Origin of the sequence: Paraburkholderia sediminicola (assembly GCF_902859805.1) — a bacterium.
Classification (GTDB): Bacteria; Pseudomonadota; Gammaproteobacteria; order Burkholderiales; family Burkholderiaceae; genus Paraburkholderia; species Paraburkholderia sediminicola.
Genome location: NZ_CADIKC010000005.1, coordinates 286,881 through 402,223, shown reverse-complemented (window position 1 = coordinate 402,223; position 115,343 = coordinate 286,881). Strand labels below are relative to the sequence as shown.

Annotated in this window: 100 protein-coding genes (2 of these 100 cut by a window edge); 45 read left to right on the top strand and 55 right to left on the bottom strand. The window is 61.9% G+C overall.

What is annotated here, in order from left to right; genetic code table 11:
* The 3 genes in view from R8871_RS20495 to R8871_RS20485 are tightly spaced (at most 10 nt apart) and all read right to left on the bottom strand, a layout consistent with a single transcriptional unit that may run on beyond the window.
* Positions 1–883, bottom strand: the 5' portion of a protein-coding gene (locus R8871_RS20495) for an NAD(P)(+) transhydrogenase (Re/Si-specific) subunit beta (protein ID WP_175052100.1). 572 nt of this gene lie to the left of the window's left edge; the window shows 883 of its 1,455 coding nt (coding positions 1–883); the start codon lies at positions 881–883; its stop codon lies off the left edge, out of view.
* Positions 883–1,209: an NAD(P) transhydrogenase subunit alpha gene (locus R8871_RS20490; protein WP_097391320.1), complete on the bottom strand. Its 327-nt coding sequence runs from the start codon at positions 1,207–1,209 to the stop codon at positions 883–885. Before R8871_RS20490 ends, R8871_RS20495 begins: the two co-directional genes overlap by 1 nt.
* A gap of 10 nt (positions 1,210–1,219) precedes the next feature.
* A complete protein-coding gene (locus R8871_RS20485; protein WP_175052099.1) occupies positions 1,220–2,362 on the bottom strand; it encodes a Re/Si-specific NAD(P)(+) transhydrogenase subunit alpha in 1,143 nt (380 codons plus the stop codon).
* Positions 2,363–2,597: 235 nt separating this feature from the next.
* Here R8871_RS20485 and R8871_RS20480 point away from each other — a divergent pair, with 235 nt between their 5' ends.
* The 9 genes from R8871_RS20480 (at position 2,598) to R8871_RS20440 (ending at position 12,837) form a co-directional block, all read left to right on the top strand.
* On the top strand, positions 2,598–3,080 hold the full coding sequence (locus R8871_RS20480; protein ID WP_175052098.1) for an NUDIX hydrolase: 483 nt from the start codon (positions 2,598–2,600) through the stop codon (positions 3,078–3,080).
* A 126-nt stretch (positions 3,081–3,206) separates the two neighbouring features.
* A complete protein-coding gene (mnmA, locus tag R8871_RS20475) occupies positions 3,207–4,352 on the top strand; it encodes a tRNA 2-thiouridine(34) synthase MnmA (RefSeq protein WP_175052097.1) in 1,146 nt (381 codons plus the stop codon).
* 226 nt (positions 4,353–4,578) lie between these two features.
* On the top strand, positions 4,579–6,189 hold the full coding sequence (locus R8871_RS20470) for an FMN-binding glutamate synthase family protein (protein ID WP_175052096.1): 1,611 nt from the start codon (positions 4,579–4,581) through the stop codon (positions 6,187–6,189).
* Between the two features lie 172 nt (positions 6,190–6,361).
* Positions 6,362–7,207, top strand: a complete 846-nt coding sequence (locus tag R8871_RS20465) for an FkbM family methyltransferase (protein ID WP_246287630.1) — start codon at positions 6,362–6,364, stop codon at positions 7,205–7,207.
* A 208-nt stretch (positions 7,208–7,415) separates the two neighbouring features.
* Positions 7,416–8,423, top strand: a complete 1,008-nt coding sequence (gene glyQ / locus R8871_RS20460; protein ID WP_175052095.1) for a glycine--tRNA ligase subunit alpha — start codon at positions 7,416–7,418, stop codon at positions 8,421–8,423.
* A gap of 15 nt (positions 8,424–8,438) precedes the next feature.
* A complete protein-coding gene (glyS, locus tag R8871_RS20455; RefSeq protein WP_175052094.1) occupies positions 8,439–10,538 on the top strand; it encodes a glycine--tRNA ligase subunit beta in 2,100 nt (699 codons plus the stop codon).
* A 10-nt stretch (positions 10,539–10,548) separates the two neighbouring features.
* Positions 10,549–11,103, top strand: a complete 555-nt coding sequence (gene gmhB, locus R8871_RS20450) for a D-glycero-beta-D-manno-heptose 1,7-bisphosphate 7-phosphatase (RefSeq protein ID WP_175052093.1) — start codon at positions 10,549–10,551, stop codon at positions 11,101–11,103.
* Between the two features lie 40 nt (positions 11,104–11,143).
* Positions 11,144–11,902, top strand: a complete 759-nt coding sequence (locus R8871_RS20445; RefSeq protein WP_175052092.1) for a lysophospholipid acyltransferase family protein — start codon at positions 11,144–11,146, stop codon at positions 11,900–11,902.
* A 44-nt stretch (positions 11,903–11,946) separates the two neighbouring features.
* Positions 11,947–12,837, top strand: coding sequence for a M48 family metallopeptidase (locus R8871_RS20440; protein WP_175052091.1), 891 nt, complete (start codon positions 11,947–11,949; stop codon positions 12,835–12,837).
* Between the two features lie 79 nt (positions 12,838–12,916).
* Here the strand turns inward: R8871_RS20440 and R8871_RS20435 are convergent, their stop codons facing one another.
* Both R8871_RS20435 and gloA read right to left on the bottom strand, forming a co-directional pair.
* Complete coding sequence (locus R8871_RS20435) at positions 12,917–13,315, bottom strand: hypothetical protein (RefSeq protein WP_175052090.1); 399 nt, start codon at positions 13,313–13,315, stop codon at positions 12,917–12,919.
* A 26-nt stretch (positions 13,316–13,341) separates the two neighbouring features.
* Entirely contained in the window at positions 13,342–13,728 is a 387-nt protein-coding gene (gloA, locus tag R8871_RS20430) for a lactoylglutathione lyase (RefSeq protein WP_175052089.1), read from the bottom strand.
* A 196-nt stretch (positions 13,729–13,924) separates the two neighbouring features.
* Here gloA and R8871_RS20425 point away from each other — a divergent pair, with 196 nt between their 5' ends.
* Positions 13,925–14,095, top strand: a complete 171-nt coding sequence (locus tag R8871_RS20425; protein ID WP_175052088.1) for a hypothetical protein — start codon at positions 13,925–13,927, stop codon at positions 14,093–14,095.
* 4 nt (positions 14,096–14,099) lie between these two features.
* Here R8871_RS20425 and R8871_RS20420 read toward each other — a convergent pair whose 3' ends face one another.
* A complete protein-coding gene (locus tag R8871_RS20420) occupies positions 14,100–15,209 on the bottom strand; it encodes a porin (RefSeq protein WP_175052087.1) in 1,110 nt (369 codons plus the stop codon).
* Between the two features lie 355 nt (positions 15,210–15,564).
* Between R8871_RS20420 and R8871_RS20415 the strand changes: the two genes are divergently transcribed.
* The gene (locus tag R8871_RS20415) at positions 15,565–16,500 is read left to right on the top strand and encodes a DMT family transporter (RefSeq protein ID WP_175052086.1); all 936 of its coding nucleotides are present in this window, start codon (positions 15,565–15,567) and stop codon (positions 16,498–16,500) included.
* 73 nt (positions 16,501–16,573) lie between these two features.
* Here R8871_RS20415 and rsmA read toward each other — a convergent pair whose 3' ends face one another.
* The 4 genes from rsmA to R8871_RS20395 form a co-directional block, all read right to left on the bottom strand.
* Complete coding sequence (gene rsmA, locus R8871_RS20410) at positions 16,574–17,452, bottom strand: 16S rRNA (adenine(1518)-N(6)/adenine(1519)-N(6))-dimethyltransferase RsmA (protein ID WP_175052085.1); 879 nt, start codon at positions 17,450–17,452, stop codon at positions 16,574–16,576.
* 140 nt (positions 17,453–17,592) lie between these two features.
* Positions 17,593–18,603, bottom strand: a complete 1,011-nt coding sequence (gene pdxA, locus R8871_RS20405; protein ID WP_175052084.1) for a 4-hydroxythreonine-4-phosphate dehydrogenase PdxA — start codon at positions 18,601–18,603, stop codon at positions 17,593–17,595.
* Positions 18,604–18,608: 5 nt separating this feature from the next.
* Positions 18,609–19,970 carry a peptidylprolyl isomerase gene (locus R8871_RS20400; protein ID WP_175052083.1) on the bottom strand — a complete coding sequence of 454 codons (1,362 nt, stop codon included), beginning with the start codon at positions 19,968–19,970 and terminating at the stop codon, positions 18,609–18,611.
* Positions 19,971–20,037: 67 nt separating this feature from the next.
* The gene (locus R8871_RS20395; RefSeq protein ID WP_175052082.1) at positions 20,038–22,395 is read right to left on the bottom strand and encodes an LPS-assembly protein LptD; all 2,358 of its coding nucleotides are present in this window, start codon (positions 22,393–22,395) and stop codon (positions 20,038–20,040) included.
* A 222-nt stretch (positions 22,396–22,617) separates the two neighbouring features.
* On the opposite strand from R8871_RS20395, the gene R8871_RS20390 reads away from it, so the two are divergent.
* Positions 22,618–23,709 (top strand): aminoglycoside phosphotransferase family protein, encoded by a 1,092-nt coding sequence (locus R8871_RS20390; protein ID WP_175052081.1) that lies wholly within the window; start codon positions 22,618–22,620, stop codon positions 23,707–23,709.
* Positions 23,710–23,712: 3 nt separating this feature from the next.
* Positions 23,713–24,426 carry an N-acetylmuramate alpha-1-phosphate uridylyltransferase MurU gene (gene murU, locus R8871_RS20385; RefSeq protein WP_175052080.1) on the top strand — a complete coding sequence of 238 codons (714 nt, stop codon included), beginning with the start codon at positions 23,713–23,715 and terminating at the stop codon, positions 24,424–24,426.
* 83 nt (positions 24,427–24,509) lie between these two features.
* Here murU and R8871_RS20380 read toward each other — a convergent pair whose 3' ends face one another.
* Positions 24,510–26,399, bottom strand: coding sequence for an ABCB family ABC transporter ATP-binding protein/permease (locus tag R8871_RS20380; RefSeq protein WP_175052079.1), 1,890 nt, complete (start codon positions 26,397–26,399; stop codon positions 24,510–24,512).
* A 171-nt stretch (positions 26,400–26,570) separates the two neighbouring features.
* On the opposite strand from R8871_RS20380, the gene R8871_RS20375 reads away from it, so the two are divergent.
* Positions 26,571–26,966, top strand: coding sequence for an acyl-CoA thioesterase (locus tag R8871_RS20375; protein WP_175052078.1), 396 nt, complete (start codon positions 26,571–26,573; stop codon positions 26,964–26,966).
* Positions 26,967–27,112: 146 nt separating this feature from the next.
* Here the strand turns inward: R8871_RS20375 and R8871_RS20370 are convergent, their stop codons facing one another.
* Positions 27,113–27,442 carry a DUF4148 domain-containing protein gene (locus tag R8871_RS20370; protein ID WP_175052077.1) on the bottom strand — a complete coding sequence of 110 codons (330 nt, stop codon included), beginning with the start codon at positions 27,440–27,442 and terminating at the stop codon, positions 27,113–27,115.
* 215 nt (positions 27,443–27,657) lie between these two features.
* Entirely contained in the window at positions 27,658–28,563 is a 906-nt protein-coding gene (locus R8871_RS20365) for a LysR substrate-binding domain-containing protein (protein ID WP_175052076.1), read from the bottom strand.
* Between the two features lie 160 nt (positions 28,564–28,723).
* On the opposite strand from R8871_RS20365, the gene R8871_RS20360 reads away from it, so the two are divergent.
* The gene (locus R8871_RS20360) at positions 28,724–29,338 is read left to right on the top strand and encodes a glutathione S-transferase (RefSeq protein WP_175052075.1); all 615 of its coding nucleotides are present in this window, start codon (positions 28,724–28,726) and stop codon (positions 29,336–29,338) included.
* 30 nt (positions 29,339–29,368) lie between these two features.
* Here R8871_RS20360 and R8871_RS20355 read toward each other — a convergent pair whose 3' ends face one another.
* Positions 29,369–32,479, bottom strand: a complete 3,111-nt coding sequence (locus R8871_RS20355) for a sensor domain-containing protein (protein WP_175052074.1) — start codon at positions 32,477–32,479, stop codon at positions 29,369–29,371.
* A 231-nt stretch (positions 32,480–32,710) separates the two neighbouring features.
* Positions 32,711–33,187: a nitrate reductase associated protein gene (locus R8871_RS20350; protein WP_175052073.1), complete on the bottom strand. Its 477-nt coding sequence runs from the start codon at positions 33,185–33,187 to the stop codon at positions 32,711–32,713.
* Between the two features lie 158 nt (positions 33,188–33,345).
* On the opposite strand from R8871_RS20350, the gene fdhD reads away from it, so the two are divergent.
* A complete protein-coding gene (fdhD, locus tag R8871_RS20345; protein ID WP_175052072.1) occupies positions 33,346–34,185 on the top strand; it encodes a formate dehydrogenase accessory sulfurtransferase FdhD in 840 nt (279 codons plus the stop codon).
* 47 nt (positions 34,186–34,232) lie between these two features.
* Here fdhD and R8871_RS20340 read toward each other — a convergent pair whose 3' ends face one another.
* From R8871_RS20340 to R8871_RS20255, 18 genes are all read right to left on the bottom strand, one after another.
* A complete protein-coding gene (locus tag R8871_RS20340) occupies positions 34,233–35,003 on the bottom strand; it encodes an enoyl-CoA hydratase (RefSeq protein ID WP_175052071.1) in 771 nt (256 codons plus the stop codon).
* A 148-nt stretch (positions 35,004–35,151) separates the two neighbouring features.
* The gene (locus R8871_RS20335; protein WP_175052070.1) at positions 35,152–36,351 is read right to left on the bottom strand and encodes an acetyl-CoA C-acyltransferase; all 1,200 of its coding nucleotides are present in this window, start codon (positions 36,349–36,351) and stop codon (positions 35,152–35,154) included.
* Positions 36,352–36,376: 25 nt separating this feature from the next.
* On the bottom strand, positions 36,377–38,812 hold the full coding sequence (locus R8871_RS20330) for a 3-hydroxyacyl-CoA dehydrogenase/enoyl-CoA hydratase family protein (protein ID WP_175052069.1): 2,436 nt from the start codon (positions 38,810–38,812) through the stop codon (positions 36,377–36,379).
* Between the two features lie 124 nt (positions 38,813–38,936).
* Complete coding sequence (locus R8871_RS20325) at positions 38,937–40,724, bottom strand: acyl-CoA dehydrogenase C-terminal domain-containing protein (protein ID WP_175052068.1); 1,788 nt, start codon at positions 40,722–40,724, stop codon at positions 38,937–38,939.
* Between the two features lie 100 nt (positions 40,725–40,824).
* Positions 40,825–41,424, bottom strand: coding sequence for a TetR/AcrR family transcriptional regulator (locus tag R8871_RS20320; protein ID WP_046566835.1), 600 nt, complete (start codon positions 41,422–41,424; stop codon positions 40,825–40,827).
* A 226-nt stretch (positions 41,425–41,650) separates the two neighbouring features.
* Positions 41,651–42,910, bottom strand: a complete 1,260-nt coding sequence (clsB, locus tag R8871_RS20315; RefSeq protein ID WP_175052067.1) for a cardiolipin synthase ClsB — start codon at positions 42,908–42,910, stop codon at positions 41,651–41,653.
* Positions 42,907–43,407, bottom strand: coding sequence for a dihydroneopterin triphosphate diphosphatase (gene nudB / locus R8871_RS20310; RefSeq protein WP_175052189.1), 501 nt, complete (start codon positions 43,405–43,407; stop codon positions 42,907–42,909). Before nudB ends, clsB begins: the two co-directional genes overlap by 4 nt.
* 180 nt (positions 43,408–43,587) lie before the next feature.
* The gene (gene aspS, locus R8871_RS20305; protein WP_097391285.1) at positions 43,588–45,387 is read right to left on the bottom strand and encodes an aspartate--tRNA ligase; all 1,800 of its coding nucleotides are present in this window, start codon (positions 45,385–45,387) and stop codon (positions 43,588–43,590) included.
* Between the two features lie 63 nt (positions 45,388–45,450).
* Positions 45,451–46,104, bottom strand: coding sequence for a DUF502 domain-containing protein (locus tag R8871_RS20300; RefSeq protein ID WP_054037685.1), 654 nt, complete (start codon positions 46,102–46,104; stop codon positions 45,451–45,453).
* Positions 46,105–46,179: 75 nt separating this feature from the next.
* Positions 46,180–46,566 carry an FmdB family zinc ribbon protein gene (locus R8871_RS20295; protein ID WP_175052066.1) on the bottom strand — a complete coding sequence of 129 codons (387 nt, stop codon included), beginning with the start codon at positions 46,564–46,566 and terminating at the stop codon, positions 46,180–46,182.
* Positions 46,567–46,744: 178 nt separating this feature from the next.
* The gene (locus R8871_RS20290; protein WP_175052065.1) at positions 46,745–47,368 is read right to left on the bottom strand and encodes a methyltransferase; all 624 of its coding nucleotides are present in this window, start codon (positions 47,366–47,368) and stop codon (positions 46,745–46,747) included.
* A gap of 34 nt (positions 47,369–47,402) precedes the next feature.
* Entirely contained in the window at positions 47,403–48,980 is a 1,578-nt protein-coding gene (gene ubiB, locus R8871_RS20285; RefSeq protein WP_175052064.1) for a ubiquinone biosynthesis regulatory protein kinase UbiB, read from the bottom strand.
* Positions 48,981–48,995: 15 nt separating this feature from the next.
* The gene (locus tag R8871_RS20280) at positions 48,996–49,640 is read right to left on the bottom strand and encodes a ubiquinone biosynthesis accessory factor UbiJ (protein ID WP_175052063.1); all 645 of its coding nucleotides are present in this window, start codon (positions 49,638–49,640) and stop codon (positions 48,996–48,998) included.
* 131 nt (positions 49,641–49,771) lie between these two features.
* Positions 49,772–50,764 carry a Tim44 domain-containing protein gene (locus tag R8871_RS20275; RefSeq protein WP_175052062.1) on the bottom strand — a complete coding sequence of 331 codons (993 nt, stop codon included), beginning with the start codon at positions 50,762–50,764 and terminating at the stop codon, positions 49,772–49,774.
* 38 nt (positions 50,765–50,802) lie between these two features.
* Positions 50,803–51,534 (bottom strand): bifunctional demethylmenaquinone methyltransferase/2-methoxy-6-polyprenyl-1,4-benzoquinol methylase UbiE, encoded by a 732-nt coding sequence (gene ubiE, locus R8871_RS20270; RefSeq protein ID WP_115781828.1) that lies wholly within the window; start codon positions 51,532–51,534, stop codon positions 50,803–50,805.
* Between the two features lie 67 nt (positions 51,535–51,601).
* Positions 51,602–52,015, bottom strand: coding sequence for a gamma-butyrobetaine hydroxylase-like domain-containing protein (locus R8871_RS20265; RefSeq protein WP_054037674.1), 414 nt, complete (start codon positions 52,013–52,015; stop codon positions 51,602–51,604).
* A gap of 59 nt (positions 52,016–52,074) precedes the next feature.
* Positions 52,075–52,503: an HIT family protein gene (locus R8871_RS20260; protein ID WP_175052061.1), complete on the bottom strand. Its 429-nt coding sequence runs from the start codon at positions 52,501–52,503 to the stop codon at positions 52,075–52,077.
* 34 nt (positions 52,504–52,537) lie between these two features.
* Complete coding sequence (locus R8871_RS20255; protein ID WP_175052060.1) at positions 52,538–56,632, bottom strand: DUF3683 domain-containing protein; 4,095 nt, start codon at positions 56,630–56,632, stop codon at positions 52,538–52,540.
* Positions 56,633–57,147: 515 nt separating this feature from the next.
* On the opposite strand from R8871_RS20255, the gene ilvA reads away from it, so the two are divergent.
* Genes ilvA through queF form a run of 3 tightly spaced genes read left to right on the top strand, consistent with a single transcriptional unit; the run spans position 57,148 to position 60,418 of the window.
* The gene (gene ilvA / locus R8871_RS20250; RefSeq protein WP_246287629.1) at positions 57,148–58,671 is read left to right on the top strand and encodes a threonine ammonia-lyase, biosynthetic; all 1,524 of its coding nucleotides are present in this window, start codon (positions 57,148–57,150) and stop codon (positions 58,669–58,671) included.
* A gap of 23 nt (positions 58,672–58,694) precedes the next feature.
* Complete coding sequence (locus R8871_RS20245; protein ID WP_175052058.1) at positions 58,695–59,597, top strand: 5'-nucleotidase; 903 nt, start codon at positions 58,695–58,697, stop codon at positions 59,595–59,597.
* Positions 59,594–60,418 carry an NADPH-dependent 7-cyano-7-deazaguanine reductase QueF gene (gene queF / locus R8871_RS20240; RefSeq protein ID WP_175052057.1) on the top strand — a complete coding sequence of 275 codons (825 nt, stop codon included), beginning with the start codon at positions 59,594–59,596 and terminating at the stop codon, positions 60,416–60,418. The genes R8871_RS20245 and queF overlap by 4 nt, the downstream gene beginning before the upstream one ends.
* Before the next feature lie 920 nt (positions 60,419–61,338).
* Here the strand turns inward: queF and R8871_RS20235 are convergent.
* From R8871_RS20235 to R8871_RS20225, 3 genes are all read right to left on the bottom strand, one after another.
* Positions 61,339–61,725, bottom strand: a complete 387-nt coding sequence (locus R8871_RS20235; RefSeq protein WP_175052188.1) for a RidA family protein — start codon at positions 61,723–61,725, stop codon at positions 61,339–61,341.
* Positions 61,726–61,803: 78 nt separating this feature from the next.
* Entirely contained in the window at positions 61,804–63,285 is a 1,482-nt protein-coding gene (locus R8871_RS20230) for an N-acyl-D-amino-acid deacylase family protein (RefSeq protein ID WP_175052056.1), read from the bottom strand.
* 3 nt (positions 63,286–63,288) lie between these two features.
* Positions 63,289–64,179 carry a MurR/RpiR family transcriptional regulator gene (locus tag R8871_RS20225; RefSeq protein WP_097391272.1) on the bottom strand — a complete coding sequence of 297 codons (891 nt, stop codon included), beginning with the start codon at positions 64,177–64,179 and terminating at the stop codon, positions 63,289–63,291.
* A 146-nt stretch (positions 64,180–64,325) separates the two neighbouring features.
* Between R8871_RS20225 and R8871_RS20220 the strand changes: the two genes are divergently transcribed.
* Positions 64,326–65,603 (top strand): amino acid deaminase, encoded by a 1,278-nt coding sequence (locus R8871_RS20220; protein ID WP_097391271.1) that lies wholly within the window; start codon positions 64,326–64,328, stop codon positions 65,601–65,603.
* A gap of 69 nt (positions 65,604–65,672) precedes the next feature.
* Here the strand turns inward: R8871_RS20220 and R8871_RS20215 are convergent, their stop codons facing one another.
* On the bottom strand, positions 65,673–66,170 hold the full coding sequence (locus R8871_RS20215; protein ID WP_175052055.1) for a MarR family winged helix-turn-helix transcriptional regulator: 498 nt from the start codon (positions 66,168–66,170) through the stop codon (positions 65,673–65,675).
* Between the two features lie 31 nt (positions 66,171–66,201).
* Positions 66,202–67,797: an MDR family MFS transporter gene (locus R8871_RS20210; RefSeq protein WP_175052054.1), complete on the bottom strand. Its 1,596-nt coding sequence runs from the start codon at positions 67,795–67,797 to the stop codon at positions 66,202–66,204.
* Between the two features lie 140 nt (positions 67,798–67,937).
* Between R8871_RS20210 and R8871_RS20205 the strand changes: the two genes are divergently transcribed.
* On the top strand, positions 67,938–68,780 hold the full coding sequence (locus tag R8871_RS20205; RefSeq protein WP_175052187.1) for an EcsC family protein: 843 nt from the start codon (positions 67,938–67,940) through the stop codon (positions 68,778–68,780).
* On the opposite strand, the gene R8871_RS20200 is transcribed toward R8871_RS20205, so the two are convergent.
* The 3 genes from R8871_RS20200 to R8871_RS20190 form a co-directional block, all read right to left on the bottom strand.
* On the bottom strand, positions 68,750–69,727 hold the full coding sequence (locus R8871_RS20200; RefSeq protein WP_175052053.1) for an alpha/beta hydrolase: 978 nt from the start codon (positions 69,725–69,727) through the stop codon (positions 68,750–68,752). The two genes, R8871_RS20205 and R8871_RS20200, sit on opposite strands and share 31 nt — an antisense overlap.
* Before the next feature lie 127 nt (positions 69,728–69,854).
* Positions 69,855–70,289: a CHRD domain-containing protein gene (locus R8871_RS20195; RefSeq protein ID WP_175052052.1), complete on the bottom strand. Its 435-nt coding sequence runs from the start codon at positions 70,287–70,289 to the stop codon at positions 69,855–69,857.
* A 185-nt stretch (positions 70,290–70,474) separates the two neighbouring features.
* Positions 70,475–71,644, bottom strand: a complete 1,170-nt coding sequence (locus tag R8871_RS20190; protein WP_175052051.1) for a porin — start codon at positions 71,642–71,644, stop codon at positions 70,475–70,477.
* 447 nt (positions 71,645–72,091) lie between these two features.
* On the opposite strand from R8871_RS20190, the gene R8871_RS20185 reads away from it, so the two are divergent.
* Positions 72,092–73,027, top strand: a complete 936-nt coding sequence (locus tag R8871_RS20185) for a LysR family transcriptional regulator (protein ID WP_175052050.1) — start codon at positions 72,092–72,094, stop codon at positions 73,025–73,027.
* A 226-nt stretch (positions 73,028–73,253) separates the two neighbouring features.
* Here R8871_RS20185 and R8871_RS20180 read toward each other — a convergent pair whose 3' ends face one another.
* From R8871_RS20180 to R8871_RS20155, 6 genes are all read right to left on the bottom strand, one after another.
* On the bottom strand, positions 73,254–77,675 hold the full coding sequence (locus R8871_RS20180) for an ATP-binding protein (protein ID WP_407673177.1): 4,422 nt from the start codon (positions 77,673–77,675) through the stop codon (positions 73,254–73,256).
* A 65-nt stretch (positions 77,676–77,740) separates the two neighbouring features.
* Positions 77,741–78,487: an aquaporin Z gene (gene aqpZ / locus R8871_RS20175; RefSeq protein ID WP_175052049.1), complete on the bottom strand. Its 747-nt coding sequence runs from the start codon at positions 78,485–78,487 to the stop codon at positions 77,741–77,743.
* Positions 78,488–78,730: 243 nt separating this feature from the next.
* Complete coding sequence (locus R8871_RS20170) at positions 78,731–79,375, bottom strand: response regulator transcription factor (protein WP_175052048.1); 645 nt, start codon at positions 79,373–79,375, stop codon at positions 78,731–78,733.
* Positions 79,376–79,486: 111 nt separating this feature from the next.
* Positions 79,487–80,179, bottom strand: coding sequence for a response regulator transcription factor (locus R8871_RS20165; protein WP_175052185.1), 693 nt, complete (start codon positions 80,177–80,179; stop codon positions 79,487–79,489).
* Between the two features lie 150 nt (positions 80,180–80,329).
* Positions 80,330–80,986, bottom strand: coding sequence for a response regulator transcription factor (locus tag R8871_RS20160; protein ID WP_175052047.1), 657 nt, complete (start codon positions 80,984–80,986; stop codon positions 80,330–80,332).
* Between the two features lie 354 nt (positions 80,987–81,340).
* Positions 81,341–82,669 carry an MFS transporter gene (locus tag R8871_RS20155; RefSeq protein ID WP_175052046.1) on the bottom strand — a complete coding sequence of 443 codons (1,329 nt, stop codon included), beginning with the start codon at positions 82,667–82,669 and terminating at the stop codon, positions 81,341–81,343.
* Positions 82,670–82,767: 98 nt separating this feature from the next.
* Between R8871_RS20155 and R8871_RS20150 the strand changes: the two genes are divergently transcribed.
* The 7 genes from R8871_RS20150 to R8871_RS20120 all read left to right on the top strand — a co-directional run bounded on the left by R8871_RS20150 (position 82,768) and on the right by R8871_RS20120 (position 89,431).
* On the top strand, positions 82,768–83,655 hold the full coding sequence (locus tag R8871_RS20150; RefSeq protein WP_175052045.1) for a LysR family transcriptional regulator: 888 nt from the start codon (positions 82,768–82,770) through the stop codon (positions 83,653–83,655).
* Between the two features lie 489 nt (positions 83,656–84,144).
* Positions 84,145–84,861 carry a c-type cytochrome gene (locus tag R8871_RS20145; RefSeq protein WP_175052044.1) on the top strand — a complete coding sequence of 239 codons (717 nt, stop codon included), beginning with the start codon at positions 84,145–84,147 and terminating at the stop codon, positions 84,859–84,861.
* A complete protein-coding gene (locus R8871_RS20140) occupies positions 84,858–86,231 on the top strand; it encodes a c-type cytochrome (protein WP_175052043.1) in 1,374 nt (457 codons plus the stop codon). The genes R8871_RS20145 and R8871_RS20140 overlap by 4 nt, the downstream gene beginning before the upstream one ends.
* 30 nt (positions 86,232–86,261) lie before the next feature.
* Positions 86,262–86,438, top strand: coding sequence for a hypothetical protein (locus R8871_RS20135; protein ID WP_167378501.1), 177 nt, complete (start codon positions 86,262–86,264; stop codon positions 86,436–86,438).
* Between the two features lie 2 nt (positions 86,439–86,440).
* A complete protein-coding gene (locus tag R8871_RS20130) occupies positions 86,441–87,013 on the top strand; it encodes a cupredoxin domain-containing protein (protein ID WP_175052042.1) in 573 nt (190 codons plus the stop codon).
* The gene (locus R8871_RS20125; protein WP_175052041.1) at positions 87,000–88,625 is read left to right on the top strand and encodes a b(o/a)3-type cytochrome-c oxidase subunit 1; all 1,626 of its coding nucleotides are present in this window, start codon (positions 87,000–87,002) and stop codon (positions 88,623–88,625) included. The genes R8871_RS20130 and R8871_RS20125 overlap by 14 nt, the downstream gene beginning before the upstream one ends.
* Positions 88,622–89,431, top strand: a complete 810-nt coding sequence (locus R8871_RS20120) for a c-type cytochrome (RefSeq protein WP_175052040.1) — start codon at positions 88,622–88,624, stop codon at positions 89,429–89,431. The genes R8871_RS20125 and R8871_RS20120 overlap by 4 nt, the downstream gene beginning before the upstream one ends.
* A 54-nt stretch (positions 89,432–89,485) precedes the next feature.
* Here R8871_RS20120 and R8871_RS20115 read toward each other — a convergent pair whose 3' ends face one another.
* Entirely contained in the window at positions 89,486–91,126 is a 1,641-nt protein-coding gene (locus R8871_RS20115; RefSeq protein ID WP_175052039.1) for a methyl-accepting chemotaxis protein, read from the bottom strand.
* Between the two features lie 305 nt (positions 91,127–91,431).
* Here R8871_RS20115 and R8871_RS20110 point away from each other — a divergent pair, with 305 nt between their 5' ends.
* Positions 91,432–92,232, top strand: a complete 801-nt coding sequence (locus R8871_RS20110) for a bestrophin-like domain (protein WP_175052038.1) — start codon at positions 91,432–91,434, stop codon at positions 92,230–92,232.
* Between the two features lie 265 nt (positions 92,233–92,497).
* Entirely contained in the window at positions 92,498–92,932 is a 435-nt protein-coding gene (locus R8871_RS20105; protein ID WP_175052037.1) for a hypothetical protein, read from the top strand.
* A gap of 247 nt (positions 92,933–93,179) precedes the next feature.
* Here R8871_RS20105 and R8871_RS20100 read toward each other — a convergent pair whose 3' ends face one another.
* Together R8871_RS20100 and R8871_RS20095 are read right to left on the bottom strand one after the other, a co-directional pair.
* Positions 93,180–93,722: a single-stranded DNA-binding protein gene (locus R8871_RS20100; protein WP_175052036.1), complete on the bottom strand. Its 543-nt coding sequence runs from the start codon at positions 93,720–93,722 to the stop codon at positions 93,180–93,182.
* A gap of 190 nt (positions 93,723–93,912) precedes the next feature.
* Positions 93,913–95,100 (bottom strand): MFS transporter, encoded by a 1,188-nt coding sequence (locus R8871_RS20095; RefSeq protein WP_175052035.1) that lies wholly within the window; start codon positions 95,098–95,100, stop codon positions 93,913–93,915.
* A gap of 282 nt (positions 95,101–95,382) precedes the next feature.
* Here R8871_RS20095 and uvrA point away from each other — a divergent pair, with 282 nt between their 5' ends.
* The 3 genes from uvrA to R8871_RS20080 all read left to right on the top strand — a co-directional run bounded on the left by uvrA (position 95,383) and on the right by R8871_RS20080 (position 100,840).
* A complete protein-coding gene (uvrA, locus tag R8871_RS20090; protein WP_093643659.1) occupies positions 95,383–98,256 on the top strand; it encodes an excinuclease ABC subunit UvrA in 2,874 nt (957 codons plus the stop codon).
* 34 nt (positions 98,257–98,290) lie between these two features.
* On the top strand, positions 98,291–99,376 hold the full coding sequence (locus R8871_RS20085; RefSeq protein ID WP_175052034.1) for an AI-2E family transporter: 1,086 nt from the start codon (positions 98,291–98,293) through the stop codon (positions 99,374–99,376).
* Between the two features lie 228 nt (positions 99,377–99,604).
* Positions 99,605–100,840: a PepSY-associated TM helix domain-containing protein gene (locus R8871_RS20080; RefSeq protein ID WP_175052033.1), complete on the top strand. Its 1,236-nt coding sequence runs from the start codon at positions 99,605–99,607 to the stop codon at positions 100,838–100,840.
* Positions 100,841–100,933: 93 nt separating this feature from the next.
* On the opposite strand, the gene purU is transcribed toward R8871_RS20080, so the two are convergent.
* From purU to R8871_RS20055, 5 genes are all read right to left on the bottom strand, one after another.
* Complete coding sequence (purU, locus tag R8871_RS20075; protein ID WP_175052032.1) at positions 100,934–101,803, bottom strand: formyltetrahydrofolate deformylase; 870 nt, start codon at positions 101,801–101,803, stop codon at positions 100,934–100,936.
* Between the two features lie 116 nt (positions 101,804–101,919).
* Positions 101,920–102,792 carry an NUDIX hydrolase gene (locus R8871_RS20070; protein ID WP_175052031.1) on the bottom strand — a complete coding sequence of 291 codons (873 nt, stop codon included), beginning with the start codon at positions 102,790–102,792 and terminating at the stop codon, positions 101,920–101,922.
* A 69-nt stretch (positions 102,793–102,861) separates the two neighbouring features.
* Complete coding sequence (locus R8871_RS20065; RefSeq protein WP_028199098.1) at positions 102,862–103,476, bottom strand: LysE family translocator; 615 nt, start codon at positions 103,474–103,476, stop codon at positions 102,862–102,864.
* Positions 103,477–103,522: 46 nt separating this feature from the next.
* Positions 103,523–104,089, bottom strand: coding sequence for an adenine phosphoribosyltransferase (locus tag R8871_RS20060; protein ID WP_175052030.1), 567 nt, complete (start codon positions 104,087–104,089; stop codon positions 103,523–103,525).
* A gap of 143 nt (positions 104,090–104,232) precedes the next feature.
* On the bottom strand, positions 104,233–106,236 hold the full coding sequence (locus R8871_RS20055) for a monovalent cation:proton antiporter family protein (protein WP_093643673.1): 2,004 nt from the start codon (positions 106,234–106,236) through the stop codon (positions 104,233–104,235).
* Positions 106,237–106,397: 161 nt separating this feature from the next.
* Here R8871_RS20055 and kdsD point away from each other — a divergent pair, with 161 nt between their 5' ends.
* The 11 genes from kdsD to R8871_RS20000 all read left to right on the top strand — a co-directional run.
* Positions 106,398–107,381, top strand: coding sequence for an arabinose 5-phosphate isomerase KdsD (gene kdsD / locus R8871_RS20050; RefSeq protein ID WP_175052029.1), 984 nt, complete (start codon positions 106,398–106,400; stop codon positions 107,379–107,381).
* On the top strand, positions 107,381–107,941 hold the full coding sequence (locus tag R8871_RS20045; RefSeq protein WP_175052028.1) for a KdsC family phosphatase: 561 nt from the start codon (positions 107,381–107,383) through the stop codon (positions 107,939–107,941). The genes kdsD and R8871_RS20045 overlap by 1 nt, the downstream gene beginning before the upstream one ends.
* Positions 107,938–108,546: an LPS export ABC transporter periplasmic protein LptC gene (gene lptC, locus R8871_RS20040; protein WP_175052027.1), complete on the top strand. Its 609-nt coding sequence runs from the start codon at positions 107,938–107,940 to the stop codon at positions 108,544–108,546. The genes R8871_RS20045 and lptC overlap by 4 nt, the downstream gene beginning before the upstream one ends.
* 20 nt (positions 108,547–108,566) lie before the next feature.
* The gene (gene lptA, locus R8871_RS20035; RefSeq protein WP_154565559.1) at positions 108,567–109,238 is read left to right on the top strand and encodes a lipopolysaccharide transport periplasmic protein LptA; all 672 of its coding nucleotides are present in this window, start codon (positions 108,567–108,569) and stop codon (positions 109,236–109,238) included.
* Positions 109,235–110,020 carry an LPS export ABC transporter ATP-binding protein gene (lptB, locus tag R8871_RS20030; protein WP_175052026.1) on the top strand — a complete coding sequence of 262 codons (786 nt, stop codon included), beginning with the start codon at positions 109,235–109,237 and terminating at the stop codon, positions 110,018–110,020. The genes lptA and lptB overlap by 4 nt, the downstream gene beginning before the upstream one ends.
* A gap of 186 nt (positions 110,021–110,206) precedes the next feature.
* Positions 110,207–111,724 carry an RNA polymerase factor sigma-54 gene (locus R8871_RS20025; protein ID WP_175052025.1) on the top strand — a complete coding sequence of 506 codons (1,518 nt, stop codon included), beginning with the start codon at positions 110,207–110,209 and terminating at the stop codon, positions 111,722–111,724.
* Positions 111,725–111,894: 170 nt separating this feature from the next.
* A complete protein-coding gene (hpf, locus tag R8871_RS20020) occupies positions 111,895–112,251 on the top strand; it encodes a ribosome hibernation-promoting factor, HPF/YfiA family (RefSeq protein ID WP_054035819.1) in 357 nt (118 codons plus the stop codon).
* 316 nt (positions 112,252–112,567) lie between these two features.
* On the top strand, positions 112,568–113,083 hold the full coding sequence (locus R8871_RS20015; protein WP_074285509.1) for a PTS sugar transporter subunit IIA: 516 nt from the start codon (positions 112,568–112,570) through the stop codon (positions 113,081–113,083).
* 139 nt (positions 113,084–113,222) lie between these two features.
* Positions 113,223–114,191 (top strand): HPr(Ser) kinase/phosphatase, encoded by a 969-nt coding sequence (gene hprK, locus R8871_RS20010; protein ID WP_012431656.1) that lies wholly within the window; start codon positions 113,223–113,225, stop codon positions 114,189–114,191.
* 111 nt (positions 114,192–114,302) lie between these two features.
* Positions 114,303–115,196 (top strand): RNase adapter RapZ, encoded by an 894-nt coding sequence (rapZ, locus tag R8871_RS20005; RefSeq protein WP_093643686.1) that lies wholly within the window; start codon positions 114,303–114,305, stop codon positions 115,194–115,196.
* 39 nt (positions 115,197–115,235) lie between these two features.
* Positions 115,236–115,343, top strand: the beginning of a protein-coding gene (locus R8871_RS20000) for an LON peptidase substrate-binding domain-containing protein (RefSeq protein WP_097391236.1). It continues 525 nt past the right edge of the window; only the first 108 of its 633 coding nucleotides appear in the window; its start codon is at positions 115,236–115,238; its stop codon lies beyond the right edge, outside the window.

Genomic DNA, 115,343 nt, shown 5'->3' with positions numbered 1-115,343 from the left:
CGAAGCCGCCGAGAATCACGTTGAAGAACGAACGGTTCATCGCCCGGCACATGATGTACGACAGGATCGCACCCGACGAACCCACCAGCGAGCCCGCGATGATCAGCATCGGATTGTTCAGCGAGAAGCCGATGCCCGCCGCCGCCCAGCCCGAGTACGAGTTCAGCATCGACACGACCACCGGCATATCCGCGCCGCCGATCGGAATGATGATCAGCACGCCCAGCACGAAAGCGATGATCGTCATGATGATGAACGGCAACCACGACTGCGTGAGGAAGAAGATCACGCCGAAGCCGAGCATCGCGATCGCGAGCAGCAGGTTGATCAGATGCTGCCCTGCATAGACAACCGGTGCGCCCTGGAACAGGCGGAACTTGTACTTGCCCGACAGCTTGCCGAACGCGATCACCGAACCGGAGAACGTAATCGCGCCGACGAACGTGCCGATGAACAGCTCGACGCGATTGCCATACGGCAGGAAACCCGGAATCGGATTGTCCGGATCGACCAGACCGAAGGCCGACGGCTCCGACACCACCGCATACGCAATACACACAGCGGCAAGACCGATCAGCGAGTGCATCGCCGCGACCAGTTCCGGCATCTTGGTCATCTCGACGCGCGCGGCGACGAACGCGCCGATCGCGCCGCCGATCACCAATGCGACCAGCAAGAGGCCAAGCCCCAGCCCGAGATTCGAGCCGAGTGCATTCGCCTGCTTGACGATCAGCGCGATGGTGGTGAGGATCGCAATCGCCATCCCGACCATGCCGAAGGTATTGCCGGTACGCGCCGTCTTCGGATTCGACAGCCCCTTGAGCGCCTGGATGAAACAGACCGACGCGACCAGATAAAGCAGCGTGACGACATTCAGACTCATTACGCGTTCTCCTTGGCAGCGGCGGGGAGCTTCTTCGGCTCTTTCTTCCTGAACATCTCCAGCATTCGCCTTGTCACCAGGAATCCGCCGAACACGTTCACCGCCGCGAGCGCGACGGCCAGCGTGCCGAAGAACTTGCCGGTGTCGCCCACGGTGAGGCCTGCCGCGAGCATCGCGCCGACGATCACGATCGCCGAAATCGCATTGGTCACGGCCATCAGCGGCGTGTGCAGCGCGGGCGTGACGTTCCAGACGACGTGGTAGCCGACGTAAATCGCCAGCACGAAGATGATCAGGTTGATGACGGTGTGGTTGATGACTTCCATCGCCGTTCTCCTATGCCTTGCGCGTGACTTCGCCGTCGCGGGCCAGCAACGTGGCCGCGACGATGTCGTCTGCGAGATCGATGTTCAGGGCGCCTTCCTTGGTGATGATCAGCTTCAGGAAGTCGAGCAGGTTGCGTGCGTATAGGGACGACGCGTCGGCGGGGACCATCGAGGCCAGATTCGTATAGCCGACGATCTGCACGCCATTTTTGGTGACGACCTGGTCCGCCTCAGTGAGCGGACAGTTGCCGCCGCGACGGCCTTCGTATTCCGCGCCGCGTCCTGCCGCCAGGTCGACCAGCACGGAGCCGGGCTTCATCGCCTGCACCGTTTCCACCGAGATCAGCGTCGGCGCCGCACGTCCCGGGATCAGGGCGGTCGAGATCACGACGTCAGCCTGTTTGGCCCGTTCGTGAACCAGTGCGGACTGCCGCGCAAGCCACGATGGCGGCATCGGCCGCGCGTAGCCGCCGACGCCCTGCGCGGCTTCGCGCTCCTCATCGGTCTCATACGGGACGTCGAGAAACTTGGCGCCGAGCGATTCGATCTGCTCTTTCACCGCCGGACGCACGTCCGAGGCTTCGATCACGGCGCCCAGGCGCTTGGCGGTCGCAATCGCCTGCAAACCCGCCACGCCAGCGCCGAGAATCAGCACGCGGGCCGCTTTCACGGTACCGGCTGCCGTCATCAGCATCGGCATGAAACGCGGATAGAGCGTGGCGGCCAATAAAACCGCCTTGTATCCGGCGATGTTCGCCTGCGACGACAGCACGTCGAGGCTCTGCGCGCGGGTGGTTCTTGGCGCGGCTTCCAGAGCGAACGCGGTGACGCCCGCTGCCGCCAGCTTTGATGAGTTTTCGGTATTAAACGGATCGAGCATGCCGACCAGCGTCGCGCCGCGCTTCAGAAGCGGCAACTCGGCACCGGTCGGCGACTGGACCTTGAGGACCAGATCAGCCCCAAAAGCAGTAGCCGCATCGACGATTTCCGCGCCGGCGGCTGTAAAAGCTTCGTCAGGAAAGCTTGCGCCGGTGCCGGCGCCGCTCTGGATCGTGACCCGGTGGCCCTGGGTCACATACTTCTTGACCGTTTCGGGCGTCGCGGCGACGCGGGTTTCGTGCGCGCGCGTCTCGGCTGGCACTCCGATGTGCATCTTTTCTCCTCCTCGACTTCCTGTTTTACGACAGAGCTGCCGACGAGGCACGCCGGCTTGCAAGTGCAACGGCTAACGGCGTCACTTTAACCGAAACCTGGGGGTGCGCAGAAATCGGGGACAATCCGGGGGGTGCCCGGCGGGCGAGGCGGCTCGTTGGCTGCGGCTGAGCGCCCTCGCAGCCGTCCGCTCGCTTCCCGGCAGCCCAGGCCCATAAACGGTAAAATGCGCACCCATGAAACCGGAAACCTGGCTGCCGCACGTCACCGTTGCGGCCATCGTCGAGCGTGACGGGCGTTTTCTCGTGGTCGAGGAACATACCGCCGACGGCCTGCGCCTGAATCAGCCCGCCGGCCATCTGGAAGCGGGCGAAACGCTTCTGGAAGCGGTCATCCGCGAAACGCTCGAAGAAACCGCGCATCCGTTCACGCCCGAGGCGCTGGTCGGCATGTATATGACGCATTTCGAGCGGCCCGGCAGCGAGGGGGTGACGTATCTGCGCTTCACCTATTGCGGCACGAGCGGCAAAGCGGATACCGGGCGCGCGCTCGATCCCGACATCGTCCGCACACTGTGGATGAGCGCCGACGAATTGCGCGCCTGCCCCGAACGGCATCGCACGCCGCTCGTCATGCAATGTCTCGACGATTACCTCGCGGGACGGCGTTTCCCGCTCGACTTCGTGCACACGCATTCAGTCGGGCGCAAACAGGCGTAAATAGACGTACGAGACGTACATAACCCGTACAAACGGGCCTGATCCGTCACAAGCGGCCAGGCGGACGACAGGGCAACACGGTCAACCCACGATCAACGAAGTCACGCAGTACCCAGTGAGCACCTTATGAGCAAGCAGAAAGTCGTAGTAGGCATGTCGGGCGGCGTCGATTCGTCGGTTACCGCATGGCTGCTGAAGGAACAGGGCTACGACGTGGTCGGCCTGTTCATGAAAAACTGGGAAGACGACGATGACAGCGAATACTGCTCGACGCGCCAGGACTGGATCGACGTCGTCTCGGTGGCGGACCTGATCGGCATCGACGTCGAAGCGGTCAATTTCGCCGCCGAATACAAAGACCGCGTGTTCGCCGAATTCCTGCGCGAATACTCGGCCGGCCGCACGCCGAATCCGGACGTGCTGTGCAACGCCGAAATCAAGTTCAAGGCCTTTCTCGATCACGCCATGTCGCTCGGCGCGGAAACCATCGCGACCGGCCACTATGCGCGCGTGCGCGAGAACAACGGCCGCTTCGAACTGCTGAAGGCCTTCGATCATACGAAAGACCAGTCGTACTTCCTGCATCGGCTGAACCAGGCACAGCTGTCGAAGACATTGTTCCCGCTCGGCGAGATTCCGAAAACCAAGGTCCGCGAGATCGCCGAACAGATCGCGCTGCCGAATGCGAAGAAAAAAGATTCGACCGGCATCTGCTTCATTGGCGAACGGCCGTTCCGCGACTTCCTGAACCGCTATCTGCCGACCAAACCCGGCCCGATGAAAACCACCGACGGCAACGTGGTCGGTGAACACATCGGCCTCGCCTTCTACACCTTCGGGCAGCGCAAGGGCATCGGCCTCGGCGGCAGCAAGGAAGGCAGCGGCGAGCCGTGGTTCGTCGCCGGGAAGGATATTGCGTCCAACACGCTGTATGTCGCGCAAGGCCATGACCATCCGTGGCTGCTGAGCCATACGCTCTCAGCGGGCAACACAAGCTGGGTCGCCGGCGAACCGCCGGCCGATGGTTTTGCCTGCGGCGCGAAAACCCGTTACCGGCAAGCGGACGCACCGTGCTCCTTCAGCGCGGCAGGTGCCGGCGAAGGCCTTTTCGAGCTGAATTTCGACGCCGCACAATGGGCTGTCACACCGGGGCAATCTGCGGTGCTCTACGATGGCGACGTATGTCTCGGCGGCGGCATCATCGAACACGCGGTGACCGGGCAGCCAACGGCGCGCCAGCCGCAACAGGCAGCCTTGCTCACCGCCCGTTGAACCATGAGTTCGATCGTGCGGCAACGCTTCGGCGCCGCCGCACGCGCTTTACCAGCATGCCTCATCTTCAAGCTTCAGACTTCACGCTTCACCCATACGTTTCATCTTCGAGCCGCAGCTAGCTTCACGATAACAAACAGGTGTTCGTTCCCCTCGCGGCAGACTCCGTTTGCGCCGACAGCGTTGACGATCCCTCCGCGACGATCCTCACTGCACTGGAGTCCCCATGTTTTCTCGACGTTATCTGGCGATGTGGTGCGCAGTCGTGCTGCTCGCAGCGTGCGCGCTGCTTGGCGCGACGCAGCACATTTCGTGGTTCTGGATCATCGTGCCGGTGGCGCTCGTCGCGCTCGGCCTGTTCGATCTGACGCAGCAGCATCACGCAATTCTGCGTAACTATCCGCTGTGGGGCCACTTCCGTTTCCTGTTCGAATTCATCCGCCCGGAAATCCGCCAGTATTTCGTCGAAGACGACACCGACGAGAAACCGTTCTCGCGCGCGCAACGCAGCATCGTCTATCAACGCGCGAAGAACGACGTGGACAGCCGCCCGTACGGCACCGAGCTCGACGTCAAAGCCGTCGCGCACGAATGGATCAGCCACTCGCTCGCGCCGACCACGCTCGACAATCACGACTTCCGTATCGTCGTCGGGCCGGACCGCGCGAAGCCTTATTCGATGTCGATCTTCAACGTCTCCGCGATGAGCTTCGGCTCGCTGTCGGCGAACGCGATCATGGCGCTGAACCTCGGCGCGAAGAAAGGCAACTTCGCGCACGACACCGGCGAAGGTTCGATGTCGAAATACCACCGCGAACATGGTGGCGACATCATCTGGGAAATCGCCTCGGGTTACTTCGGCTGCCGTAACGACGACGGCACCTTCAGCGCGGAAAAGTTCGCGAAGCAGGCTGCCGAGCCGCAAGTGAAGATGATCGAGGTGAAGCTCTCGCAAGGCGCGAAGCCCGGCCATGGCGGCGTGCTGCCGGCCGCGAAAATCACGCCGGAGATCGCGGAAACGCGCGGTGTGCCGATGGGCCGCGATTGCATCTCGCCCGCCACCCATTCCGAGTTCTCGACCCCGCGCGGCCTGCTCGAATTCGTCGACCGCTTGCGCACACTGTCCGGTGGCAAGCCGACCGGGTTCAAGCTGTGCATCGGGCATCCGTGGGAATTTTTCGGCATTGCGAAGGCGATGCTGGAGACCGGGATTCTGCCGGACTTTATCGTGGTCGACGGCGCGGAAGGCGGCACGGGCGCAGCGCCGCTCGAGTTCACCGATCACGTCGGTGTGCCGTTGCAGGAAGGCTTGCTGCTGGTGCACAACACGCTGGTCGGCATCGGCTTGCGTCAGCGTATCCGCATCGGCGCGAGCGGCAAGATGATTACCGCGTTCGATATCACCAGGACGCTCGCGATCGGCGCGGATTGGGTCAACGCGGCGCGCGGCTTCATGTTCGCGGTCGGCTGCATTCAGGCCCAAACGTGCCACACCGGCCGTTGCCCGACGGGCGTCGCGACGCAGGATCCGGTGCGTCAGCGTGCTTTGGTGGTGCCGGACAAGGCTGATCGCGTGTTCAACTTCCATCACAACACGCTGCATGCGCTGAAGGAAATCATTCAGGCGGCGGGGCTCAAGCATCCGGCAGAACTGCGCGCGCATCACATCGTGCGGCGGGTGTCGTCGCATGAGGTGCGGCTGATGTCGGAACTATTGAAGTATCTCGATCCGAACGATCTGCTGAACGGCAACTATCGCTACTCGTTGTACGAAAAATATTGGCCTATGGCGCAAAGCGATTCGTTTGCGCCGAAAGTCGAACTGGCTGCGACGTAAGGCAGTTAGGGCGGCGACTGGCTCGTGAACCGATCGCCGCCTGATCGCCGCATAAGTCTTAGATTTTGACGACGAGTTCTTGCAGAAAGATAAGAATCCTTAAGAGCTCGTCTCATATACAAGGACAACGGCGAACCGTACATTTGCGTGATCTTTTTCCCGCTCAATGTCCATGGTCACGCCCCCTCCTCCTCCGCTGCCGCTTGGCGAACACACGCAACTCGTCCAGACCCGCCACGGCTGGATGCTCGCCAATCCCAACGACTTCTATCTCGGCCGCGCGCTCATCGAATACGGTGAATGCAGCGAACTCGAATCTGCCGTGTTGCGGCAGTTGCTGGTGCAGCCGGGCATCGTCGTGGAGGTCGGCGCAAATATCGGCGTGCATACGATCATGCTGGCGCGCGAGGCGCAGGCGCGCCGCCAGGTGCTCGTCGCGTTCGAGCCTCAGCCGGTGATCTTTCAGAACCTCTGTGCGAATCTCGCGGCCAACGGTGTGCGTAACGTGCTGGCCTGGCCGTATGCGTGCGGGGCGACGGCGGGAACGCTGCATTTTGCTCAGCCCGACTATGACGCGCCGGGCAACTTTGGCGGTGTGTCGATGCAGACCGAGGCTGCTGCGAATACGCTCCCGGTTCCGTGCATGCGGCTGGACGATGCATTGCGCTCGCATACCGTGGGACTGCTGAAGCTCGATGTGGAAGGGTTCGAGTTGAACGCACTGCTAGGCGCACAAGAAACCATCGCCCGCTCGCGGCCTGTGATTTATGTGGAGAACGACCGGCTCGATCGGTCACAGGCGTTGATCGAGTGCTTGTGGTCGCAGGAATACAGACTGTGGTGGCATTTGCCGCCGCTCTTCAACTCCGGAAACTTCTTTGGACGATCGGAGAATATCTACGGCCGCCTGGTGTCGTGCAATATGCTCGCGCTTCCGCGGGAACTGGAGATGGAGATTGACGGGTTTGTCGAAGTGACGGATTCCGCCACGCATGCGTTGATGAGTTTGAGCAGCTAGCGGACGGCACACGCCCCGGCAAGACAAACGACCATCGGCCGCCCGAAGCGGCCTTTTTTCGTTTGAAGAACACTTCGGTCGCCGTCCGACCCCGCAAAACGGACACCCCCCTCCCTTTCCGTTAAAATCTACGGTTTAGCACTTCGCTCCACGGCCAGCCCGCGCGCTCCGGCGTTTGCGGCGCGGCCCTATGCCCGAAAGGCACTTCATGCTCACGTTTCAGCAAATCATCCTGACACTGCAGTCCTACTGGGATAAGCAGGGTTGCGCGTTGCTCCAGCCGATCGACATGGAAGTCGGCGCGGGCACGTCCCACGTCCATACTTTCCTGCGCGCAATCGGTCCGGAACCATGGCGAGCCGCCTATGTGCAGCCGTCGCGCCGCCCGAAAGACGGCCGCTATGGCGAGAACCCGAACCGCCTGCAGCATTACTACCAGTACCAGGTCGTGCTGAAGCCGGCGCCGGAAAACATCCTCGACCTGTACCTCGGCTCGCTGGAAGCCCTCGGCTTCGACCTGAAGCAGAACGACGTGCGTTTCGTTGAAGACGACTGGGAAAACCCCACGCTCGGCGCCTGGGGGCTCGGCTGGGAAGTGTGGCTGAACGGTATGGAAGTGACCCAGTTCACCTACTTCCAGCAGGTCGGCGGTCTGGATTGCAAGCCGGTGCTGGGCGAAATCACCTACGGTCTCGAGCGTCTCGCGATGTATCTGCAGAAGGTCGAGAACGTCTACGACCTGGTCTGGACCGAGTGGGAAGAGCAAGGCCCGAACGGCCCGGAACTGCGCCGCCTGACGTACGGCGACGTGTACCACCAGAACGAAGTCGAACAGTCGACCTACAACTTCGAGCATGCGAACGTCGATCTGCTGTTCACGTTCTTCAACAGCTACGAAGCGGAAGCCAAGCGCATGATCGACGCGCAGATCGCGCTACCCGCTTATGAACTGGTGCTGAAGGCCGGCCACACGTTCAACCTGCTGGACGCCCGCGGCGCGATCTCCGTCACGGAACGCGCGGCGTATATCGGCCGGATTCGTGCGCTGTCGCGTCTGGTTGCACAGGCTTACTACGACTCGCGCGAAAAGCTCGGTTTCCCGATGCTCGGCAATCCGGTGCACGGCGTGCCCGGCCTGACCACCGACGAACAGGATGCCGCCAAGCCCGCGTGGGCGCCGCCGCTGAAAATCGAACGCAAGATCGATCCGGACTGACGAGAACATCAAGAAATGACTCAACCCCATCAAGCTACCCTGCTCGTCGAGCTGCTGACCGAAGAACTGCCGCCGAAAGCGCTTGCGCGTCTCGGTGATGCGTTCGCCGAAGGCATTGCGCAGCGCCTCGCGGCGCGCGACCTGATCGAAGGCGAACTGTCGTTCGAACGTTACGCCACACCACGCCGTCTCGCCGTCACGATCAGGAACGTGCGTTCGGTCGCGCCGGAAAAACACGTGCGCGAAAAAGTGCTGCCGGTTTCCGTCGCGCTGGATAAAGACGGTCAGCCTACCGCACCGCTCGCCAAGAAACTGGCCGCGCTCGGCGTCCCCGATTTCTCGGTGAACGACCTGGAGCGCGCGCAGGACGGTAAGGCCGAAGCGTTCTTCCTGCGCTACGCCGCGCCGGGCGCAACGCTCGCCGAAGGCCTGCAAAGCGCGCTCGACGAAACGCTCGCCAAGCTGCCGATTCCGAAGGTCATGACGTATCAACGCCCTGACGGCACCAATGTGCAGTTCGTGCGTCCGGTGCATCGCCTGACCACCTTGCACGGCGAACAGGTCGTGCCGGTCACAGCACTGGGCGTCGATGCCGACGACACCACGCTCGGCCATCGTTTCCTGTCCGAAGGCCTCGTGCAGATCCAGCACGCGGATTCGTACGCCGAGACGCTGATGCACAAGGGCCGTGTGGTCGCGAATTTCGCCGACCGCAAGGAAACCATCCGCACGCATCTGTTCGCGCAAGCCGACGGCGATCAGGTCGTGATGCCGGAATCGCTGCTGGATGAAGTGAATTCGCTGGTCGAATGGCCGGTGGTCTATGCCTGCCGTTTCGAGGACGAATTCCTGCAAGTGCCGCAGGAATGCCTGATCCTGACCATGCAGACGAACCAGAAATACTTCGCATTGACGGATGCGAACGGCAAGCTGCGCTCGCGCTTCCTGATCGTGTCGAACATCGAAACGAAGACGCCTGGCGATATCGTCGAAGGCAACGAGCGTGTGGTGCGTCCGCGTCTGGCCGATGCAAAGTTCTTCTTCGAGCAGGACAAGAAGAAGCCGCTCGCCGATCGCGTGCCGCTGCTCGCCAACGTCGTGTATCACAACAAGCTGGGTTCGGCGCTGCAACGCGTCGAGCGCGTCGAAGCGCTGGCGGGTGCAATCGCCTCGCTGATCGGAGCAGATGTGACACTGGCAAAACGCGCCGCGCGTCTCGCCAAGGCCGACCTGATCACCGATATGGTCGGCGAATTCCCCGAGCTGCAAGGCACGATGGGCACGTACTACGCGCGCCACGACGGCGAGCCGGAAGAAGTTGCGCTCGCGTGCTCGGAACACTATCAGCCGCGTTTCTCCGGCGATGCCTTGCCGGCCACGGCAACCGGCACCGTCGTCGCGCTCGCCGACAAGCTCGAAACACTGGTCGGCATCTGGGGCATCGGCCTGCAACCCACGGGCGAGAAAGACCCGTTCGCGTTGCGCCGTCACGCGCTGGGTGTGCTGCGGATTCTGGTCGAGAAGCAATTGCCGGTCGACCTGATCGAACTGCTGCGCACCGCCTATGCGCAATTTGCCGCCGTGCCGGGCGTCGCCGATTCGACGCAAGCAATCTACGAATTCAGCATGGACCGCCTGCGCGGTCTGCTGCGCGAACGCGGCTACGCACCGGGTGAAATCGATGCGGTGCTGGCACTGAACCCCACGCGCCTCGACGACATCGTCGCGCGTCTGGATGCGGTGCGCGAATTCGCGGCGCTGCCGGAAGCGGCCTCGCTCGCGGCGGCCAACAAGCGGATTTCGAACATCCTGAAGAAATCGGAAAGCGCCGTGACCGGCAGCGTGCAAGCCGCGTTGCTCGTTGAAGCAGCCGAAAAAGCTTTGCATGCGCAACTCGAACAGGTTGCACCGCGTGTGCAGACGCAACTCGCCGCACGCGACTACACGGGCGCACTCACCGCGCTCGCGGCGTTGCGCGAACCGGTCGACACGTTCTTCAACGACGTGATGGTCAACGCCGAAGATCCGGCGTTGCGCGCCAACCGTCTGGCCTTGCTCGGCGCACTGCATCAGCAGATGAATTGCGTCGCCGACATTTCCCGACTCGCCGCCTGAGCCCCGCGCCATGCCGACCAAAAAAGTGGTGATCCTCGACCGCGACGGCGTGATCAACGTCGATTCCGACGCGTTTATCAAGTCGCCGGACGAATGGGTTGCCCTGCCCGGTTCGCTCGAAGCGATCGCGCGGCTGAACCAGGCGGGTTATCGCGTGGCGATCGCGACCAACCAGTCGGGCATCGGCCGCGGCCTCTTCGACATGAACGCGCTCAATGCGATGCATCTGAAAATGCATCGCATGGCGGCGGCGGTCGGCGGCCGCATCGACGCCGTGTTCTTCTGCCCGCACACGGCGCAAGATCACTGCGAATGCCGCAAACCGAAGCCCGGCATGTTGAAGATGATCGCCGAACGTTTCGAAGTCGATCCGCACCATACGCCGGTGGTCGGCGACGCGATGCGCGACCTGCAAGCGGGCGCCTCGCTCGGTCATCCGACGCACCTGGTGCTAACCGGCAAGGGCCGCAAGACGCTCGCAGCGGGCGGCCTGCCCGAGGGCACGCGTGTGCACGACGACCTGCGCGCGTTCGCACTCGACTTCCTTTCCGACGCTCACGAGTGACGCGCACCGCGCGCGTCCCCAACCCTCACTGACCACGCCGATGCGCTTCATCCGTTCTTTGCTGCTGCTGATTTACTTCGTGCTGTTCACGGTGCCGTACGCAACCGCGTGCTTCATCGCGTTTCCGTTCATGCGCGCCGACAATCGCTACTGGATGGCGGCCGGCTGGTGCCGCGCCACGCTTCACACGGTGCGTTGGCTGAACGGCATCCGCTACAGGATCGAGGGCTATGAGAACCTGCCTAACGGTCCGGCCGTGCTGCTGTCGAAACATCAATCGGCCTGGGAAACGCTGGCGTTTCCAGCGCTGATGCCGCGGCCGCTGTGCTACGTGTTCAAGCGCGAGCTGCTCTACGTGCCGTTCTTCGGCTGGGCATTGGGCATGCTGAAGATGGTCCACATCGACCGCAAGGAAGGTAAGTACGCGTTCGAATCGGTCATCAAGCAAGGCAAGCAGCGCATGGCGGAAGGCGCCTGGGTGATCATGTTTCCGGAAGGCACACGTACGCCGACCGGCAAGCAAGGCAAGTACAAAACCGGCGGCGCGCGTTTTGCGATTGCTACCGGCGCGCCGGTCGTGCCGATCGCGCACAACGCAGGACGCCTGTGGCCGCGCAACTCGTTTCTCAAATATGCGGGTATAGTCACAGTGTCGATCGGCAAGCCGATCGACACAACGGGGCTCACGCCCGATGAAGTGAACACGCGCGTCGAACAGTGGATCGAAGCTGAAATGCGCCGCATCGATCCTACCGCGTACCGCGCGGCGGATAGCAGCTCCGCCGCCGCACCAATCTGACGCGCCCGCGCCCTCGAAGGCGCATTTGCGCGAAGCCGAATCCGATGCAGAAGTCTCCTACGTCGCAGCCCGCTGCGGCGCTCGATAACCGGCAGCTCGATCTCCCGCTCTTCGCCGAGCCGGGGTCGACGTCGTCGTCCCCCACACCCTCCGCACCATCAACGGGCTCGCAGAGCGGGCAGCAGCCGGCCGTGCCACTCGCACCGGACGGCACCAAGTTGCGCAGCCTCACCATCGGTTCACGCACGCTGCACTATGCGCTCAAGCGCTCGGCGCGCCGCTCGATCGGCTTTGCGATCGACAGCACCGGCCTGATGATTACCGCACCACGTTGGGTCACGCTCGCGGATATCGAAACCGCGATCACCGAAAAGCAGCGCTGGATTTTTGCGAAGCTGATCGAATGGCAAACGCGAGTCGAACAGCGCGCGTTACCCAAGGTCGACTGGAAAGATGGTGCGGAAGTGCCGTATCTCGGCCAGCCGGTGCGCGTGAAACTCGGTTCGCCGCAAGGCACGCTCGCGTTCAACGCGGATGAAGCCGCACTGCAAGTGCCGCTGCCGTTGCAAGCGGACCCGCAGCAGATCAAGGATCGCGTGCAAGGTTGGCTGCAAGGTGAGGCAAAGCGCCTGTTCGGCGAGCGCCTTGCAATCTATGCGGAAAAGCTGGGCGTCAACTATCGCGCGTATGCGCTCTCTTCGGCGGCCACGCGTTGGGGCAGTTGTTCGAGCGATGGGAAAATCCGCCTCAACTGGCGGCTCATTCACTTCCCGCTGTCGATTATCGATTACGTGGTGGCGCACGAGCTCGCACATCTTCGAGAGATGAATCACAGTCCGCGCTTCTGGCAAACTGTCGAATCGATTTTTCCGGAATTCCGCGAAGCGCGGCAGACGCTGAAGTCGCATCCGCCGGAATTGCTACCGACGCTTTGAGGCATTCAGGTTATCTTCGGCCATGAAGCCTTAAAGCCGGCGCCTCAACACGAAGCGCCAGCCTTCTACAACCTGTCACTCACTCCGTGCAGAAAGTTTCCTGCAAGTGACGCCACGTCACCTTGCCGTGCGCGTCGAGATCCATCACCGCCGTCGAGCGCCGCACGTTCGCATTGCCCGTGTTGTCGCGCTGATACTCACGATATTTCACCACCGCACCCGACGGATACTCGGACACGATCTCCATATCGCGAATCGTGATCTGCGAGCCGGGACGCGCGCCGTTCAGCTTCGCGAAAATCTGGCGCAGCCCAGCGTGGTCCAGTGCGAGACCGGACGGCATCACCAGCGTGAATTGCGGAGCGAAGCGCGCCATGATGCGATCCAGCGCGCCGTGATCCGCGGAGCCGTCGAACAAAGTCTGGATTTCGACGTGGATGTCGTCGAGTTCTTTGAAGTAGGGATTGCCGTTATTCATTGCGTGTCCTCGCCCGGCCGCTTACGTCACTTTTTCTTCTGGATGAACTCGATCTTGTAGCCGTCCGGATCTTCGACGAAAGCGATCACGGTGGTGCCGTGTTTCATCGGGCCGGCTTCGCGGACAACCTTACCGCCCTGGGCCTTGATCTTGTCGCATGCGGCGTATGCGTCAGCGACTTCGACGGCTAGGTGCCCAAAGCCGGAGCCGAGGTCGTACTTCGGCGTGTCCCAGTTGTGCGTGAGTTCGAGAACAGTGCCGTCACGTTCGTCTTCATAGCCGACGAAAGCCAGCGTGAATTTACCGTCCGGATAGTCGTCGCGGCGCAGCAATTTCATACCGAGCAACTCGGTGTAGAAGGCAATCGAACGGTCCAGGTCGCCGACCCGGAGCATGGTGTGAAGCAGGCGCATCGTGTACTCCCTGGTGCGTGATGTCGAGAACGACAATGTACCCGGAATCACGCTGCGCTGCAGGGAGCGGCGCACCCGTTTTCAGTACTCCGCCGGCACGCTGACGCGTCGATGCGGGCCACTTCTATCGCGTGGTAAGTGCTGGCATACGCAACGCGCACCGCCTCGACGCCGCCCATCATCCTGACCATGCACGGTGAACGCGCATGCAAGCGCCGAACTGGACGTAAGCGGTAACAACGGCGCCCACGTATACGACCGCGGCACGATCACAACACCGGGCGCCACCGCGAGCTACACCATGAATGTGAACGGCGAGCACCGCAGCACGGTGGAAGGCAATCTAGGCGCGCGCTGGAGTTGGTAAGGGCTCAGAACTGATGCCGTATGCCGGCCATCAGGCCGATCTGGCTGCCCTTCTGCGCAAGCCCGATACCGTTGACGCCCTGCAACTGCGCGCCGATCAAGTCGCCCCGGTATAGCGAGTAGTCGCCTTCCAGATAGACATCGGTACGCAGGGACAAGTTGTAGTCGGCGACCAGTTGGTACTGCCATGCCGAACCGTTCTGCGCGGCGGTTTTGCCGTCCTGTAGCGTGCGCCAGACATTCGCGGCGAAGTGCCACTTGTTGCTGATCTGCTGCGTGATGCCGCCCATGATCATGCGGCGCCGCGAAAAGTCCGTGTATTTGAGCGCGGCCAGCGCGGGCGCGGTGAACGGCCCGTTGGCGAAATTCGAAAAGCCGGCGTCATTCTGATCGACGATATAGCCGACGGAGAACCGGGTCAGGTTCCACGTGTACGACCCGCCGAAGGTCCACGCTTTCGCGGCCGCGCCGTTGACCGAATCTTTCGATTCCTGATACGCGCCGCCGAAGGTGAACGGCCCACCCGGCGCGTAAGCCAGCGCCATGCCGATCTGGCTGCCGTACGAATTGCCCGCGTTGCCGCCGAATGCATAGCCGGCAGCAACATGGAAACCGTTATATTTCGCCTGATACTGCACCTGGTTGCTGGTCCAGATGCCGCCTGTCATCGTCACTTCCGGCTGGAAGCTGAAATCGTACGGAATCCAGATATTGCTGCCGTAGCCGCCGATCGTAATACCCTCGATCATCACGTTGTACTGACGACCGAAGATCACCTGACCAAGGGAATCCGAGCGCACGCCCACTTGCGCTTCATTGAAGAACGGCAAGGTGGGATCGCTTTGCCCGGTATTCATGTAGAAACGGTTTTCGAGCTTGAAGAACGTCGACCAGCCACCGCCCAGATCCTCGACGCCCCTTATCCCCCAGCGGCTTTCCGTCATGCCGCCGTTACCGAGCCCGATCGACGACTCGCCGGCCTGATTTGCGTGGGTCAGATAACGCACACTTTCGTCGATCACGCCGTAGAGCGTCACGCTCGATTGAGCATGCGCCATTTGACACGCCAGCGCTGCCGGCACCACCGCCATCGCCCACCTGCTTACACGCTTCATTTCGTCTCCTCATACAGATTCCCGCTTTTCACGGATATTTCGACACCGCCACGCCTGTTGCAAAGTACCGGCACGCTGTTCATCTGAGGCCGCGCAAATCGACAGGCAGGATGCGAAGTCCGCGTCGGAACCTCGCACAACAGCCAATTCAGACTGTTTGAATAAGCTGACGAAATGCGTGTGGGTGAACCTTAGCGCGAAATAGGGGCTGTAAGAAAATAGACTGAAGTAAGTGTTGTTATGTCATCGAAATGCTTGCAGCCTGAAAGAAGCACGCGTAGGCAATGGGGTCATCACATTACGGGGCAGACGGCTTTGATATCGTATGACTTATGATCGCGACCCTGCACAACCCATGAGCACCACCGCCCTGTCCACGCGCCGTACCCTGGATAGCTTCGCCATCCTTCTAATGATCGGGCTGTGCGCGATCTGGGGACTCCAGCAAGTCGCGATCAAGAGCACCAACGCGACGCTGCCACCGTTATTCCAGGCGGGTTTGCGCTCAACGATCGCAGCCGTGCTGGTATGGGGCTGGGCGCGCTCGCGCGGTACGCCGCTCTTTCGCGACGACGGCACATTGGGCGCAGGCTTGCTCGCGGGCGTGCTGTTCGCCGGGGAATTCGTGTGCATTTTTCTCGGCCTGACGCTGACCAGCGCTTCGCGTATGGCGGTTTTTCTGTACACCGCGCCGTGCTTCACGGCACTCGGGCTGCACTGGTTCGTCGACGGCGAGCGCATGCGGCGCACTCAGTGGCTCGGCATCCTGGTGGCGTTTGCCGGCATGGCGCTGGCGTTCGCCGACGGCTTCCTGCATGGCCACGGAGCGCAGGGCTCGACGCTGAAGGGCGTTGCCGGCGACGCGCTCGGCGTGCTGGGCGGCATCACATGGGCCGCGACCACGGTGGTGGTGCGCGCCACGCGTCTCGCTTGCACGAGCGCCAGCAAGACGTTGTTCTATCAATTGACGGTATCGGCGGTGGTGTTGCTCGCGCTCGCACTGGGGCTCGGGCAGGTCCGCGTGGAAACCGTCACGCCACTGGCGGTAATGAGCCTCGCGTACCAGGCGGTGGTCGTGGCGTTCGTCAGCTATCTGCTGTGGTTCTGGCTGTTGACGCGTTACATTGCGTCGCGCCTGTCGGTGTTTTCGTTCCTGACGCCGTTGTTCGGTGTGACCTTCGGCGTGCTGTTGCTCGGAGAGTCGTTCAGCCTGCGCTTTCTGATGGCCGCGGCGCTCGTGCTGGCCGGCATCGCACTGGTCAATCTGCCGGCGAAGCGGGCCGCCGCTTAACCGCTTGAGGTGTGGGGCGTTTCACGCGCGCTGCAGAACGCAGCGCGCTTCCTTCGAGACCATGCAGCGCCGCTCACGCGGCGTCAGTCCCTGGTTCCGCGGCTGCGGCCGCGGCGCCACGCGACGGCGAAGCCGCCACGATCTGCGCCACACGCACATATTCGGCCACCGGCACATCTTCGGCGCGGCGTTGCAGATCGAAGCCGAGCGCCTCGAAATCCACCGAATCACGAAACGCGGCCAGCGTATTGCGCAACATCTTGCGGCGCTGCGAGAAAGCCGCCGTCACTACTTCGCCGAGCACGCGCTCGTCCACGGCCGGCAGTTCATGCAGTTCGTACGGGATCATCCGCACGATCGCCGAATCGACCTTCGGCGGCGGGTTGAATGCGTCAGGCGGCACGTCGAGTTGTTTGTCGATCACGTAGCGGTACTGCAGCATCACCGAGAGGCGGCTGAACGCCTTGGTGCCCGGCTCCGCCACCATGCGCTCGACAACTTCGTTCTGCAGCATGAAGTGCTGATCGATCACGCGATCCGCGAACGCGGTCAGATGAAACAGCAGCGGGCTCGAAATGTTATACGGCAGATTGCCGACAATGCGCAGCGACGCCTTCTCGCCCGGTGCGGCCAGCGTGCCGAAGTCGAACGCAAGCGCATCGCCCGCGTGCAGCTCAAGCAGGCCGCCGAATTTGGTCTTGAGGCGGCCGATCAGATCGCGATCCAGCTCGACGGCGTGCAACGGCGCTTCGGGCGTCGCCAGACGCTCGATCAGCGGTTCGGTGAGTGCGCCAAGCCCCGGCCCGATCTCGACCATGCGCTCGCCGCGCTGCGGCCGGATCACGTCGACGATCGAATCGATCACGCCCGTATCGACCAGAAAATTCTGTCCGAAACGCTTGCGCGCGATATGGCCCTGGTGCCGGCCCGGTTGCTGTCTACTGGTGGACATCGAAGAAACGCTATAAAGAGAACTGCTTAAGAATAGGAACAAACCAGGAATACACGCAACGACTGCGCAACGATCGCGCAAACGTCAGGCACCCGGAAAACCCAGAAAAGCGCGGACCAAACCGCGCCGCGATCGCTGGCTCAGCCCGCGCGGCGGTGTTGCGCCATCGAAACCGCCGTATCGATCGCGGCGATCAGACTGCCCGAGTCGGCGCGGCCGGTGGCGGCCAGATCGAGCGCGGTGCCGTGATCGACCGAAGTGCGGATGATCGGCAAGCCGAGCGTGATGTTGATGCCTTCGCCGAACGTTGCGTACTTCAACACCGGCAGGCCCTGATCGTGGAACATCGCCAGTACGCAGTCGGCCTGTTCCAGATAACGCGGCTGGAACAAGGTGTCTGCCGGATAGGGTCCAGGCGCGTCGATGCCCTGCTCGTTCGCGAGTTTCAGAGCGGGAGAAATCACCTCGATTTCCTCGCGGCCCAGATAACCGTTTTCGCCCGCGTGCGGGTTCAGCCCCGTCACGAGGATACGCGGCGCAGGCAGGCCAAAGTGGTGGCGCAGATCGTGATCGATGATGCGCAGCGTCTCGACGATACCTTCGATCGTCAGCGCGGCGGACACGTCTTTGAGCGGCAGATGCGTGGTAGCGAGAGCAACGCGCAACGGACGCTTGCCGGTGCCGGCCAGCATCATCACCACGCGCGGCGTGTGCGTGCGCTCGGCGAGGTATTCCGTGTGCCCGGTGAACGGCACACCTGCATCGTTGATGGTGCTTTTTTGCAGCGGCGCTGTAACGATGGCGTCGAAGGTGCCGGCCACGGCGCCGTCGATCGCGCTGTCGAGCAGATCGAGCACGTAGCGGCCGTTGGCGGCGTCCAGCTTGCCGGCCAACGAGGGGGCGGCGAGCGGCCGATGCTGCACCCGTACGCGCTTGCCGTCCGCCACCAGCGCAGTCCAGTCGACGCCTACCGCGCGCGAGCGCTCAGCCAGCAAATCCGCATCGCCCAGCACCGTGAACTCGGCACCGGGCCAATGCGCCGCCGCACCCGCCAGCGCCTGCACGGTCAGCTCGGGACCGACGCCGGCAGGCTCGCCGGTCGTGATCGCGATCTGCAACGGAAGGCTGGTGGACTGCGCGGCGCTTGTCATGACGTTTATTGCACGCTCGTAAGCTGCGGCTTCACTTCCACGTAGGCGGTGTCGCGCAGTTCGCGCAACCAGTCGGCGTAGGCCTGTTCCGCCTTGCGCTGGCCGATTGCCTGACGCGCCAGATCCATCTGCTGCGAAACCGAACCTTCCGATTCGCGGCGGGCCAGCACCTGAATCAGGTGATAGCCGTATTCGCTGCGCACCGGGTCGCTGATCTGACCGTCCTGCAGGTTGTTCATGGCGCGCTCGAATTCCGGCACCGTCTCGCCCGGGCTGATCCAGCCGAGGTCGCCGCCTTGTGACGACGAACCGTCTTGCGAGTACGTGTGGGCGAACTTCGCGAAGTCGCCGCCTGCGGCGATCTGGTTCTTGATTTCGAGCAGTTTCTGACGCGCTTGCGGCTCGGACATGCCGTCGCCGACGCGCAGCAGAATGTGGCGAACGTGCGTCTGTACGAGCTTCGGTGCGTCGGAGCTGGCGCCCTGGCCCGCGCGACGATCGACGAGGCGCACGATTTCGAAGCCGTCGTTGGTGCGGATCACATCCGGGCTGACCTCACCCGGACGCAGCGCCGAGGCGGCCTTGACGAACTCAGGCGGCAGCTTGGACGGCGTCACGAAACCCGTATCGCCGCCTTTCGAGGCATCCGGCGCTTGCGAATTCGACTTCGCCAGCTTTTCGAAGTTGGCGCCGCCCTTGGCTTCGGTCAGCAGGGCCTGAGCCTTTTTCTGCGCGGCTTCGATGTCGGTTTCCGAGGCGTTCAACGGCGCCTTCAGGAAAATGTGCTGAAAGTGCAGATCGCTCGTCAGACCGGAGTTCGGTCCGCGCTGGCTGGCGATGTAGTTCGCGACTTCGGCGTCCGACACCGTGACCTTGCTGTCCACTTCCTTCTCACGCAGACGCGAGAGCGTGAGCTCGGTGCGGGCGTCGTTCGTGAAGGTGGTCCAGGGCACGCCTTGCGCCTCGATACGCGCGCGGTACATGTCGAGTGTCAGGTTGTTCGCCTGCGCGAGCCGCTCGAGCGTTTTTTGCACAGCGGCGTCGTCGATGTTGATGCCGTCTTCTTTCGCCTTCTGCAGTTGGATGCGTTCCAGCACCATCTGGTTGAGCACCTGCTGGCGCAGCTGGTCCATCGGCGGGACCGGCGCGTTCTGCTGGTTCAGCCGGCGGGTGATCAGGCCGATGCGGTCGTCGAGCTCGCGCCGCGTGATGACACCGTTGTTGACCACTGCGGCAATGGTGTCGACCGTCTGGCCGCTATTGCTGGACAGCGCCTGCGCCTGAACGGGCGCAACCGACAGGAAAGACGCCGCGGCGACAAGACCTGCCGCAAGCGTTGCCAAGCGAAGCTTTTTCATGATTGCCACAGATACTCCAATGATGTCGGGCGCGCCTGGCCCGTCTTTTCGCATGCTATAAATAATTGGGCGAGCGTCATTCGTAATTGGTGAAACGCGCTTCCGGCGGCGGCGGCGGGGGCAACGGCGTATAGCCCGCCACACTGCTGCGGAACGCGGAAATCAGCCCGTTGTCGACGCTCGACAAGCCCTTGAACGTCAACTGCGCGAGAAACCGCGTGCTCGACTGATTCTGCCCCGACGTATTCAGACCGTTCGCATAGCGCTGGATCCCGGCGCCGAGCGTCCAGCAGTCGGCGTCGTATTGCAGGCCGACCAGACCGTCGACGATCCGATGCCCGCCCAGGTCGTAATTGAAACGGCCTACCCCGTACACACGGTGCGTCAGCGGCCACTGCCCCGAAATCAGCACCTGGTTGATCGGCTGGTTATCCAGCGTGGTGTTCGCGCGGGTGTAGCGATACGCGACGTTGATCACCTTGCCGCTGGCCGGACTGAACCCGAAGCCGATGCTCGTCTTCGTCAACTGGTTGTTGTCGGCATTATATTGGAACGCAGTTTCCGACGCGAAACCGGCCCCGAGCTTGAGCGACGCACCCGCGATCAGGTCCGAATGGGTGGCCTGCGTGCTGGTCTGCGTGGGCAGAAGCGTGACGCGCTGATCCTGGAAGTAATACTGTTGCGCGATCACGAAACGCGCGCGTTCGTCGCCCGTGGCCGGGTTGATGAAGCGCGTGGTAATCGCCGCGGTCAGACGGTTCGCGTCGGCGATCCGGTCGTTACCGACGAACGTGTTCGGCGTGAAGATTTCCGCCAGCCCGAAGTCGGAATCGGCCGTATCGAACAGCGGCGCGTTTTCCTGGTTGCGGTACGGCGTGTAGACGTAGTAGAGCCGCGGCTCCAGCGTCTGGATGTAATCCTCGCCGAAAATCCGCACCGAACGGTCGAAAATCAGCCCGGTGTCGAAGGAGAGCGTCGGGATCGACTCGGTGAAATTCTTCGGCGTGCCGGCTGTCGCGATATTGTTCAGGTTGTACGACGCAAAGTGCCACTGCACCTTCGGCGTCACGAAGTAACCCGGCCCGACCACCGAATACGACAGGTACGGGTTGAACATCACCCGCTGACCCTGGGTCGTGTCCGCGGTGGTGATGCGGAAATTCGTGTAGTCGGCTTCCGCGCCGTAGTCGAAACCACCGACGTTGTACTTCGCGTACTTCACGTTCAACTGCGGCTCGCGACCGTACGGCGCCACCGAAGGCGTCAGCGTCTGCCAGTGCTGCTCACGGGCCAGCACGGACCACGGGCCGTTGTTATACGTCACCCCGGCTTCCTGTTGATACAGGAGCTGGGTGCCGTTCATGAACTGACTGACGGACGACGACAGGTCTTCCGGATACGTGTTGTCCGAAACCTTGTTGTAGTAGATGTAACCGCCGAACCCGTCGCCGAAGTTCTGGTTGTGCTGGATGTACAGCGCGTAGCGGTTGGTCTTCGTCAGGCGGTCGTCCGGCAGGTATTCACCGGTGATCGAGCCCGAGTAGGTAGGCGACAGGTAACGGAAGGTCGACTGCAACTGCACACCGCGCTTCGAGATCAGCCGCGGCGTGACCGTCAGGTCGCGATTCGGCGCGATGTTGAAGTAGTACGGCACCGACAGTTCGAAGCCGTTCGACGAACTGAGCGAGAACGTGGGCGGCAGAATCCCGCTGCGCCGTTCGCCCGATAGCGGGAACGACAGCCACGGCGAAGCGAAGACCGGCACGCCCTGGAAGAACAGCACGCTGTTGTACGCGACGCCTTCGTCCGCGCCGGTGTCGAAATCGAACTCGCTGCCCTTGAGATACCAGGCCGGATTGTCCGTGCACGAGCAAGCGGTGTACGTGCCCTTCGTGAACACCGAGCGCTCGCTGTCGAGCAGGTCGACGCGCTCCGCGCTGCCCGAGCCGCCCGTCACGTTGAAGTGGTACTTCGGCGCGGACATGAAGCCTTCGCTCGAGTCCACCCGCATATGTGCTTCCGGGCCGGCGAACCTGGCGCCGTTATTGTTCAGGTGAACCTGGCCGTATGCGTCGGCCATGTCCGTGTCCTGATCGTAGTGCAGCGCGTCGGCCTTGATGACGAAGGTATTGCGCCGCACCTCGGCCGAGCCTTTCGCGGCCATGTCCTGGTCGGTGGTGCCGCTCGTCGTGTCGCCAAGCACGAAGGTGGCCGCCTTCTGGCCTGCCTGCAATGGATGCTCTTCGAGCTGCGGGGCGAGCTGCATGCCCCATGGCGCGTCGATAGGCTGCGGCTGCGCGGCTTCCCCCACCAGCTGGGCGTGCGCAAGCGCGGGCATCAGGCCCGGAACGGCGATCAACGCCGCGACGAGCCGCCTTTTGCGCGGGACAACAGCACAAGAGGGAGTCGTTTGGGAAAGCTGTCTAGGCGGCATGTATCGTTTGGCGAATCGGCCCGTCCGTCAGCTTTTGTAGTCACGATCCACCGCCTGCACATCCCGACCGTGACAGTCGGCTGCACATCAATATTTACAATCTGTCGAACGATGAGGCGGGCGGTAAAGCGGAACACGCGAAAGCTGGCGTGAGTCGCGTCAAAAAAGTCGTGGGGTATTATATGGCAAGACGTTGCCCCTCTGAATTTGCCGCCGGTTTTCATGACGCTGCCCCCTGCCAAAAACGCTACCCAAGATTCCTCCGACAGCCGCCTCGAACTGCTCAAGGTCTGGCTGAACGCCCACGCAGCGCGCTATGCGCTTGATCTGGGCACGCTGGCGCCGGCTTCGTCCGACGCCAGTTTCCGCCGCTATTTCCGGCTTGCCGGTAAGGCGGCGGAAGGCGAAAGCGCCGGCACCCTGATCGCCGTCGATGCCCCGCCGCCCGAAAAGTGCCGCGAATTTGTGCAAATCGCACAATTGCTCGAGGCCGCCAACGTGCAGGTGCCGCGCGTGCTCGAGGTCGATTTCGACGCCGGCTTCATGCTCGTCACCGATCTGGGCACCGATTCGTACCTCGGCGCGCTGACCGAGGCGCAAAACGGCGACGATCCGCACCGCGCCCGCTCGCTGATGCGCGACGCGCTCGATGCCCTGATCCGCTGGCAGCTCACCTCGCGCGAAGACGTGCTGCCGCCGTTCGACGAAGCCTTCCTGCGCCGTGAGATGGAGTTGCTGCCCGAGTGGTTCATCGGCCGCCATCTGGGCCGCGAGGTCGACGACAAGACCCGTGCGCTGCTCGATCGCACCTTCGCGCTGCTGATCGCGAGCGCCCGGGCGCAACCGCAGGTGTTCATGCTGCGCGATTTCATGCCGCGCAATCTGATGGTCGCGGCCGCCCCCAACCCGCTGAATCCCGGCGTGCTGGATTTCCAGGACGCGGTGTACGGCCCGATCACCTACGACGTCGCCTCGTTGCTGCGCGATGCATTCCTCAGCTGGGACGAAGAGTTCGAACTGGATTGCTTCGTGTACTACTGGGAGCGCGCGAAAAAAGCCGGGCTGCCGGTCGATCCGGATTTCGGCGAGTTCTACCGCCAGCTCGAATGGATAGGTCTGCAACGGCACATCAAGGTGCTGGGGCTGTTCTGCCGGATCAACTACCGCGACAGCAAACCGCATTACATGAAGGATCTGCCGCGTTTCATCGGCTATGCCCGCAAGGTCGCAGAACGCTATGCGCCGCTGCGTCCGTTCGCGAAGCTGCTCGACGAGCTCGAAGGCCGCGCGAATGAAGTCGGCTACACGTTCTGACCGATGACGATGTCTCTGAAGAAAGCGATGATCTTCGCCGCCGGGCGCGGCGAGCGTATGCGTCCGTTGACCGACACGTGCCCGAAGCCTTTGCTCGAAGTGGGCGGCAAACCCTTGATCGTGTGGCAGATCGAACGCCTCGCGCAAGCCGGTTTTCAAACCATTGTGATCAATCACGCGTGGCTCGGCGAACAGATCGAAGCCGTGCTCGGCGACGGTTCGCGCTGGGGTGTGCAATTGCGCTATTCGGCCGAGCATGAGGCATTGGAAACCGCCGGCGGGATCGCGCAGGCGTTGCCGCTGCTGGAGGATGACGGCGCGAGCGAAGTGTTCGTCGCAATCGCCGGCGACGTGTACGCTGATTTCGACTACGCCACGCTGAATGCGCATGCCGGCACACTGAAGTCGCTGCCCGAGCCGGGCATGCATCTGGTGATGGTGCCGAATCCGGTGTTTCATCCGCACGGCGACTTCGGTCTGATCGAGGGCGTGTTGTCGCTCGACGCTCAGCCTCGCTTGACGTTCGGCAGCATCGGTCTGTACGACACGCGCATGTTTCGCGATCTGCCGCGCGGCACGCGACGGCCGCTCACGCCTTACTATCGTGCGACGATTGCAAGCGGTCTCGCAAGCGGCGAGTTGTATGAAGGCTTGTGGGAAAACGTCGGTACGCCGGCGCAACTGCAGGATTTAGATCAGCGTGTGAGCGCACGCTGAGTACTGCGAGGTGTTGAGCGACACCGTACGGCTTCGTGCGGTGTCGTGCAATAGCGCCGCGCCGCCCAACACCCCCGCAAAACTCACCGGCCGCCATCCCCCGCACCCACCGTTTCAGCCGACTCCGGCGCCTCTGCGGCACGTTGCTGCTGCAACGCCCACATCTGCGCGAACAAGCCGTTCGCTTGCAGCAACTCGGCGTACGTCCCACGTTCGACGATCCGTCCTTTGTCCATCACGATGATCTGCTGCGCGTGCACGACCGTCGAAAGCCGGTGCGCGATGATCAGCGTCGTGCGCTCACGGGCGATCTGGTCGAGCTCATGCTGGATCGCGCGTTCTGAACGCGAATCGAGCGCCGACGTCGCCTCGTCGAACAGCAGGATCGGCGGATTCTTAAGGATGGTCCGCGCAATCGCCACACGCTGCTTTTCTCCGCCGGACAACTTCAGGCCACGCTCGCCGACCGGCGTCTCGTACCCCTTCGGCAGCCCTTCGATGAAGTCGTGAATATGCGCCGCGCGCGCCGCCGCGATCACTTCCTCGCGCGTGGCCGACGGACGGCCGTAAGCAATGTTGTAGTAGATCGAATCGTTGAACAGCACCGTATCCTGCGGCACGATGCCGATCGACGCACGCAGTGAATCCTGCGTGACGTCGCGAATATCCTGACCGTCGATGGTGATCGCGCCGCCTGTTGCGCGGTCCAGATCGTAGAAGCGGAACATCAGCCGCGCGAGCGTCGATTTGCCCGAGCCGCTATGGCCGACCACCGCCGTCGTGGCGCCCGCCGGAATCGTGAAGCTGACGTCGTGCAGAATCTGCCGCGCCGGCTCATACGAGAAGTTCACATGCTCGAAGCGCACCTGCGCACCGCTCACCTGCAACTCGGGCGCGTCCGGCACATCGGGCACTTCCTGGGCCGCGCCAAGCAGCGTGAACATGCGGTCCATGTCGGTCAGGCTTTGCTTCAGTTCCCGATACACGACGCCGAGAAAATTCAGCGGAATATAGAGCTGCAACATGAAGGTGTTGATCAGTACCAGATCGCCAAGCGTGAGGCGCCCGGCCATCACGCCTTGGGTTGCGCGCCACAGAATGAACACGAGCCCCGTGCCGATGATCGCCTGTTGCCCGAAGTTCAGCGCCGACAAGGAGCGCTGCGATTTGATCGCGGCCGTGCGATAGCGCTTGAGGTTTTCGTCGTAACGGTGCGCTTCCCACTCTTCGTTGCCGAAGTACTTCACTGTCTCGTAGTTGAGCAGCGAATCGATCGCGCGCGAATTCGCCTTTGAATCAAGGTCGTTCATCGTGCGGCGAAAATGCGTACGCCACTCGGTGACTTTCACGGTGAACGTGATGTACACGGCGAGCGCAATGAACGTGACGATCGCGTAGTACGCCTCGTATTTGACGACGAAAAAACCCAGCACGAGGCCGACTTCGACCAGGGTCGGCAAGATGCTGTACAGCGAATACGAGATCAGTTGCGTGATGCCGCGTGTGCCGCGTTCGATATCGCGCGACATGCCGCCCGTCTGCCGATCGAGGTGGAATCGCAACGACAGCGCATGCAGGTGGCGGAACACTTTCAGTGCGAGTTGCCGCACCGCGCTTTCGGTCACCTTGGAAAACAGGATTTCGCGCAATTCAGTGAAGAGCGACGTGGACAACCGCACCACCGCATAGGCGACCACCAGCAAACCGACGCCGCCCAACAGCACGATGGCAGGCGAATCGTGGGCGCGGCCGAGCGCGGTGAGATGCTGCACCGACGCGAGGCTGTCGACGATCCGTTTCATCACGATCGGCACGCCCAGATTGGCAACCTTCGCGCCGATCAGGCAGCTCAGCGCGAAGCCGACGCGCCATTTATAGGTGGCGAGGTAAGGCAGCAGCGACAGGATCGTTTGCCAGTCGTTGCGCGGCTGGGTCGAGATCGGGGAAGGTTCGGACGAGGGCGTACGGCGCATGGGATCGGCTGGGGAGAGTGTGGAAGCGACGGAGTTCGCAGCGGCGCGCCGACCGGCAGCGTGCCCGGCTGGCATCCTGCTTTTTGTCGCGCGACCCGGCTGGGCGCTTTCCCGTACAATTCCTGATCTTTCTATTGTCGCAGAAGCTGGCTGGCGCCGCTTTTCATCCCCATGACCGATATTCTTCAACTCCCGCAAAAACATTGCGCGCTGCGCGTCGTGCCGCAACCGTCGGACGCGAATGTTCACGGCGACGTGTTCGGCGGCTGGATCATGGCGCAAGTGGATATCGCCGGTTCGATTCCGGCAAGCCGCCGCGCCAACGGGCGGGTGGCGACCATCGCGGTCAATTCGTTCGTCTTCAAGCAGCCCGTGTTCGTCGGCGATCTGCTGAGCTTTTACGCGGATATCGTCAAGACGGGCAACACGTCGGTGACGGTGTCGGTCGAGGTTTACGCTCAGCGCATGAGCCTGACCGAAGACCTCGTGAAGGTCACCGAGGCAACCCTGACCTACGTTGCAACCGACAGCGACCGGCGCCCGCGCGCGCTGCCGGTGCTGGATTGAGCGGCTTGAGCGGCTTGAGCGGCTTGAGCGGCAGACTTTGAACCGCGGACTCTGAACGAAAAACGAGGCGCCTGGGCGCCTCGTTTGATTTCATACGTCGTACTTTGCCGGGATCACCAGCGCAAGCACGACCGGCCCGCAGCCGCTTACTGGCTCGCCGCCGCGCCCGCTGCCGCCTTCTTCTGCGCGTTCTGGAGATCCGTCGGATAGTTCGGATCGTTGCGCGCCGGGTTGTACCCGTTGCTTTCCAGTTGCTTCAACTCGGCATTCTTCTTCGCCCGCGCCTGCTTGCGAGCAGCCTTGCGTTGCGCCTTGGCGGCCGCCTTGGATGCGGCGGCAGACGGCGTGGCGGCAGCGGCTTGATCGCCCGCCGGAGCACTACTAGCGCTTTGCGCAAACGCCGGTGCAACCGAAGCCACACTCAGTACAACCGATGTGAACAGCACAGCCCATTTCTTTGCAGGTGAAGACGTCATTTCTCTCTCCAGTCGGATTGGCAAATATTCGACGGCGAAACGCCCGTGACCCAGTGCGAGCAGCGAAAAGCGGGCGCAACGCCACGTGAATCGATGCTTCGTGGTTCCCAGCGAAGTCAGAGATGGGAATCCCGAATATATACGACTGACCCTCGCGCGCAAACCGGTAATCCCCCCGTAAGCGAAAGTCTGCGCGCGCCAATCGATCTGGAATCTCAGCCGCCGCTACGCAAATAGACGTCGACCTGCGCTTCGATCCACTGCGCAAAATGCGCCTGCTTTGCGTTCAGAATTTCGCGTTGCTGCCACACCAGCCAGTACGGATAGCGGTACGGCACGCGAATATCGGTGATCTGCACCAGATCGCCGCGCGCCAGCGCATGCGCGACCAGACTGCGCCGTTCGAGCGCGATGCCCTGCCCCAGCAAAACCGCGCCCAGCACGATGTTCGAATCGTTTGCAGACAGCACGACCGCCTCGGCGGCCGGCTCCGCCACTTGCGCCGCCTGGCACCATTCGGCCCACGGCGTGTTGGGGCTGGAGATCAACGGACACGCGATCACGTCCTCGGCGGTGACGGGAAGGCGGCCCCCCGGCGCAAGCGCGAAATGTGGCGCAGCGACGACGAGCACTTCGTCGTCGAACAGTTTCTGCTGCGCAACATCGGGCCAATGCCCTTGCCCCATGCGAATGCCGATGTCACTCACGCCCTGGCGCAAATCCTCGACCTGCAGACTCGTCAGCAGACGAACCCGGTAGTACGGATGTGTCTCGCGGAAACTCGCGAGACGCGGCACGAGCCAATGTTGCGCAAACGACGGCACGGTCGCAATGATCAATTCGCTTTCGTGTGGGCGCGCCTGCGCGCGGCGCGTCGCCCGCGTAATGTCGCGCAACGCCAACCGTATATCTAGCGCGTAGAGCCGGCCTTCCTCGGTGAGTCGCAGGCCGCGCGCCTGGCGCACGAACAGCGCGACGCCCATCGAATCTTCCAGCACCTTGATCTGCTGGCTCACCGCGGAGTGCGTGACATGCAATTCCCTCGCGGCCTGGGTCACACCGCCCAGGCGGGCAACGGCTTCAAAGCAGCGCAGAGCGGTGAGGGGCGGAATCGGCTTCATGTAAGAAATTCTGACGTAAACCGTCGATTAATGTCGCTTTTTTTGGCTTGCCGAGCGCTTTAATCTATTGGTCTGATGCATGACAAGCACCGTCTGGCAAGCGAACGGCCGCCTCTTCGCCCGCTCAGGCCAGCCATATAGATCTTCTAACGGAAATGAGATGAAACTGATCGGAATGCTGGATTCACCCTACGTGCGCCGCGTCGCTATCTGCATGAAGTTGCTGAAGCTCGACTTCGAGCACCAGTCGGTTTCCGTGTTCAGCACGTATGAGGCGTTCGCGAAGATCAACCCCGTTGTGAAAGCGCCGACGCTGATCCTCGACAACGGTCAGAGCGTGATGGACTCGACGGTGATTCTGCAGTATCTCGCCACGCTCGCCGGGCCTGATCAGCGGATCTTCCCGTCGCAGCCGGAGCACTGCCTGCGCGCCGCGCGTCTTACCGGGCTCGCGCTGGCTGCTTGTGAAAAGACCGTACAGATCGTCTACGAACGCAATCTGCGTCCAGCGGACAAACAGCACGAGCCGTGGGTCGATCGCGTGACCGAGCAATTGCTGGCCGCTTACCGCGAACTCGAAGAGGAGCTCGCGTCGGCCCCGTTACCGGTCGAACCGAACCATTTTGGTGCAGCGGACGTGACGGTGGCCGTCGCGTGGAATTTCACGCAAATGTATTTTTCGGAGATCGTCACCAAGGCGGCACATCCGCACTTGCAGGCATTTTCCGAGGTAGCCGAACAACTGCCGGTGTTCCTCGATACGCCGGCTGTTTGAGGCACGCGCAGCGGGGAACGGTAGGTCGAACTACACCGTCTCCGCTTCCCGCCCTACTCCTCCCTGAAACAAGGCCGAGATCGCGTCCGTCGACATCGGCTTCGCGAAATAGAAGCCCTGCATCTCGTCGCACGCGCGCTCCTTCAGGAAGTCGAGTTGCGCCGACGTCTCCACGCCTTCGGCGATCACCTGCAATTTCAGCGAATGCGCGAGCGCGATGATCGCGGAGGTGATCGTTTCATCGTCGCCCGACACGCCGATATCCGACACGAACGAGCGGTCGATCTTCAAGCGATCCACCGGGAAGCGCTTCAGATAACTGAGACTCGAATAGCCGGTGCCGAAGTCGTCGATGGCAAGGCCGATGCCGAGCGCGTGCAGCTCGTTGAGCATCAACACCGCCTCCTCGGCATTGCGCATGATGGTGCTTTCGGTGAGCTCGAGTTCGAGATACTGCGGTTCGAGCCCCGTCTCGGCGAGCACCTGCATGACGAGTTTCGCGATATCGCGCTGCTGAAAAACGCGCGCCGACAGATTCATCGACACCCGCGCCGGCGGCAATCCTTCGTCCTGCCATGCCTTGTTCTGCCGGCACGCCTCACGCAAAACCCATTCCGACAGCGGCCCGATCAAGCCGCTCTCTTCGGCGACCGGAATGAACAGCGACGGCAGCACCAGGCCGACTTCCGGATCGCGCCAACGCACCAGCGCCTCGGTGCCGACGATCTGCCCGCTCAAGATATCCACCTGCGGCTGGTAGTGCAGCAGGAATTCGTTGTCGCGCAAGGCGCGGCGCAGACGCCGTTCGAGATTCATGCGCGCACCCGCGCTCGCATTCATTTCCGGCTGGTAGAACTGGAACGTATTGCGGCCCATGTCCTTCGCGCGATACATCGCCAGGTCGGCCTTTTTCATCAGCGTTTCCGCGTCTTCGCCGTCCTGCGGGAAGAGGCTCGCGCCCATGCTGCAGCCAACATACAACTCCGTGCCGTCGAGCAAGACCGGTTCCGAGATCGATGCGCGCACCCGCTCCATCCACGCGATCAGCGACTGCTCGTCGACGGTATCGGTCATCACGATCACGAACTCGTCGCCGCCATGCCGCGCGACCGTATCGCTGGTCCGCGTGCAACGGGCGAGCCTTTCGGCCACCACGCTCAGTAAGCGATCGCCGACGCTGTGGCCCAGGCTGTCGTTGACGTTCTTGAAACCGTCCAGATCGATGAACACGACCGCGACGCCCTTGTGATGGCGCTGCGCGACGATCAACGCGTGCTGCAGACGATCACGCAGCAGGTTGCGGTTCGGCAGGCGCGTGAGGCTGTCGTAGTTGGCCTGATATTCGAGTTGTTCCTGATAACGGATCAGGTCCGTCACATCATTGATCACGCCAATGTGGTGCGTGATCACGCCCTCCGCGTTCGGCACGGGCGCAATGAACAGCTGATTCCAGAACAGGGCGCCGTCCTTGCGATAGTTGCGCACCACGGCGCTCACCTCGCGATTCGCGGCGAGCGCCTGGCGGATCAGCGCGACGCCTTCCTGATCGCGGTCGTCGCGCTGCAGCACGCGGCAATCGTGACCGATCACTTCCGCGGGATCGTAGCCGGTGATCCGCATGAACGCGGGGTTCACGTATTCGATCAGATTGCCCGACGGCGACGGCGCGGTAATCAGAATCGCGTTGACGCTCGCATCGAGCGCGCGGCTTTGCAGACGCAAAGCCAGATCGGCGCGCTTGCGCTCGGTGATGTCCGTGTACGAACCGAGCACGCCGATCACGCGGCCGTCGCCGTCGGTGAACGGCAGCTTGCTCGTGACCGTGGTGCGGTGCACGCCGTCGATCACCAGGTCGACCTCGAAACTCATCTTCGGCACGCCGGTGGACACCACCTCCTTATCGTGCTCGCTCAGCAGGTCGGCAAAGGCGCGCCACGGCATGTCGCTGTCGCTCTTGCCCACCACCTGTTCGGGGTAAGAGAGCCCCGCATCGCGCGCGAACGCCATATTGCAGCCGAGATAGCGCGACTCGTGATCCTTCCAGAAAATGCGCTGCGGGATGTTGTCCATCACCGTCTCGAGCATCTGGTTCGAACGCTGCGCTTCGGCTTCGGTGTTGATCTGTTCGGTGACGTCGTCGGCCAGCACGAAGAACGCGGCGCGGCCCATGAAGTTGAGCGCGTGATACGAAATGTCGGCACTGATCGTCGAGCCGTCCTTGCGCCGGTGATGCCAGACACCCGCCATCGTGCGGCCGTGTTGCAGGACGTCGCTGCGCTGCAGGTGCGATTCGAGGCGCGAGATTTCGGAATTCGGCCGGATCGCGCGAATCGTCATGCCGAGGAATTCGCTTTCCGAGTACCCGTATTGCTGAATCGCAGCCGCGTTGACGGCGAGAAAGCGCAGTGTCTCGCGATCAAAAATGTACATCGGCACCGGATGGTCGTCGAACAGACCTCGAAAGCGCTCGTCGTTGCGGCCGAGCGCGCGCACCGTGCGCAGTTTTTCTCGTGCGCTGCTTTCGCGGGCGCCGAACGTGAAGATCAGAAGCGCGCTGCCGGCCAGCATCGTCACGATCAGCAGAAACATGGCGCGCTGGGTTTCATTCGCGGAACTCGCGAGCGACGCCTGCAACGCCTCGTTCTCCTGTTTGCGCAATGCCGCCAGACCGTCTTCCACGCGGCCGAGACCCAGCCCGAGATGCGTATAGGTCGACGCCGCCCAGGCGCGCGACTCGTTCGGCGTGGCGCTGGCGCTCTTCAGGAGGGCATCGTCGATATCGTGTTGCAGCGCGCGGCTGTCCACACTCAGCCTCGCGAGCGTGTCGAGCATGGCCGGTTCGCTGGCGAGCTCGTTGCGCAACTCGCGCTCCAGACCTGCCAGCGAAGCCGCCATGGCGGCAGCCTCGTTGACAGGCGACGCCACGCCCGAAGCTTCGAAACGGCCGAGCGCGGCCAGCCCGCCGTCGAGCGCGGTATGGTAAGCATCGAGGTTCTGACGCACGCTCGTCGAACGCAGCATGCGCGCGTCGGCGTCGCGCTGGCCGCAAATCTGCGTATAGGCGACGAACGCGTTCGCGCCGACCGCCGCGGCGACGACCGCCAGATTGATCAGCAGCCGCTTCGATAAAAAAGGAGTCATGGATTCCGAACGTCAATCGTTCTGAGGGCGGGAGCGCGGGGTCGCTTCCGGTGCGTCGGGTCACACCGAGTCGAGTCTTTTTACGCGCCAACCCATGGATAACGGCAGGGTTCGGAACAGATTGAGGGGGCGAGGCGAAATATTTCGCGGATTGAGCGGGGGCGTCTGGCTGGAGGTGCCTGGGCGGCAGCGGCTGGCCGGACGTCCCTAGGGGTCTGTAGCCGGCGGTACCTAACCGGCCGTACCAAATTCCTTCATCGCGGGGACGAAGTCATGGTTGCTTTCCGGCTTGCGTGACAATTTGGCGAGTACGTAGCGCTTGAACGGCTCGAGTTCCGCCCATTGGGCGACACGCGGCGTGGGCAAGCCGGCCAGTCCCGCCTGATGCACAACGCCGTCCGGCACGGCATCCGTGCGACGCCAGGCAGGCGCATCCTCCGGCGTGAACCACTCCGGCTCGATATTCGCGTGCGTGCGCAGCATCTCGAACAGTGCGTGGTCGAAATTCGGCTCGATTTCCGCGTCTTCTTCGACCGGAAATCGCGCCAGCAGCTTGCGGTCTTCGAGCGGCAGCATTTGCCACTGCTCAAGCGTGATGCGCAACCCGAAGCGATCGAGATTGAAGCGCACCGACATCGGGATGTAGGTGAAATTCTCCGAGGACGCGACTTCGAAGTTGAACAGAAGCGGTGCTTCGTTGAGTCCCATGACAGTATTCCTCTTTGGTGGCGGGCAACGCGCAAGCCCAGCTTGAGGTATTTTAGAACCTTATTCGCGCGATAGCGGCGTGGTCTGGCGCTGCTTCGCGCCGCTGGGCAAGGCTGCAAGCCGTAGAATCGCGCGCAGCATGAAAGGAGTGAAGTCGCTTGAACGAACTGGACACAGACGGGCAGACGGGCGCCGTGGAGCGCCAGGTGCACCGGCATCGCGGCGCGGCGGTCGAAACCGTCACCGATCACGTCGGTCAGGAATGGCCGGTGGCGCTCGTCTTCAATGGCATCTCGCATGCAGTGATGATGTGCACGCCGCGCGATCTGGAAGCGTTCGCGGTCGGTTTTGCGATTTCAGAAGGGATCGTGGAACGCGGCAGCGACATTCAGGACATCGAGGTCGAGCTGCACGACGATGACGAATTGCCGCACGCCGAAGTGCAATTGAAGGTGGTGCAGCAAGCTTTCGTCGCGCTGAAGGAAAAGCGCCGCGCACTCGCCGGGCGCACCGGCTGCGGCGTATGCGGGATCGAAAGCATCGATCTGCTGGATCTGAAACCGGAACGCGTGCCGGACACCGGCTTTCTGCAACGGCTGGCGCCGGATGCGATCGCGCGCGCCGCGCGCGAGTTGCCGGAACACCAGGCGCTGACGCGTCTGACCGGCGGTCTGCACGCCGCCGCATGGTGCGATGCGGCAGGCGCGATCCGCTACGCGTTCGAAGACGTCGGTCGTCACAACGCGCTCGACAAGCTGATCGGCCAGCTGGTGCTCGATCGCGCGGATACCCGGGAAGGTTTTGTGTTTCTGTCGAGCCGCGCCAGCTACGAGCTGGTGCGCAAGGCGGCGCGTGTCGACGTGCCAATGGTCGCGACGATTTCGGCGCCGTCTTCGCTGGCGATTGCGATTGCCCGCAAAGCGGGCGTACGGCTGGTCAGTTTCTGCCGGGAAACCAGCTACGTCGACTACGACACCTTGCAGCCGACGCAAGCTTGAGCGCTCCGGGCGCCTGAAGTATTTTCAGGCGCCTGAATACCGCCAGTTCAATCGAACTGCCGGAAGTCCGGCTTGCGCTTCTCGAAGAACGCCTTGAACGCCTCGCGCGCTTCCGGCGCGATCAGCATCTTGCCGAAGTGCACCGCTTCCTCGCTCATCTGCGTTTGCAGTTCATGCTGGCTCGCGCGCTTCATCAGACTCTTCGTCACCCGCAACGACGACGCCGGCAGCGCCGCCAGCTTCGCTGCTTGCGCGGCTGCAAACGCATCGACTTCAGCCGCGGGCAGCACGCGATTCACGAAACCCATACGGTGCGCTTCGGCAGCGTCGAACGCTTCGCCGAGCAGCAGCTTTTCCGCTGCGGCCTGATAGCCGGCTATGCGCTGCAACAGCAAACTCGACGCCGCTTCGGGACACAGCCCGAGCTGAGTGAACGGCAGCGAAAAGCTCGCCGTATTGGCCGCGTAGACCAGATCGCAATGCAGCAGGAGCGTCGTGCCGATGCCGACTGCCGGGCCCGCCACCGAAGCCACCACCGGCTTTTCCGCCGAACTGAGCGCACGCAGGAACTGGAATACCGGCGCGTCTTCGCCGCCTGGCGGCTTCTTCATGAAGTCTTCGAGATCGTTGCCGGCGCTGAAAATGCCGGCGCTGCCGCGAATCAGAATCGCCCGGATCGACGTATCGCCATGCGCTTCGACCAATGCGTCGGCCATGGTCTGATACATCGCGGCCGTGATCGCGTTTTTCCTTTCGGGCCGGTTGAAGGCAATCGTCAGCACGCCGTCGGCGCGCTCGACCAGAATATCCATTGTCATCTCCTCGTACTCCTGGTTACTGCTGAATGAAAAAACGGTTCGCAAGCCAGGCGGCCTGCGAACCGTTTACGCGATCCCTAGGGGACCACTGCGGGAATCACCGCAGCGATCGCGACAAGGATCACCGACGGAACCTGAGCGAACATGATTACAGACGTTCGATGATGCCCGCCGCGCCCATGCCGGTGCCGACGCACATCGTCACCATGCCGTACTTGAAGTTGCGGCGGCGCAGGCCGTGCACCACCGTCGACGCACGAATCGCGCCGGTCGCACCCAGAGGGTGGCCGAGAGCGATCGCACCGCCGAGCGGGTTGATCTTCGACGGATCGAGACCGAGGTCCTGAATCACCGCCAGCGATTGCGCGGCGAACGCTTCGTTCAGCTCGATCCAGTCCATGTCTTCGATCTTCAGGCCGGCGGCCTTCAGTGCGGCAGGAATCGCTTCCTTCGGACCGATACCCATGATTTCCGGCGGCACGCCGCGCACGGCGAAGCTGACGAAACGGGCGAACGGCGTCAGGTTGAATTCCTTCAGCATCTTTTCCGACACGACGATCAACGCGCCCGCGCCGTCCGACGTCTGCGAGCTGTTGCCCGCCGTCACCGAACCCTTGTTCGCGAACACTGCGCGCAGTTTCGCCAGACCTTCCAGCGACGTTTCCGCACGCGGACCTTCGTCGAGCGCGACTTCACGCGTCTTGATACGCACTTCGCCGGTCGCGAGATCGGGGAAACGTTCGGTGATCGTGTAGGCGGCGATTTCGTCGTTGAACTCGCCGGCTTGCTGCGCGGCGATGGCGCGGCGATGCGATTCGACCGAGAACGCGTCTTGCGCTTCGCGGCTGATCTTCCAGCGCTCGGCGACCTTCTCCGCGGTCAGGCCCATGCCGTAGGCGATGCCGATGTCTTCGTTACGATCGAAGATATGCGGCGACATTGACGGCTTGTTGCCCATCATCGGCACCATGCTCATCGACTCGCAGCCGCCCGCGATCATCGCGTCCGATTCACCGACGCGGATACGGTCAGCGGCCATCGCCAGCGCGGTGAGGCCCGAAGCGCAGAAGCGGTTCACCGTGACGCCGCCCACCGTGTTCGGCAAGCCCGCCAGCAGTGCACCCATGCGTGCGACGTTCAGGCCTTGCTCGGCCTCAGGAATCGCGCAGCCAATAATCGCGTCTTCGATCACCTTGGTGTCGAGGCCGGGCACTTGCGCCACGGCTGACTTGATCGCGTGCACCAGCAGTTCGTCCGGGCGCGTGTTCTTGAACATCCCGCGCGGCGCCTTGCCGATCGGCGTGCGGCTCGCGGCGACGATGTATGCGTCTTGCAATTGCTTTGTCATTTGAAGCTCCGTTTTCGTTCGTCGCTTAGTTGCGCACCGGCTTGCCGGTTTGCAGCATGCCCATGATCCGTTCCTGCGTCTTTTGCGTGCCGAGCAGATCGACAAACGCTTGACGCTCGAGTTTGAGCAGCCATTCTTCGTCGACGAGGCTGCCCGCTTCCACGTCACCACCGCACACCGCTTCCGCGATGCGGCCGGCGATCAGGTAGTCGTGCTCGCTGATGAAACGGCCGTCGCGCATGTTGACGAGCGATGCCTTGATGGTCGCAATCGCCGAGCGGCCTGCCACCGGCACCTGCGTGACACGCAGCGGCGGACGGTAACCCGCGGCGGACAGCGCGCGCGCTTCCTTCTTCGCGATGTCGAGCAGTTCGAACACGTTGAAGACGATCGTGTCGGACGGCTTCAGGTAGCCCATTGCGCGGGCGTCGAGTGCGGAGGCCGAGACCTTCGCCATCGCCGCGTTTTCGAACGACTTCTGCACGAACTTCAGCAGGTCGTTGGTCGCGCCTGCTGCGGTCGCGGCTTCCGCTGCGCGCAGTGCCGCTTCCTTCAGACCGCCGCCTGCCGGCACCAGACCCACGCCGACTTCGACCAGACCGATATAGCTTTCGATGTGCGCGACACGCTTCGCGCTATGCAGCGCCAGCTCGCAGCCGCCGCCGAGCGCGATGCCCGACACAGCCGAGATGACCGGCACGCTTGCATACTTCACGCGCAGCATGCCTTGCTGGAACTTCTTCACGAACGGCTCGATACCCTTCGCGCCGCCCATCATGAACGCGGGCATGGCTTCTTCGAGATTCGCACCCGCGGAGAACGGGCCGCCCGGCGTGCCGAGTTTCAGCGACGTGGGCTGCCACACGACCAGACCCTTGTAGTCCTTCTCGGCCAGTTCGATCGCTTGCGTCAGACCGTCGATCACCGACGGTCCGATCGTGTTCATCTTGCTCTTGAACGACACGATCAGGACGTCATTCTCGCCGGCACGGTCGTCGACCCAGGCGCGCACGGCATCGGTTTCGAACAGCGTCTTGCCGTAGGTCTTCGGATCAGCCGACGTTTCGCCGACCAGCGGTGCACGGAACACCTGCTTGTCGTAGACCGACAGCGACGAACGCGGCACAAAAGTCTTCGAAGCCGGCGACCACGAACCTTCGTTCGTATGCACGCCGCCCTTCTCGGCAACCGGACCTTCCAGCACCCACGACGGCAGCGGCACGTTCGAGAGCGCCTTGCCAGCCGCGATGTCTTCCTGCACCCATTCGGCAACCTGCTTCCAGCCGGCCGTCTGCCAGCCTTCGAACGGACCTTCGTTCCAACCGAAGCCCCAACGAATCGCCAGATCGACGTCGCGCGCGTTGTCAGCGATCGATTCCAGATGCACGCCGATGTAGTGATACACGTCGCGGAAAATCGACCACAGGAATTGCGCTTGCGGATGCTCCGATTCGCGCAGGAGCTTCAGACGCTCAGCCGGCGGGCGCTTCAGAATGCGGCCGACCAGTTCGTCGGCTTTCGCGCCGCCGTCGACGTACGCACCCGTTTTCGGGTCGAGCACCTTGATGGCCTTGCCTTCCTTCTTGTAGAAGCCGCCGCCGGTCTTCTGACCCAGCGCGCCCTTCTTCACGAGCTCGGCCAGCACGGGCGGCGTTTCGTAGACCGGGAAGAACGGGTCGTCCTTCAACGTGTCCTGCATCGTCTTGATGACGTGCGCCATCGTGTCGAGGCCGACCACGTCCGCCGTGCGGAACGTTGCCGACTTCGCGCGGCCCAGACGCGAGCCTGTCAGATCGTCCACTTCGTCGAAACGCAGGCCGAACTTCGCGGCCTCCGTAATCACGGCGAGGATCGAGAAAATACCGACGCGATTGGCGATAAAGTTCGGCGTGTCTTTCGCGCGCACGACGCCCTTGCCGACCACGCTCGTCAGGAACGATTCGAGTTGGTCGAGGATTTCCGGACGCGTGGTTGCGGTCGGGATCAGTTCGACCAGGTGCATGTAGCGCGGCGGATTGAAGAAGTGCACGCCGCAGAAGCGCGCCTTCAGTTCATCCGAAAAACCGTTCGACAGTTCGGTGATTGACAGACCCGACGTGTTGGTCGCGAAGATCGCATTCGGTGCGATGTGCGGCGAGACCTTCTTGTACAGGTCGTGCTTCCAGTCCATGCGTTCGGCGATCGCTTCGATCACGAGGTCGCACTCGGCGAGCTTCTCGATGTCGTCGTCGTAGTTCGCGGGCTGGATGTATTGCGCGTCGTCTTTCACGCCGAACGGCGCAGGCGACAGTTTCTTCAGATTTTCGATCGCCTTCAGGGCAATCGCGTTCTTCGGGCCTTCTTTGGCAGGCAGGTCGAACAGCAGCACGGGCACCTTGGCGTTGATCAGGTGCGCTGCGATCTGCGCGCCCATCACGCCGGCGCCGAGCACGGCTACCTTACGAATGATCAGATTGCTCACGTCGTTCCTCCGGGGAGTTATGCGGTGTCGCGAAGATGTCTCTTAGGTTTCGCGATGTGTGGCTTGTGGCGGTGGAAGGCGCCACGCCTCTTGAAGGCGTGGCGCTTGCCGTAAGAAATGTGCCTTAGAACAGCGACTCTTCGACGTCCATCAGCGACTTCGAACCAGCGCGTGCCTGACGGATCGTCATGGCCGTTTCCGGCAGCAGCTTGGCGAAGTAGAAGCGTGCGGTCGCGAGCTTGGCCTTGTAGAACGGATCGCCCGATGCTTCGTTGTCCAGCGCGATGCGTGCCATGCGCGCCCAGAAGTACGAGAACACCAGGTGGCCGACGGTGCGCAGATACGGCACGGCGGCAGCGCCGACTTCGTCCGGGTTCTGCATCGCCTTCATGCCGATTTCCATCGTCAGCTTCTGCACCTTGTCGCCGATGTCGGCGAGCGGGTTGATGAACTCCTGCATTTCCGGCTTCACGCCTTCGGCTTCGACGAAATCCGACACCAGCTTGCCGAACTTCTTCATCTTCGCGCCCATGTCGCCAAGAATCTTGCGCCCGAGCAGGTCGAGCGCCTGAATCGCGTTGGTGCCTTCGTAGATCATGTTGATACGCGCGTCGCGCACGTACTGCTCCATGCCCCACTCGGCGATGAAGCCGTGGCCGCCGTAGATCTGCATGGCGTGGTTGGTGCTCTCGAACGCGTTGTCCGAGAGGAATGCCTTCAGGATCGGCGTGAGCAGCGCGACCAGATCCGCCGCTTCTTTACGCACCGATTCGTCGGCGTGCGACAGTTCCTTGTCGATGTGCAGCGCGGACCAGTACGAGAATGCGCGTGCGCCTTCGGCGTAGGCCTTCTGCGTGAGCAACATGCGGCGCACGTCCGGGTGGACGATGATCGGATCAGCCGCTTTTTCCGGCGCCTTCGGGCCGGTCAGCGAGCGCATTTGCAGACGCTCTTTCGCGTACGTGAGCGAGTTCTGGTAACCGATTTCGGTCAGGCCCAGACTCTGCATGCCGACGCCCAGACGCGCGGCGTTCATCATCACGAACATCGCGTTCAAACCCTTGTTCGGCTCACCGACCAGCCAGCCCTTCGCGTTGTCGAGATTGATCACGGCGGTTGCGTTGCCGTGAATGCCCATCTTGTGTTCGATGGAGCCGCACTTCACGCCGTTGCGCTCGCCCGGTTCACCGGCTTCGTTCGGGACGAACTTCGGCACGATGAAGAGCGAGATGCCCTTGGTGCCCTTCGGCGCATCCGGCAGACGCGCGAGCACCAGGTGAATGATGTTCTCCGCGAGATCATGTTCGCCGCTGGAGATGAAAATTTTCGTGCCGCTGATCGCGTACGAGCCGTCGCTGTTCGGTTCGGCTTTGGTGCGCAGGATGCCGAGGTCGGTGCCGCAGTGCGGCTCGGTCAGACACATCGTGCCGGTCCACACGCCCGCAACCAGCTTCGGCAGATAACGTTGCTGCAACTCCGGCGTGCCGTGTGCGTGCAGACATTCGTACGCGCCGTGCGACAGGCCCGGGTACATGGTCCACGCCTGGTTCGCCGAGTTCAGCATTTCATACAGCGCGTTGTTCACGAACGCGGGCAGGCCCTGGCCGCCGTAATCCGGATCGCAACCGAGCGCCGGCCAACCGGCTTCCACATACTGCTTGTAGGCTTCCTTGAAGCCCTTCGGCGTGGTCACGACGCCGTCGCCGACGTACGTGCAGCCTTCCTGGTCGCCGCTGTGATTGAGCGGAAACAGCACTTCGGAGCAGAACTTGCCGGCCTCTTCGAGCACGGCGTTGATCGTGTCCGCATCGAGATCCGCGTGCTTCGGCATCTGCTTGATCTCGGCTTCGACGTTAAGCAGCTCGTGCAACACGAATTGCATGTCGCGCAGCGGCGCGGCGTACTGTCCCATGACTCTCTCTCCCAAGTTTGACAAGGAGCCAGGCTGTTAGCTGAGTCCGTGGATCGGATCTTTCAGCGCCGCTGAATCTGCTTGAAGTTCGGCGGCCCTGCTAACGGCTTTCGCTCTGATACGAAACAATCAATTTTTCCAGCGCGGCCCACGTAAGACGCACTGCATCCGGCAAGTGCAGGAAGCGCGCGTCGTGATGCAGGCCGAGCGTGAAGCTGTACAGTTCGAACAGCATCAGCTGCGGATCGGTATCGGCGCGCAGATGCCCTTCTTCCATCGCCTGCGAAATTGCACGGGTGAGCGCCGCACGCCAGATCGTCACGCTCGACACCAGTTGCTCGCGCACCGGGTTGTCTCCACGATCGTCGTACTCGACCGCGCCGCTGATGTAGATGCACCCAGTCGTGACTTCCTGAATGCGTTTCTCAATCCAGCGGGAGATCATCGCGCGCAAGCGCGGCAATCCACGAGGCTCACGCAGACTCGGGAAAAACACCTCGTCTTCGAAACGACGGTGGTATTCGCGCACGACCTCGACCTGCAAATCCTCGCGCGACCCGAAATGCGCGAACACACCGCTTTTGCTCATCTGCATGCGCTCGGCCAGCAATCCAATCGTCAGACCTTCCAGTCCGTCGCGGCTTGCCAGATCAAGTGCTGCTTCGAGAATCGCGACTCGTGTTTGTTCGCCTTTTCGCATAGCTTTTTACCGTTCTAATGTGACCGAAAGAAAATCGAACGGCCGTACTATTATTGAGTGCTGCCGTCCGCGAAACAAGGACTTTATTAGAAACCGGTTTCTAACCCGGTTTCAATTCTGCGGCATCCGTCAATCAGAGGAAGGAGATTTTTTAGAGGCGTTTGCCTTCTTTTTGTCCCTTTCATTGACGCTGCGCCCTTGCGGTTATGTGCGAGGTGCTGATGAGCTAGTCATAGCCACCTACCGTTAATAGCTTCATCACGGCCCGATAGGTCGTGTAGGCAAGCCAGTTGAGCACGCGCTCGCCTGCCGGACGGGCATCATAGCGCGCCTCGTCGATCCGGCGCGACTCCTTGAATGCGGCGATGATCGCTTCGCGCAGCGCGCCGATCGACGGGTCGTTCACCAGCACCACGTTGGCTTCGTTGTTGAGCATCAGGCTCAACGCGTCGAGGTTCGACGAGCCGACCGTCCCCCAGTTCGAATCCACCACCGCGACCTTGCCGTGCAGCATGGTTTTCTCGTACTCGGCGATCTGCACGCCGGCCTTGAGCAGCGCGCGATACAGGAACGGCACGGCGTAATCGAGCGCCTTGAACTCCTTGCGCCCGATGATGAGTTTCACGTCGACGCCGCGCCGCGCCGCAAACACCAGCGCGCGCCGCAGCTTGCGGCCCGGCATGAAGTACGGGTTTGCCAGCAGCACTTCACTGTGCGCCTGGCCGATCGCGGTCAGATACGCCTTTTCGATGGCGCGGCGGTTGATCAGGTTGTCACGTGCGACAAAGGCCACGCAGGGCAGCCCGCCGGCCCAGAGCGCCTCGTTGCGATTGCGGCGCCGGCGGCGCAGCGTGCCGAGCGACGCCATGGTCTTCGGCCCGAGATCGGGCTGGAGAGATTCCAGAGGCCGATGCCCGAGACGGATCCGCTGCCATTGCACCTCGAACGCCTGGCGGATATCGGCGACCACCGGCCCGCGCAATTCCACCGCGAAATCCCAGCGCCGGTACGGCAGCTTCTCGCCGTTGTTCTCGTAATCGTCGACGATGTTGATGCCGCCGCAGTAGCCGAACTGATCGTCCACCACCGCGATCTTGCGGTGCGTGCGCGAGAAGCCGAAGCGGCCGAACAGATGCGGGTTGTAGATACGATGGTCGACGCCGGCGAGCGGCCATTCGTTGAACATCGGCAAGCGTGCGGTGCCGATGCCGTCGGTAATCACGCGCACTTTCACGCCACGCGAGGCTGCGCGCAACAACGCCGCGCTGAGAGCCTGACCGGCGCTGTCGTCACAGAAGATATAAGTTTCGAGAACCACGTCGCTTTGCGCCGCGTCGATGCGTTCGATCAGCGCGGCGAAGAACTCGTCGCCGGAACGCAGCAGCTTGACCTCGTTGCCGCTAGTGAAGCGGTAGCGCTGCCAGTAGCGGCGGCCGAGCAGCGATTGCCGGAGTCGCGCGAAACGGCGCGCGCCGCCGACGCTCACCGGGCACGCTCCTCGGGCTGGCCATTCAGGCGCCCAGCGAGCCGTTTCGGCAATTGCAGGATCGCGTCGGCATTCGACGACGAAAAGCAGCGCGAGGCCGCCTCTTCATAGGGTAGCCACAGAAACGCGGTGTGCTCGCGCGGCGCGAGCGTCACTTCGAGCTGCTCGGGCACTTCCAGGCTGAACCAGTGCTCGGTGTTGTGGATCACGCCCTCGGCATAGCGATGCCGGAACTGCGGGTAAATTTCGTATTCGATCTCGTACCGCCAATCGAATAGCGCGCTCTGCGGCACCAGCCTACTGCCGATCATGATGCCGGTTTCTTCCGCCACTTCGCGCGCCGCGGTTTCGGCAGGCGGTTCGTCGAGCCGGTCTTTCGAGCCGGTCACCGATTGCCAGAAATCCGCGTGATCGGCGCGCCGGATCAACAGCACGTCGAGCGCGGGCGTATGAATGACGACGAGTACGGATTGCGGGATCTTCGGCGGTTTCGGCATGGCGTAAAGACTGGGCGCAACGCTTGCGCGGTACATGTCGGCGAGTGGTCCAATAAGCAGTCGAGACCGGTTGCTGCGACTGTAACGCAAAAAACGAAAAAGGCGCATCACGCGCCTTTTTCGTTTCGCTTTTTCGTCACCTCATGCTGTCGTTTTCAGACAGCGTGGGTTTGATCCAGCTTAGACCTTCGGTTCCGGCTGACGCAGACGGATGTGCAACTCGCGCAACTGGCGCTCGTCCACTTCGCTCGGCGCCTGCGTGAGCAGACACTGCGCGCGTTGCGTCTTCGGGAACGCGATGACGTCGCGAATCGAATCGGCGCCGGCCATCATCGTGATGATGCGGTCCAGACCGAACGCGATACCGCCGTGCGGCGGCGCGCCGTATTGCAGCGCGTCGAGCAGGAAGCCGAACTTGGCTTGTGCTTCTTCCGCGTTGATCTTCAGCGCGCGGAACACCTTGCTCTGCACCTCTTCACGGTGGATACGCACCGAACCGCCGCCGATTTCCCAGCCGTTCAGCACCATATCGTAGGCCTTGGCGAGGCAGCGCGCCGGATCCGTTTCCAGATACTCGAGGTGCTCGTCTTTCGGGCTCGTGAACGGGTGATGCGCGGCGACGTAGCGGTTGTCCTCCTCGTCGTATTCGAACATCGGGAAGTCGATCACCCACAGCGGCTTCCAGCCGGATTCCACCAGACCGTTTGCCTTGCCGAATTCCGAATGGCCGATCTTCAGACGCAGCGCGCCCAGGCTGTCGTTCACCACCTTCGCGCGATCCGCCGCGAAGAAAATGATGTCGCCGTCTTGCGCGCCGGTGCGCTCGATGATCGCCTTGACCGCTTCGTCGTGCAGGTTCTTGACGATCGGGCTTTGCAGACCGTCACGGCCCTTCGCCACTTCGTTGACCTTGATCCACGCCAGGCCCTTCGCGCCGTAGATGCGCACGAATTCCGTGTAGCTGTCGATGTCGCCACGCGAGAGTTCGCCGCCCTTCGGCACGCGGATCGCCGCAACGCGGCCGTCCTTCGTGTTGGCCGGCGTGCTGAACACCTTGAAGTCGACGTCTTTAACCGCGTCCGTCAGGTCCGTGAATTCGAGCTTCACGCGCAGGTCCGGCTTGTCCGAACCGAAACGGCGCATGGCTTCCGAATACTCCATGACCGGGAATTTCTCGGCCAGTTCGACGCCGATCGTTTCCTTGAACACGTGACGGATCATCGCTTCGAACAGATCGCGGATTTCCTGTTCCGACAGGAACGAGGTTTCGCAGTCGATCTGCGTGAATTCCGGCTGACGGTCAGCGCGCAGGTCTTCGTCGCGGAAGCACTTAACGATCTGGTAGTAGCGATCGAAGTTGGCGACCATCAGCAGCTGCTTGAACAGTTGCGGCGATTGCGGCAGCGCGAAGAACTGGCCCGGGTTGGTACGCGACGGCACGAGGTAGTCGCGCGCGCCTTCCGGCGTGCTCTTGGTGAGCATCGGCGTTTCGATGTCGATGAAGCCCAGCGAGTCCAGATACTTGCGCACTTCGATCGCGACGCGGTAACGCAAACGCAGGTTGTGCTGCATCTGCGGACGGCGCAGGTCGAGCACACGGTGCGTGAGGCGCGTGGTTTCCGACAGGTTGTCGTCGTCGAGCTGGAACGGCGGCGTGATCGACGGGTTCAGCACGATCAGCTCGTGGCACAGCACTTCGATCTTGCCGCTCTTGAGCGAGGCGTTCGTGGTGCCTTCCGGACGGGCGCGAACCACGCCCTTGATCTGCAGGCAGAACTCGTTGCGGACGCCTTCGGCAGTCTTGAACATTTCCGCGCGATCCGGATCGCAGACCACCTGAACGAGGCCTTCGCGGTCGCGCAGGTCGATGAAGATAACGCCGCCATGGTCACGACGGCGGCTTACCCAACCGCACAGCGAGACGGGTTGGCCCAGCAGTTCTTCGGTCACCAGACCGCAGTATTCAGATCTCATCGACATGATGTTTGTCTTTCGTTATGCATTGGTTGGACGGCGCGCGGCGATAAACGCTGCGCACCGGCATTACAGCGGAGGCTCGACTGTCGTGCGGCGCACCGGCGCCGGCGGCGCGGACGGCGCCACAACGCCCATCGAGACGATGTACTTGAGCGCGGCGTCGACCGTCATGTCGAGTTCGATCACTTCGCTCTTGGGCACCATCAGGAAGAAGCCGGACGTTGGGTTCGGCGTAGTCGGCACATACACGCTGACGTAATCTTCTTTCAGGTGATTGACCACGTCGCCGCCCGGAATGCCGGTCAGAAACGCAATCGTATAGGAACCGCGGCGCGGGTACTCGATCAGGAGCGCCTTGCGAAACGCATTGCCGCTGCTCGACAACAAGGTGTCCGACACCTGCTTGACGCTGGTGTAGATCGGGCCGACCACCGGAATGTGAGCAACCACGACTTCCCACCACTTCACGAGCTTCTGCCCGATGAAGTTCTGCGTCAACAGCCCGACGACAAAGATGAACGCCAGCGTCAGCACCGCGCCGAGGCCCGGCAAACGGAAGCCGAGCGCGCGCTCCGGCTGCCATGAGGTCGGCAGCAGCAACAGCGTCTGGTCCATCGTGCCGATGATCAGGCCGAGCACCCACAGTGTGATAGCCAGAGGCACCAGCACCAGCAGGCCAGTCAGGAACACCGATTTGAGCGTCGTTTTTTTCGTCGTCATGTGTACCGCCAGAAAGCCGCGCGAGCCGGTACCCGACGCGCGGCGTGTGCGCCGCCCATAAGGGCGGCCGTGCTACTAGGCGCTGCCGGAACCGCTCGAATTCGCCGAAGCGGCGGGTGCGGCAGCAGGCGTGGCAGGTGTTGCGGCGGCGGCCGTGCCGTTGGCCGAAGCCGTGTCGGAATTCGCCGCGCCGTTATTACCGGCTGCAGCGTTTTCGCCCGAATTCGCATTCGAGCCGCCGTTCGCGTCGGGCTTGGCCGGCGCGCTTGCGCCGCCATTACCGCCGCGGAAATCGGTCACATACCAGCCGGAGCCCTTCAACTGGAAACCGGCGGCTGTCACCTGCTTGCGAAAGGTGTCTTTCCCGCACTCGGGACACTGCGTCAACTGGGGGTCGCTCATCTTCTGAAGCACGTCCTTCCCGAAGCCGCATGACTCGCAACGATAAGCGTAGATCGGCATGAACTTTTCCCTACTGAAATCTTGTAAACGCTTGCAAAGCCTTGAATTATAGCCGCATATGGCTAGTCACCCGCGAATTTCCGGGACAAACGCCAGGCGCAGCCGCCGTCCACGTAAATGGTGGCGGCCCGCGTCGAATCAAGTGCGGCCCGCGCCATCGTCAAAGGTGGCGGCCCGCTCAGCCACGACGGCGCCAGCTCATCCAACGCTCGTGACCGGCGAAGACGGCAATCGAGTCGTTCACGGCTTCATCTTCGATGAGGTCGAAGAACGGTGAGAGCAACGCGTCGAGTTCGGTGCGCTCGATGCCGAACGGCGGCCCTTTCGGCGTCGCGCCGATGAAAAAGAAACCCGCCAGCAGTGCGCCCTCCGGCAGCAGCGCGGCCATTCGTTGCGCGTAGCCTGCACGGCGCGCCAACGGCAGCGCGCAAAGGAACGCGCGCTCGTAGATCCAGTCCGGTGTGAAGGGCGGTTCGTAAGCGAAGAAGTCGGCCTGCTCGACCAGTTGCGCGTGCTGCGCACCCAACTGCTTGTGCGCTGCCTCCACTGCGGCCGGCGAGAAATCGATCGCACGGACCGAATGACCCTGCTGCGCTAGCCATAGCGCCTCGTAGGCACTGCCACAACCCGGAATCAGCACCGCAGCGTCGCGATGCCGCCCGGCGAACGACTGGAACGCGGACGGCACGCCCGCCTGATCCCACGGCGTGAAATGGCGTTCGAAGCGTTCGTCCCAGAACTCGGGCGAATTGGGATCGCGGGTCGCAAAGTCGGGCGCGGAAGGCAGGTTCGGGTCGCTCATGAGATACCTCGCAGGAATCAGGATCGGGTCGGGATCACCCGCCGTAGGCGAACGCCAGAAACGCCCGCGCCAGCACCGCGCCGACACCGACCGCCACGCCGAACAGCAGCAGCCCTTGCAGCAGCCGGTTGGTCCGCTTCTGCTCGAGCAGGATCTGGCGAATCATGTCGTCGTTCGCGCCGCGCGTCTGGTCGTGACGTTGAGCCAGCACGTGATGGATCAGGCGCGGCAACTGCGGCAGCGTCTTGCTCCACTGCGGCGCTTCGATCTTCAGCCGCTCGTACCAGCCGCGCAGACCGATCTGCTCGTTCATCCAGCGTTCGAGATAGGGCTTGGCGGTCTTCCACAAGTCCAGCTCGGGATCGAGCGAACGGCCGAGCCCTTCCACGTTCAGCATGGTTTTTTGCAGCAGCACCAGTTGTGGCTGGATTTCCACGTTGAAGCGGCGCGACGTCGAGAACAGGCGCATCAGCACCTGCCCGAGCGAAATATCCTTCAACGCGCGGTCGAAATAGGGCTCGCAAACCGCGCGGATCGCGCTTTCCAGCTCCTCGACCCGAGTGGTAGGCGGCACCCAACCCGACTCCAGATGCAGCGTGGCGACACGATGGTAGTCACGCTTGAAGAAAGCGAGGAAGTTCTGCGCGAGGTAGTTCTTATCGAAGTCCGACAGCGCGCCGATGATGCCGAAATCGAGCGCGATATAGCGGCCGAAGTGCGCCGGATCGAGGCTCACCTGAATGTTGCCCGGGTGCATGTCGGCGTGGAAAAAGCCATCGCGGAACACCTGGGTGAAGAAAATCTCGACGCCTTCGCGCGCCAGCTTCGGAATATCGACACCGGCCGCGCGCAGCGTCTCCACCTGGCTGATCGGCACGCCGACCATGCGCTCCATCACCAGCACGGTGGGCGTGCAGAACTCCCAGTACATCTCCGGCACCAGCAGCAGATCGAGCCCGGCGAAGTTACGGCGCAGCTGGCTGCCGTTCGCCGCTTCGCGCATCAGATCGAGTTCGTCGTGCAGGTATTTGTCGAATTCGGCGACCACCTCACGCGGCTTGAGGCGCTTGCCGTCGGCCCACAGCCGCTCAGCCCAGACGGCGATGTCGCGCAGCAAGGCCAGGTCGGAGTCGATCACCGGCAACATGTTCGGCCGCAGCACCTTCACGGCGACCGCCTTGCCCGCGTGCTGCCCGGCTTTCACCTTCGCAAAGTGAACCTGCGCGATCGAAGCGCTCGCCACCGGCACCCGCTCGAAATCGTCAAACAGCACGTCGACCGGTGCGCCGAGCGATTTCTCGACCAGTCCGATCGCCACCGCCGAATCGAACGGCGGCACCTGATCCTGCAGCTTGGCCAGTTCATTGGCGATATCCACCGGCAGCAGATCGCGCCGCGTTGACAGCACCTGGCCGAACTTGACGAAGATCGGCCCGAGGCTTTCGAGCGCGAGCCGCAAACGCACACCCGGAGGCGCGTCGAACTTGCGGCCGATGGTAGTGATACGTAGCAGCAGACGCACACGCCGGTCATTGACGCGGCTGAGCATCATCTCATCGAGACCGAAGCGGATGACCGTAAAAAAAATCTTGAGAAAGCGCAGAAAACGCATAGTTGTGCCCGATGACTAGCGCGTGCCGCGCGACGTGGCGGCGCCGCCCGGCGCATCTGCGCCGCGGGCTTCGACCTTCTGTTCAACACGCTCGATGCGCTTTTCCACGCGCGCCAAAGCGTCACGGGCGCGGGCCAGTTCGACGTTGAAGTCTTCCAGCGCGGCGCGGCGCACCAGTTGCGGGTTTTCGTCGAGCAGATATTCAGCGGCGGTATCGAGCAGATTGCGCCCCGTACGCCGCGCATGTTCGCCGACCGTGCGCACGACCGACGCGACTCGCCATGCCGGACCATCGCCGATCAGCTTCGCCAGATCTTCTTCTGGTTCCCAGCGCAGATGCTCGGCGAGCTTGGCGATCACCGTCGCAAACTCGGCGTCGCCTTCGATCTTCACGTGTTTCATCACGGCGGCCTGACCGCCCTGCATGAAGGCCGGCAATGCATCGGACGGCACTGAGATGGTCACATCGAATTGTTGCGCGTCGGTTTCGTCGACCGCGCCGAGGTAGCCGTCGGGTTGCACCAGCAGCATCAGCACGACTGGCGGACAGGACAGTCTGGCGGTCTTGCCCGCGTAAGGAGCGAGGCGCTCTCGAGCCCACGATTCGCGGGCGAGCAGATGATTGACAGCAGCAGCGAAGGGCTTGGCGGCGAGGGTCATTGAAAGTGGCAAGAAAAAACCCGCGCAGGCGAGGTGCCCGCGCGGGTTCCTATTGTAACGTCCGTTCGCTTCGCGGCTTGCTATGCCGAACGGCCAATGCTTTGTGCAGGGTCAGGTCAAGCAGCGCTGGCTCAGTGCTGTGCCACCTGCTGAATGCCGGCCAGCAACCAGCCTTCGCCAGGGCGGTTCGCCTTCGTCAGGTTCCAGACCTCGACGAACGGCTCGGCCGCCGCACCCGCCGATTCGCGGATCAAACCGGAGAAGCGCACGCTCGCGAAGTATTCGGTTGCACGTTCTTCAACGCCCAGCAACTCCGCGTTCAGTTGCACCACGTCGGTCTGATTGGATTCGGCACCGCGCGAGTTCAGATCGACCTTCACTTCCGCGAACATTTCCGGCGTGGTGAATTCGCGGATGTCTTCCGTGTTGCCGACGTCCCACGCGGCTTGCAGGCGCACGAAGTACACCTTGGCGTTGCGCAGGAAGGCTTCCGAATCGAAGCCGGCCGGCACGGCCGGGGCAGCGTTGATGGACGGCGTGCTTAGCGGGTTGCCTTGCGGTTCGAGATACGAGCCCGTGGGCGGAGCCGAGTAACGCGGCTCCTGCGTGTAGCCGGTGCCGCCCGCATTCAACGACGGTGCGCCGCCCGCGTACGCCGGTTGCGACGTATCGCGCTTGCGGCCCATGAAGCGGCGGATCAGCCAGATGCCGATCATTGCGATGACCGCGATCACGATGATATTGGCCATCGCGCCGGCGAACGCGCCGCCCAGACCGAAGTGCGACAACAGCGCGGCGATACCAAGACCGGCAGCAAGACCGGCGATCGGCCCAAGCCAGCGCGAGCGGTTAGGCGCTGCGGCGGGAGTCGGCGCGGGCGCCGGTGCCGGCTGCGCGCGCTGCTGCATGGCCTGATTGCTTTGGGAAGGTTGCGACGGAGCGGACTGTTGCTGAACCGTGTTCGACTGACGGCCAATGCTACGGCCGCCGCCCATGCGGCGGGCTTCCGCATCGAGCGAGGCGAGAGAGCCGGCCATGATCAGACCGACCATCGCGATCAGTCCGATTCTTCTCACCAACGACCGCTTAACCTTACGGGGAGATAACACACCTGAATCGGACATTTTCGTACTTTCCTTTAAAAATCGATGGGTTAGGGACCCTAGTATTTGGTCCCCACATGTAAAGCTACCACGCCAGCTGACAAATTGTAATATTTGACGCCGTCCAGGCCCGCTTGTTCCATCATTGTTTTTAAAGTTTCCTGATCCGGATGCATCCGGATCGATTCCGCCAGGTAGCGGTAGCTCTCGGCGTCCTTCGCAAACCGGTCGCCGAGCCACGGCAAGACCTTGAACGAATAGACGTCGTAGACCTTTTTAAGCGGATCCCACACCTTCGAGAACTCCAGCACCAGCAGACGGCCTGCCGGCTTCAACACCCGGCGCATCTCGGCCAACGCGACATCTTTGTGCGTCATGTTGCGCAAGCCGAATGCCACGGTCACTACGTCGAAGTAATTGTCCGGAAAGGGAATTTTCTCGGCGTCGCACAGCAGCGCCGGGGTGATGACGCCCTTGTCCAGCAGGCGGTCGCGGCCCACGCGCAGCATCGATTCGTTGATGTCGGTGTGCCAGACTTCGCCGGTGTCGCCCGCCTGTCTGGCGAACGCCTTCGACAGATCGCCCGTGCCGCCCGCGATATCCAGCACCTTGAAGCCCGGCCGGACGTTGGCCTGGGCGATCGTGAACATCTTCCACGCCCGGTGCAACCCGCCCGACATCAGGTCGTTCATCAAGTCGTAGTTGGAGGCGACCGAGTGGAATACGCCCGCCACCTTCTGCGCTTTTTCCTGTTCGTCGACCGATTGAAAGCCGAAGTGGGTTTTGCTCATCGCGCTCGTCCTTTCGCGTATTCTGAAATGTTGCGCCGCATCAGGGCGGCGACCAGGGCGAATCGTATCAGTGACAGTGCCCGTGCGCAGCACCGGCCGGCGCCATAGGGGCGTCACGGTCGACACCGGCCGCTGCCAGTTTGGCGAGATAGTCGCGCCAGAGTTCATCCTGACGGACGGCCATGTCGTGCAGCAGGTCCCAGGAATAGATGCCCGTGGCATGTCCGTCGGAGAAAGTCGGCTGCAGCGCATAGTTGCCGACGCCCTCGATCATGGTGATCGTGACGTCGCGCTTACCGGTTTGCAAAGTTTCCTGGCCGGGACCGTGGCCCATCACTTCCGCCGACGGCGAATACACGCGCAGCAGTTCGAACGGCAGGCGATACGTTTCGCCGTTTGCGTACTGCAATTCGAGCACGCGCGATTTGGAATGCACGACCACGCCGGTCGGCACCGGGGTATCGCGAGTCAGTCCACTCATGTTGACCTCATTAGAAGGCGCCGGGCCGCCTCTGGCGCGAAGCACCAGGTTTGGAGCGTTCAGCCCAACGCCTGTTCGATTTCTTGCCGCACGGCTTCGCGCAGCAGGGTAGCTTGCGCGCGGCGCGACGACAGCATGGCTTCGGACACCGTGCGTTGGCGCGGCGCCCAGATAGGCAGCGGGAAATGAGCGTCGTTCGAAAAACGCGGAATCACATGCCAATGCACGTGCGGCACCTGGTTGCCGAGGCTCGCCAGGTTGACCTTCACCGGCTGGAGAATGCGCCGGATCGCACGCTCGACCGCATACACGGCCCGCATCACGCGATCGCGGTCGGTCTCGGCGAGATCGGAAAACTCAGCGATATGCCCGTTCCAGATCACCCGGCAAAAGCCCGGGTAGTCGTGTTCGTCGGCAAGGACGACACGCAGGGTGTCGTCCTGCCACAGCACATCGCCGCCATCTTCACGGCAAAAAACGCATTCCATCGTCGTCCTCAGGCAAAAATCGTCAGTCGTGCCATTAAACCAGCACGCGCTCGATTCCGCCATTGTTCGCCCGCTGGACGTAATCCGCCATCCAGTCTTCGCCCAGCACGTGACGCGCCATTTCGACGACGATGTAGTCCGCCTCGGTGCCCGCGTCTTCGTTATAGCGCGACAGGCCTTGCAGGCAGGACGGGCAGCTCGTCAGGATCTTCACGTCGGTGGCGCCGTTCGGTTGCGGCCCGTCGCCCGCCTTGAGCACGGAGCCGTTCGGCGCACCCGCCGCGCCGGCCGACGCATTGGCCGTATTGATCCCATTCGCACCCGCCTCGGCTACGAGGGGAATGCCACGCAGCTTCGCGGCGCCCTTGCGCATTTCCTCTTCCTTGCGGAAGCGGACTTGCGTCGAAATATCCGGGCGCGTCACGGCGAGTGTGCCGGATTCGCCACAGCAGCGATCGTTCTTCTCGATCTTGTAGCCGTCGTTCTCCGAGCCCATCAACTGATTGACGAGCTTGACCGGGTCCATCGTCTTGATCGGGGAGTGGCACGGGTCGTGATACATGTAGCGCACGCCGTTCACGCCTTCGAGCTTGATCCCCTTTTCGAGCAGGAACTCGTGGATGTCGATGATCCGGCAGCCCGGGAAAATCTTCTCGAATTCGTAGCCGGCGAGCTGGTCGTAACACGTGCCGCACGACACCACCACCGTCTTGATGTCGAGATAGTTCAGCGTATTCGCGACGCGGTGGAACAACACGCGGTTATCCGTCACGATCTGCTCGGCCTTGTCGAACTGGCCCGAGCCGCGCTGCGGGTACCCGCAACACAGATAACCCGGCGGCAACACGGTTTGCACGCCCGCCTCCCACAGCATGGCTTGCGTAGCCAGACCCACTTGCGAGAACAGCCGCTCGGAACCGCAGCCCGGGAAATAGAACACCGCTTCCGTATCGGCGGTGGTCGTCTTCGGATTGCGGATGATCGGGACGATCTTGTTGTCCTCGATATCGAGCAACGCGCGCGCGGTTTTCTTCGGCAGGTTGCCCGGCATCTTCTTGTTCATGAAGTGGATCACCTGCTGCGTGACCTTCGGCTTGCCGACGGTTGCCGGCGGGTGCGCCGTCTGCTTCTTCGCGAACTTCTTCAGCACGTCGTTGCCGAGGCGCTGCGCCTTGTAACCGATGCCCATCATCGCGGTGCGCGCGAGGTTGATGGTCTGCGGGTTCGTAGCGTTGAGGAAGAACATGCCGGCTGCGTTGCCCGGATTGAACTTCTTCTTGCCCATCTTGCGCAGCAGGTTGCGCATGTTCATCGTCACGTCGCCGAAGTCGATCTTCACCGGGCACGGCGTCACGCATTTGTGACAGACGGTGCAGTGATCGGCGACGTCGTTGAACTCGTCCCAGTGTTTGATCGACACGCCGCGGCGAGTCTGCTCTTCGTACAGGAACGCCTCGACCAGCAAGGAGGTCGCGAGAATCTTGTTGCGCGGGCTGTACAGCAGGTTCGCGCGCGGCACGTGAGTCGCGCACACCGGCTTGCACTTGCCGCAACGCAAACAGTCCTTGATCGACTCGGAAATCGCGCCGATGTCGGACTGCTGCATGATCAGCGATTCGTAGCCCATCAGGCCGAAGCTCGGCGTGTAAGCGTTGCGCAGGTCGGCGCCTTCGAGCAGCTTGCCCGCATTGAAGCGGCCATGCGGATCGACGCGCTGCTTGTACGCGCGGAATTCGCCGATCTCTTCGTCGGTCAGGAATTCGAGCTTGGTAATGCCGATGCCGTGCTCGCCGGAAATCACGCCGTCGAGCGAACGCGCGAGCTTCATGATGCGCGCGACCGCCGTGTGGGCGTCCTGCAGCATCTCGTAGTTGTCGGAGTTGACCGGCAGATTCGTATGGACGTTGCCGTCGCCCGCGTGCATGTGCAGCGCGACGAACACACGGCCACGCAGCACCTTCTTGTGGATCGCCTGCGCTTCTTCAAGAATCGGCTTGAACTCGCCGCCATTGAAGATCTGACGCAACTCAGCTCGGATCTCTGCCTTCCACGACACGCGCACCGTACGGTCCTGCGTGATATGGAACACGGTCGCATCCGGCTGCGCGTCGACGCGATCGGCAAACTTCTCCGCCAGCCCTTCGTAGCCGAGGCCGACCAGATAGTGCTGCGCTTCGCGCAAGGACAGATCGAGCTTGTCGCGCAGGAATTCCCAGCGCGTACGCACCTTCTTCAGAATATCGAGCGCCTGCTGCACGCGATCTTCGAGCAACTCCGCGCTCGGGATTTCGTTGGCGTCGTCGCTCTTGCCGAGCGGCAGCTTGCCGCCCTTGAAGAACGTTTCGAGCGCGTCGACCAGTTGCAGCTTGTTCTTGATCGACAGTTCGATATTGATGCGTTCGATGCCGTCGGTGTACTCGCCCATCCGGTTGAGCGGAATCACCACGTCTTCGTTGATCTTGAACGCGTTGGTGTGCTTGGCAATCGCGGCGGTACGGCTGCGGTCGAGCCAGAAACGCTTGCGCGCCTCCGCGTTGACCGCGACGAAACCTTCGCCGCTCTTGCCGTTGGCCATGCGCACGACTTCCGAGGTCGCTTGCGCCACCGCGTCCGCATCGTCGCCGACGATGTCGCCGATCAGCACCATCTTCGGAAACGCGTTGCGCTTGCTCTTGGTCGCGTAGCCGACCGCGCGCAGATAGCGTTCGTCCAGATGCTCGAGGCCGGCGAGAATCGCGCCGCCCTGCTTCGACGTTTCGAACAGATAGTCCTTGATCTCGACAATGCTCGGGATCGCTTCACGGGCCTGGCCGAAGAACTCGAGGCAGACCGTGCGCGTATGCGCCGGCATCTTGTGCAGCACCCAGCGCGCGGACGTGATCAGCCCGTCGCAGCCCTCCTTCTGCACGCCCGGCAGACCGGCCAGGAATTTGTCGGTCACGTCCTTGCCGAGACCTTCCTTGCGGAATACGCGACCCTTGATGTTGAGCGATTCCGTGCGCAGCAGCTTTTCGCCTGGCGCGTGGCTGCCGTCGAACCACTTCAGCTCGAAACGCGCGACTTCGATGTCGTGGATCTTGCCGAGGTTGTGGTCCAGACGCGTGACTTCGAGCCAGTTCCCTTCCGGGTCGACCATCCGCCACCAGGCGAGGTTGTCGAGCGCCGTGCCCCACAGCACCGCCTTCTTGCCGCCCGCGTTCATCGCGACGTTGCCGCCGACACAGGATGCATCCAGCGAAGTCGGATCGACCGCGAACACATAGCCGGCCTGCTCAGCCGCTTCGGTCACGCGGCGCGTGACGACGCCCGCGCCCGAGAAAATCGTCGGCACCTTGCGATCGACGCCCGGCAGTTCGGTCAACTCGACCGCGCCCAATTGCTCCAGCTTTTCAGTGTTGATGACGGCCGAGAACGGCGTGAGCGGCACCGCGCCGCCCGTGTAGCCCGTGCCGCCTCCGCGCGGAATCACCGTCAGACCGAGCTCGAAACACGCCTTGATCATGCCGGCGATCTCGGCCTCGGTATCCGGCGTCAGCACGACGAACGGGTACTCGACGCGCCAGTCGGTCGCGTCGGTGACGTGCGAGACGCGGGACAAACCGTCGAACTTGATGTTGTCTTTTTCCGTGACGCGGCCCAGCACCTTGTTCGCGCGACGGCGCAGATCGAAGGTCTTCTGGAATTCGCTCTCGAAATCGTCGACGGCACGGCGTGCAGCCGCCACCAGCGTTTCGACGCGAGCGGCCCGATCGACGCCCGCTTCATCGCCGTGCTCGACCAGATCGGCGCGACGGCGCTTCTCGATCTCGCTCAGACGGTGATGCAGCGCCTCGATCAGTAGCGCGCGGCGCTTCGGATTGTCGAGCAGGTCGTCTTGCAGGTAAGGATTACGGCGAACAACCCAGATGTCGCCGAGCACTTCGTACAGCATCCGTGCCGAGCGGCCGGTGCGGCGTTCCGCGCGCAGTTCGGCCAAGGCCGCCCAGGCTTCGTCGCCGAGAAGACGGATAACGATTTCGCGGTCGGAAAACGACGTGTAGTTATAGGGAATTTCGCGCAGACGCGCTTCAGGATCGGCGGCCACCGCAGTGGCGGCCCCGTGCGGATCGAAAACTTGAGGTGCGTTCATGTTCGGACGACTCGGTGGGTCAACCGGGCGCGCTCAACTCTGTGAGGCGTCGGCGGACGGTGCGCGTGGGGCGCAATGCTGGAAATCTTCTAGGGGAGCGAAGCGCAACCGACGGCCTACCCACATCAGTCGCTTCACGGCGCTCAGAGACAGCTACACGATCGCGCGTGGCGGACGTGACGCTCCGCCGCGGGGCAAGACTCACGCGGGACGGGCATCAAGTGGGCGATCCGAGGCTGCCAGTGCATCTTCCGATCCTTATTCCAAAATGGAATTCTACCCCATGATCCCGCCACGCGTTGACGCCTGAAATCAGGGTTGTGGCAGGACTTTTGGCGTTTTTGTGCTGAGCGGCGCTCGTGAGCGCATACGAACGATTCTCCGACCGGACGGTCGGCTTGGACTTTACCGGCGGCGAGCCGGGATACGCCGCAGGTTCACAGAGGGCCAGCGTGCACACCGTTGGCGCTATCATTGACCCTTTCCCGTCTCGCAAAGCGCACCGCGCCACCCGCATGGCTTCCCACGACTACCTGAAAAAAACCCTGACCGCGCGCGTCTACGACGTGGCCCGCGAGACCGAACTCGAACGCGCGCCGAATCTGTCGGCACGGCTGCGGAATCCGGTTTATCTGAAGCGCGAGGACAACCAGCCGGTGTTCTCGTTCAAGGTGCGCGGCGCGTACAACAAGATGGCGCATATTCCGGCGGATGCGCTGGAGCGTGGTGTGATTACCGCGTCGGCGGGCAATCATGCGCAGGGTGTGGCGTTGTCGGCGGCCCGCATGGGCGTGAAAGCAATCATCGTGGTGCCGGTGACGACCCCGCAGGTGAAAGTCGATGCGGTACGCGCACATGGCGGCGCGACGGTCGAAGTCGTGCAGTTCGGCGAGTCCTATAGCGATGCGTACGGGCACGCGGTGAAGCTGCAGGAAGAACGCGGCCTGACGTTTGTCCACCCGTTCGACGATCCGTACGTGATCGCCGGCCAGGGCACGGTCGCGATGGAGATTCTCAGCCAGCATCAGGGCCCGATCCACGCGATCTTCGTGCCGATCGGCGGCGGGGGACTCGCGGCAGGCGTGGCCGCGTACGTGAAATCGGTGCGCCCGGAGATCAAGGTGATCGGCGTACAGACCGATGACTCGTGCGCAATGGCGGCTTCCTTGAAGGCCGGTGAACGCGTGACGTTGAATGAAGTGGGCCTGTTCTCGGATGGCACGGCAGTGAAGCTGGTCGGCGAGGAAACCTTCCGCCTGTGCCGCGAATATCTCGACGACGTGCTGCTCGTGAACACCGATGCGCTGTGCGCCGCGATCAAGGACGTGTTCCAGGACACCCGCAGCGTGCTGGAACCGGCGGGCGCACTGGCCGTGGCCGGCGCCAAGCAGTATGCCGAGCGCGAAGGCATTGAGGACCAGACGCTGATTGCGATCACGTCCGGCGCGAACATGAACTTCGACCGCATGCGTTTCGTGGCCGAGCGTGCTGAAGTGGGTGAAGCACGTGAAGCGGTGTTCGCCGTGACGATTCCGGAAGAGCGCGGCAGTTTCCGCCGCTTCTGCGAACTGGTGGGCACGCGCAGCGTCACCGAGTTCAACTACCGCATTGCGGACGCGAATTCAGCGCATATCTTCGTCGGCGTGCAGATCCGCAATCGCAGCGAATCGGCACAGATCGCGGGCGCCTTTGAAGCACATGGTTTTGCCACCGTCGATCTGACTTTCGATGAACTGTCGAAGCAGCACATCCGCTATATGGTCGGCGGCCGCTCGCCTTTGGCGCATGACGAACGTCTGTTCCGTTTTGAGTTTCCGGAGCGTCCGGGTGCGCTGATGAAGTTCCTGTCGTCGATGGCGCCGAACTGGAATATCAGCCTGTTCCACTATCGCAACCAGGGTGCGGACTACAGTTCGATTCTGGTGGGCATTCAGGTGCCGGAGAGCGAGAACAGCGAGTTCGACCACTTCCTCACGACGCTCGGCTATCCGTGCTGGGAAGAGACGCAGAATCCCGTGTACCGATTGTTTCTCGCTTGACCTTACTGGACTAAAACGCGCAGATGGCTCTTTCGCTTGTCGACAAACTGGTGGTGGCAATCTCGTCGCGCGCGCTGTTCGACTTCGAGGAAGAGAACTGCGTGTACGAGAAAGGCAACCTGCAAGCGTACGAAGCGTTGCAGCGCGAGCGGCTGGCCGTGCCCGCCAAGCCAGGCGTCGCGTTTCCGCTGATCCGCAAGCTGCTGGCCTTGAATGCCGGCGGCCATCGGGTCGAAGTGGTGATCCTGTCGCGCAGCGATCCGATCAGTGGATTGCGCGCATTTCATTCGTGCAGGGAGTATGGGCTCGCAATCGAGCGCGGCGTATTCACACGTGGGCGCGCGCCATTCGGCTATCTGAAGCCGTTGAACGCCTCGCTGTTTTTGTCCGCGAATCAGAACGATGTGCGCGATGCATTGGCCGCCGGATTTCCGGCCGCACGCGTCTTACCCGAATCGGCGAAAATGGCGAGCAAGTATCCGGATGAAATCCGGATTGCTTTCGACGGCGACGCCGTGCTGTTTTCCGACGAAGCCGAGCGCATCTTTCAGAAAGATGGCTTGCGTGCGTTCGTCGGCCATGAGATTCACAACAAGGATTTGCCGCTCGCGGATGGACCTTTGAAGCCGTTGCTCGAAGCACTGCACCGGCTGCAGAAACTCGCGGACGAAGCCGCACCGATGCATATTCGTACGGCCTTGGTGACGGCGCGCTCGGCCCCGGCACATGAGCGCGCGATCCGCACATTGATGGCGTGGAACATCGAAATCGACGAAGCGATGTTTCTCGGCGGCCTCGACAAGAGCGCATTTTTGCGCGAGTTCGAGCCGGACTTTTTCTTCGACGACCAAATTGGCCATTGCGAATCGGCCCGCGTCGTGACGGCGACGGGGCACGTGCTGAGTGGCATCGTGAACGCATCATGACACCCGAACAATCACCGCTGGGTAAGGCTTCCACTTACACCGAACAATATGACGCTTCGCTGCTCTTTCCGATTGCCCGAAAGAATGCGCGCGAAGCGATTGGGATTGGCGCACAGCTGCCGTTTTTCGGCACGGACATCTGGAATGCTTACGAGCTTTCCTGGCTGAACGCGCGCGGCAAGCCGCAGATTGCGGTGGCCACTTTCTTTGTGCCGGCTGATTCGCCGAACATTGTCGAGTCGAAGTCGTTCAAGCTTTATCTGGGGTCGTTTGCGCAGACGGCTTTCGAGTCGATGGATGTGGTGCGCGACACGATCAAGCGGGATGTTTCCGCTTCATGCGGCGCGACGGTGTCGGTTCATCTGGCGGCGCCCTATGAGTTCGGCAAATTGCAGATGGAAGAGTTTGAAGGTTTGTCGCTGGATCGGCTCGATCTCGATACCGACATTTATCATCCCGATGCTTCGTTGCTGAAGGCTGCGTTCGACGAGTCGCCGGTCGAGGAGACGTTGGTTTCCAACCTGCTTAAGTCGAATTGTCCCGTGACGGGGCAGCCCGATTGGGGCAGCGTGCAGATTCACTATGTTGGGCCGCAGATTGATCATGCGGGCTTGCTGAGGTACATCATTTCCTATCGGAATCACACTGGGTTTCATGAGCAGTGTGTGGAGAGGATTTTTATCGATGTGCTTAAGGCCTGCCGGCCGGTGAAGCTAGCTGTTTATGCGCGGTATACCCGGCGCGGCGGGCTGGATATCAATCCGTTCCGGACGAATTTTAATTTGCCTATGCCGGATAATTTGCGGTTGGCGCGGCAATAAGGGAAGTTTGTGTTTTTTGCCTGCTCGGCGCTTGTTTGTCTGTGTTCTTGGGGCTTTGGCCTTTCCTTGCTTTGTTAGTGGTCTATTAGCGTTGCCCCTGTGCGGGGCGGCACCTACTTTTCTTTGCTTGCCGCAAAGAAAAGTAGGCAAAAGAAAGCGGCTCAAACCGCTAATGCTAAGCGGGGCCCGTGGTCTGCTACGGGTAGTGGTGCATCTGGAATCTGTGTTCGTGCGTGTGCATACGCCAGTGACAAGGGCGTCATACTTCCGGCGACGCTGCGCGCGCCGAAGAGTACTTCTTAAAACCTCCCCCTACGTTTAACTCCTACGCTTCGCCGACGGGGCGTGGCTCGTCATTGCACCGCCATCACCATCTCGATTCCGATTGCAACGCCAACGCTAACGGCAGAAGCGAACGCGACCGTGGCTGGGATTGGGGCGGGGGGTAGCGAGGAGGGGCGGTGATTCAGCACACCGACATATCGTTTAACGAGGGTGTTCCGGGCTGAATGCAGAGACGCGAAGCCGACGGCCCCACAAACCAAAACCGAAGCCCGTGGTTTCCCATGCAGACCCATCCGCGACGCACGCTGTGCGGAGTGGGAGCTGATGACACCTTTGTCACTAGCGCGGAACGTGGGAGAGCACGGATTCCAGTCGCACCACTACCCGTAGCAGGCTACGGCGCCCACTTAGCATTAGCGGTTTGAGCCGCTTTCTTTTGCCTACTTTTCTTTGCGGCAAGCAAAGAAAAGTAGGTGCCGCCCCGCACAGGGGCAACGCTAATAGACCACTAACAATTCAAGGAAAGGCACCAAACCCAGAACAAGGAGAAAGACCCAAACCCCAAGAACACAGCCAAACAAACGCCGAGCAGGCAAAAAAAACCTACCCAGCGCCTGCAGCAAACAAAAAACCCTTTACGCCGAAGGCTTCTTATAAGCCACGCAATCAACCTCGATCCGGCAATCGATCACCATCGAAGAAACCACACAAGCCCGAGCCGGCGGATTCTCGCCGAAGTACTCCCGAAACACCTTATTGAACGAAGCAAAGTCACGCGGATCATCCAGCCACACACCGCAGCGAACAACATGCTCCGCCCCGTAGCCAGCTTCCTTCAAGATAGCGAACACGTTCTGAATCGCCTTGTGCGATTGCTCGACGATGCCGCCATTGATCACTTCGCCGTTTTCCATCGGCGTCTGCCCGGAAACGAACAACCATCCATCCGCTTCGACAGCCCGGGCAAACGGCATATGTTGACCACCGGTACCCTTGCCGCCTTCAACGCCATATCGCTTCATCATCCAACTCCTTAAAAAGTCCGGCACGCGGCGCGACCCATGCCACAACCGCTTGCCATATCAATCAGAAAACAAAAATCAAAATGCGCCGTGCGCATCACCCTTCGACGCCGCGCCACGCGCTACAAAATGCCCCGCCCGTTCGCCGGTCACCGCGCCATCGCGATACGCCAACACGCCGTTCACCCACACCGCATCGATACCATCGGCCGCCTGTTGCGGCTTCTCGAAAGTCGCCGCGTCGCGCACTTTGGCCGGGTCGAACAACACCAGATCCGCGTGATAACCGATGTGCACCTCGCCACGCTGCGCCAAACCAAAACGGCGCGCCGACAAGCTGGTCATCTTGCGCACCGCCTCTTCAAGCGGCAGCAAACCGGCGTCACGTACGTAGTGTCCAAGCACGCGCGGAAACGCGCCCCACAACCGCGGATGCGGCAACGGATCGTTCGGCAGTCCGTCGGAGCCAACCATCGTCGCGGGATGCGACAGAATGCGCCGCACGTCGTCCTCGGACATGTTGTGATACACCGCGCCCGCCGGCTGCAGTCGCTTGCCGGCCTCCTGCTGCGTGACGCCCCACTCGGCAGCAATCTCCCTGATCAGCTTGCCCGCCATCTCGGGGTGCGGCTCCGACCACGTGATCGTGATGTCGATGTCACCCGTCACCTGCTTCACGTCGAGCGTCGACGAACTGCGGTTGTACGGATAGCAATCGCAACCGATCGGCTGCAAACGACGCGCGCCCTCAAGCGACTTCAGCACCTCTTCGCTGCGCCCCCAATTCGATGGCCCCGCGCACTTCAGATGCGAAATCACCACCGGCACATGCGCGTGACGGCCCACCCGATACGCTTCGTCCATCGCGTCGAGAATCGCGTCGAACTCGGTGCGCATGTGCGTCGTGTAAAGCGCGCCTGCGGCAGCGAGCGGCTCGGCCAGCGCCATCACTTCTTCAGTCGGCGCGGAGAAAGCGGAGCCGTAGGCGAGCCCGGAGCTCAGGCCCAACGCGCCGTTCGACAACGCCTCTTCGAGTTGCGCGCGCATGCCGTCAATTTCGGTCGCGGTCGCCGCGCGATCGAGCCGGTCCATCTGATTGCTGCGCAACGCCGTGTGTCCGATCAGCGCGCCGACATTCACTGCCGGACGCGCGGCGTTCACCGCTTCGACGTACGCAGCAAAAGTCGGGTACTGGAACGCGTCGCGCTCGCCAAGCAGGTTCATCGGATCAGGCGGATCGCCCTTCAGCGACACCGGCGACGCACTGATCCCGCAATTGCCGACAATCACGGTCGTCACGCCCTGCGTGATCTTCGGCAGCATTTGCGGCGAACGGATTACGTGCGTGTCGTCATGCGTATGAACGTCGATGAAGCCGGGCGCCAGCGCGCGGCCGTTCGCCTCGATCACCTCTTCAGCGAGCCAGTTCGACAGATTGCCGATCGCGGCGATGCGGCCGTCTCGGATCGCAACGTCGCGTTCGACCGGCGGTGCGCCCGTGCCGTCGTACAGTTGCGCGCCGACGATCAGCGTATCGGCGGCTTCGGGATGCGAATGCATGGATCAGTCTCCTAACGGTTGTCGGTCGCCGCCGCCACGGTGCGCGTCGAGCGCGTGCTTCATGCGGCGCAGCAATTCGCGGCTCTCGTCACCCTGACTCACGGCAAGTTCAGTGACGAGCACATCGAGCGCCATCATCATCGCGTAACGCGACGACGACGGCTTGTAAATGAAATCGGTTTCGAAGGCGACGATCGGAATCACCCAATCGGCCAGTTTGGCCAACGGTGAAGCCGGCGCGGTGAGAGCGATCACGGTCGCCCCGTAGCTGCGCGCGATCTTGCAGTTCTCGACCATTTCGGGCACGCGCCCGGTGGTGGACAGCGCGATCACCACGCATTCGCGCGACACGGTGCTCGCCACCATGCGCTGCAACAAGCCGTCCTGATAGGTCGCAACCGGCCGGCCAAGGCGCACGAGCCTGAAGCGCATTTCGTCGGCCAATGCAGTCGAACCGCCGCCCATGCCGAACACGTAGATCATCCGCGCGGCGCGCAGCGCGGCCGCGGCTTCGGCTAAAGGCGCCTGCCGGAGCAATTGATGGTTATGGGCAAGCGCGGTTTGCAGTTCGTCGAATACGCGGGTGGCGATCGGCTCCGGTGCGTCGGTGGGGCCGCCAGCCTGCAGAAAGCGCTGGCCAACGGCGGCCGCCTGCGCGAGCCGCAGCTTCAACTCCCGCACGTCGCGGCAACCCACCGCCTTGGCAAAGCGCGTCACGGTCGCGACGCTCACCTCCGCCTGCTGGGCGAGCGCGCCAATACTGGCGCGCGATGCGCCGGTCAGGTCGTCGAGAATCAGCGCGGCAACCTTCCGTTCGGCCGAACGCAGTTCCGGCGCGCATTCGGCGATGCGCGCGACGATATCGAAGGCCAGCGGTTCGGCGGTCAGGTTCATTGCAGGCTGTGGGGTGTCTCGCGAACGCTTACAAAGCGCTTCCGGAAAACCGTGGTACTAAATAACATTCCTCCAACCATCGTACTTTCGGTAACATGGTAAAGTCAACTTTGATTCGATTTAACTGGACGATGGAGCAGGGAGACATGAAAGTTACAAACTATCAGGGCGCAACGATTGATCCTTATAGCAAGGGCTTGGGCATGGTTCCGGGCACCAGCATCCAACTCACGGATGCCGCGCGCCTCGAGTGGAACCTGCTGAACGAAGACGTGAGCCTGCCCGCCGCCGTGCTGTACGCGGATCGCGTGGAACACAACCTGAAGTGGATGCAGGCGTTCGTCGCGGAATACGGAGTCAAGCTCGCGCCGCACGGCAAAACCACCATGGCGCCGCAGCTATTTCGCCGTCAACTCGAAACCGGCGCATGGGGCATCACGCTCGCCACCGCGCATCAGGTGCGCGCGGCGTATCACGGCGGTGTGTCGCGGATCCTGATGGCTAACCAGCTGGTTGGCCGCCGCAACATGATGATGATTGCCGAGTTGCTGAGCGACCCTGATTTCGAGTTCTTCTGCCTCGTCGATTCGGTCGAAGGCGTCGAGCAACTGGGTCAGTTTTTCACGTCGGTACGCAAGCCGCTGCAAGTATTGCTCGAGCTCGGCGTGCCGGGCGGCCGCACCGGCGTGCGCGATGAAGCGCAGCGCAATGCGGTGCTCGAGGCAATCGCGCGCTATCCGGATGTGCTGAAGCTGGCGGGCGTCGAATTGTATGAAGGCGTGCTGAAAGAAGAACACGAAGTGCGCGAGTTCCTGCAGAGCGCTGTCGCTGTAACGCGCGCGCTTGTCGACGAAGGGCGTTTTGCCCGCACGCCGGCCGTTCTGTCAGGCGCCGGCTCGGCCTGGTACGACGTGGTCGCGGAAGAATTCGTGAAGGCCTCGGAGACCGGCAAGGTCGAAGTCGTGCTGCGGCCCGGCTGCTATCTGACGCATGACGTCGGCGTGTACCGCAAGGCGCAGACGGACATCTTCGCGCGCAATCCGGTGGCGAAGAAAATGGGCGAAGGCTTGCTGCCGGCGCTGCAACTGTGGGCGTATGTACAGTCGATTCCGGAACCGGATCGCGCGATCATCGGCCTCGGCAAGCGCGATTCCGCGTTCGATGCAGGCATGCCGGAGCCGTCGCGCCACTATCGTCCTGGCACCGAAGCGCCACGCGATATCGCGGCGAGCGAAGGCTGGGAGATTTTCGGCTTGATGGATCAGCACGCGTATCTGCGGATTCCCGCGGGCGCAGATCTGAAGGTAGGCGACATGATCGCGTTCGACATCTCGCATCCGTGCCTGACGTTCGACAAGTGGCGTCAAGTGCTGGTGGTCGATCCGTCGTATCGCGTCACGGAAGTGATCGAAACGTTCTTCTGATCGTGATAGAACCGGCGCGTTTCACCGCAAGGTGGCGCGCCGTTTGTTGCCGTTGAGTCGGACCTAAGCTTACCGAGCCGGATCGGCCTCCGCCGTGTCGGACACCTGGGCAGCCGGCGCGGTCGCAGCGCCAGTCGCAGCAGCCACTTCGCCAATCCGCACTTCCAGCATCTTCAGCGCCCCCGACAACGCGCTCAGCGCTTCGTCCGGCAACGCCGCCATCGTGTCGTGCAAAAAAGCATTGCGGCGCGGCAGGCTGGCTTCGGTCGCCGACCGTCCCGCTTCGGTCAAACGCACATTGGTCACGCGGTTGTCGCGCGTATCCATGCTGCGAGCAATCCAGCCTAAACCTTCCAGCGTTTTCAGTTGCCGCGTCAGCGCGCCCGGATCGACGCGCAAGCGCTCGACCAGGCGCTTCTGTGACGACTCGCCGGCCTGGTCGTGCAGCGCAAGCAGAATGCGCCAGCGCGGCAACGGATGGCCCACGTGGGCCTCGAACGCCGACATGAACGCCCGATAAGTGCGGCCGAATTGCTGCATGACGGCGACGCGGTCCTGTTCTTCCATGATCTGTCAGTAAAACGGTAAGGCTAAAAAATCAATCCGCGTGAATCACCGGCTCGAGCTTGCGCTGGAGCTTGACTGGCGGCACACGGCGGCTTTGCCACACGGACACCACGGCGATCACCGCCGCAAGCGCGAGACCCAGATGAATTGCTGAAACGAGCGCCTCGCGCGCACTCTCGAGCAGCATTGCGCCGTTGTGGCCCGCATGCGTCAACTGGCCGAGCAAGGTGGTTTGCGCATCGCGATTGATGAGAATTTGCGGGTCGCCGAGATCGGCAAACCACTGCGATGCGTGATCGTTTTCCAGCGCGCTGCGCACGCCGCTCGCGTACATATGGCTGATCAGCGTGCCGGTTAGCGCCGTGCCGATCATCCCGCCGATCATCCGCAGCGACTGCAGCAGCGCGGTGGCGATACCGAGGTGTTCGCGGCCCGCAGTCTGCTGCGCGAAGATCGTCAGATTCGGCATCACGAAACCGAGACCGAGTCCGCCGAGCACCATGAACGACATCAGCAACCATTGCGGCATGGCACGCGTCGCGACGACCACGCCGAGGCACGACAGCGCCACCAGCGCAAAGCCGACGTACAGCATCAGATTCGGATTGCGTACACGTGAGACGATACGGCCGTTGGCGATACTGCCGATCGTGATGAATACGACGAGCGGCGTAATGACGAGCCCCGCTTCTTTCGGTGACATCCCGAAACCGCCCTGAAATAGCAACGGTGCGTAGAACAGCAACGAGAACATCGTGAAGCCGCCCAGCACGGCGAGCGTAAACAGGGCGGCCAGACTGCGATTGCGAAACATGTCCACCGGCAGAATCGCCGTCGGGCAGCGCTTTTCCCACTGCCACAAGCCGTATGCCGAGGCGACGCTCAGCGCAAGCAGCGCGAAGGCGCCCAAGGTGACGCCGTGCTTCGGCAACAACTCGACAAACAATTGCAGCGAGCCGAGCGCCACCGCGATCAACAACGCACCCGGCCAATCGAGCCGCATCTTGCCTTCGTGTTCGATGTGCCGCAGATGCGGCAGAAAGCGCCAGACGAAAAATAGCGACAGCAAGCCGACCGGCAGATTCACGTAGAACACCGAGCGCCAGCCGTAGTACTGCGTGAGAAAACCGCCGAGCGACGGCCCTACCGCGTTCGCAATCCCGAACGCCGAACTCATCAGCACCTGCCAGCGCAGTCGCACGACCGAGTCGGGAAAGAGATCAGGAATGCACGCGAAGGCGGTGCCGACCAGCATGCCGCCGCCGATGCCCTGCAAGCCGCGCGCGAGCACGAGGAACAGCATGTTGTTGGCAGCGCCGCAGAGCACCGAAGCGGCAGTGAACACGACGATCGATGCAATCACAAATGGCTTGCGCCCGTAGTAATCGCCGAGGCGGCCGAAGATCGGCACGGTGATCACCGAGGTCAGCAGATACAACGTGCCGACCCACGCGTAGAGCTCGAAACCCTTCAGTTCCGCGACGATCGTGGGCAACGCGGTGCCGACCACGGTCTGGTCGAGTGCGACCAGCATCGAAACGAAGGACACGCCGAGCATCGCCAGTAGCGACTCACGGAAAGGTAAAACTTGCCCACTCGAGTGGTGGGCCGCGGTATGGACAGCCATTTTTGATGGAGCAACAGTTGACTCGTCAAACGATCGGGAATCATACCATGAGGTGATGCTCTAAGCTGGAACGCGCCGGGGCGGCTCACTGCATCGGCAATCGACTGAAGAATGGACAATACATGACGCCAGGGAGGCACATGGAGCCGAGTTCGCTCGCAGCACAATCCTTATCGGACGACGACCTGAGCGCGTTGCGACGCGCGAAACACGAACTGGAGAGCCCCGCGCTGGCGATGAAACTGGCGAGCATCGTCGGTTCGCCGCTCGAGAAGCTGCTCGCGCGCATGCCGGCTTTTGCCAACGAAAAGGTCACGGACGCGACGGAGCTGGCGCTGCGCAAATGCCTCTCGATCGCGCTGCGCACGCTGGGGCGGCAGGTCGGCGCCTCGCCTCTCGTGGTGCCCGACAAGCCGAGCAATCTGCTGCACAAGTTCGCCGTGGCGACCACCGGCGCGGCCGGCGGCGCATTCGGTCTGTTCGCGCTGCCTGTCGAGTTGCCCGTCACGACCACGTTGATGTTTCGCTCGATCTGCGACATCGCGCGCAGCGAGGGCGAGGATCTGTCGTCGATCGACACGCAGCTGCAATGCCTGACGGTGCTCGGCATGGGCGGCACCTCAAAAGCCGACGACGACGCCGACTTCGGCTACTTCATCATGCGCGGCGCGCTGGCGCAGGCGGTATCGAAGGCTTCATCCGAAATCGCGACGAAAGGCTTCACCGCGCATGGCTCGGCGGCCTTGCTACGCCTGCTCAACACGATTGCCGCGCGCTTTTCGGTGCAGGTGAGCGAACAGATCGCCGCCAAGTCGATTCCGGCGATCGGCGCGGTGCTTGGCGCGATGGTCAACACGGTGTTCATCGACCACTTCCAGCAGGTCGCGCACGGCCACTTCACCGTGCGGCGGCTGGAGCGGCAATACGGCCTGGAAACGGTCGAAGCCGCCTATCAGGCGATCGACGTCACTTTGGACGGCTGAGCGGCCGTGCCGCGCCCACTGGTTGTTGCACTCGTCACGCGCCGCACGAAGGCCGCGGCGCGGTCGAGCGCGCGGCCGCCTTCCGGGATGAACGGCGTGAACAAGGGCCAGACGTGCGGCATCTTCTTCCACACTTCCAGTTCGCAGTCGACGCCCGCCGCGCGCGCCTTGTCGGCAACGCGTTGCGAATCGTCGAGCAATACCTCGGTGCTGCCCGCCATGATGAAGAGCGGCGGCAAGCCGTGCAGGCCGGCATAGACCGGCGAAGCGTAGGGATGCGTAGCGGGCGTGTCGCCGAGATAAACCTGCGCGGCCCGAGCGATCGCGGGACCGCTGAACATGGGATCGAGCCCGTCGTTGGTGCGAATGGTGGCGCCGGCCGCGGCAAGATCGGTCCACGGCGAGAACAGCAGGCAGCCTGCCGGTAACGGATCGCCGGCGTCACGCAAGGCGACCACGGTGGCGAGCGCAAGGCCGCCGCCCGCTGAATCTCCCGCGACCACAATCGACCCGGACGGCGTGCCGTCGGCGACCAGCTGACGGTAGGCCGCGGTTGCATCGTCGAGCGCGGCTGGAAAGCGGCGCTCGGGGGCAAGCTGGTAGTCGAGGGAAAAGATCGGTGCGTTCGCACGCGTGGCGAGGCCGAATACGAGCGAGCGATGCGTACGCGGCGAACAGAAGTAGTAGCCACCGCCGTGGCAGTACAATACGGTCGGCCCATTCCCGGGAGAAGATGTGCCACCGGCGGGCTCGATCCACTCACCCTGCAGCGGCCAATCGTTCGGCCCGTACGACTCGCGCAGACGCCAGCCCCCCGGCACGCGCGGCGACCAGGCGCGCTTGGCTGTCAGCGCACGCGCCTTCTCGACATTGATAGTCGGCTTGAGGGTTTGCGGTCGAAACTGCTTACGCAGATACCAGCACGCGAGTGCACTTTGCCAACTCATCGGGACACGCTCCTTCGATAGTGTCCCATCATGGTACGTGCGTTCGCCGCCGCGCCGGTGGACGGCGGCTTCTAATCCCGAAAAAGCGCCCGCGCCACCGGGCAAGGCTTTCTCGTTGTCCTCTTGCCTAGTTCGCCGGCAAAACCTGCCCGCGAATCTCGCCCGTCGGATTCTGCTCAGTATGGACGTTGAAGTACCACTGCCCTGCCATCAGGTCTGTCACCTGCTGTTCGGTGAGCGCCGCCGATCCTTTGATCGGGCTCGCCAGCGCGTCCTTTCCAATCGGCACCTGGACCTTGGCGTTCTGCCCGACAGGTGCGGGGCCGTGGAAGTGTGCGGCGGTTGCCGGACCACTCAACCCTTCATAGGTGACGGTCCATTGCAGGGACTTGGTCGACGTATCGAACGTGGCGTTCAACATGCCGTGCCCGTGACTCACACGCGGCGGCACTTCGCTCGACGGTTCGAGATCGGCCTTCAACGCCACCGTATCCGCAAAGGCAACACCCGATGCCAACGCCCACAACACCACAGCAAAATTCAGTTTTCGAAGCGCAATCATGGTCTTCTCCGGACTTTGATGCACCGCCGCACCGACATTTCGGTCACGCGCAGAGCCACCACATACTAGTGCAAATCCGTCGAACCCGTCTGCGTCTGGGGCCATATGACAAGGCCACCTTCGCCACGTGTGCGCCAACGAGAAAAGCACCGCAAGCGGTGCCTTTCTCTCCGCACAGTAAAGCTTTAGAACCGGTGACGAATACCCGACGTCAAGACATACTGGTTCTTGCTGGCCGACGGCGCGTCCGTGCCGTTGACCTGCGTGACGTTTACGCCGGTTTGATTCTGGGCGCCAGTCTGAAGCACGCCTTCCACGTAAACATCCGTGCGCTTCGACAACGAGAAATCAGCCTGCAGGCCGAACTGGTTCCAGTGACCCGCGCCGGTGTTCGTGCTCGTCGTGCCCGGCGTGGCGCGGAGCGCCTGCGTATAGGTATAGGCCGCCCCCAATCCCAACGCCGGAGTCAAGTTATAGCGCGCACTGAGTTCATAGTTGTTGTAGCGTACGGATGCGTTCCCGATACGGTCCTGGAGGCGGCTCTGCGTAAATACACCGCCGACGACCGCCGGTCCGAACGTATAGCTGCCACCGACACCCCAGGTGCGTTGGTTCTGAATACCCGGCAACGCTGCGACGGTGGAAGCCGGGAGGCCTTGAACGGCCCCATTGTTGTTGTCGGCATCCAACCCCTGGAGTTGCAGGTAGGCAGCGCCCACTTGCAAACCGCCATTCTGATAACCGGCGCCAACGCTATACGCACGGTTGTTGGCGAAACCGCCTGCCTGGTTAGAGAAGCCATACAGACCGCTGAACGAGAAACCGCCGTAGTTTGCGCTCTGGTATTTAACCGAGTTGTTGATGCTGAACGTGTTATTGAGGTTATCGTTATCGCCGCGATGTGCGAAATACGTGCCCCCCCAAGTACCGGCCGCCGACACTGGGCCAAGATAGTCGACAACGGAGTCGTACTGACGGCCGAACGTAACGGTGCCGAACTGGTTGCTGCTCACGCCGACAAACGCCTGGCGATTGAACAGCGTATTCGCGACGGACTGCTTGCCGTTGGCCACGTTAAAACCGCTTTCAAGGGTGAAGATCGCCTTCATCCCGCCGCCTAGATCTTCCACACCACGCAGGCCCCAGCGGCTGGCTTGCACATTGCCGCCCGTCAACCCGACCATCGCATGACCGCTCGTAACACCATCCGACGAAACCTGCGAATTCCGGTTGGCCTCATTGCTTACGTAAGTCAGACCCGCGTCGATCAAACCATAGAGCGTCACGCTGCTTTGAGCATGTGCCGCACTCGCGAAAGTCGCGGAGACAGCCGCGAGAATCATAATTTTTTTCATATTGATCCAAGGATACTGAGTCTGATGACTCGATTAAACGCACAGCGCGAATGCAGGCCGATTTGCATTGCATCGCACCCACCACTCATACCGTGATGTCTGTTTCATCTTCGGTGCAAAGTGTAGGTCTGCGACTTTCATGGAGGCCACGCACAACCTGACAAAACTGTTTTTGAATTATTCAAGAACCGCAGATACGTCTTGCACATCCCGTTGATGTTCAAGGAGATATCCTTATCTCGTTTTATATTTCGGTATGCTTATCTAATAAAAACGTTGCCTTTGAACCACAATCACTAAAGAGATGGCGTTGAGACGTTTCAGATCAGTCCTATTCCCCAAAGCCCCCGTCGCTCCTAGCATCCTCCCACTAGGACTCTGCCGCACAGCATATCGATGCTGGCCGGTTCAGAAGCACACTTCTCCCCGCTCAATCGAAAAACCATAATGAATCAGTTGCAGGCCATACGTATCTTCCTGAAGGTCGCCGAGAACGGTTCATTCGGTCGAGCCGCCGCGAGTCTGGGGTTGTCCAATGCAGTCGTTACCCGCTACATCGCATTACTCGAATCACATCTCAGCACGCGGCTTGTCAATCGGACCACGCGCAGCCTTTCACTGACCGAAGCGGGGCAGGCATACGCCGAGGGCTGTCGTCGGGTTCTCGAACAGATTGAAGTGATGGAGTCCGGCGTAACGCGAAGCGCAACCGATCCATCCGGAACGCTGAAACTCGTCGCCGCCGCATCGTTTTCATTGTTTGGACTGACACCGCTGTTGCAGCGGTATCGAACACATCATCCAAAGGTGAGGTTATCCGTCACATTGCTTCATCGGCCGGTGAATCTCATCGAAGAAGGTTTCGATGCCGGCATCGTCGTACCTGGACAGGTCAGCACCGGCACGTTGATCAAGCGCCCACTGTACAAAGTGCGCGCAGTTGTCGTGGCATCGCCTGCCTATATTGGCGCCAATGGCACGCCGGCTGCACCCGCGGAACTTAACGCCCATCGGTTCCTTGCGCTGTCCGCCGATATTTACCGTTCCGCATGGACCTTCGTCACCGCGAGCGGGCACGAGCAAACCGTGAGCCTCGATTCTGATTACGAGGTCAATAATGCGGTTATGCTGCGTCAGGCAGCGCTTGCCGACATGGGCATAACTGTTCTCCCGGAGAATCATGTTTCTGCAGACCTGATAAACGGCGCGCTCGTGCAGGTGCTGCCGACCTATCGAATCAAAGGCGCGGATAAGGAAGTGTCACTGGTGTATCCCGGGCGCCGACACGCACCCGCCAAGACACGATCGTTTGTAGAATTCACTGTCGACTATTTCCGAAACAACGCTCCGTCGACGCTTTCGTCGAAATTTTCAAATAGTTAATTGCGCTTTTTGCAATGAATTTCTTGTGTGAGCTCGGTTATGCTTTGTCTTGCGAGAAGTGACTCCTTCATCGACGGATGTCTCCAAATCTTTAACGCGGCTTCGGCCGCGTTTTTTTTCGCCATCTCGATTCGCCCGCCCCGATTTACTCGCCAGGGCGCGCCAATGCAATTGCCCACGCGAGGTGCCACGGCCTCGCTGCACAGCACTACACTCCACCGCAGCGTCATCCGAGCAATGCAGCCTGCTCCTCGATGCCGTCCAGCATCGCATTGCACTTGCGCGCCAACACCAGCCCGTCACTACGCAAGCGTTCCGGCGTCTGGACGGTGATCTCCCGGCGGTAGTCTTCCAATGCGTTGAGCAGAGGCGGATACTGCAATACGCTTGCCGCCCCTGCCACGCGATGATGCCACTGGCGCAAACGCTCGACCTCGACGCGCTCAAGTAACGGCGACAACGCCTGCACGTCTTCGCGCACCGAAGAAACGAACGAATCGAGCAATGCCTTGACAGTCGATTCGCTGCCCCACAACTGCGTCATATGACTCAGGTCGACAGGGACGAATGGCTCCGGGCCACCGCTGGCATCCGGCCCGGAAGCTGGCGGCGCACTGGCCGTTTCAGCGGGTGCGGCTTGCCATGGGCTGTCAGTGCCGAACCAACGACTCAGGTAGTCGCGCAGCGTAGCGAGGCGCGTCGGCTTGACGAGGCAGTCGTCCATGCCCGCGTCGCGACATAGCTTCAAGTCTTCTGGCGCGGTGTTTGCAGTAATAGCCAGGATCGGCAGATGGTACGCACCGCCACGCTCCTGTTCCCGGATGCGCTGCGCCAACTCGTAGCCGGACAAGTTCGGCATGTGGCAATCCGTGATGAGGCATCCATAGCTGGTTTGTTCGAGCGCAGCAAGTGCCTCGACGCCATCGTTCGCGATGTCGCAGGCAAAACCGAGCAACGCCAGTTGATGACGGATCAACTCCTGATTTACCGGATGATCTTCCGCAACCAGGACCAACCGTCCGCTGGCAATTGCCCGTTCACGGTCTGGCGGCACGTTCACGCCTTCAGTCATGCGCGGCATGCCGGCAGAACGCGGCGCCACCGAAGGCAGCCCCGTCATCGCCGCGGCGCACGCCGCGCCGAGGCCTCGCCACGAGATCGGGTTGATACTGACACGCACGTTGTTGTCGAGGATGCGGTAGCCGGTCGGCTTCGGCTTCTCAGTCAGGCAAATGATCCGCGAACCGGGCTCGACGCTTGCAGGCAGCACCACATCTTCACTCACGAAAATCATGTCCACGCCCGCCAGGGCGTCTGGATGGCCGAGTTCCGCCGCATCAGGCGACACGTGGCGCAACTCGAGTCCGAGAGCCTGGCCGAAATGCATCAGCCCCTGCCCGACCCGTGTATCACCCGTCGCCACAATACCGCGTTTGCCGCGCAAACCGCTCACGGAATAGCGCTGCGATTCCACTGGCATGGTGAGACGCACCGTCATACGCGTACCGACCCCAGGTTCGCTATGCAATTCAAGCGTACCGGTCATTAAGTCGATCAGCTTGCGGCAGATCGTCAGACCCAGGCCGGTGCCGCCGAAGCGGCGGGTAGTAGACGATTCCGCCTGCACAAACGGCTCGAACAGCCGCACCTGCGCTTCCTGCGTAATGCCGATGCCCGTGTCCTTGACGCTCATCTCGAGCACCTGAGCGTGGCTAGTCTGATCGACGACTTCAACCTGCACGTCGACCTCGCCTTCCGGCGTAAACTTGATGGCATTGCCCAGCAGATTGAACAGAATTTGCCGCAGTCGCACGCTGTCACCACGTAGCGTGGCGGCAACTTCGGGCGCGATATCCACGCGCACCTTCAAGCCCTTTTCATGGGCGCGGCCAGCGAGCAAACCGACGGCGTTATCGACCAACTCGCGCATGTCGAGGGGTTCTGCTTCGATAGTCAGCCGACCTGCTTCGATCTTCGAATAATCGAGAAGGTCATCCAGAATCTGCAGCAGCGCACCAGCCGACTCGTGGATCATGCTCATCATTTCCCCCTGATCCGCATTGAGCGGCGTGAGTTCCAGCACTTCGACGAGGCCGAGCACGCCGTTCATCGGCGTACGGATTTCATGACTCATCATCGCGACGAAGTCATCTTTTGCGCGTGAGGCGGCTTCGGCCACGTCGCGCGCTCGTGCAAGCTCCGCGGACCGCGCGTGCTCTACGCTCGCGTCCACCCAATAGCCGCTCCACACAACGCTGCCATCCTTCTCGCGGCGCGGTACCAGTTCCGCGCGAGCCCACTTGAGTTCACGCTCGACATCGAAACGAAACTCCATATTCACCGGCGTTTCGCAACGCGCCGATCGCTCCAGCTCGGTTAACACGAAAGGTCGATCTTCTTCGCACACGCGTCCGAAATCGATCTCGTCGCGGCTCATCAACGAGGCGTGGTCGCCACCCAGCAGATGTCGCGTATCGCCGCCGATATACGGAAGCGAATAAGCGCCATCTGCGGTGCGACGCAGTTGAAATACGACGGCCGGCAACGAGCGAGTGACGTCGAAAAGGCGCCGCTCGGTTTCGCGCGCGAGCATTTCAGCACGCCGGATATCAGTAATGTCGACCATCGTTCCGAGCACACAACTCGGCTTACCATCGCTGCTGCGACAAATCCGTGTCCAGAACAGGCCGTGCCGTAGGTCGCCCGTGCCGCGTTCAAACTGGAGTTCCGCCTGTGCCGGTTCGCCGCCTATCAGCATCTTGCTTGTGAGGTCATCCAGAACGTGACTGTTGGCTTCGCCCCATGCCTGGACGTCCACGGCCATGCGTCCGATCACCGCCTCGCGGCGCAAACCACACGCCTCCTCATACGCCCGGTTGATCGCAATGTAGCGCCCATCCAGATCTTTAGCGACGAGCGGATAGGGAACCATCTCCATCAAGGTTTCCTGAAAGTTCAACTGAAGCGCCAGGTCGCGTTCAGTCTGTTTGCGCAGCCTGACTTCGCGTTGCAGCAGCAGATATGCACGCAACGTAACCAGCAATACGAGACCGATGCCGATCAGCAGCGGCAGAAGGCGCACCGCAGTAACGCTCCATGTTCCTTGCTCTCCCGTGCTGCCGGTCACCCACTTCTGCCGGATGCGCTGCTTCTCGACCGGCGGCATAGCCAGCAACGCGCGGTCGATCAAACCCGCGAGCGGACCGAGATCAGGGCGTACCGAGAAGCCAAGCGCGTCGGATTCGCCGACCGTGCCGAGAATCTTGAGCGTACCGGCGTAACGTTGCTTGAGCAGGACATCGACGGCGGCCGGATTGCCAACCAGTACGTCTGCCTGGCCGTTCTCGACCATCTTGAGCGCGTCGTCTAGACTGGGCGCGACAGTGATGTTGGCGGCTGGAATTTTGTCGAGCGCGAGCGGAATCGTGCCGGCGGTATGCGACGAGACCACAATGCGCCGCGATGCGAAATCGTTGAGCGCGCGAGCGGCGGGTTCGTCTTCACGTCCCACAATTACGAGCGGATAGGTTTCGTATGCACGGGTGTGCTGCGCGTTTTTCAGACGTGGATCGTTGCGGAAGGAGGTGGCTAGAATCGCCAGATCGCCGCGTTGGAACGCTCCGATGGTCGCAGGCCAGTCGGCCGTGTTAGCGCGGTTAAACACAACCCCCAACGTGCGGCTGAGATAGTCCAGATAGTCGGCCGCAATGCCGGCAGGATGGCCGGACTCGTCGACATAGCTGAAAGGCGGCCAGCCGTTATCGAAACCCACCTGCAACGGTGGCAGCGAACGGAGCCAGGCCTGCTCTTGCCGTGTCAGCACGAGACGTCGCGCAGCGGACGCAGCTTGCGCGTCGAAGCTGCCGGATAGCCAGCGCACGCGAATCGCCGTATCGTCACCCGGATTCATTGACGCGAGCGCGCGGTCGAACTGGTCGCGCAATTCGGCCCGGTTGCGCGGCACCGCAAAGCGCAGGTCGGCGATTCTGCGGCTTTCCTCGAAAGCGATGCGCAATCCGCGGAATTCCTCAGTGGCCAGCGCGTACTGAACCGCCGGCGTAAAACCGAGATAAGCATCGGCATCGCCTTGCGCGACAGCCTGGAGCGCCGCCTGCGTGCTCGCGAAAGTTTCGAGCTGGGCGCGCGGAAAGCGCTCGCGCAACGAGCGTTCCAGCGCAAAGCCCTTCTCTATTGCGAGGCGAGCCCCGGCAAGCTGCCCGGCACTCGCATACGGGTCCCCGTCGCGGCGGACCGCCACCGATGCGGATGCACGCAAGTACGGCGTAGTGAACCTGAGGCAGTGTTCCCGCTCGGGTGTACGAGCGAGGCTCATGACCAGGTCGACGTGGCCTGCGCATGCCGCTGCCAAGAGTTGCGGCATGTCTGGAAACGTCTTGGACTCGATGACTACGTTCGGCCCGACAAGCGCACGCAGATAGTCGGCGCTCAAACCGGTTAGCTGACCATCCTGAAGCCCGTCGAAAGGCATCCACCCGTTGGCCAGAACGCCGACGATCAACTTGGCAGGAAAGGCACTGCCCACCGAAGGATGCGATAGACCGGCAAAAGGCTGGGCTGTCGCTGGCTGCATCTGCGCCACGGCAAAGGCGAACACGACAAGCAGGCACTGCGATACACGTCGGACCATCCGCCGCACCGCGATGCCGCGCCGGCGTTTCATAGCGAGCGCAATGAAATGAAACCAGGCGGCGCTCACGCGACTTCGCCTCGCCCGTGGGCGAGCGACACAGTATGCCGGCCGGACTTGCCCTGGAGAAAGGAAAACAGCGCACCGGCCGCGACGCCACCCAGCAAAGGTGCCGCCCAGAACAGCCAAAGCTGGTCGAGTGCCCAGTCGCCGACGAACAGCGCCTGCCCGGTAGAGCGAGCGGGATTGATCGAGCCGTTAGTAACCGAGATCGACACCATGTACACGACCATCAGAGACGCACCGGCGACCAGCGGCGCGATCGGCCTCAACCTTCGCCGGCCGGCCACCATCAGGCACGCCATGACGAAAGCGAACGACAGTGCCAACTCGACGACCAGCGCAGAATGAAGTTGATAGTCGGCCGGAGAATGATCGCCAAAACCGTTCGCAGCGAACTCGCTCGCGGTCAGTTCGAAGCCGGGGCGGCCGCTTGCCACGTACGCGAGCAGCGCCGCGGCTGCGATGGCCCCGAGCAGCTGGGCGGCAATGTAGGGCATCAGATCCCGAACCGGCAAACGTTGCGCGACCGTGAAGCCGATTGTGACGGCCGGGTTGAAGTGCGCGCCGGAGATGGCGCCGAATGCGTAGGTGGCCGTGACGAGCGCAAGACCGAATGCAACGGATACCTCGAGCACGCCGTAACCTTGCTGGACCGCTCCGGCGTTCAATACAATGCTGCCGCAGCCGATGAACACGACCCAGGCTGTCCCGACTCCCTCGACCAACAACCGCTTGCCTAACGCTACCATTCCGCCTCCCAGTTTTTTGCGAGCGGCAGATGGCGCAGCACGCCAGCCGTTAAACATCTGCCTGATTTTTCCAGGCCCGTCACTGCCCCGCCAGGTGAAATGATTGCTTTCACCTAGCGGGCGTTGGAATTTGAGCCTCAGCTAATTCAGAACTATGAAGCGGCAACGTCACTGACCCAATCAGAAGACTCCTAAATTCTTAAGAAATATTGAGGGTCGAGGGTCAGTTCTCTCACATGAGCGTCAGGCCAACCCGATCTGTCTCGCGTACCCAATGAGGTCGTTTTCTGTCTCGAGACCGAGCTTGCGCATCGCGCTACGCTTTTGCGTACTGATGGTCTTGCCGCTGCGCTGCAGACGTGTTGCGATTTCGTGGACGGCCAGACCTTGGACATAAAGCTGAAAGACCTCCCATTCGCGCGCGCTTAGTACGCCCGCGCGCGGCTGCGGCGGCGCATCGGATGCGTCTATCGCGACACGCGCCTGATCAGACAGATAAACACGGCCGCTAACCGCTGCCTCGATCGCCTCGATCAACGCCGCGGCGGTATCTCGCTTGTCGACGATTCCGGTCACGCCGAGGTGCAATAAGCCTGACAGCAGCTGCGCATGGCAGATCATCGTCAACACGACGACACAGGGAGGCGGCCGGGCTCGGAACAGGCGGCGCAGGAAAGACACGACGTTGCTGGCACCGTCAATGCCTGGCATGCCGATATCCGATACGACGACGTCGCACGCGTGGGCGTCGAGTAATTCGGCCAGCGTTTGGGTATCAGGCGCCTCGCCGACTATCTCGATGTGGGGCGCCGCTTGCAGCAGACGCATCACGCCAAGACGAACACAATCGTGATCGTCGGCCACGATGACGCGGATCTTTTGTGTCATTTTTTGTTGTCTTATCGACTTGCACTCCCTGCACGCGATGTGCATCCCCGGGATGTGCCAAGTACATCTTCTGTTCGCCATGCCATCGGACCGGCATGACGTCTCGTCGGCCTAGCGCCGGTTTTTCAGGCAATCTTCAGTTATCACGCCGTGCTCGACAGCGAAGCGGAACAACTCCGCATCGCAATGCAGATTCAGCTTGCGCATCGCAGTACATTTCTGAGCGCTGATGGTCTTGACGCTTCGCCCGAAGCGCGAGGCGATCTCAGTTACACCAAGCCCTGCAGCGTACTGTGTGAACACTTCCAGTTCGCGGCGCGACAACATTTGCCGGACAAAGTCGAGCCGCTGCGCGACCGTTGCATCTGCAATCAGCGCCCGCACCGCCGGCCCAAGGTAGCACTCCCGAGCCAGCGCCGTGACAGCTGCCACGTGAAGCAGATCGATCCGGTCACGTTTGCTGATCAGCCCATCGACACCGAGCGCGATGACCTTTCTCAATGCGGCCGCTTGAGTTTCCATGGTGAGCACTATGAGTGCGACTTTGGGATAACGTACCTTGAACTGCCTGACGGCCTCCAGTCCGTCGCCGCATAAGCCCCCCGGCATGTAGAGGTCCATGAAAACGAGGTCGCATGGAATACGATCGACTTCTCTGAACAGTTCTGTGGCGTCGGCAGCACGGCCGACGAGTTGCATATTCGGATAGCCCATCATCAGATTTTCGATCGCTAACAGAACCAGTGGATGATCGTCCGCGATGATGGTACGCACAGGTGTACTTGGTTCAACCTTATCGTTCATCGTCTTTTTCTCCCCCGTACCTGGATTCCCTGCCGCTCTCTCCGGAGCAACTGGCCGTGCCACAATCATTAATCAGATCCTGGCCGATAGACATAAGATCGCTCTTAAATCCTCAATGACCTCGCTATACAGTTTGATTAGATATGCGATTCAAATTTCACAAATACCATGTGCACGAATATAAGCAAAGAGACCGGGATAGTTGGTCACGCCGAGTTTAGCCATTGCTTCGCGTTTCTGACGACTGATAGTGCGTCGATGGCATCCGAGCGCCGCGGCGATCTCGGAGATCGATTGGCCACGTATTAACATTTTTAAGACTTCTACCTGTCTCGAGGACAATCGCGGTGCAGGTGACATCTCGCTCGTGTCGTCCCGAGGCAATGCAAGCGCCTCGCTGACGGAACGACCGACATATACCTCACCCTTCCTGCTCACCTCGATCGCTTGCCACAGCTCGTCCAATGCTTCCATTTTGCTGAGCACGCTGACTACGCCATCTGACACGATGGCGCGCAGAATCGCCGTGTTCGTCAGAGCCGTCATCACGACGATGCGCAACAATGGCCACGTGGATCGGATTCGCCTGACAAGATCCAGACCTTCTTCGACCATGCCGGATGCTTCCGGCATCGTCAGATCGGTGACGAGCACATCGCACGGCGTGCTCTCCAACAGGATGATCAAAGAAGTGGGCGTAGTCGCTTCGCCGACAACGTCGACGCCGGCGTGCATTTCCAGCGCGGCTCGAACGCCAAGCAAAACGAACGGATGATCGTCCGCAAGAATGACTCGAATATTGGTCATGATTTGTCTCTGCTGTTGTAGGCATGCTCAGCGAACGTATGGGGAAATACCGCTCGCTTCATGCGTGCTCTAATGGCTCAGTGGCGTTGGATGCCACACCAGGGGCGGCCATAAAACCACTGCTACAAACTGGAGAAAATCGGAGCGCTCTGAAACCCGCCAACAATTTGATAGTCCATTGCGGAATCATCAAAGCAGGAATGCGCAATTATGCAAACCGAATAAGCGAGAGTTTTGCCGTCTCTGTTTGTTTCCTTCTGAAACGCAATGTAGCGACGAGGGCGCCGCCGCTCTCGTCGCGTGGAAAACTACGATGTGACCGGCAGCGCGACGCCACCGAACCTCGTTACCCGATCACGTGGCATCACACACGCGTGCCACCGTCAGCTTGCTAACGCGAGCTACGCGAGGGAATACCGGCAGCGCAATCAAGGCGCACACGCTCGCTACCGCCCACACCATCGGCCACGAACCCACCGACAACAGCTGCGGAATCGCGAGCGGTGTCAGGAACAACGTGAGAAAGACGCAGGTATTGCCCATCGCGAGTGCGGTGCCTGCACGGCTCGTCCCCGCGAGGGTCGCGAGTTCCGTGAAAGCAACGCCGTGCCATGCGGATGCGCTTATGCCGCCCAGCACGATCATCAGCGCGACCACTGCCGTCATCGCCGTATGATGCATCCCGGCGAGACCTGTCACCAGCGCAAGCGATGCGAACAGCACCGCGGTCAGCACACTGCAGGCGCGCATGTAAGCGCGTCGATTGCCGCGCCGGTCGGTCCACGCACCGCTCCAGACCCGCGCAATCGCAGCGCCCGTTTGCACGGCCGCCATCGTCAAACTGATCGCCAGCACGCCGGCGCGGCCGAAGTCGTGCAGGAAGACGGTCCCGAATGTCACGATGGCAATCTGCGGCACGCACAACGCGCCGGCGCCGAGCGCCACGCGCCAGATGCCGATGTCGTGCAGCGGCGAGACCTTCGCCGGCACCACGCCTGCTCCTGTCCCCGCAACCGCAGCGTTGCGAGCCGTACCCACACTGTTCCCTTCGGCGTGCGAAGGCTCGTGCAACCACCACCATGCGAACACAGCGGTAATCGCGCACGCAAGCGCCAGCACGGTGTACGCGCTGGCAAAGCCGAATCTCGAGGCAAGCGCCGGCAAGATCAGCGCACCCAGGCCTCCGCCGGCCGGCACCGCGGTCTGCCGAATGCTCATCGCGAGGCCGCGCTCACCTTCACGAAACCAGGCCATCACCGCACGGCCACTCGACCCGTTGACGCTGCCCCCAAGCAGGCCGACGAGCAGCAGGCCGAGTGCGAGCGTCGCCATGCCCGGCACATGTCCGCCGGACGGCACCACGAACAGTGCCAGCGCGGCCAGCGCCGCGGCAGTCGAAAGAAGTCCGAGCAACAGCACGCGGCGATCGCCCCAACGGTCGGTCAGGAGGCCCCATGGTAATTCGCTGACCGCGATGCCCAATCCGAGCATGCCGAGCACCAGTCCGAGCCCGTCATTGCCGAGGTGATAACCCGACCGCAAAAACACGGCCGTAGTCGGAATCCCCGAGAAAGCGGCCGAAAAACTCGCGTTCGCCGCAAAGCCGACGCCCAGCACCTTCCACCGATGGCTCGCGGTACGTTCGCCCGGCACCCGTACGACTGCAATCGAATCGTTTCCCATGACAGCCTCCGCAATGAATGAATTGGAGGTATCCTACGGCTGGGCAAACCATCGGAAAAGCCGGAAAATCAGATGACTTCCATCGGATATACCGAATCATGAGCCAACGCGGATTTGACCTGACGCAACTGCGCACCTTCGTCGCCGTCGCCGAATCGGGCAGCGTTTCAGCGGGCGCCGAGCGCGTGTTCCTGTCGCAGTCGTCAGTGAGCGAGCAGCTGAAGAAACTCGAGGAGCGCGCCGGGCAGCCGCTCTTCGTGCGTAGCAAGCAGGGCGTGACCGCCACGCCGGCCGGCAGCCGCCTGCTTGATCACGCGCGCCGCATCATCGCCATGAGCGAGGCGGCGTTCGAGGACCTGCAAGGCCGCTCGCTCGACGGAGAACTGCGCATCGCCATCACGGACTACTACCGTCCGCTCGACATCGCGCGCATTCTCAAGACGTTCTCGGAACAGCATCCGCGGCTGAAACTGCATGTCACCGTGCAGCCGAGCGCCGTGATCGATAGCAGCGCCGGCGACGATGCGTCGTACGACATTGGCCTTTCGTTGCGGCTCGTCACCGCAAGCACACGCTCCAGCAACCGGCGCGGCGGCGCGCAAAGCACCGTGGTGCGGCGTGAGAAACTGCTATGGGTCTGCGCAGCCGATGCCAGTCCACGGCCGGCCACGCCTTATTCATTGGTGTTGCTGCCGTCGAGTTGTCAGTTGCAGCGCTTTGTCGTGAAGCTTCTCGATGAGCACAAGGTGCCGTATCTGGTGTCGCATTCGGCCTCAGGGGTGGCTGGGTTGCAACTCGCGCTGAAGGCCGGGCTGGGCATTTCCTGCCTGAACGAATCGTCGATCGGCGGGGGCCTGGTGGCGTGTCCCCCGAGCGTCGGGTTGCCCGCATTGCCCGCTGTCGAGTTTCATCTGTTGCCGGGGCGAGTCGGCGAAAGCGAACGCGTCAGCAATGCACGCACGGCCTTGATGCATCTCTTCAGTTGACGCGCTCCGCATTGACCCACGCGCTGCGGCTCAAGGAACATGACATAAACGCAGCGCATCAATCGCATTCGGCGATGCAGTGCGCACTTGAACCAGACACAGAATAAATATTGAAGGCGCTCTAATCGACGCCTATGCTGATCAAATGCATCGCCGATTGGCTTAGCAAATTTTATTGACGCACCGGATAAATTCCTGCAACCTGCTACACGTCTGCGAGACGCATCAAGCGTTATTACTGCAGCCCGAAAGCCGCCACCCATTGGCGCACTCAGGCAGATTGTCGCTTCATAAAGAAGTTGCATTGCCGCATCGCTTCAATACTGTGCCTCCTTAATAAGTCCGTTTCGATTTGCTGTTCATGCAGTCGTTATGAAAAAGAATTGGCAGGCTTGTCATGCATCGTTCATCGAATCCGATGAGTGAATTCACGAGCGAATGCGTGAGAAATAAATAGCAAAAATAACCGTTCCCCCCGCGAGGCCTGGCGTGCATCGTAGATCAATCGGATTTTCGATTCTGGTGGTGCTTTACGTCATGTGGCGCGGCGCGGCGTTCGCAGCCACCGACGCGTCAGCCACCATGCCCTCGGCCATGGACGAGCGCGTGCGCGCCTGCACCTCGTGTCATGGCGTGCAAGGCCAAGGCCTGAACAACGATTACTTCCCGCGTATCGCGGGCAAACCGGCCGACTACCTGTTCAATCAGTTGAGCGCGTTTCGTGACGGCGGCCGTACTTATCCGCCAATGGGCTATCTGCTCGCCTTCCTGCCCGACGACTATCTGCGCAAGATCAGCCAGTACTTCGCGGAGCTGCAACCGCCCTACCCCAATTCCGATCACACCGACGTCGCACCGGCTGTGCTCGCTGCCGGACAGCGGCTCGTCACGCAAGGCGATCCGGCGCGCAAGATTCCGGCGTGCATCGCGTGTCACGGAGCACGCATGACGGGTACGCAGCCTGGCATTCCGGGGCTGCTTGGCCTGCATGCGAGCTACGTCGCCGGGCAGATGGGCACGTGGCGCTCAGGCACACGTCACGCGCTTGCGCCGGACTGTATGCATTCGATCGCCGTCAAGCTGACCGACAAGGACATCACCGCGGTATCGAGCTGGCTCGCGCGCCAGCCGCGCCCTGCCGATCCTCGGCCCGCGCCGGCGTCCGCTGAGCGGCTGCCTCTCGCATGCGGGAGCCAACCGCAATGAAGACGATCTTCCGCTCGAGCCACCCTGTTGCGCATGCCATGACGAAGCGCCGTCGCATCGCTGTATTCAGCTTGCTGGTTGCCGGCTTGATCGTCGGCGGTGGCGCCGCGCGTTTCAGCACACCGCGTGTGTTGCTGATCGCTGAAGCGAGCGCGGCTGAAGCCGTACCAGCCGCCACGACCGCAACGGCCACTGCCGACAAAACCGACACCCGTCCCGACATCGTCAAACGCGGCGAGTATCTGGCGCGCGCCGGCGACTGCGTCGCCTGCCATACCGCACCGCGCGGCAAGCTGTTCGCCGGCGGCCTCGCAATGGATACGCCGTTCGGCACGCTGTATTCGCCGAACATCACACCGGACGCGCAGTACGGCATCGGCACATGGAGCGGGGAAGCGTTCTTCAAGATGATGCGCACCGGTCGCACGCCAGACGGCACCCTGCTCTACCCTGCGATGCCGATTGCCCAGTACACCAAGGTCACACGTGAAGACTCGAACGCGATCTTCGCGTACCTGAAATCCGTGGCGCCGGTACGCGAGCCGAATCACAAGCACACGCTGCGCTTCCCGTTCAACCAGCGCAAGCTGCTGTACGGCTGGCGCACGTTGTATTTCCGTGAAGGCGAGTTCCAACCGGACCCGACCAAGTCGGTCGAATGGAATCGCGGCGCGTACCTCGTCGACGGGCTCGGGCACTGCACGATGTGCCACACCAAGATCAACATGCTCGGCGGCTCGTCGCAAAGCGAGCAGTTCGCGGGCGGTCTGATTCCGGTGCAGAACTGGTACGCGCCTTCGCTCACATCCGATAAAGACGGTGGTCTCGGCGACTGGAGCATCAAGGACATCGTCGATCTGCTGCAAGCGGGCATTTCCGATCGCGGCGCAGTGTACGGACCAATGGCCGAAGTCACCTATCACAGCCTTCAGTACATGACGGAAGATGACGTCAAGGCGATGGCGGTCTATCTCAAGACCTTACCGGACAATCGCGGGCGCAAATCGGGCCCGTCCGCACCGACCAACACCAACGTCTTCGCGCTCGGAGAAAAAATCTACGCCGACAAATGCGCCCTGTGTCACGGCGCAAGCGGCGAGGGCCAGTTGCAACACTACCCGCCGCTCGCACGCAACCAGTCGATTGAAATGGACTCCGCGGTCAACCCGATCCGCATCGTGCTCAATGGCGGTTTCCCGCCCGGCACCGCGCGCAATCCCGAGCCGTACGGCATGCCGCCGTTCGGCCAGGAATTGAACGACACCGATGCTGCCGCCGTCGTCACGTATATCCGCACTGCGTGGGGCAACCACGGCCAGCCGGTGACGTCGCGCGAGGTCAACGAATTGCGCAAAGCGCCGCTGCACTGAACCTGAACCGCTGCACCGGAGAATCTCCAGATGGAAGCGAACGATACCCGCAGCGCAGCCCCACCTACGGATGAAGAAGTAGAACGCGTCGTCGCGGCCGGCCCGCATGGCGCGATCGCCGTGGCCGGCGTTGCCACGCTGATCGTCATGGCGATCTGGTTCGGCTTCTACTTTCTTGTCTTTCTGCCGCGCGGCGTCATCCACTGACTATGTCGACTGACTCCAATCACCAACCGGGCAGCGGTCACGAAGTCGCCTTGCGCGCCGAGCGCCGCTGGGCGATTTTCGCTACGGCGCTGATCGTTCTGATGCTCGTCGTCATCGTGTTCTCGGGGCTGCATTGGGCGATGATGCCGCCGTCGCGGGTCGAGACGATCGATCCCTCGCGCCTGCAACTGTCGGGCGAATTCGTCGAAGACAACCTCGGCAGCGCCGTCGAGCCGGATGGCTCGGTGGTCGTGCGTTTCGTCGCGCAGCAGTATTCGTTCACGCCGCAATGTCTGCTGGTGCCCGCCGACACGCCGATCACGATCCGCACCACCAGCGCCGATGTCGTGCACGGGCTGCTCGTGACCGACACCAACATCAACACGATGGTCGTGCCCGGCTATGTCGCCACGCTGAATACGCGCTTCGACAAACCCGCCGATCACACCATGCCGTGTCACGAGTTCTGCGGCTTCGGCCACCAGACCATGTGGGCGCACGTCAAGGTCGTCGACAAAGCCACGTTCTTCGAGCAAGCCCGACAATCACGGAGGCTCAGCTGTGTTTCACGCTAAGCGACTCGTTCTCGCGCATTTCTGGCTGGCCTTCATCGCGTTTCTGATCGCGCTGCTGCTCGGCGCGTGGCAGATGCTGGTACGCAGCCCGCTGCTGCCCTGGGTCGGCGACCCCGAGCTCTACTATCGATCGGTGACCGCGCATGGCTCAGTGATGGCATACGTGCTGCCCACGCTCGTTTCGATGGGCTTCGGTTACGCGATCGTCGAACTCGCACTTGCACAGCGGCTCGTCGGTCTGAAATGGGCATGGGCCGCGTTCATCATGCTCGCGGTGGGCGCAGTGATGGCGATGGTGCCGGTCGCGCTCGGCAAAGCTTCAGTGCTCTACACCTTCTATCCGCCGATGATCGGCAGTCCGTTCTATTATCTTGGCGTGGTGCTGGTAGTGGTCGGCTCGTGGATCTGGGTCGCGCTGATGCACGTGAATCTGCGCATCTGGAAGCGCGCGAATCCCGGCAAGCCGATACCGCTCGCGATGTTCGCCAACGTCGCGGGTGCGTATCTGTGGGCCTGGACCGCGGTCGGCGCGGCGCTCGAAATTCTGCTCCAGATATTGCCGGTGGCTTTCGGTCTCACCAACACAATCGATGCCGGCCTCTCACGCATCCTGTTCTCGTGGACGCTGCATGCGATCGTCTACTTCTGGTTGATCCCGGCTTACATCGCGTACTACACGCTGGTGCCGCGTGCGATCGGCGGACGGCTCTATAGCGATTCGATGGCGCGCGTGTCGTTCATCCTGTTCCTCGTGTTCGCGATGCCGATCGGCATTCATCACCTGTTCGCCGATCCGCAAGTCGGCTCGGGCTTCAAGTTCCTGCATGCGGTGTTCACCGGCATGGTGTCGGTGCCGACGCTGCTGACGGTGTTCACCATCTGCGCTTCGGTGGAAATCGCCGGCAGGCTGCGCGGTGGCAAGGGCGCGTTCGGCTGGCTGACCGCTTTGCCGTGGCAGAACCCGATGATGCTGGTGATCGCGTTTTCGTTCGTGATGCTAGGCCTTGGCGGTGCGGGCGGCCTGATCAACATGAGCTACCAGTTGAATTCGACGGTGCACAACACGCAGTGGGTGACCGGACACTTCCATCTGATTTTCGGCGGCGCGATCGTCATCATGTACTTCGCGATCGCGTACGAACTGTGGCCGCAACTGACCGGCCGCGCGATTGCGTCGGTGAAACTGGTGCGTACGCAACTGTGGCTGTGGTTCGTCGGCATGATGGTGGTGACGCTGCCGTGGCATTACGTCGGCTTGCTCGGTGCGCCGCGCCGCATGGCCTATTACGACTACAACATGCCGGGGATGGAATCGCAGGCGTTCTGGGTGGGGATGTCGGCAGTGGGCGGACTGATCCTGGTGGTATCCGGCGTGCTGTTCATCTACATCCTCGCGAAGTCGCAATTCGGGCCGGAGGTACAGCAACAGAGTTTCCGTTTCGCGAGCGCAGCACAGCCGGTGGAGCACGTGCCTGCCGCGCTCAATAGTTTCGGCTTGTGGGTGGCGTTGATGATCGGGCTGACGGTCGTCAACTACAGCGTGCCGATCTTTCAGTTGCTCAGATTGCCGCAGACGTCGGTGCCGGCAGTTGTTGTTGGAGCACAGCGATGAGTCAGGAACGCGTCTTCAGCTTGCGCAACCCATGGTTCACGGTGAGCCTGGGCGGCACGGTTGCGATTGCTGTGGTGGGAATATTGATCGGCTTCATCTGGTTGCCATCGGCGAATGGCGGATTCAGCGAGCGCGGCTTATGGGCGACGATTTGCAGCGCCGCAGGAGCGCCGTCGAGTTGGTACGGCGGCGCTAATATTGCCGGGCCGGCGCCGAGCGAGGTGGTGGTCTTGCCGCCGTTGCGGCGGGCGCGCGCCGACGCGAATTCGATTGGCCGCGGCGCGACGATCGCGACGCAGAATTGCTCGATGTGCCATGGCGTGCTGGGCACGGTGCAGGTGACGGCGCCCGCGTTGGCCGGACAGTATGCCGACGTGGTCTATAAAGAGTTGCGCGACTATCAGAACGGTGTGCGGCAGAACGCGGTGATGCAACCGATCATTGCGGCGCGCAGCGATCAGGATTTGCATGATCTGGCGGCTTATTATGCTTCGCTGTCTCGCGCGCCGGCGGCGGAGGTTCCGCCTACAGGCGCTGGACTGGATGCGAATGCCGTGAGGCTTGCCATGCAGGGTGATCCGCAGCGGAATATTGCGCCTTGTGCTGCCTGTCATGGACAGTTGGATCGTAAAGGGGCTGCGCCCTGGCTTGGGGGGCAGTCGTCCATTTATCTCGCTGCGCAGATGCGGGCGTTTGCTTCCGGTGCCCGGCATAACGATATTAATGAGCAGATGCGGAATGTGGCCCGGCAGATGACCTCGGCGGAGATTGATAGCGTGGCTAAGTATTACGCCGCTATGCAGTGACCGTTTGGGCCTGGTTTAGCCTTCGCGGCGCTTAACCGCGAAGGGTCCGCCGCATCAAGCCGCTACAAACTCACCCGCATTAACCTTCCGCTGCGCAGCCGCTGCCCCACCTCGCCGACCTGCAAGAGAAGAATCCCCGCCCCCCGTCTGAAACACAGCCACCGCCGAAGTCAACTTGCGAGCCTGATCCTCCAGCGAACCAGCCGCCGCGGCAGCCTGCTCAACCAGCGCTGCATTCTGCTGCGTCACCTCATCCATCTGCGCAACAGCCAGATTCACCTGATCGATCCCGGTACTCTGCTCAAGCGCAGCCGCCGCGATCTCACCCATGATCGAGCTCACACGAGAAATCGCGCCGACAATCTCGGTCATCGTCGACCCCGAGCGCTCGACCAACTGCGACCCTGCCTGCACCCGCGCCGTCGACGCATCGATCAATCCCTTGATCTCCTTGGCCGCCGCGGCGCTTCGCTGTGCCAACGACCGCACTTCGCTCGCCACCACCGCAAACCCACGGCCCTGCTCGCCCGCACGCGCCGCCTCAACCGCCGCGTTCAACGCGAGAATATTGGTCTGGAAAGCAATCCCTTCGATCACACCGACAATGTCGGCAATCCGCCGCGAGTCGTCGACGATGCCATGCATCGTGCCCACCACCTGCTCCGTCAGATCGCCCCCCTGCGCAGCAAGACTCGACGCACCCTGCGCCAGCGAACTCGCCTGCTTCGCGTTGTCCGCGGTCTGCTTGACTGTCGAGGTCAGCTCCTCGATGCTGGCCGCCGTTTCTTCGAGCGATGCGGCCTGCTCCTCGGTACGTTGCGACAGATCGGTATTACCGGCTGCAATCTCGCTTACGCCCGTATCGATCGATTCCGTGCCGTGACGCACAGCGTTCACCGTCTCGATCAGCGAGTCCTGCATCTTGCGCAACGCCGCTGCGAGACGGCCCATTTCGTTATTGCTCGTCACGTCGATCTGGCCGGTCAGATCGCCATTGGCAATCCGCTGAAACTGCGCGATGGTCGCGTCGACCGGGCTAACAATCGCCCGCACCATCACCGCCCGTCCGATCAAGGCGCCCAGCAGCGATAGCCCCATACCGATCGCGACCGTAATGCAGATCGCGTAGAACAGATCCTGTGCATCCTGATAACGCTGTGCGCCGTGATCGAGTTGCAATTGCTCGAGCGTGAGCATGGCCTTCTCGTACGCGCTATAGAGCGACGGCAGCTTGTGCGCCTGCAACTGCTCGAATGCGGTCTTGTCGCCGGACTTCAGCGCGGCCAGTGCCGGCTCGACACCGTCGTGCAGGAAGGTATCGCGCTTGTCCTGCATGTCCTTGATCAGGCGCTGTTCGTCAGCATCCGTGCTCGCACGGCTCACATAATGGGCCAGACGATCATTCGATGCTTTCTGATACTGATCAAAGCGCTTGAGCACCGCGTTCGCGCCGTCCTGATCGTTCAGGTCGACCAACGATGCGTACGTCGCCAGCGCCAGACGCAGGCGCAGCAGTTGTCCAGCGCTACCTTCGAGGTCGGCGACTGCGGGCGTGTCCACGGTGTACATCTGCTGCAGCGACGCGTTGCTCGAACGCAACGACAGCAGTCCGGCGGCGGCGCCGAACAGCAGCACCACGCCGAAGAACACGATCATCAGGGTAAGGCAGGTTCGAATCGACAGATTTTTCAGCATCGGGCTGGTCTCCATTGGGCTGCCTGACCGAATGTTCAGAAAACTAGCCTCGGCCACGCGTGCTGCGCCCAAGCCCATACGGCCAGGTCCGCAACCTTTGATCAAAATTTAAGCGAACGCCACATAGATGGTCTACGGCGGGATTACAGAAAACTTTATGGTTGATGGCGCATACGTTTGCGATACATCAACATACGAGCGGAAGTTGGCCGCCATTTGAGCAGTGGCATTTGCGGGACTACCCGGGTGGTCGGCAGGCGGCGGTTGGTAGAAAGTGACGAGGCGCGTGTCTCCGGAGCATTTCTATGTCAGAAATAGGCTCGGCCCTGCTGGTTTTCGCTTTATTGCTTGTCGGAACCGGCTTTGGCGTGTGGGTGCGCCCCTTGCTGCCAGAGGAGCACAAGGCGCACGAAACCGTGCAACTCATCCAGCTGGTTATCGGCATGCTGGTGACGTTTGCCGCTTTGGTGCTCGGGTTGATGACGGCGTCCGCGAAATCCAGTTTCGATACCGAGTCGAATGATTTACGCACCTATGCAGCGGACCTGATCGAGTTCGACACGACCCTGCGGGAATATGGCAGCGACACCGATGAGGCCCGTAACCTGCTGCGCGCGTACACCGCAGCGGCGATTGCGTCGACATGGCCAGGCGAGCCGCCTCCCGCCGGTGACTATCCGAGGAACATCGGAACACAGGACGACACGCAGAAGCTGGAGAACGTGCGGCTCGGCGATATGCTGACCGCGGTGGGCAGGCAGCTACGACAACTGCGAGCGCACGATCCACTACAGCAGCGCGCGCTCGATGACGCCTTGACGCAATATCGGCGGACGGTGGACGCCCGATGGAAGATTATCGAGGAAGCGCACAGCTCAATTTCCATGCCTTTTTTGATGACGTTGACGTTCTGGTTGTGCGTGATTTTTCTCAGCTTCGGATTGATTGCGCCGCGCAATGCATTGGCACTGGTCATGATTTCGCTTGGAGCAGTTTCTATTGCTTCCGCTATCTACGTGATCGTCGATCTGGATACGCCGTTCACTGGGCCGATTGTCGTTTCCAGTGTGCCGATGAGAGATGCGCTGGAGCACCTCAGGCGGTGACGATTTTTTGACTTTGGCGGCGGCGTGATCCCCGCAGCGTGCGTGCAACACGTACTTTTTCCGTCCGGGAGATGCCGATGTACTTCGGTGAAACGCTCAATACGTGAAGCAGATCTCAGTCCGCGTTGTCCCAAAAGACACGTGCCTCCATCCACGACGTTTGGCCTATCGTTTTCGATTGTATGCGGACCTAGGATGACCTCGAGTCTCGCGAAGACTCAGGTTGTTCCGACAAACACTTAGTTCGACAGTGAGGTGCGCAATCATGGTGTACGTACTCGAAATGTCTACCGATGCCGATATTCGTCAAACGCAGCTTGATCCTGCCTGGGGGAATGCGGTCACCCGATATTCATGGGCGCAGGTGAGCCAGGGCGGCCTCAATATTCCCAACGGCTCGACAATCATTGTCGTGGCGCATGGCAACGACACCGAAATCGGGAATGCGGCTTCCGGCACGGTGGATATCAATGAATCTGTTTTTCTCGCCACGGTGCATGGCTGCATGGCTGGGGGTGCGGTATCGGCGCGAGTTTATTTGTCCACTTGCGGTACGGGTCTTGCCACGTTTACGGCGAGGGTCCGTATTGTGGCGACTCAAAACCAGGTGTGGCGTGGGGTACAGCTGTTCGGGCACCACAATGCAGTCGCCGGCTTGGTGCCGTCCACGACGGCGCTGGCGTGGACCCAGATATTCTGAAGTTGCGGGGATGGGTGCCAAATGCCATCCGGGCGAGTCCTACCGGAAGCAGGCGTTGCGAAGACTACAGGCACCCAGCTCAAGGCGGATATCGCCAATCGAGTGGGGGCACAAATGAGCGCCCCATTGATGACCTGGGGCCGATTTTTTACCAACACCGGATGTTCCGGTTATCGGATCAAAGCACCATAAAAAATGGCCCCGAGAGAACCCGGAGCCGTCTTTACATCAGTGCGTCATGTTCCGTTTAGAACGGAATATCGTCATCCATTTCATCAAACCCACCACCAGCCGGCGCACTAGGACGGCTCGAACCACCACCGCCGCCACCGCTGCCACCACGCGAAGCGCCGCCGCCCGAGACCGCACGGCCACCACCGCCGCCGCTACGCTCCGACGGCTCACCGCGGCTGTAACCACCTTCGTCACCACCACCGCCGCCGCCCGTCGAACCGCCACGGCCGCCCAGCATTTGCATCTGCTCGGCAACGATTTCGGTCGAGTAACGGTCGGTGCCGTCCTGAGCCTGCCACTTGCGGGTGCGGATGCGCCCTTCCAGGTACACCGACGAACCCTTCTTCAGATATTCGTTCACGATTTCAGCAAGCCGGCCGAAGAACACCACACGGTGCCATTCGGTTGCTTCCTTCATTTCGCCGGACGTCTTGTCCTTGTACCGGTCCGTTGTCGCAAGGCGGATGTTCGCCAGTGCGTCGCCGCTCGGAAGATAACGGACTTCCGGATCGGCTCCGAGATTGCCGACGAGAATGACCTTGTTCACGGATGCCATGAGTTTCTCCTGTTGATTCTGTTACGGGCGGCGCGGCAACGCGCGGTTCGCGTCTCATGGCCGGCAGGCCGGAGACCAGAACTGCGCCTCTGCCCGCCACCGGGTGAGTTCTGTCAAGAAACGCCGGGCCGTCCCAAGTTTCCTTGCCCCCTCGGGGGCCTGGCGCAAAGCGCCTGGGTTGGAGGCGCTCTTACGCCTTGCGCGGCGGCTGTTTCATATTTGCCGCGATTATAAGCCAGCAAAAGACGAGCCCCGAGCAAGTGAAAAAGACCGCGCTCTGACCGTCCACTTTAAGCAGCCACCCGCCGACCACCCCACCCAGCGCAAGACCGATCGACTGCGTGGTGTTGTACACGCCCGCCGCCGCGCCCTTGCGGGTTCCCGGCGCCAGTTTCGACACTAGCGAAGGCTGCGACGCTTCAAGAATATTGAAGCCCAAAAAGTAGACAAAGAGGATCGCTGCCACAGTCAGAATCGTATGCGGTGCGACGCCCAACAACAACTGTCCGATCAGGATAAGACCGATCGCGGAAAGCAGCACGATTTTCATTTTTCCGCGCTTTTCCGCGGCGATGATCGCCGGGACCATCATCACGAAAGAGAGGCCCATCACCGGCAAATAAACCTTCCAATGCGAAGCGACCGGCAGGCCGCCAGCTTCGAGAATGCGCGGCACAACCAGGAACAACGCGGTTTGCGTGGCATGCAGCACGAGCACGCCAAAATTCAGGCGCAGCAGTTCGACGTTATGCAGCACCTCGGCGAAAGGCGCGCGCACGTGAACGGGTTTGGGCGCATCCGGAACGACCCAAAGCACCAGACCGATCGCCAGAATCGAGAAGATGCCGACCAGCGTGAACAAACCGCTCATGCCGACCCACTGGAACACGATCGGCGCACCGACAATCGCCACCGCGAACGAAACGCCAATACTGCCGCCGACCATCGCCATCGCCTTGGTGCGATGCTCTTCGGAGGTCAGGTCGGCGATAAACGCGATCACCGCGGACGACACCGCGCCCATGCCCTGAATCACCCGCCCGACAATGATCCACGTCATGTCGTGCGCGCCCGCCGCGACAAAGCTGCCAAGCGCGAAAATCAGGAGACCGGTCGCAATGACCGGTTTGCGGCCGATCTTGTCGGAGATCCAGCCATAGAAGATGTACAGCATCGACTGCGTCACGCCGTACGCACCAAGCGCGATGCCCACCAGCAGCACGTTGTCGCCGCCGGGGATGGTCTTCGCGTAGATCGAGAACACCGGCATGATCATGAAGAGACCGAGCATGCGCAGCGCGAAGATGGCGGCGAGCGACACGGTCGCGCGCATTTCAGGCGCGCTCATGCGTGAGGATGTAGCGGACGGATTGGACATCGGGAACGTTCTTTGAATGAGCGGGGCGGCAAACATACGGCGCGGCATTCGGGCCGGCGGCCTTGCCAGACGCTCGTCCGGCGCCTCGCGGCGCCTGTACTCGCGAAAAATGGCCCCAGTTAGACCTCTTTCCCGCGGCGCTGGACCGCAGCCTTACAGCTTGCCTTGCACCCTCTTCGGGCTGTCAGGAAGCCGTAACGGCGGTCGTGAAAAGTCGTTATAGTAGCAGGTTTAGCCTCCTCCTCTTTCCGCCAGGTCACGGGCCAAGTCTTGGAATAACGCGTGGAACAAATCCGTATCCGTGGGGCTCGCACCCACAACCTGAAGAACGTCAATCTCGACCTCCCACGTCACAAGCTCGTCGTGATTACGGGCCTATCCGGCTCGGGTAAATCGTCGCTGGCGTTCGACACGCTCTACGCGGAAGGACAGCGGCGCTACGTCGAAAGTCTCTCCGCCTACGCCCGCCAGTTCCTGCAGTTGATGGAAAAGCCGGATGTCGATCTGATCGAAGGCCTGTCGCCGGCGATTTCGATTGAACAGAAGGCGACCTCGCACAATCCGCGTTCCACAGTCGGCACCGTCACCGAAATTCACGACTATCTGCGGCTATTGTTCGCACGGGTCGGCACGCCGTACTGTCCGGACCACGAAATTCCGCTGGAAGCGCAAAGCGTCTCGCAGATGGTCGACGCGGCGCTCGCGCTGCCGGAAGAGACCAAGCTGATGATCCTCGCGCCAGTGGTGGCGAACCGCAAAGGCGAGCACGTCGAGCTTTTCGAAGAGATGCAGGCGCAGGGCTTCATCCGCTTTCGCGTCCGTTCGGGCGGCGGCACCGCAAACGAAGGCGTCGCGAAGATCTATGAAGTCGACTCGCTGCCCAAGCTCAAGAAAAACGACAAGCACACGATCGACGTCGTCGTCGACCGGCTGAAAGTGCGCGGCGATATGAAGCAGCGCCTCGCCGAATCGTTCGAAACGGCACTGCGTCTCGCCGACGGCCGCGCAATCGCGCTGGAAATGGATACGGACAAGGAGCATCTGTTCAGCTCGAAGTTCGCTTGCCCGATCTGCTCGTATTCGCTGCAGGAACTGGAGCCGCGCCTCTTCTCGTTCAACAACCCGATGGGCGCGTGCCCGGAGTGCGACGGCCTCGGCCAGATCACCTTCTTCGATCCGAAGCGGGTTGTCGCGCATCCGTCGCTGTCGCTGGCGGCGGGCGCGGTGAAGGGCTGGGATCGGCGTAATCAGTTTTACTTCCAGATGCTGCAGAGTCTCGCGGCGTTCTACGAGTTCGACATCGACACGGCCGTCGAAGACCTGCCGGAGAAAGTCCGCAAGATTCTGCTGTTCGGTTCGGGCAAGCAGGAGATTCCGTTCTCGTACATCAACGAACGCGGCCGTACTTCCGTGCGCGAGCATGTGTTCGAAGGGATCATCCCGAATCTGGAGCGGCGTTATCGCGAGACCGATTCGGTCGCGGTGCGCGAGGAGCTCGCCAAGTATCAGAACAACCAGCCCTGCCCGGCTTGCGCCGGTACGCGGCTGCGCCGGGAAGCCCGTTTCGTGCGAATCGGCTCGAACAGCGACGCGCGCGGCATCTTCGAAATCAGCGGCTGGCCGTTGCGCGACGCGCTCGGCTATTTTCAGACGCTGCGGCTCGAAGGCTCGAAGCGTGAGATCGCCGACAAGGTCGTCAAGGAAATCGTCGCGCGGCTGATGTTCCTGAATAACGTCGGGCTCGACTACCTGTCGCTGGAGCGCAGCGCGGAAACGCTGTCGGGCGGTGAAGCGCAGCGGATTCGCCTCGCCTCGCAGATCGGTTCGGGTTTGACGGGCGTGATGTACGTGCTCGACGAGCCGTCGATCGGTCTGCATCAGCGCGACAACGACCGGCTGATCGCCACGCTCAAGCATTTGCGCGATCTGGGCAACTCGGTGATCGTCGTCGAGCACGATGAAGACATGATTCGCATGGCCGACTATGTGGTCGACATGGGTCCGGGCGCGGGCGAACACGGCGGCATGGTGATCGCCGAAGGCACGCCCAAGCAGGTGGAAGCGAACGCGGCGTCGATGACCGGGCAGTACATGTCCGGCGCCCGCAACATCGAATTCCCGGACGAGCGCAAGGAGCCGGACGAGCGGCGTCTGCGCATCGTCGAGGCGTACGGCAACAATCTGCAGCACGTCTCGCTCGATCTGCCGGTCGGTCTGCTGACCTGTGTGACCGGCGTGTCCGGTTCCGGCAAGTCCACGCTGATCAACGACACGCTGTACCACGCGGTCGCGCATCACCTGTATGGCTCATCCACCGAGCCGGCGCCGTACGAATCGATCGAAGGTCTCGAGCACTTCGATAAGGTCATCAACGTCGACCAGTCGCCGATCGGCCGCACGCCGCGCTCGAATCCGGCTACGTACACGGGCCTGTTCACGCCGATTCGCGAACTGTTCGCGGGCGTCCCTGCGGCGAAAGAACGCGGCTACGAAGCGGGCCGCTTCTCGTTCAACGTGAAGGGCGGCCGCTGCGAATCCTGCCAGGGCGACGGCGTGCTGAAGGTGGAAATGCACTTTTTGCCGGACGTCTACGTTCCCTGCGACGTCTGCCATGGCAAGCGCTACAACCGCGAAACGCTGGACGTCCAGTACAAAGGCAAGAACATCAGCGAAGTGCTCGACATGACGGTGGAGAATGCGTACGAGTTCTTCAAGCCGGTGCCGGTCGTCGCGCGCAAGCTGAAAACCTTGCTGGACGTCGGTCTCGGCTATATCCGGCTGGGGCAGTCGGCCACTACCCTGTCGGGCGGCGAGGCACAGCGGGTCAAACTTTCGTTGGAACTGAGCAAGCGCGACACGGGTCGCACGCTATACATCCTGGACGAGCCGACCACCGGTCTGCACTTTCACGACATCGCATTGCTGCTGGAAGTCATTCATCGTTTGCGAGACCAGGGTAATACCGTCGTGATCATCGAGCATAATCTCGATGTAATAAAGACCGCCGACTGGGTTATCGATCTCGGCCCCGAGGGCGGAGCGGGCGGCGGTCAGATCATTGCGCAAGGCACGCCGGAGCAGGTTGCCAAGTCGAAGGCAAGTTTTACCGGTAAGTATCTGGCGCCGCTGCTGAAACGCATTGCCAGTAGAAAGTAACGCTGCACAACACGGGTTGGAGACAGAATAAGCCATGGCCAAGCGGAATCAGGCGAGCGACGACGGGCAAGTGCGAGACCTACGCCCACGCCCGGTCAGGCTGACTAGCGACATGAGCCTGCCGAAGCTGTCGGCGGTCGAAATCGGCAGTTACGTGCTGATGCTGATCGGAATGTGGGCGGTCATCGAACTGAAGCTGCTCGGCGCCTTGCTCGCCGGGCTGCTCGTGTTTCAACTCGTGCATACCATCGCGCCGCGCATCGAGCGGCATATGTCGAGTCAGCGTGCGCGCTGGCTCGCGGTCGTGATCCTCTCGACAGTGATAGTCGGTGCACTGACGGGGCTGACGCTCGGTATCATCGAACATTTCGAGAGCGACGTGCCGAGCGTGCAGAAACTGCTCGACCAGGCGATGCAGCTAATCGACCAGGCGCGCGGCCGGATTCCGCAATTCGTCGCCAACTATCTGCCGGTCGATACCGACCAGATGAAGACCAAGGCGGCCGAGCTGATGCAGACGCACGCGAACATGCTGCAGCAAAGCGGCAAGACTGCGGCACGCGGCTTCACGCACATCCTGATCGGCATGATCATCGGCGCGATCATCGCGGTCGGAGCGCAGAAGCATATGCAGCGGCTGCCGCTGTCCACGGCGTTCGTCACGCGCGTGACACGTTTCGCCGACGCCTTCCGCCGCATCGTATTCGCTCAGGTGAAGATTTCCGCGATCAATGCGGTCTTCACCGGCATCTTCCTGCTGGTGATCCTGCCAATCTTTCACGACACGCTGCCGCTCTCCAAAACGCTCGTGCTGGTGACGTTTATCGTCGGTTTGCTGCCGGTGATCGGCAATCTGATCTCGAACACGATCATCGTCGCCGTGGCGCTCTCGGTGAGTTTTCCGGCAGCGATCATGTCGTTGGTTTTCCTGATCCTGATTCACAAGCTGGAGTACTTCCTGAACGCGCGCATTGTCGGTGGTCAGATCGAGGCGCGCGCCTGGGAACTGCTGATCGCGATGCTCGTGATGGAAGCCGCGTTCGGCATCCCCGGGGTGGTTGCTGCGCCGATCTTCTATGCGTATATCAAGCGCGAACTGATTTATCTGCGGCTGGTGTGAGCGTCGCCCCGCCTGCGATGCAGGCTTGACGGACGGGCGAAAAGCGACACTTCGGTGCCGCTTTTTTTACGCCAGCGGTCTTCAGCAGGCCAGATCCACGCGGCGCCAGTCACTTACAGAAAACTTGCAGCGGACCACTTGATTCACATAAGATGCGAACAATTCCCATTTGCATCCTGACATCGTGACTCGCTGTTTCTCCTCGTTTCTCGTTCCATCGGCTCGCCCATGAGGCGGCAACTCGTCCGCCTGCACCGCTGGTTCGGTGTCGCCATTGCGCTGTTTCTGTTCGTCGCCGGCCTGACCGGCGCGATCATCGCGTGGGATCACGAACTCGATGCGGCGCTGAACCCGTCGTTCTTCAAAGCGCGCACCGCCGGTCCGGCGCTGTCAGGACTCGAACTGGCGCGCCGCGTCGAAGCGGCTGATCCGCGCCTGGAGGTAACGTATCTGCCGCTCGACGCCGAACCCGGCCACACGCTGCAGATGATGGTGCTGCCGCGGTCCAACCCCGCGACCAAACAGCCCTATCCACTCGACTTCAACCAGATTGCCGTCGATCCCGCCACGGGCGACATCCAGGGCCGACGCGAATGGGGCGCTGTTTCACTCGCGCGGCTCAATCTGATTCCGTTCATCTACAAACTGCACTACACGCTGCAATTGCCGTTCACCGGTGGCGTCGATATCGGCACCTGGCTAATGGGCATCGTTGGGATCGTATGGCTGTTCGATAGCGTGATCGCGCTATGGCTGTCGTTTCCGAGTTTCAAGGCATGGCGCAAGTCGTTCGCATTTCGCTTCGGGCGCGGCGGCTATGCACTCACCTTCGATTTGCATCGCTCAGGCGGCGTGTGGATCTGGGGCCTGCTGGTGATCGTCGCGCTAACGTCGGTATCGATGAATCTCTCCGGGCCGGTCGTTCGGCCAGCCGTGTCGCTAGTCTCGAAGCTCACGCCGGATCCGATCAACAACCCCGAAATTCTGCGTGCACCGCAGCCCGGCGATCAGGTACTGAGCCGCGAGCACATCGTGCAGCTAGCCGAGCAAGCCGGTAAGGCGCAGAACCTGAAAGTGCCGCCGGGCGGCGTCTACTACGCGGAAATCCTGCACGCCTACGGCGTCGGCTTCTACGCAACCGGCAACGATCACGGCGATCTCGGCCTCGGCAATCCGTGGATGTATTGGGACGCGGCCACCGGCAAGCAACTCGGCGCGCAGATTCCCGGCAAGGGAACGGCGGGCGACATCTTCATGCAGGTGCAATTCCCTCTGCATTCGGGACGCATCCTCGGTCTCGGTGGACGGATCCTGATTAGCGCGATGGGGATTGCGGTCGCCGTGCTGAGCGCAACGGGACTATTGATCTGGCTGAAGAAACTGAATGCGCGCCGCCGTTCCGCACAAAACGCACGGCTCGCGCCGGACGCGCGCAATGCGGGTGGCTCCGCAATGCGGTCATGATCTCAAGAGGGAGCGCCGACTCGTTCGGCGCAAACTTGCAGCGGGGTGATGCGGCCACGTTTGGCCGCCCCACTGCAAGTGCATCAACTACGTTTAACGAAACACCACCGTCTTGCTGCCGTTCAACACGACGCGATGCTCAACGTGCCATTTCACCGCGCGCGCAAGCGTCACGCATTCGACGTCGCGGCCGATCGCCGTCAGTTGCTCCGGCGTCATGCTGTGGTCGACCCGCTCCACGCCTTGCTCGATGATCGGACCTTCGTCGAGATCCGTCGTCACGTAGTGGGCCGTTGCACCGATCAGCTTCACGCCGCGATCGAACGCCTGGTAATAAGGCTTCGCGCCTTTGAAGCTCGGCAGGAACGAGTGGTGAATATTGATCGCGCGGCCGGCCAGCGATTCGCACAGTTGCGGCGACAGAATCTGCATATAGCGCGCGAGCACCACCAGATCGGCTTGATGCTCGTCGATCACCTCAAGCACGCGCGCTTCCTGCGCGGCCTTCGCGTCGGGCGTGCCGCCCATCAGCGGGAAGTGATGGAACGGAATGTCGTAGCTGGCCGCGAGCTGATAGAACTCCTTGTGGTTCGAGATGATCGCCGGAATCTCGATACCCAATTGGCCGGTGCGATAGCGGAACAGCAGGTCGTTCAGGCAATGACCGATCTTCGACACCATGATGACGACGCGCGGCTTCACCGACGCATCGTGCAATTCCCAGCGCATACCGAACTGCTCAGCGAGCGCGGCGAACGACGTACGCAACACATCCTGGCCCGGATCGCCGCCGACCTGCTGGAAATGCACGCGCATGAAGAACTCGCCGGTGCGGCTGTCGCCGAACTGCGCGGAGTCGAGAATATTGCTGCCACGCTCGAACAGAAAGCCCGAAACCGCGTGGACGATGCCGGGCCGGTCGGCGCACGACAGTTTGAGGATAAAGCTGTGATCGGTCGACATGACCTGGGTGACTCCCTTCTTCAGTGCGTAGTTTGTTCGGTGTGTCTTATTCGATGCAGCGTGCTACAGCGTAATCTGGCTCGTCCGCCGAAACTGCACCTGCGCCTGACTAGCGCTTATGCAAGCACCGGCGGCGCGAACAGCGTCTCAATGCCCGGACACGCGTCTTCGTCGATCCAGCGGCGGCGCAGCAGGCAATCCAGCGTGGCGAGACTCGCATCCACGGTCATTGCGCCTTCTTCGATCCAGCGCGCCACTTCGTCAATGCGCGCGAGCCGGTGTTCACCCACTTCGCCGTCCTGATTGCGCGGCGCGAAATCAGCCGGCAGCGCGAGGTCGTAGATAAAAATCTGTTCGGCCTGCGTGCCTTCCGGCAACGATTGCAGCACATGCGCGGTGCGGCCGGCCGTGGCGCGCGCGGCGATCTCCTCGGGAATACCGGCTTCTTCCCAGCACTCCTTGATGATCGTCGTCTCGATGCCGAAGCCCCAGCCGATCCCGCCTGCCACGACATTGTCGAGCATGCCCGGGTCGGTGGCCTTGGTGTCGCTGCGGCGCGCGATCCACAATTGCGGGGCGGCCATCCGCGGGGCGCCATCCGCGTATTCTACGACGCCGTTCAGATGCACCGCGTAGGTCATCGTGCCAAAGAAGCGCGACGCCGCGCGTTCGATGTAGGCGAGCGGCGGCGCATCGAACGCGTTGCGGATCGCGTAAGTCTCGTTGCGCCAGCCGGGAATACGGCCCTCGGCGGCAAGTGCGCCGATCACGGAACCGAGCGCTGCACTGCGCAGATCGACCGTATTGAACACAGGCGCGAGCGTGATGCCCCTTTGTTCACCACTGTCGATCTCAAACACATCGGGCCAGCGCGCAAGCAAGGACACATCCGTCGAGCGAATCCAGCCAACCTGCTCGGCGTCGATCCAGAACGGCAGATGCGCCTGTGTGTCGAAGTGGCGCGCGGCGGTGATGCAAGGCAAAGTCATTCAAAACTCCAAACTGGTCTTCTGGCGCGTTCGGTTGGCGTCAGGCCGTGTCCTGTCGATTCAATCGCTTCAATCACGCAAGGCGACGCGAATGCCGATTGCGATAAACGTCGCACCGGCAAGCCGATCAAGCCACACACCCACGCGCGGCCGGCGCTTCAACCAGCCGCCGATCATCCCCGCGCACACGCCGAACAGCGAAAACACCACCACGGTCTGCAGCATGAACAACACGCCGAGTTCGAGCATCTGCACCGTGACGCTTTGCGTGCCGTGCGGCTGCACGAATTGCGGCAGGAACACGACGAAGAACAGCGTCACCTTCGGATTCAGCAGATTGCCGAGCACGCTCTGGCGAAACACCGCCATCAACGGTTGCGGCGCGCGTTCGTGCGCGGTGGCGAGACCCTGGCTGCGCAGCGCCTTGATGCCGATCCAGATCAGATACGCGGCGCCCGCCAGCTTGATCACCTCAAACGCAACCGGCGACGAACGCAGCAACGCGGCCACGCCAAGCGCGGCCAGCGTGGTGTGGAATGTGATGCCGGCGGCAAAGCCGAGCGCGGCGACGAGGCCCGCCGCGCGGCCTTGCGAGATGCCACGCGCGAGCACTTGCAGGTTGTCGGGGCCGGGCGCCATGGTGATAGCGATCGAGGTCGCGAGGAACAACAGGAAGTTGGGCATCTTTTCTTACCTTCGTTGTGTCCAGGAAGAAGTTGGCATCCGGCGCTCAATGGCCGCCGAATTCAGTCACCGTATAGAGCGGCAGGCCGCCTTCACGCAGCAGCTTCGAGCCACCGAGGTCAGGCAGATCGATAATCGCCGCCCCTTCTATCACCACCGCGCCGAGCCGCTCGAGCAGAATCTTGCCGGCCATCATCGTGCCGCCGGTGGCGATCAGATCGTCCATGATCACGACGCGGTCGCCCGGCTTGCAGGCGTCTTCGTGAATCTCGACGGTCGCAGTGCCGTACTCAAGCTCATAGGACTGCGCGACCCGCTTGTACGGCAGCTTGCACTGCTTGCGGATCGGAATGAAGCCGAGGTTCAGCTCGTAAGCCAGAATCGGCCCGATGATGAAGCCGCGCGCATCCAGCCCGGCGACGTAGTCGAGCTTCGCGTCGATATAGCGTTGGACGAACAGATCGATCAGCACACGCAGCGACTTCGGCTCCTGCAGGAGCGGCGTGATATCGCGAAACTGCACGCCCGGCAGCGGCCAGTCGGGCACCGTGCGAATGTGGCTTTTAATGTAGTCGGCCGCATCGAGCGGCGCGCTCGCGAGCGCGTTGGACATGATGTCTCCGGATGGACCTCGGCGGGTCCGATGAAAGGCTAAATCAGGTTCGGCCGACGCGGCGCGAGCGGCTCAGCCGTGGCCGCAACACCGGCCTCGCCGAAACCACACCAGGCAACGCCACGCCGGTCGCACCGTTGTTGTTAGGCCGCAGCGGCGCCCGCGCGGCGATGCTTAGACAGCAACTCTTCGGCTTCGGCCAACTGTTCGGGCAGACCGCGCAACACCACGATGTCGCTCGCACGCAGCTTGGTGGACGGGTCCGGTTCGACGCCGCGAATGCCGTGCCGCCGAATGGCCGTCACCTCGACGCCCAGATCGAACAGGCCCAATTCCGCCAGCGTTCGGCCCACCGCGTCCGAGTTTTCGTCGACCGGCACCGATTGTAGCCGCACCTGTTCGTGGCCGTCGTCGTCTTCCATGTCGTCCGCGCCGTGGAAATAGCCGCGCAGCAGCGCGTAGCGCTCGTCGCGCATTTCCTCGACACGCCGCACCACGCGCCGCATCGGCACACCCATCAGCACCAGCGTGTGCGAAGCCAGCATCAGGCTGCCCTCGACGATTTCCGGAATCACTTCGGTCGCGCCGGCGGCCAGCAGCTTTTCCAGGTCGGCGTCGTCGACGGTACGAACGATCACCGGCAGCGTCGGCTCAAGCTCGTGAATATTGTGTAGCACGCGCAATGCCGACGGCGTGTTCGCATAGGTAATCGCAATCGCCGCGGCGCGATGGATACCGGCGGCGAGCAGCGATTCGCGCCGCCCCGCATCGCCGAACACCACGGACTCACCCGCCGCCGCAGCGGCCTGCACGCGATCGGGGTCCAGGTCCAACGCGACATACGACAAACCTTCATGCTCCAGCATGCGCGCCAGATTCTGCCCGGCCCGGCCGTAGCCGCAAATGATCACGTGACCGCTTTGCTTCAGGCTCTGCGTTGCAATGCGCGTCATCTGCAAGGACTGCATCATCCATTCAGTCGACGACAACCGTAGCACGATTCGATCAGCGTTCTGGATCATGAAGGGCGCAGCCAGCATCGACAGCAGCATCGCCGCGAGAATCGCCTGCAACAGGGTGGCGTCGACAAGATGCTTGTCGAGAATCAGGTTCAGCAGCACGAAGCCGAACTCGCCGGCTTGCGCGAGGCCGATACCGGTGCGCATCGCGACACCCGGCGACGCACCGAAGAGGCGCGAGAGCCCGGTCACCATCACCGCCTTCAGCAGGATCGGGCCGACCAGAAACCCGAGCACGATGAACGGATGCTCCCAGATCACACGCGGATTCAGCAGCATGCCGGTTGTGACGAAGAAGAGGCCCAGCAGCACGTCGCGAAACGGCTTGATGTCCTCTTCCACCTGATGGCGGTACGGCGTTTCGGCGATCAACATGCCGGCGATGAACGCGCCGAGCGCAAGCGACAGGCCGAACTTATCCGTGATGAACGCCGCGCCGAGCGTCACCAGCAGCAGGTTGAGAATGAACAGTTCCTGCGAACGGCGGCGCGCGACGACGTTGAACCAGCGCGTCATGAAGCGCTGACCCACTATTAACAATAGCGCCAACGCCACGACGATCTTGATCGCGGCTACCCCGAGCGCACTGACGAGGTCTTTCGAATCGCCGCCCAGCGCCGCGATGACGATCAACAGCGGCACCACCGCCAGATCCTGGAACAGCAGCACACCGAAGATGTTGCGGCCGTGCTCGGTTTCGATCTCGAGCCGCTCGGCCAGCATCTTGCTGACGATCGCCGTCGACGACATCGCCAACGCGCCGCCCAGCGCCACGCTTGCCTGCCACGTAATGTGCACCCAGCGCTCGAGCACGAAGCCGAGCGTGACCGCCACGGCAATCGTGCCGATCACCTGCAACAAACCTAAGCCGAACACGAGCCGGCGCATCGAACGCAGTTTGGAAAGCGAAAACTCCAGCCCGATCGAAAACATCAGGAACACAACGCCGAACTCGGCCAGGTTCTGCGCGCCCACCGAGTCGGGAATCAACCCGAACGCGTGCGGCCCGACGACGATGCCGACCGTCAGATAGCCGAGCATCGGTGGAAGATTCAGAAAGCGAAAAGTCACCACTCCGGCCACTGATGCCAGCAGCAGGAACAGCGTCATTTCGAGGGGGGAAATCATCGGCTAAAACGCATCGGTAAAGCGTCCTCGTTCGTCAGCGGAACCGCGCACGAGAAAGGCCGTGCGACAAGGTTGAGGGGCCGGTAAAGGCAGCAATAAAGACAGCGGCTTGGCACAGCAGGCCCGGCGCGGCGAACAAGCGCCTTTGCTATACTCCGCGAATGATAGCGAAAATCAATGGCGACCGGGCACTCGCGCTCGCTCGTGACGTGCTCGACATCGAAGCGGACGCCGTGCGCGCGCTTCGCGATCAACTCGACGATGGTTTCGTCGGGGCGGTCGACTTCATCCTGGGTTGCCGTGGACGCGTCGTCGTTTCCGGCATCGGCAAATCCGGCCACGTGGCCCGCAAGCTTGCGGCCACGCTCGCCAGCACCGGCACACCGGCGTTCTTCGTTCACCCGGCGGAAGCGAGTCATGGCGACCTCGGCATGGTTACGGCAGACGACGTGTTCCTCGCGCTGTCCAATTCCGGTGAAACCGAAGAACTCGTGGCGATCCTGCCGCTCATCAAGCGGCTCGGCGCGAAGCTGATTGCGATGACGGGCCGTCCGTCGTCGAGTCTCGCACAACTGGCCGACGTTCATCTGAATTCTGGCGTGTCAAAAGAAGCCTGTCCGATGAATCTTGCGCCCACTGCCAGCACCACCGCCGCGCTCGCGCTCGGCGATGCGCTCGCGGTCGCGGTGCTGGACGCGCGCGGCTTTGGCCGGGACGACTTCGCCCGCTCGCATCCGGGCGGCGCGCTTGGCCGCCGCCTGCTGACTTATGTGCGCGACGTGATGCGCACCGACGACCAGGTGCCGAAGGTGACGCCTGACGCAACCGTGCGCGAGGCGTTGTTCCAGTTGACCGCCAAGCGCATGGGCATGACGGCGATCGTCGATCACAATGATCACGTCACCGGCATTTTCACCGACGGCGACTTGCGCCGCGTGCTCGAACGCGACGGCGATTTCCGCGAACTGTCGATTGGCTCGGTCATGACCGCCGGCCCGCGCACCATCGGTCCGGATCAACTTGCCGTCGAAGCCGTGGAACTGATGGAGCGCCACCGCATCAATCAGATGCTGGTCGTCGACGAAGCAGGCAAGCTGATCGGCGCACTCAACATGCACGACCTGTTCTCGAAAAAGGTGATCTGATGGCTGTCGCCCCCCTTACCGCCACTGAACGCGCAAGCCGCGTCAAGCTGATGATTTTCGACGTCGACGGCGTGCTGACCGACGGCGGCCTGCTGTTCACGGCGGAAGGCGACACGATGAAGGCCTTCAACTCGATGGACGGCCACGGCATGAAACTGCTGCGCCAGGCCGGCATCGAAACGGCGATCATTACCGGGCGCAAGTCGGGCATCGTCGCGGCGCGGGTCAAGGAACTGAATATCAGCCACGTCTATCAGGGCGTGCAGGACAAACCGCAGGCGTTCGCCGACCTTTTGCAACAAACCGGCATCAGTGCGGAAGAATGCGGCTACATGGGCGACGACTGGGTCGATCTCGGCGTGATGCTGAAGGTCGGCTTCGCGGCGGCGCCGGCCAATTCGCATCCTGAAGTGATCGCGCGCGCCCATTGGGTCAGCGAAGCGCGCGGCGGCCACGGCGCGGCGCGCGAAGTCGTCGATACGCTGCTGCGCGCCCAGAACAAATACGACGCGCTGCTCGCGGCAGCCTGTAGCGGCGAACAGCGAGGCCTCGTCGGATGAATCGGTTTCGCTGGACCTCACTGATCCCGCTCGTCGCGATGGCCGCGCTCGCCGGCATTACATGGTGGTTGCTGCAAGCCACGCTGCCGCGGCAGAACGAAGGCGTGCTGCGCCCCAAGGAGCACACGCCCGACTACTTCGCGGACAACTTCTCGGTTTCCGAACTTGATCAGTCGGGCTCGACGCAATACCGTCTGACCGCCCAGTCCCTGATTCATTACGAGGATGACGAGCTGAGCGACCTGGTCAAGCCGGCCATGCGCGCCTTCCAGCCCGGCAAGCCGATCGTCACCGCAACAGGCGACACCGGCACGGTCAACGGCGACGCCTCGATCGTCAATCTGTACGACAACGCGCGCATCATACGGGCGGCCGGGAACGGCGATCCGCAGATGCAGGCAGATTCGCAGCATTTTAGGGTGCTGGTCAACGACGATGTGATCGAGACCGAAAAGCCGGTTAAACTTCAGCGCGGCATGTCTGTGATGACTGCCAGCGGCATGAACTACAACAACGTCACCCGGGTGATGCAGCTGTTCGGCAATGTGAAGGGCGCGATTGCCGCGTCCGAAGGCTCCGTCAGCTCGCCCAAGCAACCCGGGTAATCCATTCCAGGCGTGACTGCATGAACGAATCGTTCCCCCGTTTTGATACCGGCCGCTCGCGCACCCTGTCCGCGTGCCGCGCCGGACTCGCTGCGCTGATTGTCGCGCTGCCGCTTGCCGGCTTCGCGCCGCTTGCGCACGCCGACCGCGCCGATAAGGACAAGCCGCTGAACGTCGAAGCGGACAACATGACTTACGACGACCTCAAACAGGTCAACATCTTCACCGGCCACGTAGTCGCCACCAAAGGCACGATCGTGATCAGGGCCGATCGGGTCGAAGTGACGCAAGATCCGCAGGGCTATCAATACGCCACCGGCACCTCGAGCGGCGGCAATCTGTCGTATTTCCGCCAGAAGCGCGAAGGCCTCGATGAATACATCGAAGGCACGGCCATCCGGATCGACTACGACGGCAAGCAGGATCTGACCACGCTCACCACCAATGCCACCGTCAAGCGCCTGCAAGGCCTCTCGACGGTGATGGACCAGGTGCACGGCAGCGTCATTACCTATGACGGCCAGAGCGACTTCTACACCGCGAAGGCGGGTAAGGACGTCGCCGGCCCGGGCAACCCGACCGGCCGTGTGCGCGCCATGCTGGCGCCGCGCAATGGCGGCGCTGCGCCCCTGAACGGCGCGTCGGCCACGCTCGCGCCGTCCACCACGATCCAGGGAGCACCGAACCAGTGAGTTCCTCCGCGTCCCTCCCCAATCGCAAACCGGCCGGCACCAGCAGTTCGCTGGTGGTCCGCAACCTGAAGAAGCGTTACGGCTCACGCACGGTCGTCAAAGACGTCTCGCTCGACGTGAAAAGCGGTGAAGTGGTCGGCCTGCTTGGCCCCAACGGCGCCGGCAAGACCACCTCGTTCTATATGATCGTCGGCCTCGTGCCGCTCGATGCAGGTGAAATCGACCTGGACGGCAAGTCGATCAGCTTGCTGCCCATTCACAAGCGCGCGTCATTGGGCTTGTCGTATCTGCCGCAGGAAGCCTCGGTGTTCCGCAAGCTCAGCGTCGAGGAAAACATTCGCGCGGTGCTGGAATTGCAGGTCGAAAACAACGGCAAGCGGCTCAGCAAGGACACCATCACGAACCGCACCGAGGCCTTGCTCGACGAACTGCAGATCGCTCACCTGCGTGAGAATCCGGCGCTGTCGCTGTCGGGCGGCGAGCGGCGGCGGGTTGAAATTGCCCGTGCGCTGGCCACCAATCCGAGCTTTATTCTGCTCGACGAACCGTTCGCGGGCGTCGATCCGATCGCAGTGCTGGAAATCCAGAAGATCGTTAAATTTCTGAAGCAGCGCAATATTGGCGTGCTGATCACCGACCACAACGTGCGCGAAACCCTCGGCATTTGTGACCACGCCTATATCATCAGCGACGGCAGCGTGCTGGCCGCCGGTGCGCCGAGCGACATCATCGAGAACGAAAGCGTGCGGCGCGTCTATCTGGGCGAACACTTCCGCATGTAAGCGCACAAGGGATTACCGGCGGTGCGAACGCGCATCCGCCGGGCCTTTTGCGGCATCCGCACATCAGCATTTTTGACCTGGGCCGTCCCGCGCCCAACGCCGCCGGAAAACGGGCGCACGCGTAATTGCGGGTGTCGCAATGTATCGCGGTCGTGGCAAACTCTCTACAATGAATCTCAACTTGCCATGAAAGCCAGCCTCCAACTCCGCCTATCGCAGCATCTTGCGCTGACCCCGCAACTGCAGCAGTCCATCCGGCTGCTTCAGCTGTCCACGCTCGAACTGCAGCAGGAAGTCGCAATGGCGATCTCGCAGAATCCACTCCTCGAGAATGAGGACGACTGGATCGCGAGTCCCCTGCGCGTGGCAGCGGACGGCTCACTGATCGCCCAGTCGCCCAATTCCTCCCCGCCGCCCGACCAGATGGGCGGCAATACGTCGTCTTCGTCCACCAGCAGCAGCGAGCGCGCCGAGAACGGCGAGCCGCAAGGTGTCGACGAGTACAACGGCCTCGCGAGCGACAACAACGGCGACGCGTCGCAATGGGATCTCGGCGACTATGGCCGCTCCGGCAACGCCTCGGACGACGACGATCTGCCGCCGCTGCAAATCCACGAATCGAGCACCTCGCTGCGCGATCACCTGATGGCGCAACTTCGCGTCACCCAGGCGAGCCAGCGCGACCGCGCGCTGATCACCTTCCTGATCGAATCGCTCGACGACGACGGCTATCTCGCCGCTACGCTCGAGGAAGTGCTGACCGACCTGCCCGAGGAGCTCGAGGTCGATCTGGACGAAATGAACGCCGCGCTTGCGCTGCTGCATAGCTTCGACCCGGCAGGTGTCGGCGCGCGCTCCGCGTCCGAGTGCCTCAAGCTGCAATTGCTGCGGCTCGAACACTCGTCTACGCGCACGCTTGCGCTCGACATCGTCGCCCATCATCTGGAACTGCTCGCGGCGCGCGATTTCACGCGTCTGCGCAAACACCTGAAGGCGAACGACGACGATCTACGCGATGCGCACGTGTTGATCCGCTCGCTCGAGCCGTTTCCAGGCGCCGCTTACGGCAAGGCGGAAGCGGACTATGTCGTACCGGACATCATGGTGCGCAAAACGGCACAGGGCTGGCAGGCGGAGCTGAATCCAGAGGTGGTGCCCAAGCTGCGCATCAACCATCTGTACGCGAATATTCTGCGCAATAACCGGGGCGATCCGGGCAGCGGATCGTTGCGCCAGCAACTGCAGGAAGCACGCTGGCTGATCAAAAATATCCAGCAGCGTTTCGAAACGATCCTCAGGGTCGCGCAGGCCATTGTCGAGCGTCAAAAGAGCTTTTTTGTCCACGGCGAAATTGCCATGCGCCCCTTGGTTTTGCGAGAAATTGCTGATACGCTGGGCCTACACGAGTCAACTGTCTCCCGTGTGACAACCGGTAAATACATGCTGACCCCATTCGGGACGCTTGAATTTAAGTACTTCTTCGGATCACACGTTTCGACTGACACGGGCGGCGCGGCGTCTTCTACGGCGATTCGCGCGCTTATCAAGCAACTGATAGGAGCGGAAAACCCGAAATCTCCTCTTTCAGACAGCCGCATAGCCGAACTGCTGGCGGAACAGGGCTTCGTGGTCGCACGGCGTACCGTTGCGAAGTATCGCGAGGCCCTCAAGATTCCGGCAGTCAACCTGCGCAAGTCTCTGTAGCCCGCCGCCTCCCGCGACGGGCATTTACCGGCCGCTCCGCAGTTGGCGGACAGGCCGGCCGATGCGACCTGCCAGAAGTCAGTCACCGGGGGGCGACTCAGGCAAGCCGACAGATCGACCGGACCTTCGTCATCGTGCGGAACAAGCGGCCTCTAGCTTGGAGAAGCACTATGAATCTGCAGATCAGTGGACACCACCTCGAAGTAACGCCTGCGTTGCGCGAATACGTGATCACCAAACTGGATAGGGTGCTAAGACATTTTGATCAGGTCATCGACGGCAGTGTGGTCCTCTCGGTCGACAACCACAAGGAAAAGGAAAAGCGTCAAAAGGTTGAAATCAACCTGCATCTGAAGGGCAAAGATATCTTCGTCGAGAGCTGTGACAGCGATCTTTACGCTGCGATCGATCTGATGATCGACAAGCTCGACCGGCAAGTGATACGCCACAAGGATCGCCTGCAAGGCCATCAGCACGATGCGATCAAGTACCAGCCGGCGCCGATACTGGACGTGCCGCCGCAATAAGGAAGATTAGAAGGTCCGTTTACTTTCCTTCGTTTTCCTCATTCGCCCGCATTTGCTCGCATTTGCGTATCCCCAGCCAAACCGCCCGAGATCGGGCGGTTTTTCGTTTCAGGGCGCCTTTTTCAGGCAGCCGGGCAGGCCGGATCAATCCTGCGAAGAAACCCATGATGCATGGATGGCGCGCCGCACCATCGGCGGCTACCCTGTTCTATAATGTTCCGGTTACCATCGGGGTCAAGTTAGCTCAAACGGAAATCGGTCGGCCGGAGTCCTGCGCTTTCGGACTCCAACGCACGTCGCCGTGAGCATCAAACGAATGGAACATCACTCAAACGCCCCAGCGAGGAGAACCCAGGCCACGTTTTCGCCTGTCAACATGAATCGTTTAGCCAAATTTCTTCCCCTCGAGAACGTCGTCGTCGGACTATCGGTCACCAGCAAGAAACGCGTGTTCGAGCAAGCGGGCCTGATCTTCGAGAACCAGAACGGCATCGCCCGTAGCACGGTCACTGACAATCTGTTTGCGCGCGAGCGCCTCGGATCGACGGGGCTTGGTGAAGGCGTCGCGATTCCGCATGGCCGGATCAAAGGCTTGAAGCAGCCGCTCGCCGCATTCGTCCGTCTTGCCGAACCCATCCCCTTCGAATCGCCCGACGGTCAGCCGGTCTCGCTGCTGATCTTCCTGCTCGTCCCCGAGCAGGCCACCCAGCAGCACCTCGAAATTCTCTCGGAAATCGCCCAGTTGCTGTCCGATCGCGAAGCTCGCGAGCGCCTGCACACGGAAGAAGACCGCGAATCGTTGCATCGCCTGCTCACTCAGTGGCAACCTTGATGCATCGGCGGTTATCCGCACGTCGCCTATTCACCCGGCTTCCCGCCTGCAGGCGGGTACAGCCAGGCGAGGTGCGCGGTCCGCTTTAACGAGGCCGCATCCTTTCCAAGCAAGCGGTCCACACGGGAGTCACCGACTCATGGATACGTCCAGCATCAACGCCCAGAGCATTTTCGACGACAACGCCGCCATGCTGAAGTTGAGCTGGCTGACGGGGCATGAAGGCTGGGAGCGCGGCTTTTCTTCGGAATCGGTCGCCAATGCCACGTCGAGCGCCGACCTTGTCGGCCACTTGAACCTGATCCACCCGAACCGGATCCAGGTGCTCGGCGACGCCGAAATCGACTACTACAAGCGCCAAACCGACGAAGACCGCTCGCGCCACATGGCCGAGCTGATCGCGTTGGAACCGCCGTTTCTGGTGGTGGCGGGCGGCGTCGCCGCGCCACCGGAACTGGTGCTGCGCTGCACGCGCTCGTCCACGCCGCTTTTCACCACGCCAATGTCCGCCGCCGCGGTGATCGACAGCCTGCGCCTCTATATGTCGCGCATTCTGGCGCCGCGCGCCACGCTGCACGGCGTGTTTCTCGACATTCTCGGCATGGGCGTGCTGCTCACCGGCGATTCCGGCCTCGGCAAAAGCGAACTTGGGTTGGAATTGATCAGCCGCGGCCACGGCCTTGTTGCTGACGACGCGGTGGATTTTGTGCGCCTCGGTCCGGATTTTGTCGAAGGGCGTTGCCCGCCGCTGCTGCAAAACCTGCTCGAAGTGCGCGGTCTCGGCCTGCTCGACATCAAGACGATCTTCGGTGAAACCGCGGTGCGCCGCAAAATGAAGCTGAAACTGATCGTGCAACTGGTGCGCCGACCGGATGGCGAATTCCAGCGGCTGCCGCTGGAAAGCCAAACCGTCGACGTGCTCGGCCTACCGATCAGCAAAGTCACCATCCAGGTGGCGGCCGGCCGCAACCTTGCGGTTCTGGTCGAAGCGGCCGTGCGCAACACGATCCTGCAACTGCGCGGCATCGATACGCTGCGCGACTTCATGGATCGCCAGCGTCTGGCCATGCAGGACCCGGACAGCCAGTTTCCCGGCAAATTGATCTGAATCCGCGCGGCCCTGTGCGGCACTGCGTGACGTGCGCAGCCAACGGCAGGCTGAGGCGCCGCGCGCACGGGGACCAGATGCTATGATGAACTGTACGGATTTCACGACTCCATGCGCATAATCCTGATCACCGGTATTTCCGGCTCCGGCAAATCAGTTGCCCTGAACGCGCTTGAAGACGCAGGCTATTACTGCGTCGACAATTTGCCGCCGCGTTTTTTGCCGCAACTGGCCAACTATCTCGCCGACGACGGCCAGGAACGCCTCGCGGTCGCCATCGACGCGCGCTCGAGCGCTTCGCTCGACGAAATGCCCGCGATGATCCGCGACCTGTCGCGCGCTCACGACGTGCGCGTACTCTTCCTGAACGCAAGCACGCAGTCGCTGATTCAGCGCTTCTCCGAAACACGTCGCCGCCACCCGCTGTCCGGTTCCACGGCGCATGATGCAGACGTCGGCTTGTTGACGTCGCTCGCCGAAGCGATCGAACGCGAACGCGAACTCGTGGCGGGCCTCGCCGAATTCGGCCATCAGATCGACACCAGCAATCTGCGCGCGAACGTGCTGCGTGCATGGGTCAAACGCTTCATCGAGCAGGAAGATGCAGGGCTCGTGCTGATGTTCGAGTCCTTCGGCTTCAAACGCGGCGTGCCGCTCGACGCCGATTATGTTTTCGACGTACGCACGCTGCCGAACCCGTACTACGATCATGAATTGCGGCCGCTCACGGGCCTCGACCAACCGGTGCGTGATTTTCTCGACGCGCTGCCGGTCGTGCATGAAATGATCGACGACATCGAAAAATTTCTTGCCAAATGGTTGCCGCATTTCCGTGACGACAACCGCAGTTATCTGACGGTCGCGATCGGTTGCACGGGCGGCCAGCACCGCTCGGTATTCATTGCGGAGACGCTCGCCGCGCGTCTCGCAACGTCGGCGAATGTCATTGTGCGGCACCGCGATGCGCCGGTTCATGCCGGCGAATCATCGAAGTTAGTGGCTTAACCGGCCGCATCGCGCGGCCTCAACTCGAAGCGTTGCGCCATGTCTTCTTCTACTGTGCTTGCCGATGTGCCGCTGTTTCCGCTGCATACGGTGCTGTTTCCCGATGGACTGCTGCCGCTGAAAATCTTCGAAGCGCGCTACCTCGAC

Bases quoted from the DNA above. Each gene is read 5' to 3' on its own strand.
- R8871_RS20025 (WP_175052025.1), top strand. From the start codon at position 110,207: ATGAAAGCCAGCCTCCAACTCCGCCTATCGCAGCATCTTGCGCTGACC.
- R8871_RS20200 (WP_175052053.1), bottom strand. From the start codon at position 69,727: ATGAGTTGGCAAAGTGCACTCGCGTGCTGGTATCTGCGTAAGCAGTTT.
- R8871_RS20140 (WP_175052043.1), top strand. From the start codon at position 84,858: ATGAAGACGATCTTCCGCTCGAGCCACCCTGTTGCGCATGCCATGACG.
- R8871_RS20190 (WP_175052051.1), bottom strand. From the start codon at position 71,644: ATGAAAAAAATTATGATTCTCGCGGCTGTCTCCGCGACTTTCGCGAGT.
- R8871_RS20465 (WP_246287630.1), top strand. From the start codon at position 6,362: ATGGTCACGCCCCCTCCTCCTCCGCTGCCGCTTGGCGAACACACGCAA.
- R8871_RS20135 (WP_167378501.1), top strand. From the start codon at position 86,262: ATGGAAGCGAACGATACCCGCAGCGCAGCCCCACCTACGGATGAAGAA.
- purU (WP_175052032.1), bottom strand. From the start codon at position 101,803: ATGTCGACCGATCACAGCTTTATCCTCAAACTGTCGTGCGCCGACCGG.
- R8871_RS20120 (WP_175052040.1), top strand. From the start codon at position 88,622: ATGAGTCAGGAACGCGTCTTCAGCTTGCGCAACCCATGGTTCACGGTG.
- R8871_RS20235 (WP_175052188.1), bottom strand. From the start codon at position 61,725: ATGAAGCGATATGGCGTTGAAGGCGGCAAGGGTACCGGTGGTCAACAT.
- R8871_RS20225 (WP_097391272.1), bottom strand. From the start codon at position 64,179: ATGAACCTGACCGCCGAACCGCTGGCCTTCGATATCGTCGCGCGCATC.
- R8871_RS20260 (WP_175052061.1), bottom strand. From the start codon at position 52,503: ATGGAATGCGTTTTTTGCCGTGAAGATGGCGGCGATGTGCTGTGGCAG.
- R8871_RS20320 (WP_046566835.1), bottom strand. From the start codon at position 41,424: ATGCGAAAAGGCGAACAAACACGAGTCGCGATTCTCGAAGCAGCACTT.
- R8871_RS20165 (WP_175052185.1), bottom strand. From the start codon at position 80,179: ATGAACGATAAGGTTGAACCAAGTACACCTGTGCGTACCATCATCGCG.
- R8871_RS20395 (WP_175052082.1), bottom strand. From the start codon at position 22,395: ATGCCGCCTAGACAGCTTTCCCAAACGACTCCCTCTTGTGCTGTTGTC.
- R8871_RS20115 (WP_175052039.1), bottom strand. From the start codon at position 91,126: ATGCTGAAAAATCTGTCGATTCGAACCTGCCTTACCCTGATGATCGTG.
- R8871_RS20480 (WP_175052098.1), top strand. From the start codon at position 2,598: ATGAAACCGGAAACCTGGCTGCCGCACGTCACCGTTGCGGCCATCGTC.
- R8871_RS20325 (WP_175052068.1), bottom strand. From the start codon at position 40,724: ATGGGACAGTACGCCGCGCCGCTGCGCGACATGCAATTCGTGTTGCAC.
- R8871_RS20080 (WP_175052033.1), top strand. From the start codon at position 99,605: ATGAGGCGGCAACTCGTCCGCCTGCACCGCTGGTTCGGTGTCGCCATT.
- R8871_RS20110 (WP_175052038.1), top strand. From the start codon at position 91,432: ATGTCAGAAATAGGCTCGGCCCTGCTGGTTTTCGCTTTATTGCTTGTC.
- R8871_RS20255 (WP_175052060.1), bottom strand. From the start codon at position 56,632: ATGAACGCACCTCAAGTTTTCGATCCGCACGGGGCCGCCACTGCGGTG.
- R8871_RS20185 (WP_175052050.1), top strand. From the start codon at position 72,092: ATGAATCAGTTGCAGGCCATACGTATCTTCCTGAAGGTCGCCGAGAAC.
- queF (WP_175052057.1), top strand. From the start codon at position 59,594: ATGACACCCGAACAATCACCGCTGGGTAAGGCTTCCACTTACACCGAA.
- R8871_RS20365 (WP_175052076.1), bottom strand. From the start codon at position 28,563: ATGAAGCCGATTCCGCCCCTCACCGCTCTGCGCTGCTTTGAAGCCGTT.
- R8871_RS20160 (WP_175052047.1), bottom strand. From the start codon at position 80,986: ATGACCAATATTCGAGTCATTCTTGCGGACGATCATCCGTTCGTTTTG.
- R8871_RS20470 (WP_175052096.1), top strand. From the start codon at position 4,579: ATGTTTTCTCGACGTTATCTGGCGATGTGGTGCGCAGTCGTGCTGCTC.
- mnmA (WP_175052097.1), top strand. From the start codon at position 3,207: ATGAGCAAGCAGAAAGTCGTAGTAGGCATGTCGGGCGGCGTCGATTCG.
- R8871_RS20360 (WP_175052075.1), top strand. From the start codon at position 28,724: ATGAAACTGATCGGAATGCTGGATTCACCCTACGTGCGCCGCGTCGCT.
- R8871_RS20015 (WP_074285509.1), top strand. From the start codon at position 112,568: ATGGAACATCACTCAAACGCCCCAGCGAGGAGAACCCAGGCCACGTTT.
- R8871_RS20335 (WP_175052070.1), bottom strand. From the start codon at position 36,351: ATGACAAAGCAATTGCAAGACGCATACATCGTCGCCGCGAGCCGCACG.
- R8871_RS20055 (WP_093643673.1), bottom strand. From the start codon at position 106,236: ATGATTTCCCCCCTCGAAATGACGCTGTTCCTGCTGCTGGCATCAGTG.
- ilvA (WP_246287629.1), top strand. From the start codon at position 57,148: ATGGCTTCCCACGACTACCTGAAAAAAACCCTGACCGCGCGCGTCTAC.
- R8871_RS20060 (WP_175052030.1), bottom strand. From the start codon at position 104,089: ATGTCCAACGCGCTCGCGAGCGCGCCGCTCGATGCGGCCGACTACATT.
- R8871_RS20340 (WP_175052071.1), bottom strand. From the start codon at position 35,003: ATGACAATGGATATTCTGGTCGAGCGCGCCGACGGCGTGCTGACGATT.
- R8871_RS20435 (WP_175052090.1), bottom strand. From the start codon at position 13,315: ATGAATAACGGCAATCCCTACTTCAAAGAACTCGACGACATCCACGTC.
- R8871_RS20380 (WP_175052079.1), bottom strand. From the start codon at position 26,399: ATGCGCCGTACGCCCTCGTCCGAACCTTCCCCGATCTCGACCCAGCCG.
- lptA (WP_154565559.1), top strand. From the start codon at position 108,567: ATGAACGAATCGTTCCCCCGTTTTGATACCGGCCGCTCGCGCACCCTG.
- R8871_RS20180 (WP_407673177.1), bottom strand. From the start codon at position 77,675: ATGGTCCGACGTGTATCGCAGTGCCTGCTTGTCGTGTTCGCCTTTGCC.
- R8871_RS20230 (WP_175052056.1), bottom strand. From the start codon at position 63,285: ATGCATTCGCATCCCGAAGCCGCCGATACGCTGATCGTCGGCGCGCAA.
- rsmA (WP_175052085.1), bottom strand. From the start codon at position 17,452: ATGTCCACCAGTAGACAGCAACCGGGCCGGCACCAGGGCCATATCGCG.
- R8871_RS20445 (WP_175052092.1), top strand. From the start codon at position 11,144: ATGCGCTTCATCCGTTCTTTGCTGCTGCTGATTTACTTCGTGCTGTTC.
- glyS (WP_175052094.1), top strand. From the start codon at position 8,439: ATGACTCAACCCCATCAAGCTACCCTGCTCGTCGAGCTGCTGACCGAA.
- R8871_RS20485 (WP_175052099.1), bottom strand. From the start codon at position 2,362: ATGCACATCGGAGTGCCAGCCGAGACGCGCGCGCACGAAACCCGCGTC.
- R8871_RS20350 (WP_175052073.1), bottom strand. From the start codon at position 33,187: ATGGGACTCAACGAAGCACCGCTTCTGTTCAACTTCGAAGTCGCGTCC.
- R8871_RS20355 (WP_175052074.1), bottom strand. From the start codon at position 32,479: ATGACTCCTTTTTTATCGAAGCGGCTGCTGATCAATCTGGCGGTCGTC.
- R8871_RS20490 (WP_097391320.1), bottom strand. From the start codon at position 1,209: ATGGAAGTCATCAACCACACCGTCATCAACCTGATCATCTTCGTGCTG.
- R8871_RS20245 (WP_175052058.1), top strand. From the start codon at position 58,695: ATGGCTCTTTCGCTTGTCGACAAACTGGTGGTGGCAATCTCGTCGCGC.
- R8871_RS20390 (WP_175052081.1), top strand. From the start codon at position 22,618: ATGACGCTGCCCCCTGCCAAAAACGCTACCCAAGATTCCTCCGACAGC.
- R8871_RS20100 (WP_175052036.1), bottom strand. From the start codon at position 93,722: ATGGCATCCGTGAACAAGGTCATTCTCGTCGGCAATCTCGGAGCCGAT.
- glyQ (WP_175052095.1), top strand. From the start codon at position 7,416: ATGCTCACGTTTCAGCAAATCATCCTGACACTGCAGTCCTACTGGGAT.
- kdsD (WP_175052029.1), top strand. From the start codon at position 106,398: ATGATAGCGAAAATCAATGGCGACCGGGCACTCGCGCTCGCTCGTGAC.
- ubiB (WP_175052064.1), bottom strand. From the start codon at position 48,980: ATGCGTTTTCTGCGCTTTCTCAAGATTTTTTTTACGGTCATCCGCTTC.
- rapZ (WP_093643686.1), top strand. From the start codon at position 114,303: ATGCGCATAATCCTGATCACCGGTATTTCCGGCTCCGGCAAATCAGTT.
- R8871_RS20440 (WP_175052091.1), top strand. From the start codon at position 11,947: ATGCAGAAGTCTCCTACGTCGCAGCCCGCTGCGGCGCTCGATAACCGG.
- R8871_RS20065 (WP_028199098.1), bottom strand. From the start codon at position 103,476: ATGCCCAACTTCCTGTTGTTCCTCGCGACCTCGATCGCTATCACCATG.
- R8871_RS20210 (WP_175052054.1), bottom strand. From the start codon at position 67,797: ATGGCTGTCCATACCGCGGCCCACCACTCGAGTGGGCAAGTTTTACCT.
- R8871_RS20130 (WP_175052042.1), top strand. From the start codon at position 86,441: ATGTCGACTGACTCCAATCACCAACCGGGCAGCGGTCACGAAGTCGCC.
- R8871_RS20095 (WP_175052035.1), bottom strand. From the start codon at position 95,100: ATGTCCAATCCGTCCGCTACATCCTCACGCATGAGCGCGCCTGAAATG.
- aqpZ (WP_175052049.1), bottom strand. From the start codon at position 78,487: ATGGTAGCGTTAGGCAAGCGGTTGTTGGTCGAGGGAGTCGGGACAGCC.
- R8871_RS20415 (WP_175052086.1), top strand. From the start codon at position 15,565: ATGAGCACCACCGCCCTGTCCACGCGCCGTACCCTGGATAGCTTCGCC.
- R8871_RS20070 (WP_175052031.1), bottom strand. From the start codon at position 102,792: ATGACTTTGCCTTGCATCACCGCCGCGCGCCACTTCGACACACAGGCG.
- R8871_RS20300 (WP_054037685.1), bottom strand. From the start codon at position 46,104: ATGACGACGAAAAAAACGACGCTCAAATCGGTGTTCCTGACTGGCCTG.
- ubiE (WP_115781828.1), bottom strand. From the start codon at position 51,534: ATGAGCAAAACCCACTTCGGCTTTCAATCGGTCGACGAACAGGAAAAA.
- R8871_RS20280 (WP_175052063.1), bottom strand. From the start codon at position 49,640: ATGACCCTCGCCGCCAAGCCCTTCGCTGCTGCTGTCAATCATCTGCTC.
- hpf (WP_054035819.1), top strand. From the start codon at position 111,895: ATGAATCTGCAGATCAGTGGACACCACCTCGAAGTAACGCCTGCGTTG.
- R8871_RS20205 (WP_175052187.1), top strand. From the start codon at position 67,938: ATGGAGCCGAGTTCGCTCGCAGCACAATCCTTATCGGACGACGACCTG.
- gloA (WP_175052089.1), bottom strand. From the start codon at position 13,728: ATGCGCCTGCTTCACACCATGCTCCGGGTCGGCGACCTGGACCGTTCG.
- R8871_RS20370 (WP_175052077.1), bottom strand. From the start codon at position 27,442: ATGACGTCTTCACCTGCAAAGAAATGGGCTGTGCTGTTCACATCGGTT.
- R8871_RS20170 (WP_175052048.1), bottom strand. From the start codon at position 79,375: ATGACACAAAAGATCCGCGTCATCGTGGCCGACGATCACGATTGTGTT.
- lptC (WP_175052027.1), top strand. From the start codon at position 107,938: ATGAATCGGTTTCGCTGGACCTCACTGATCCCGCTCGTCGCGATGGCC.
- pdxA (WP_175052084.1), bottom strand. From the start codon at position 18,603: ATGACAAGCGCCGCGCAGTCCACCAGCCTTCCGTTGCAGATCGCGATC.
- R8871_RS20045 (WP_175052028.1), top strand. From the start codon at position 107,381: ATGGCTGTCGCCCCCCTTACCGCCACTGAACGCGCAAGCCGCGTCAAG.
- nudB (WP_175052189.1), bottom strand. From the start codon at position 43,407: ATGCCGAAACCGCCGAAGATCCCGCAATCCGTACTCGTCGTCATTCAT.
- R8871_RS20265 (WP_054037674.1), bottom strand. From the start codon at position 52,015: ATGAGTGGACTGACTCGCGATACCCCGGTGCCGACCGGCGTGGTCGTG.
- R8871_RS20290 (WP_175052065.1), bottom strand. From the start codon at position 47,368: ATGAGCGACCCGAACCTGCCTTCCGCGCCCGACTTTGCGACCCGCGAT.
- R8871_RS20085 (WP_175052034.1), top strand. From the start codon at position 98,291: ATGGCCAAGCGGAATCAGGCGAGCGACGACGGGCAAGTGCGAGACCTA.
- R8871_RS20105 (WP_175052037.1), top strand. From the start codon at position 92,498: ATGGTGTACGTACTCGAAATGTCTACCGATGCCGATATTCGTCAAACG.
- R8871_RS20220 (WP_097391271.1), top strand. From the start codon at position 64,326: ATGAAAGTTACAAACTATCAGGGCGCAACGATTGATCCTTATAGCAAG.
- murU (WP_175052080.1), top strand. From the start codon at position 23,713: ATGACGATGTCTCTGAAGAAAGCGATGATCTTCGCCGCCGGGCGCGGC.
- R8871_RS20155 (WP_175052046.1), bottom strand. From the start codon at position 82,669: ATGGGAAACGATTCGATTGCAGTCGTACGGGTGCCGGGCGAACGTACC.
- hprK (WP_012431656.1), top strand. From the start codon at position 113,223: ATGGATACGTCCAGCATCAACGCCCAGAGCATTTTCGACGACAACGCC.
- aspS (WP_097391285.1), bottom strand. From the start codon at position 45,387: ATGTCGATGAGATCTGAATACTGCGGTCTGGTGACCGAAGAACTGCTG.
- R8871_RS20375 (WP_175052078.1), top strand. From the start codon at position 26,571: ATGACCGATATTCTTCAACTCCCGCAAAAACATTGCGCGCTGCGCGTC.
- R8871_RS20150 (WP_175052045.1), top strand. From the start codon at position 82,768: ATGAGCCAACGCGGATTTGACCTGACGCAACTGCGCACCTTCGTCGCC.
- R8871_RS20215 (WP_175052055.1), bottom strand. From the start codon at position 66,170: ATGGAAGAACAGGACCGCGTCGCCGTCATGCAGCAATTCGGCCGCACT.
- R8871_RS20195 (WP_175052052.1), bottom strand. From the start codon at position 70,289: ATGATTGCGCTTCGAAAACTGAATTTTGCTGTGGTGTTGTGGGCGTTG.
- gmhB (WP_175052093.1), top strand. From the start codon at position 10,549: ATGCCGACCAAAAAAGTGGTGATCCTCGACCGCGACGGCGTGATCAAC.
- R8871_RS20420 (WP_175052087.1), bottom strand. From the start codon at position 15,209: ATGAAGCGTGTAAGCAGGTGGGCGATGGCGGTGGTGCCGGCAGCGCTG.
- R8871_RS20295 (WP_175052066.1), bottom strand. From the start codon at position 46,566: ATGCCGATCTACGCTTATCGTTGCGAGTCATGCGGCTTCGGGAAGGAC.
- R8871_RS20275 (WP_175052062.1), bottom strand. From the start codon at position 50,764: ATGTCCGATTCAGGTGTGTTATCTCCCCGTAAGGTTAAGCGGTCGTTG.